Origin of the sequence: Salibaculum griseiflavum (assembly GCF_003129565.1) — a bacterium.
Classification (GTDB): Bacteria; Pseudomonadota; Alphaproteobacteria; order Rhodobacterales; family Rhodobacteraceae; genus Salibaculum; species Salibaculum griseiflavum.
Map to the genome: position 1 here is coordinate 221,502 of NZ_QETF01000001.1, position 109,632 is coordinate 331,133.

The window sequence follows — 109,632 nt, forward strand, 5'->3', positions numbered from 1 at the left end:
AAGCCGAAGCTGCGCGCGAAAGCGGCCGTAACGATGTGATCAAGATCTGGTCGCGCCGCTCGACGATCCTGCCCCAATTCGTGGGTCTGACGTTCGGCGTCTATAACGGCCACAAGCACGTTCCCGTGAACGTAACCGAGGACATGATCGGTCAGAAATTCGGTGAATATTCGCCGACCCGTACCTACTACGGGCACGCTGCCGACAAGAAAGCGAAGCGGAAGTAAGTCATGGGCAAGGATAAAAACCCCCGCCGCGTGGCAGAAAACGAAGCAATGGCGAAAACCCGCATGCTTCGCACCAGCCCGCAGAAACTGAACCTCGTCGCCGGCATGATCCGCGGCAAGAAGGTGGAAACCGCCCTGAACGACCTGACCTTCTCCAAGAAGCGTGTCGCCCAGGACGTCAAGAAATGCCTTCAGTCCGCCATCGCCAACGCCGAGAACAACCACAATCTCGACGTCGACGAACTGGTCGTGGCCGAGGCTTATGTCGGCAAGAACCTGACCATGAAGCGCGGTCGTCCGCGGGCTCGTGGCCGGTTTGGCCGCATCCTGAAGCCGTTCGCGGAAATCACCATCAAGGTGCGTCAAGTTGAGGAGCAAGCCTAATGGGTAACAAAGTCAATCCCGTCGGAATGCGCCTCCAGGTCAACCGCACCTGGGACAGCCGCTGGTATGCCGACACCAAGGATTACGGTGATCTTCTTCTCGAAGACCTCAAGATCCGTGATTTCATCAAGGAAGAGTGCAAGCAGGCCGGTGTTGCCCGTGTGATCATCGAACGTCCGCACAAGAAGTGCCGCGTCACGATCCACACCGCACGCCCCGGCGTCATCATCGGCAAGAAAGGCGCGGATATCGAAACGCTGCGCAAGAAAATCGCCGCGATGACCGACAGCGAACTGCACCTGAACATCGTCGAAGTGCGCAAGCCCGAGCTTGACGCCCAGCTGGTCGGCGAAAGCATCGCCCAGCAGCTGGAACGTCGTGTTTCGTTCCGTCGCGCCATGAAGCGGGCCGTGCAGAACGCCATGCGTATGGGCGCCCTCGGCATCCGTGTGAACCTGGCTGGCCGCCTTGGCGGCGCCGAGATCGCCCGGACCGAATGGTACCGCGAGGGCCGCGTGCCCCTGCACACCCTGCGGGCCGATATCGACTACGCGCATAGCGAAGCCATGACGCCTTACGGCATCATCGGGATCAAGGTCTGGATCTTCAAAGGCGAGATCATGGAGCACGATCCGTCCGCGCGCGATCGCAAGCAACAAGAGCTGCAAGACGGCCCCGCCCCGCGCGGCGCCGGCGGCCGTCGCTAAGGAGGACTGAACCATGCTTCAGCCAAAGCGCACAAAATTCCGCAAGATGCACAAGGGCCGCATTCGTGGCGAGGCGAAGGGCGGGTCCGACCTGAACTTCGGCACCTATGGCCTCAAGGCGGTCGAGCCCGAGCGCGTCAGCGCCCGTCAGATCGAAGCCGCACGTCGTGCCATGACGCGTCACATGAAGCGCCAGGGCCGCGTTTGGATCCGTATCTTCCCGGACACCCCCGTGACCGCCAAGCCCATCGAAGTGCGTATGGGTAAGGGTAAAGGCTCTGTTGACCGCTGGGTCTGCAAAGTGAAGCCCGGCCGCGTGATGTTCGAGATCGACGGCGTCAGCGAAACCGTTGCCCGCGAGGCCCTGCGCCTAGCCGCGATGAAGCTGCCGGTCAAGACCCGGACAGTCGTTCGCGAGGATTGGTAGAACCAATCCCCGGGTGCGGGTAAACGATTGACGCAGTCAATTGCGGCCGCACAGGCTCAAGAATAATGAAACCCCCGCCGGGAAACTGGCGGGGGTTTCGTTTTTGCTACCCCGCATCGGGCCAGATCGCGCGCAACGACCCGTCGAAAGTGGCCCAGGTCATCGTGGCCTTGTTGCCCGCATAGCCGTGGTAATAGGACCGCCCGTTGGGCAAGGGCAGGCCGGCCCAGATGCGGGCGAGGCTGTGCATGAACCGGGCCCGGGGCAGAGTGCCGGATTCGAAATCCTTCAACCCCGCCTCTTCCAACAGGACGATGGCCAGACGGTCCTGCACATCGGGCGTAAAACGGGTCTGGGCGGGCAACCCCTCCGCCCGGACAAGGCGACGCAGGGTCGCCGGTATGAACTGGTAGCGCCCGATCGCGTGGGGCTGGCCGGGGGTGGCGTCGATCCAGGCGTCGATCTCGGCCAGGGTCAGCGCGGTGGGCGGCCCTGGCGGGAGGATACGCGCGCCATGCTGCACGGCGTCGTAATTGGCCGGCCCCGCCTCGGCCCGCGCGATGAGGGTCAGAAGCCGGTCGATCCGGTTGCTGTCATGGGGCGTGGTCAGCGCGGCGGGCTGCCGCAGAACCGCCCGGAACAGCCCGGCCTCGGCCCCGGCGAACAGGCTGCCCGGCGCGGCGTGCGACACCGGCGAGGGGGCTGATCTGGGGAAGAGCGACTGCAATTCGCCCGCCGCCCCGCTCGCCAGCCAGATGAACACCATTGCCAAAAGTCGCCCCGCCATTCTGGCCGCCTCCGAAAATTGGAATTGGCCTGGTTATGGCGCGCGACTCTTTCTCAATGCTTTCCGCGGCAGGGGCGGTTTATTCCCATTTGTAATTAAAGCTGACGGAAATCCGTTCGTCCTCGGCCATGTTCATGGGCACCTCGTGGCGCAGCCAGCTTTCCCACAGCAGCACATCCCCCACCTTCGGCGCGACATAGACGAAGGTGCGCAGCTCTTCGCGCGCATTCTGCTTGCGTGGGGGCGCAGCCATGAGCCTACCCGAGCGCGGATCTTCCAGTTTCAGCGCCGAGGCCCCGTCGGGCATGGAGACATAGGTCGTCCCGGAAATGACGGAATGCGGATGCAGGTGGCTGGAATGGGTGCCGCCCTCGGGCAGGATATTGATCCAGAGATCCTCGAGCACCAGTTTGCGGTCCGCCAAGTCGAATTCCAGATCCTCTGCAAAGGCCGCGACATGTTGATCGAGGCTGTCGACGATCTGCTGGAAAATCGGGAACCTCCACGGAAGGTCGGTGAGCGATGCATAGGACGTGTAGCCCGGATAGCCTTCCTTTTCGCACCATTCCTGCCCGGCCTCGTCATCCTCGGCGATGGAGTAACAGGAGGCTTCCAGTTCATCGGCATCGACGGGCGTGCCGAATTCGGACAGCTGGGCGTGGTAGAGGCGGGTCACGAAGAGGGATTTGATATTGGCCATGGCCCCTGATAGCCCAGCCCTTGGCCGCAGGCGAGGGGGCATTTTCGACCAAGGGAACAAAGGGGTTGCCACATGCAGCAATCCCCCCTATACGGCCCACTTCTACACGAACTCCACCGAATCTGTGGGTTACCCGTGCGGGGCCCCTCGGTGATGTTGGAAAGGAAAAAGGCGATGGACGCCAAGGAACTTCGTGACAAGACCCCCGATCAGCTTCGGGACGAGCTTGCCAATCTGAAAAAGGAGGCTTTCAACCTCCGCTTCCAGCAGGCCACCGGCCAGCTGGAAAACACCGCCCGCATGCGCGCCGTCAAGCGTGACGCCGCCCGGGTGAAGACCATTCTGAACGAAAAAGCGGCGGCTGCCGCGCAGGAGGCGTAAGACATGCCCAAGCGTATCCTTCAAGGCACCGTGACCAGCGACCAGAACGCCCAGACCGTGACTGTTTCGGTCGAGCGTCGCTTCAAGCACCCGCTGCTGCAGAAAACCGTCCGTAAGTCCAAGAAATACCGGGCTCACGACGAAAACAACCAGTTCAAGGTTGGGGACACCGTGCGCATCCAGGAATGCGCGCCCAAGTCCAAGACGAAACGCTGGGAGGTGATCGCCAACTAAGGCGCTCACATTCCGGTTTGAGCGAAACCCTGGGGAAATGGCAATGATGCCCCCCAAAGGTCGGGAGAAACCACATGATCCAGATGCAGACCAATCTGGATGTCGCTGACAACTCCGGCGCACGCCGTGTTCAGTGCATCAAGGTCCTCGGCGGGTCCCACCGCCGTTACGCATCGGTCGGCGACATCATCGTCGTCTCCGTCAAAGAGGCCATTCCGCGCGGCCGCGTGAAGAAAGGCGACGTCCGCAAGGCCGTTGTCGTGCGCACCGCCAAGGAAGTCCGCCGCGAGGACGGGACCGCGATCCGCTTCGACCGCAATGCCGCCGTCATCCTCAACAACAACGACGAACCCGTCGGCACCCGTATCTTCGGGCCGGTGGTTCGCGAGCTGCGCGCGAAGAACTTCATGAAGATCATCTCGCTCGCTCCGGAGGTGCTCTAATGGCTGCGAAACTGAAAAAGGGTGACAAGGTCATCGTCCTGTCCGGCAAGGACAAGGGCAAGACCGGCGAGATTTCCCGAGTCGATCCCAAGGCCGGCAAGGCCGTAGTCGATGGCGTGAACATCGCTGTCCGTCACGAAAAGCAAAGCCAGAACAGCCAGGGTGGCCGCACGCCGAAAGCGATGCCGCTGGACCTGTCGAACCTGGCCATCGTCGACAAGAACGGCAAGCCGACCCGCGTCGGGTTCAAGATGGACGGCGACAAGAAGGTCCGCTTTGCCAAGACCACGGGGGACGTGATCTGATGCTGGATACCGCAACCTACACCCCGCGTCTTCGGACCCTCTTCAAGGACAGCATCAAGGCTGCCATGAAAGAAGAGTTCGGCTACAAGAACGACATGGAAATCCCGCGCCTGGACAAGATCGTCCTGAATATCGGCTGCGGGGCCGAGGCCGTGAAGGACTCCAAGAAGGCCAAAGCGGCCCAGGACGACCTGACCGCTATCGCCGGCCAGCAGGCCGTCATCACCAAGGCAAAGAAGTCGATCGCCGGCTTCCGCGTTCGTGAAGACATGCCGCTGGGCGCCAAGGTGACCCTGCGCGGCGACCGGATGTACGATTTCCTCGATCGCCTGATCACCATCGCGATGCCGCGTATCCGCGACTTCCGCGGCGTATCCGGCACCTCGTTCGATGGCCGTGGCAATTACGCCATGGGCATGAAGGAACACATCGTGTTCCCGGAAATCAACTTCGACAAGGTCGACGAGGTTTGGGGGCTTGATATCGTCATCACCACCACCGCCAAGACCGATGCAGAAGCCAAAGCGCTGTTGAAGCATTTCAACATGCCGTTCAACAGCTGAGGGACGTATACGATGGCTAAGAAATCCATGATCGCCCGCGAGAAGAAGCGCGAGAAGCTGGTGGCCAAATACGCCGCCAAGCGCGCCGCTCTCAAGGAAATCGCCAACGACGAATCGAAGCCGATGGAAGAGCGCTTCAAGGCCCGCCTGGAACTCGCCAAGCTGCCGCGCAACAGCTCGCCCACCCGTCTTCACAACCGCTGCCAGCTGACCGGGCGTCCGCACGCCTATTATCGCAAGCTGAAGATCAGCCGGATCGCGCTGCGGGACCTCGGGTCCAACGGCCAGATCCCCGGCATGGTCAAGTCGAGCTGGTAAGGAGGGACAGATATGAACGATCCTATCGGTGATATGCTGACCCGTATCCGCAACGGCCAACTGCGTGGCAAGTCGACGGTTTCGACCCCGGCTTCCAAGCTGCGCGCCTGGGTTCTGGATGTGCTGGCCGACGAAGGCTACATCCGCGGCTACGAAAAGACCGAAGAGAACGGACACCCGGCCTTCGAGATCAGCCTGAAGTATTACGAGGGAACCCCCGTTATTCGCCAGCTCAAGCGTGTTTCCACGCCGGGCCGTCGCGTCTACATGGGTTCCAAGGACATTCCGCAGGTTCGTCAGGGCCTGGGCGTGTCGATTGTCAGCACGTCCAAGGGCGTGATGTCGGACGCAAATGCACGCGCTGCCAAAGTCGGCGGCGAGGTGCTTTGCCAGGTCTTCTAAGGAGAGCTGATTATGTCTCGTATTGGTAAAAGACCGGTCGAGCTGCCCAGCGGCGTCACCGCCACTGTCTCCGGCCAGACCGTCGAAGTGAAAGGCCCCAAAGGGACCCGCAGCTTCACCGCAACCGACGATGTCACCATCGCCGTCGAAGAAAACACCGTTTCTGTCGAGCCGCGCGGCAAGTCCAAGCGCGCCCGTCAGCAGTGGGGCATGTCCCGCACCATGGTGCAGAACTGCGTCACCGGCGTGACCGACGGGTTCAAGAAAGAGCTCGAGATCAACGGCGTTGGCTACCGGGCCCAGATGCAGGGCAATGTCCTGAAGCTGAACCTCGGCTACAGCCACGATGTCGATTTCGAAGTGCCGGAAGGTGTGACTGTCACCGCGCCCAAGCCGACCACCGTGATCGTGGAAGGCGCCGACCAGCAACAGGTCGGTCAGGTCGCCGCGAACATTCGCGAATGGCGTGCCCCCGAACCCTACAAGGGCAAAGGGATCAAGTACGTCGACGAGTATATCTTCCGCAAGGAAGGCAAGAAGAAGTAAGGACGCGACAGATGGCAAACAGCAAGAGACAACTGTTCCAGAAACGCCGCCTGCGCGTCCGGAACAAGCTTCGCAAGGTCAATGCCGGGCGCCCGCGCCTGAGCGTTCACCGCTCCAACAAGAACATCAGCGTTCAGCTGATCGACGACGTGAATGGTGTGACCCTCGCCGCCGCCTCCTCGATGGAGAAGGACTTGGGCGTGATCGGCCAGAACAACGTCGAAGCCGCCGCCAAGGTCGGCACGGCGATCGCCGAACGGGCGAAGAAGGCCGGTGTCACCGAAGCCTATTTCGACCGTGGCGGGTTCCTGTTCCACGGCAAGGTGAAGGCCCTGGCCGACGCCGCCCGCGAAGGTGGCCTGAAGATCTAAGACCTGAGGGGGGCGGCAACGCCCCCCCGATGATCCGGGGGTCCGCGCGGCTCACCAGGATTGAGTTGAACGGCGCGCCGCGCCACATCGAGAGGAAGCCAAATGGCTCGTGAACCGCAAAACCGTGGGAACCGTCGCGACCGCGATGAAGCCCCGGAATTCGCCGATCGCCTTGTCGCGATCAACCGTGTGTCCAAGACCGTGAAAGGTGGTAAGCGCTTTGGCTTCGCCGCTCTCGTCGTCGTGGGCGACCAGAAAGGTCGTGTCGGCTTTGGCAAGGGCAAGGCCAAGGAGGTCCCCGAGGCCATCCGCAAGGCCACCGAGGCTGCCAAGCGCAAGATGATCCGCGTGCCTCTGCGCGAAGGCCGCACCCTGCACCATGACGGATATGGCCATCACGGCGCCGGCAAGGTGGTGCTGCGCACCGCCCCGCAAGGTACCGGGATCATCGCCGGTGGTCCGATGCGTGCCGTGTTCGAGATGCTGGGCGTTCAGGACGTCGTCGCCAAGTCGGTCGGCACCCAGAACCCCTACAACATGATTCACGCGACACTGAACGCGCTGCAATTCCAGCAGAGCCCGCGTTCCGTGGCTCAGCGCCGCGGCAAGAAGGTCAGTGACATCCTGCCCAGCCGTGACGAAGCGCCGACCCACGGCGATCCGCAGACCCAGCTTGCCGAGGAGGCTTGATCATGGCGAAGAAAACCATCGTCGTTAAGCAGATCGGCTCACCGATCCGCCGCCCGCAGGACCAGCGCGCCACGCTGATCGGCCTGGGCCTGAACAAGATGCACAAGACCCGCGAACTGGAAGATACCCCGTCCGTGCGTGGCATGATCGCCAAGATCCCCCACATGGTCGAGATCATCGAGGAGAAGGGCTGAGCGCCTGCCTCGATGAACGCTGAACAAGTGCCCCGGTCAGATATGGCCGGGGCGTTTTGCTTTAGACCGTGTGCCGAAAACAGGGCGACGTCCCTTGGGCCTTGATAACGGAAGTCCAAGCCCGTATACGCCCCCGGTGGCCTTCTTTGGCCCGATTCACATTCATTAAACGCCGTGTCCCCTGCGTATCGCTTCGGCAGGGTCGTCCGGCAAAGGAGAAGCGATATGAAACTGCACGAACTCCGTGACAACGAAGGCGCCGCGAAAAAGCGCATGCGCGTGGGCCGTGGCCCGGGCTCTGGCAAGGGCAAGACCGGTGGCCGTGGCCTCAAGGGTCAGAAATCCCGTTCGGGTGTGGCCATCAAGGGCTATGAAGGCGGCCAGATGCCGCTCTACCAGCGCCTTCCCAAGCGTGGCTTCAACAAGCCGAACCGCAAGAAATTCGCCGTGGTGAACCTCGGCCTGATCCAGAAGTTCATCGACGCCAAGAAGCTCGACGCCAAGGGCGAGATCACCGAAGACAGCCTGCTGGAAGCCGGCGTCATCCGCCGCAAGCTGGACGGTGTCCGCGTGCTGGGCAAGGGCGACATCACCGCGAAGGTGACGCTGAATGTCACCGGCGCCTCCAAGGGCGCGGTCGAAGCCGTTGAAAAGGCTGGCGGCAAAGTGACCGTCGCAACCGCGGCTGCGGCAGAGTAACGGGTTGTGGGGGGCGTCCGCGCCCCTTACATCCATATCCAAGTTTCCTGACGCCGCCGTCCGGGATACCGGTCTGGCGGCGTTCGTCTGAACAGGTGGGCATATATGGCATCCGCTGCTGAACAAATGGCATCGAACATGAGCTGGGGCGCCCTTGGCCAAGCCAAGGAACTGCGCCAGCGCATCTTCTTCACGCTCGGTCTTCTGATCGTCTACCGCCTGGGCACCTATATCCCGGTGCCGGGAATCGACACCCAGGCGCTGCAATCCTTCATGGAGGACGCGGCGGCCGGAATCGGCGGCATCCTGTCCATGTTCACCGGCGGCGCATTGGGCCGCATGGGCATCTTCGCCCTCGGCATCATGCCCTATATTTCCGCCTCGATCATCGTGCAGCTTCTGTCCTCGATGTGGGAGCCGCTCAAGCAGCTCAAGAAAGAGGGCGAACAGGGCCGCAAGAAGATCAACCAGTACACCCGCTACGGCACCGTGGTGCTGGCGACGTTCCAGGCCTATGGCATGGCCGTCAGCCTCGAGGCGGGCGAACTTGTCACCGATCCGGGCCTGTTCTTCCGTGCGGCCTGTGTCATCACGCTGGTCGGCGGCACCATGTTCCTGATGTGGCTCGGCGAACAGATCACCGCGCGCGGCATCGGGAACGGCATTTCGCTGATCATCTTCGTCGGTATCATCGCCGAGATCCCGGCTGCCCTGGCCAGCTTCTTGGCGCAGGGCCGGTCCACCGGCAACTGGGGCCTCGTGGTGGCCGTGATCGCCATGGTGATCGTGGTGCTTGCCTTTGTCGTCTTCATGGAGCGCAGCCTGCGAAAGGTGCACATCCAGTATCCGCGCCGCCAGGTGGGGATGAAGGTGTTCGACGGCGGCTCGTCCCATCTGCCGATCAAGGTGAACCCGGCGGGCGTGATCCCGGCGATCTTCGCCTCGGCGCTTCTGTTGTTGCCGACAACGCTCAGCACGTTCTCGGGCAGCCAGACCGGCCCCGTCATGTCGACGATCCTGGCCTATTTCGGTCCCGGCCAGCCTCTCTACCTGCTGTTCATGGTGGCGATGGTCGTCTTCTTCACCTTCTTCTACACCAAGGAAGTGGCGTTCAAGGTCGATGAGGTTGCCGACAACCTGAAGAACCAGAATGGCTTCGTACCCGGCATCCGTCCGGGCAAGCGCACGGCCGAATATCTCGATTACGTGGTCACCCGCATCCTGGTGCTTGGCTCCTCCTACTTGGCCCTGATCGTCATCCTGCCGGAAATTCTGCGTAGCCAGTTGGCGATCCCGTTCTACTTCGGCGGCACTTCGGTGCTGATTATCGTCAGCGTCGGCATGGACACGATCCAGCAGATACAGTCGCACCTGTTGGCCCACCAGTACGAGGGGCTGATCGAGAAATCGCAACTGCGCGGCAAGCGCGGATCGAAGAAACGCAGCAAGGGACCAGCACGGCGATGAATATCATCCTTCTCGGACCGCCCGGCGCGGGGAAGGGCACCCAAGCCCGCATCCTCGTGGAAGAACGCAACATGGTGCAACTCAGCACCGGTGACATGCTGCGCGAGGCCCGCACCAGCGGAACCGAGATGGGCAAGAAAGTCGCCGCCGTCATGGATGCCGGCAATCTTGTGACCGATGAGATCGTCATCGGGCTGATCCGCGAAAAGCTGGAAGCGGGCGGTGAGCACGGCGGGTTCATCTTCGACGGCTTCCCCCGGACGCTGGCCCAGGCCGATGCCTTGGGCCAATTGCTGAAGGAAGAGGGGCAGACCCTCGATGCCGTGGTCGAGATGCAGGTCGACGATGATGAACTCGTCGGTCGGATCACCGCCCGGTCCACCTGTGGCAATTGCGGTGAGGTCTATAACGACAACACCAAGCCGATCCCGGCCGATGGAATTTGCACCTCCTGTGGCGAAAAGGCCGAATTCAAGCGCCGCGCCGACGATAACGAAGAAAGCCTGAAGACCCGCCTTCTGGCCTATTACAAACAGACCAGCCCGCTGCTTGGCTACTACTATGCCAAGGGCAACCTGGCGACGGTAAACGGGCTGGGCGAGATCGACGAGGTGGCCAGCGCGATCAAGTCCGCGCTGGGCTGATAGATCAGCCTTGACAGGGGGTTGACCATTCGGTCGCTGCCCCCTAGACAGCCCCATCCCGCAAGGGACCGCTTCGAATCGGGTCGCGCCCGAGGACAGGCAGACTACCTAAACCATGCTCAGGCCCGGCAGCGGAATGCTCCGGGCTTCAGTTGTGAAAAAAGGTTCCGGCACTACGGAACCGCAACGAAAGGAAAGATAACGTGGCACGTATCGCCGGCGTGAACATCCCGACTGCAAAGCGGGTCCCGATCGCCCTCACCTACATCACCGGTATCGGCCATACTTCGGCCAAGGCCATCTGTGAAGCCGTCAACATCGACGAAACCCGTCGTGTGAACGAGTTGTCCGATTCCGAAGTGCTCGCCATCCGCGAACATATCGACGCCAACTACACCGTCGAAGGCGACCTGCGCCGCGAGGTGCAGATGAACATCAAGCGCCTGATGGACCTTGGCTGCTACCGTGGCCTGCGCCATCGCCGCAACCTCCCCGTGCGCGGTCAGCGCACCCACACCAACGCCCGCACCCGCAAGGGCCCGGCGAAGCCGATCGCCGGCAAGAAGAAGTAAGGGAGGTAGCTACCAATGGCACGTGATACTCGTCGTGGGGGCAAGAAGAAGGTCTCCAAGAACATCGCTGCTGGCGTCGCGCATGTGAACTCCAGCTTCAACAACACCAAGATCCTGATCTCTGACGTGCAGGGCAACGCCATTTCCTGGTCGTCCGCCGGCACCATGGGCTTCAAGGGCTCGCGCAAGTCGACCCCCTATGCCGCGCAGATGGCCGCCGAAGATGCCGGCCGCAAGGCACAGGAACACGGCATGAAGACCCTTGAGGTCGAAGTGCAGGGGCCGGGTTCGGGCCGTGAGAGCGCCCTGCGTGCGCTGGCCGCTGTCGGGTTCAACATCACCTCGATCCGTGACGTGACCCCGATCGCACATAACGGCTGCCGCCCCCCGAAGCGTCGCCGCGTCTAAGAGACTAGATTTCACGGGACCCCGCACGCGGGGTCCCTTTTCGTCATTTCAACCTCGGGCGTCCGCCCCGCCGGATCAGCAGGGCAGACAAGTATGGAGGGACGCATGATCCATAAAAACTGGGCCGAACTTATCAAACCCACGCAGCTTGACGTGAAGCCGGGCAATGACCCGGCACGCCAGGGCACCGTGGTTGCCGAACCGCTGGAGCGCGGCTTTGGTCTGACGCTGGGCAATGCCCTGCGCCGTATCCTTCTTTCGTCGCTTCAGGGCGCCGCCATCACCGCCGTGCAGATCGACAATGTCCTGCACGAGTTTTCGTCCGTGTCCGGTGTGCGTGAAGACGTCACCGATATCGTGCTGAACCTCAAGGGCGTCGCCATCCGCATGGAAGCCGATGGCCCCAAGCGCCTGCAGGTGCAGGCCAAGGGTCCGGGCGTCGTGACCGCCGGCGACATCTCGGAAAGCGCGGGTATCGAGATCCTCAACAAGGAGCACGTGATCTGCCACCTCGACGAAGGTGCCGACCTCTATATCGAGCTGACCGTGAACACCGGCAAAGGCTACGTTGCCGCCGACAAGAACAAGCCCGAGGATGCGCCGATCGGCATGATCGCCATCGATGCCATCTACTCGCCGGTCAAGAAAGTCAGCTACGACGTGCAGCCCACCCGTGAGGGCCAGGTGCTCGACTATGACAAGCTGACCATGAAGATCGAAACCGATGGGTCGATCACGCCGGAAGATGCCGTGGCCTATGCCGCACGCATCCTTCAGGACCAGCTGCAGATTTTCGTCAACTTCGACGAGCCCGAAGCTGCCCAGTCCAGCCAGGATGATGACGGTCTGGAATTCAACCCGCTCCTGCTCAAGAAGGTGGACGAGCTGGAACTGTCCGTCCGGTCGGCGAACTGCCTGAAGAACGACAACATCGTTTATATCGGCGACCTGATCCAGAAGACCGAAGCCGAGATGCTGCGCACCCCGAACTTCGGCCGCAAGTCGCTGAACGAGATCAAGGAAGTGCTGTCGGGCATGGGCCTGCACCTTGGCATGGATGTCGAGGATTGGCCGCCGGACAACATCGAGGACCTGGCCAAGAAGTTCGAAGACCAGTTCTGATACCATTCGGGCGGGACCGGATTTCCAGAATTCCGGTCCTCCCACCCCGGGCATTCCGCCCCAAGGAGAGCGGGTCACACGCATGGCCCGCCGGACAAAGCAAAACCGCCCGTAGAGGGCAAAGTAGGAGACTAGAAAATGCGTCACGCTCGCGGATACCGCCGCCTGAACCGGACCCACGAACACCGCAAGGCCCTGTTTTCGAACATGGCCGGTTCGCTGATCGAACACGAACAGATCAAGACCACCCTGCCCAAGGCCAAGGAACTCAAGCGCGTCATGGACAAGCTGATCACCCTCGGCAAGCGTGGCGATCTGCATGCCCGCCGCCAGGCCGCGGCCCAGCTCAAGCAGGAAAAGGACGTCGCCAAACTGTTCGACGTTCTGGCCGACCGTTACAAGGATCGTCAGGGCGGCTATACCCGTGTCCTGAAGGCCGGGTTCCGCTACGGTGACATGGCGCCCATGGCGATCATCGAGCTGGTCGACCGTGACCCCGAGGCGAAAGGCGCCGCCGACCGCGCGCGCCTGGAGGCCGAAGAAGACATGGAGGCCGTCGAGGACTGATCCCGACGCCCCGTCAAAGTCGATGGCCCGCCCCAACCGGCGGGCCATTTTCGTTCTGGCGCCTGCTGCATCTGGCCTCGGGCGCGGCGCAGGCATAGAGTTGCGTCATGGCTGACCTTTTCGACATGCCCGGTGATGACGCCAGCGCGAACGCGCCCCGACCGTTGGCCGACCGGCTGCGGCCGAAAGCGCTGGATGAGGTGATCGGCCAGGAACACTTGCTTGGCCCCGACGCACCGCTGGGCGCGATGCTGGCGGCGGGCAGCCTGTCGTCGCTGGTTCTCTGGGGTCCGCCGGGCGTGGGCAAGACCACCATCGCGCGGTTGCTGGCCGACGCGACCGACCTGCATTTCGTTCAGATCAGCGCAATCTTCACGGGCGTGCCGGAACTGCGCAAGGTCTTCGACGCGGCCCGCATGCGCCGCCAGAATGGCAAGGGCACGCTACTGTTCGTCGACGAGATTCACCGCTTCAACAAGGCACAGCAGGACGGGTTCCTGCCGCATATGGAAGACGGCACGATCCTTCTGGTCGGGGCGACCACGGAAAATCCCTCGTTCGAGCTCAACGCCGCGCTTCTCAGCCGGTCGCAGGTTCTGGTGCTCGAACGGTTGTCGTTGGCGGATCTGGAACGGCTGGCCCAGCGGGCCGAGGGAGAGATTGGCAAACCGCTGCCCCTGACCGGCGAGGCGCGCGAGGCGTTGCTGGAAATGGCTGATGGCGACGGGCGCGCGCTCTTGAACCTGGTTGAACAGGTCGCGGCATGGAAAGCCGACGACAAGCTCGACACAGAGGCCCTGACCACCCGACTGATGAAACGGGGGGCCAATTACGACAAGTCGGGGGATGAACATTACAACCTGATTTCCGCCCTGCACAAATCGGTGCGCGGATCGGATCCCGATGCGGCGCTCTACTGGTTCGCGCGGATGCTTCAGGGCGGTGAGGATCCGCGGTTCCTTGCCCGACGCCTGACGCGCATGGCGGTCGAGGATATCGGGCTGGCCGATCCACAGGCCCAGGAAATATGCATCGGGGCCTGGCAGGCCTATGAACGCCTTGGCAGTCCCGAAGGCGAACTGGCCCTGTCGCAGGCCGTGATCTATTTGGCGCTCGCCCCGAAATCGAACGCAGGCTACGCCGCCTACAAGAATGCCGTGGCCGCTGCGAAGAAAACCGGCAGCGAACCGCCCCCGAAACATATCCTGAACGCGCCCACATCCCTGATGAAGGACATCGGCTATGGCGAAGGCTATGCCTATGACCACGATGCCAAGGATGGTTTTTCGGGCCAGAACTACTTTCCCGACGGGATGAAGCGCGGGGTCTATTACAGCCCTGTCGATCGGGGCTTCGAACGCGAGTTGAAAAAGCGGGTCGACTATTTTGCCAAGCTGCGCACCCGGCGACAGGGCAGTTGACAAAGCCCCCCATAGCGTCAAGGAACGCGCCATGTTGATCACCATGCTTCAAGTCGCCCTTGGCGGGGCTATCGGCTCTGCCGCACGCTTTGCTGCCGGGGTCGCGATTGCCCGCGGCTTTGGCGCGGGCGGCTTTCCCCTTGGCGTGTTGACCGTGAATATCCTCGGCTCGTTCCTCATGGGCGCATTCGTGGTTTTCCTGGGGCAACGTGGGCTGACGGCGCTCAACCCGTTCCTGATGACCGGGCTGCTGGGTGGCTTCACGACCTTCTCTGCCTTCTCGCTGGAAACGCTGACGCTGGTCGAACGCGGCGCGTTGGGCCAGGCGGGCCTCTATGTCGGCCTTTCGGTCGCCGGGTCGCTCTTGGCGATCGCTGCCGGTGTCTGCGCGATGCGCTCGGTGCTGGCATGAGCGGCGTTCTGAATATCACCGTCGAGTCGGGTGAGGGCGATCAGCGGTTGGATCGCTGGCTCAAGCGCCGGTTTCCGCAGATCACGCAGGGCCGTATCGAGAAGGGCTGTCGCAAGGGCGAAATCCGGGTCGATGGCGGCCGGGTCAAGGCCAATACCCGGCTGGAAGAGGGGCAAGAGGTCCGCATTCCCCCGCTGCCCGATACCAAGGCGCCCGCCAAGCCAAAGGACAGCATCTCGGACGCCGAGGCACGCATGATCCGCGACTGCGTCATCTACAAGGATGATCACGTCATCGCCCTAAACAAGCCCGCCGGTTTGCCCACGCAGGGGGGTAGCAAACAGACGCGCCACGTGGACGGGCTGTCCGAGGCGCTGAAATTCGGGCTGGAGGAAAAGCCACGCCTTGTGCACCGGCTGGACAAGGACACATCCGGCGTTCTTCTTCTGGCACGGAGCCGGCAGGCGGCGCAGGGTCTGACCGCGTCGATGCGGCACAAGGATACGCGCAAGATCTACTGGGCGCTGGTGGCTGGCGTGCCCACGCCTTACCTGGGCGAGATCAAGTATGGTCTGGTCAAGGCCGGTGGGCGCGGTGCCAAGGGCGAGGGCGAAAGGATGCACGCCGTTCACCCGCGCGATATCGACAGCACGCCGGGCGCCAAGCGCGCCCATACCCTCTATGCCACGCTCTACCGGGTCGCCAACCGCGCCGCCTGGGTGGCGATGGAGCCGCTGACCGGGCGCACGCACCAGCTACGGGCCCATATGGCCGAGATCGGTCACCCGATCATCGGGGATGGCAAATACGGTGGGTCCGGGCAGGAAAACCTGGGCGATGGCTGGGGCGCGCAACTGGGCGGGATCATCTCGAAAAAGCTGCACCTGCATGCCCGCATGATGCGCTTCGAAAACCCGATCACACGTGAGGTCATCACCGTGACCGCCCCCTTGCCCGACCACATGGCGCAGTCCTGGGAAACCTTCGGCTGGACCGAGGACCTGGCTGCCGAAGACCCGTTCGAAGAGTTGATGTGATGCCCGACCTGCGATTGGTCATTTTCGACGTCGATGGCACGCTGGTCGACAGCCAGACCGATATTCTCGGTGCCATGGCCATGACCTATGCGGCCGAGGGGATGCCAACCCCGGACCGTGCGGCGGTTCTGTCGATTGTCGGCCTGTCCCTGCCGGTCGCCATGGAGACCCTGACGCCGGGGTTGGATCCGGCACGCCGCGATCGCATGGTCGAGACCTACAAGGACAGCTATGTCGCCTTGCGGGAAAAGGCCAAGGTGAACGAGACGAGCCCGCTTTATCCCGGCGCGCGAGAGGCGCTGGCACGGCTGCACGCCGACCCCTGGACCCTGCTGGGCGTGGCGACGGGCAAGTCCCGGCGGGGGCTGGACAAGTTGATCGAAGGGCATGGGCTGGAGGGGCTTTTCGTGACCAGCCAGGTCAGCGACCATCACCCGTCCAAACCGCATCCGGCGATGGTGCTGGAATGCCTGTCCGAGACCGGAATCGCGCCGGACCGGGCGGTGATGGTCGGTGACACGACCTATGACATGGACATGGCGCGGGCCGCCGGTATCCGGCGTATCGGTGTCGGCTGGGGGTATCATCCGGCCAATGCCCTTGATGCCGATGTGCTGATCGACGACTTCGCCGAGCTGGAGGGCGCGGTGGATCGCCTGATCGGACAGCCAGAGGAGAAGAGCGCATGAGCGAATGGCAGGCGAAGCGGTTCTGGAAAGAGGTGACCGTTGTGGAAACCGAAGACGGTCACGGGATCGAGCTGGACGGACGCCCGGTCAAGACCCCGACCAAGGCCCCGGTCGCAGTGCCCTCCGCTGCCCTTGCCCATGCCATCGCCAGGGAATGGGACGCGGTCGAGGACGTGATCGAGCCGGTTCGCATGCCCATGACCCGCGCCGCCAACTCGGCCATCGACAAGGTTTCGGTCCAGTTTGACGAGGTCGCCGACATGCTGGCCGATTACGCTGGCAGCGACCTGCTGTGTTATCGTGCCGAAGGGCCGGAAGAGCTGTGCGAACGCCAGCGGGTCGAATGGGATCCGCTCCTGGACTGGGCCGAGGAGACCTACGGCGCGCGGCTCCGGCTGGGGCAAGGCATCATGCCGGTGGCGCAGGATGACGACGCGCTGAACCGGCTTCGCCGTGCTGCCCATGACCAGACCGTCTTCCAGCTTACCGCGCTGCACGACCTCGTGACGATCACGGGATCGCTGGTGCTTGGTCTTGCGATTTCGCGTGGTCATCTTGGGGCCGACCGGGCCTTTGACCTGTCGCGGCTGGACGAGGATTGGCAGATCGAACAATGGGGCGCAGATGACGAGGCGGTGGCGGTCGCAGCGATCAAAAGGCAGCAACTGGAACAGGCCGCGCTTTTGTATTCCATGGTATAGCGACCCGTATTCGGTCGAATCGCCTTCTTTTTTGGCGGTTTGCAGTCGAAAAAACCGCCAACTCACCTGCGTTTGACGTTTACTTTCCCTTGACCTTGGCTGGTGAATCCGACCACTCTCTTTCTGTTCGCAGGATTCCTGCGTCGTATCGCCCTCGTCCCTAGGGACGAACCAAAAAAGAACCCCTGCACTCGGGGGAACTCAGGAAGAGGTAAACAATGAAAAAATCCGTATTTCTCGGCGCGCTGACTGTTGCTGGTCTCGCTGCCGGTGCCGCTGCGGCGGGTACGCTTGACGACGTGAAAGCGCGTGGCACGCTCAACTGCGGTGTGACCACCGGTCTTGTCGGCTTTGCCGCGCCGGACGCGAATGGCGAATGGCAGGGCTTTGACGTCGGCGTTTGCCGCGCAGTCGCCGCCGCCGTTCTCGGCGATCCGTCCGCTGTTGAATTCGTTCCGACCACCGGTCAGACCCGCTTCACCGCGCTGGCCTCCGGTGAAATCGACCTTCTGGCACGTAACACGACCTGGACCTTCAGCCGTGACGTCGACCTGAAGTTCGAATTCGTCGGCATCAACTACTATGACGGTCAGGGCTTCATGGTCCCGCGCGAGCTGGGCGTGTCCTCGGCCAAGGATCTGGACGGCGCCACCGTCTGCATCCAGACCGGCACCACGACCGAGCTGAACCTGGCGGACTTCTTCCGCACCAACAACATCAGCTACGAGCCGGTTCCGATCGAAACCAACGCCGAAGCGCAGCAGCAGTATCTGGCTGGCGCCTGTGACGTCTACACCACCGACGCCTCCGGTCTGGCGGCCACCCGTGCCACCTTCGAGAACCCGGCCGATCACGCGATTCTGCCCGAGATCATCTCCAAAGAGCCGCTCGGCCCGCTTGTGCGCCATGGCGATAACGAATGGGGTGACGTGGCGCGCTGGACTCTGAACGCGCTGATCGCTGCGGAAGAGCTGGGTGTGACCTCTGCCAACGTCGAAGAACTGGCGGCTGGCACCAACAACCCTGAAATCAACCGTATGCTGGGCACCGAAGGTGAACTTGGCGCCATGCTTGGCCTCGACGCCGAGTGGGCCAAGCGCGCCATCATGGCCGGCGGCAACTACGGTGAGCTGTTCGAGACCCATATCGGTGAAAACACCCCGATCGGTCTGGCCCGTGGCCTGAACGCTCAGTGGACCGAGGGCGGCCTGATCTACGCCCCGCCGTTCCGCTAAGAGACCCAGGGCAGGGGGCGCAAAATGCGCCTCCTGCTTTCCTTTCGGCCCCTATGGGCCGGGAAGAACCACCCCCAAGTAATTCGCGCAATTCGGACAACGGGTGCGCAAGAATAACATCGGGGATCAGGGAGATATCTGATGTCAGCGTCGACCGACGTGCCGAAGGAGTCCTTTCGGCTCAGCCAACTCATCTACGACACCCGCTACCGTTCGCTCACCATCCAGGTCATTGCCTTGGCCTTGTTGGTCGGTGCCCTGTGGTGGCTGATCAATAATACCGTCCAGAACCTTGAGACGCTGGGCAAGGATTTCGATTTCGGCTTCCTGACCCAACCGGCCGGGTATGATATCAATCAGCGGCTCATCGAATATACCAGCCAGAGCACCCATGGCCGCGCAGCCATGGTCGGGATCCTGAATACGATACTTGTCGCCATCTTGGGATGCGCGCTTGCCACCGTTCTCGGGGTCATCGCGGGCGTCCTTCGCCTTTCGAAGAACTGGCTCGTCAACAACCTGATGGCTGTCTACGTCGAAGGCTTCCGCAATGTCCCGCTGCTGCTCTGGATCATCCTGATCTTCGCGGTGATGACCGAAAGCATGCCGCAACCGCGTGATTTCCGCGGCGATGAGCCCGAGGCCTCGATGTTCGTGAATGACAGCGTGGCTGTCACCAACCGGGGCGTCTATATTCCGCGCATCGGTTTCGAGAATTCCATCGGGTCCGCCGGTGCCACATGGCGCAGCGAAAACCCCGCGGCGATCGAAGCGGGCGAAGACGGCACACCGCCGCCCTCGTCGGTATGGGATTGGCTTATCGTTATCGGCGTGCTCGGCGCCTCGATCTACGGCGCACGCTGGAATACCAGACGGGCCGATGCGATCCAGGAGGCCACCGGCGAACGGCCGACCACCTGGTATATCAATCTGGGCATCATCGTCGTGCCGACGCTGCTTGTCATGCTCGCGCTGGGGGCGACCATCGCGCAACCCTACCTGCGTGGATTCAATTTCACCGAGGGCATCCACCTGCGCAACTCGCTGATTGCCCTGTGGCTGGCACTGTCGCTCTATACCGGTGCTTTCATCGCGGAGATCGTCCGCGCGGGCATCCTCGCTGTCAGCAAGGGCCAGACCGAAGCCGCCAATGCGCTGGGCCTGCGCCCGGGACGTACGATGAGCCTCGTCATCCTGCCGCAGGCGCTTCGGGTCATTATCCCGCCGCTCATCTCGCAATATCTGAACCTGACCAAGAACTCCTCGTTGGCCATCGCCGTTGGTTACATGGACGTGCGCTCGACCTTGGGCGGCATCACCATCAACCAGACCGGACGAGAGCTGGAGGGCATGCTCTTGTTGGGTCTGTTCTATCTTGTTCTGTCGCTTGTGATCTCTGCGGTCATGAACGTCTACAACAATGCAGTGAAGTTGAAGGAGCGGTGATATGAGCGAGACCCACGCCGAAACCACCCGCTTTGTCCGGACGGAGATGCTGGCGGAACAAGAACCGCCCATCACCGAAAAGGGGATCGTAAAGTGGATCCGCGAGAACCTGTTCTCTGGTTGGCTCAACGTGATCCTTACCGTTCTGTCGCTTTTCGTCATCTATTGGGTGCTGGCGGCCTTGGTGCCGTGGCTGGCGAACTCGGTCTGGACAACCGGCAGTCTTGCGGAATGCCGCGAGGTGCTGGCCGAAAAGGGGCTGAACTCCCACGGTGGCGCCTGTTTCTCGGTGATCACGGAGCGTTGGCCCCAGCTGATCTTTGGCTTCTACCCGCCGGAACTATACTGGCGCCCGATCGTTGCCTTCGTGATCTTCCTTCTGGGGATCGCACCGGTGCTGTTCCAGTCCATGCCGCGCCAGGCGCTCTGGGGCTCTCTGGCCGCACCGTTCCTGGTCTACTGGATGATTTGGGGTGGGTCGCTCTGGGGGCCGATCATCACGGCTGCGGGCTTTGGTGTCGGTGCGCTGGCCTTCGTCTTCATCGGCAAGGCGGCAGGCAACATCCTTGGCACGATATCCGCGATCCTGCTTCCGATCCTGTTCTGGTTGTTCCTGACCGGCCCGATCGTCGCCGGACTGAGCGGTGCTATTCCGCTCGAAATCACCAAGGTCGAATCCAACGACATCGGTGGCTTCATGCTGGCGCTGATCATCGGTATTTCCGGCATTATCCTGTCGCTGCCGCTGGGCATCCTGCTGGCGCTGGGGCGGCAATCGCATCTGTTCATCATCAACAAGGTGTCGGTGGCTTTCATCGAGGTCATCCGGGGTGTGCCGCTGATTGTCTGGCTGTTCACCGCATCGCTCTTGCTGAATTACTTCCTGCCGCCGGGGACGAATTTCGACCTCATGCTGCGGGTGATCATCATGGTGACGCTCTTCGCCTCGGCCTATATCGCCGAAGTGGTCCGGGGTGGCCTGGCCGCCCTTCCCAAAGGCCAGTATGAGGCCGCCGATGCGTTGGGGTTGGATTATGCCAAGTCCATGCGCCTGATCATCCTGCCGCAGGCCCTGAAGATCTCGATCCCCGGGATCGTGAACACCTTCATCGGTCTGTTCAAGGACACCACACTGGTGGTCTTCATCGGCCTGCTTGACCCGATCGGCCTGTCCAACGCGATCCGCGCGACGACAGAGTGGAACGGGATCTACTGGGAACTCTTCATCTTCATCGGCCTGATGTTCTTCATCTTCTGCTACAGCATGAGCCGTTATTCCATCTTCCTCGAAAAGAAGCTCCAGCGTGAGCATCGGTAAGGAGACCTGAAATGTCCGAACTCGTAACCGAACGCGAAATTGATCGCAGCCATATGCAGGTCTCTGACGAGGTCGCGATCCAGATCACCGATATGAACAAGTGGTACGGGGCGTTCCACGTTCTGCGTGACATCAACCTGACCGTTTACCGCGGTGAACGGATCGTCATCTGTGGCCCGTCCGGGTCTGGCAAGTCGACCCTGATCCGCTGCATCAACCGCCTGGAGGAACACCAGGCGGGGCAGATCGTGGTGGATGGTACGGAGCTTTCCAGCGATCTCAAGAATATCGACAAGATCCGATCCGAGGTTGGCATGTGCTTTCAGCACTTCAACCTGTTCCCGCATCTGACGATCCTCGAGAACTGCACGCTGGCCCCGCTCTGGGTGCGCAAGACGCCCAAGAAAGAGGCCGAGGAAATCGCGATGCATTACCTCGAAAAGGTGAAGATCCCTGAACAGGCCGACAAGTATCCCGGCCAGCTTTCGGGCGGTCAGCAGCAGCGTGTGGCCATAGCCCGGTCGTTGTGCATGCGCCCGCGGATTATGCTCTTTGACGAGCCGACCTCGGCGCTTGACCCCGAGATGATCAAGGAAGTCCTCGACACCATGATCGAGCTGGCCGAAGAAGGCATGACGATGCTCTGCGTCACGCACGAGATGGGCTTTGCCCGTCAGGTTGCGAACCGGGTCATCTTCATGGACCAGGGCCAGATCGTCGAACAGAACGAACCCGAAGAGTTCTTCAACAACCCGCAAAGCGATCGGACCAAGCTGTTCCTCAGCCAGATCCTCGGCCACTAGGGCGGCAACGAAGTTCTGGCATTTCGTTCGTCCTAGCCTGTCAGATCGCGCGGCACGATGAAATCGACGACGCGGCCCAAACCCGGGGCCGCGTCGTTCCATTTCGGGATGTCGAAATCCAGGATGGTGGTGGCACAGGTTGGGTATTGGTGGAATTTCGGGTGGCCGGGTGGTTCGGTTGCCATGGCCGATGCAAACTCGCCGATGCCGGGATTATGCGCAACCAGCGCCACGCGCCGCGCAGGCGCCGCACGCAGAACCTCCAAGAGAATTTGCGGTGCGGCGTGATAGAGCGCGGGAAGAAAGGTGATCGGGACATCCGCACCCCAGCTTGCCTTCATCCGCGCGACGGTTTCGGTCGTCCGGGCACTGTCGGAGCTTAACACATGGTCCGGCAGATATTCCCCGTCACGAAGCCATGTTCCGATCGCGGTTGCGGCGTCCCGGCCCCGCGCGTTCAGGATGCGCGCATGATCGTCCGCAAAAGGATCATCCCAGCTGGACTTGGCATGGCGGATCAGGATCAGGCGATGGGTCATAGAAAGGCTTTCATGTGAAATGCGGATTGCCGCGGATCGCGGGCAAAGGACTGGCTGACCGGGCAGGCCGCCCGGACCGCGCAGCCCGTGTCCATGCACTCGGCGCCGTCACGCAGGTAATCCTTGCAGGCGGCCACATCGTAGCCCTCGGGCGTCAGCGCCGAAACCGGGCACGCGGTGCGACAAGGCTGGTCGGGGCAGCTGTCGCAGGGGCGCTCCATGGTCAGTGGAAGTTCGAGCGTGCCCTCGAAGGCAAGGGCACCGCGAAAAGAGACCCACAGCCCCTGTTCCGCATGGACCAGAAAGTTCACCGGAGACTGCCAGATGCGTCCTGTCCGTGTCGCCCATGAAAAAAAGGGATGAAAGGGTGGCTCGCCAAAGGGAAACAGAGCCCGCGCTCCGACGACTTCGGCGATGCGGGTGACGACACGCCTTGACCAGCGGTCGAGCGGGTCGGGATGACCGTCGCGCATCTCGGGGGATTGCGCGAAATGGTGCCAGAAATCCGGGCCGGGCCCGAGCAGAAAAAGCGTTCCGCCCAGGCCTTCGTCAGGGTCGGGGTGAAAGCCGCCGAGGATGGAAAGCCGGGCCGCGCCCGCCGCCGCTTGAACTTCGGCGAGGCTCACCGTGGCGTGCGGATCAACGAACCCGCCCCGTGGTCGGTGAACAATTCAAGCAAGACCGCATTTGGCGCCCGCCCGTCCAGTATAACAACGGCCCGAACGCCCCCTGCGATGGCCGCAAGCGCGGTCTGTGTCTTGGGGATCATGCCGCCGGCAATCACGCCCTCATCGGTCAGTGTCTTGATCTGATCCGGCGACAGCTCCGTGACCAGTTTGCCGGCAGCATCCTTGACGCCCTCGACATCGGTCAGAAGCAGCAAACGGTCAGCCTTGAGCGCCGCGGCCACCGCCCCGGCGGCGGTATCGCCATTGATGTTGAGCGTCTCCCCGTTGCGGCCCGCACCAAGGGGGGCGATCACGGGGATCGTATGCGCCTCGAACAGGGTATGAAGCAGCGACGGATCAACCTCGGCCGGGGTGCCCACAAGGCCTAACTCGGGGACGTCCTGATCACAGGTTATGAGGTTCGCGTCCTTGCCCGACAGGCCCACCGCGCGACCGCCCTGCTGGTTGATGGCATGGGTGATCCACTTGTTCACCTTGCCGGCCAGCACCATTTCGACAACCTCGACCACCGCCTCGTCGGTGACGCGCTTGCCGTTCACGAAATCGGACTTGATCGCCAGCCGATCCAGCATGTCGTTGATCATCGGACCGCCGCCATGCACGATCACAGGGTTCACGCCCACCTGCTGCATCAGCACCACGTCGCGGGCGAAATCCTCCATCGCATCCTGGCTGGACATGGCATGGCCACCCAGCTTGATCACAACGATCGCCCCGGCATAGCGCTGCATGTAGGGCAGGGCCTGGTTGAGGGTCTTGGCGGTGGCGATCCAGTCGCGGTTCATGTCTTGCTTCTTCATGTCCGGGTCAGTCTATAGCGGCGATGATGCTGCGCAATACGTCTATCCCCTGGCCCTTCTCGGACGAAGTCAGGACCAGTTCGGGATAGGCGGCGGGATGTTTGGACAGTTTCGCCCGCACCTGGTCCAGCACCTTTGTGCGGTCCTTTTCCTTGACCTTGTCGGTCTTGGTCATGACGCATTGGAAGGTCACCGCTGACTTGTCGAGTAGAGTCATGATCTCTTCGTCCACTGCCTTGATCCCATGGCGGCTGTCCACCAGAACGAACGCCCGCCGCAGGGTCTGGCGCCCCGACAGGTATTGCTTGAGCAGCCTTTGCCATTTCTCGACGACCGCAACCGGCGCGTTTGCAAAGCCGTAGCCCGGAAGATCGACCAGGTAGTGGCTTTGACCGAGTTCGAAATAGTTGATTTCCTGCGTGCGACCCGGTGTATTCGAAGCCCGTGCCAGCCCTTTGCGCCCGGTCAATGCGTTGATCAGGCTGGACTTTCCGACATTCGAACGCCCGGCGAAACAGACCTCGGGGCGGTCCGGATCGGGCAGTCCTGACATGGCGACCACACCTTTGAGAAACTCGGTCTGACCTGCGAACAGCTTGCGCCCGGCCTCGCGCTGGGCATCGGTCTCGATCTCGGCGGCAGGGAAGGGGAGTTGCATCACAGGACCTCGCTCTTGTCGCCTAGGCGGATATCGCCGCCGTCAATCACTTCACAATAGACACCGAAGTCACAGTGACCCCAGCCGACCTCCAACGCGTCCAGCGTGGCCGTGTCGCGTTTTCCGGTGATCGGGTTGGCCGCCGTGTGAAGGCACCGAGTGATCCGTTTACGGACATGCAGGCTGGCTGAGCCGATGCGAATGGTCTTGCCGATCCATTCGAATTCCTCCCAGGGCCCGAGTCCGTCCAGCCAGATGTTCCCACGCCAGCGTTCCGGCTCGATGTCCCGGCCAAGTTTCTGCGCTACGGCGCGATGCGAACTCAGGTTCATGACAGAGATGGATGGGAAGTCGCTGTCGGTCATGCCGCGCCCCTGCACGGAAACCACGGCCGAGGGCCGTGCGCGGTTTTCGGGGCAAAGTGGCGCGATCCAGTCGAGGAACCGCGCCGCCTCGGCGGGGTCGTCGGGTGCGAAGGTCAGTTCACCAAGGTCGCGATGGGTCAGGGTGACGCGCCGCGCCTCTTCGTCGACACGCGCCCAGAGCCCGGCAAGGCCCGGCGTGCGGGCGCCGATCATGAAGTTCTGGCAACTCACCCAGCCCGTTCCGTCGAACCGGCTGGCCTCGTGCGTCACGGCCCAATGCCTGTCCAAGGGCATGCACTGGCCGACGGAAAGGGTGACCGCTTCAAGGGCCTCGCGTCCGTGGCTCTTGATCGGGTGTCGCCACAGTTGGGCGACGCTTCCCATCACTTTTCCTCCGAGCCCTCATCGCGGCGAAATGCCCCGAGGATGTTGCCGAGCAGGTCGGGCTTGTAACCCTGGCTGCGCATGATCGTGTATTGCTGGATGAAGGTGATCGTGTTGTTCGCGATCCAGTAGATCACCAGGCCGCTGGCGAAGCCGCCCAGCATGAACATGAAGACCCAGGGCATCCAGGCGAAGATCATCTTCTGCGTGGGGTCGGTGGGGGCCGGGTTCAACTTCTGTTGCAGCCACATGGAGACGCCCAGGAGGATCGGCAGGATGCCGAGGCTGAAGATGAAGAACAGCGAGCCGGGCTCTGGAGTCGACCAGGGCAGCAGGCCAAAGAGGTTCAGGATCGAGGACGGGTCAGGAGCCGAAAGGTCCTTGATCCAGCCGATCCAGGGCGCGTGGCGCAATTCAATGGTGACGAAGATCACCTTGTAGAGCGAGAAGAAGATCGGGATCTGCAAGAGGATCGGCAAACAACCAGAGGCCGGGTTGACCTTGTTCTTCTTGTAGAGCTCCATCATGCCCTTTTGCATTTCCTCTCGGTTGTCGCCCGCGCGTTCCTTGAGCTTCTCCATCTCGGGCTGAAGCTCGCGCATCTTGGCCATCGAGACATAGGATTTGAAGGCCAGCGGGAAGAGGATCGCCTTGATGATCAAGGTCAGGCCGATGATCGCCCAGCCCATGTTGCCGATCAGCGCATTCAGCCAGTGCAGCACGGCGAAGATCGGCTTGGTCAGGAAGAAGAACCAGCCCCAGTCGATCGAGTCGATGAACCCCTCGATGCCGCCCTGTTCGTATTCGCGGATGGTTTCCCATTCCTTGGCACCCGCGAAAAGCTGGCTTTCGGCGGACAGCGTGTCACCCGCCGCGACGGTTTGCTGGGGATAGATGGTTTCCGTCTGATAGACGCCGCTGCGGGGATTGTCCTCGTCGACGCCGGCAGCTCGGGCCACCGACCGGAATTCAGAACCCGGCGCAGGGATGAGCGTGGTCATCCAGTACTTGTCGGTGAAGCCGACCCAGCCGTTTTCAACCACTTCGACCCGACTTTCATCGGTCGAAAGATCGGGCATGTCGTCATAGTCGATCTCTTCGAGTTCACCATCCGACATCCGCACGACGCCTTCATGCAGGATGAAGAATCCAACGGTATCCGGCTCTCCGTGGCGGGCGACCAGGCCATAGGGGCGCATCGCGACATCGGCGCCGCTGTTGTTCTCGACCGTCTGGTTCACAGTGAACATGTAGTCGTCGTCTACCGCGAACGTCTTGCGGAAGGTCAGTCCGGCCCCATTGTCCCAGGTCAGCGTCACGGGTGCGCCGGGGGCCAGGGTGCTGCCGCTCTCGACGGACCAGACAGTGTCCGGCCCCGGCACCTGATCCTGATCGACGCCGACCGTGGCGATCCAGCCATGAAGGGCGTAATAGGGCGCCTCGGTGCCGACCGGTGAAAGCAGGCGCACCAGGTCCGAATCTTCGCTCAATTCCTCGCGGTAATCGGACAGGGAAAGGTCGTCTATCCGCCCCCCTTCCAGTGAGATCGAGCCGGTCAGGCGCGGCGTCTCGATATCGACACGATCATTGCCTGCAAGCGCGGCATCGACCGTCTGGTCGGGCAGTTCGCCTGGGGCCTGGCTTTCGGTCGGGGTGGCGACGCCGGGGCTTGCCACTTCGCCGGTCGCGGTCGAGGCTGGCGCTGTTACTTCGCCACTGGCATCGGTGACACCGGGGGCCTGTTCGGGCGGTGGGAACAGCAGGAACCAGACCAGGATGACGACAAAGCTGAGCGCTGTCGCAAGAATGAGGTTCTTGTTCTGATCGTCCATCTAAACCGCCTGCAATTGCTGATCTCGGGTCAGGGCGGTTCAACAGGTCGAGGGCGCAAAGGTCAAGCGATTTCGCCTGATTTTGCGGGCCGAACGGGGGGTGATGATCGGGGTCAGGCCCGTCGTCTTGGCAATTCCACCATCCGGTCAGCCAAGGCACCAAGATCGGCAAGCCACCGGTCGGCCTCGTCCCTTGGCATTGGGCGGGCGAACAGGAAGCCTTGGGCATACCCGCAGCCCAGCCGGGTCAGCATGGCGTGTTCGCCGGGGGTTTCGACCCCCTCGGCAAGGGTTTGCAGGTTCAACCGGTCGGCCATGGTCATGATCGCGGCAATCATGTCTTGTTGTTCGCGGTCCTCGTCCACGCGCGTGATGAAACTGCGATCAATCTTGATACGGTTGATGGAAAGCGTCCGTATATTGGTGATCGAGGCATAGCCGGTGCCGAAATCGTCCAGGTCGATGCCGCAACCCAACCGCGACAGCCCGGCCAGGTTCCGTGCAACCTGATCGTCGGCGCAGCGCGCCACCACGGTTTCAAGAACTTCGATCACCAGCCGTTCGGGGGCGATATCGCGGGTTTCCAGCGTCATGGCGATCCTGTCGACCAGGTGCGGCGACTGCAATTCATCGGTCGAGAAGTTCACGCCCACCCGTGGCACATGATGGCCCAGCCCGTCCCAGTGGCGTAGCGCATCCAAAGCACCCGAAACCATCAGCTGTCCAAGCTGTTCCATCCGCCCGGTTTCACGAAGAACCGGCAGGAACTCGGCCGGTGATACGAGGCCGCGCTTGGGATGGTGCCAGCGTGACAGGGCCTCGAATCCCGCCAGGTGTCCGGTCGCAAGATCGAATTGCGGTTGGAAATACGGCTGTATCTGGCCGATTTCCAAGGCGACCTGGGCATCCCGACCCAGCCGGCTGCGCGACGCGATGCGCTTGCGCATACCATCGGAAAAGGATCGGACCGCGGCGGGCCCATTGCGCTGAGCCTCGACCAGGGCGCAGGTCGCCGCGTGCAGAAGGGAGCGGGCGTCCGGATTGGTGATCCGGTCCGACATGGCCAGGCCGACCGATGCCGTCGCCTGGATCGCGCCGCTTTCCAATTGGCAGGGGGCCGCCAAAGCCTGTTGTATTCGCGTGGCAACCTGCAATCCGTGTTCAAGGGATGTGGCGTTGCGCCCAGTCAGGGCAACCGCAAATCGCGGCCCGCCAAGATGTGCGGTCACGGCCTCGGGCCCCAGTGGTTCGACAAGGCGAGCCGCGCAGTGACGCAGATACGCCGCGATGGTCACGTGATCATGCCGCTCTTCCAGTTTGTGGAACGCATCGATCTCGACAAGCGCGACCGCCGCCTCACCCCGGTGCGCTGCCGACGCGCTGCGCCTGTTCAACGCATCAAGAAACCCGTCGCGCGTGCCAAGCCGAGCCGCCGGGTCGAAAGTGTCCGGCGCTGCGGGGATATTGCCGGCCCCATGGACCCGCAGGCCAGGCACCAGACCATGTGCGAGATTTGAGGCGAATTCGAAAGCCCGGGCCAACTGGCGCATTTCTGGTGTCCCTTCTCTGTGCCCGAAACGGGGCAGACCGGGGGCCAGATTGCGGCAGGGCCTTGGACAGAGCGTTAATCGACCGGCGGAATATCCATAGAATTGTTCACACCGGCGCGCGTCAGCCCGGCAAAATCAAACAGGTTCGGGTCAAGCAGATGCGACGGGCGCGTGTTCATCAGGGCGCGAAACATCTTTTGCCGCCGCCCCGGCGCGTTCTTCTCCCAGCCGTCCAGCAAGGCTTTGACCTGTTGTCGCTGCAATCCATCCTGGCTGCCGCAAAGGTCGCAGGGGATGATCGGATACTCCATGGCCCGGGCGAATCGCTCGCAATCCTCTTCGGCCACATGGGCCAGTGGGCGATAGACGAACAGGTCGCCTTCCTCGTTCACCAGCTTGGGCGGCATCGTGGCCAGACGCGAGCCGTGAAACAGGTTCATGAAGAAGGTTTCGAGGATGTCGTCGCGGTGATGGCCCAGCACCACGGCCGAGCACCCTTCCTCACGGGCAATCCGGTAGAGGTTGCCACGGCGCAGCCGCGAACACAGTGCGCAAAAGGTCCGCCCCTGGGGCACCTTGTCCATGACGATGGAGTAGGTGTCCTGGTATTCGATCCGGTGAGGCACGCCCATCTTTTCAAGGAATTCCGGCAGGACCGTTGCGGGAAAGCCCGGCTGCCCCTGATCGAGATTGCAGGCCAACAGCTCCACCGGCAGCAGCCCGCGCCACTTGAGTTCATGCAGAACCGCCAGCAACGTATAGCTGTCCTTGCCGCCCGACAGGCAGACCAGCCATTTCGCGCCGGGCTCGATCATCCCGTACTGGTCGATCGCCTCGCGGGTGTTCTGCACGATGCGCTTGCGAAGTTTCTTGAACTCCGTCGTCTTCGGTGCGCCGTGAAAAAGCGGGTGGATGTCGTCTGCGTCATCAAGCATGGCGTGGGAATACAGGGGGCAAGGCTTTGCGGCAAGTGAACTTGGCCAGATCCGATGAGGCCTCTGCGCCGTAAGAAGGTCATGAAACAGCTTGCCCTTGCCCTGACCCTTTTTCTTGCCGCCTGCACCGGTAAACCGTCATTTGACGATCCGGTCCTCAGTGATCGACAGTTGAACCTGGAAGAGTTCTTTGACGGCGAACTGGTCGCCTACGGGCAATTCCAGGACATATTCGGCACCGTTCGCCGCAGCTTCGTCGTGGAGATCGAGGGCGATTGGAACGGGGAACGTCTGCGACTGGTCGAGGATTTCGTTTACGAGGACGGATCGACCGAACGCCGCATCTGGACCCTGACCAAGACCGGCCCGGACAGTTGGACCGGCACGGCCCCGGGCGTGATCGGCACGGCGACGGGGCAGGAGAACGGGAACCGCTTCAACTGGCGCTACGAGATCGACCTGCCGGTGCCATCGGCCGATGGGCCCACGGAAACCCTGCGCGTCACTTTCGATGACTGGATGTGGCTGCAATCGGACGACAGGCTTCTGAACATTGCCTATGTCAAACGGTTCGGCGTCGATATCGGGCAGGTGGTGATCAGTTTCGAAAAGCAATAACTCGATGCCGATGAGGTCGGTCGATCAGTCCGGCACGTTGTCCACGCCATGACCACCCCAGGGGTGACAGCGGGCGATCCGCCTGGCGGCCAGCCAACTGCCCTTGAAGGCGCCGTGTTTTTCCAGCGCTTCCATTGCGTAGGCGCTACAGGTCGGCTGGTAGCGGCAGCCATGGCCGACCCAGGGCGAGAACACGAGCCGGTAAAAGCGCACGGGCAGCGAGACGACATAGGCGAGGGGGGTCATGAATGAACCTCGGACAGGGCCTTTCTCAGATCGTCGCGCATTTTATGGAAATCAAGGGTCGCGGTTGTGTCACGCCGCCCGATCAGCACGTAATCCCAACCGGGCCGCGCAAGGGCGGGCAGCTCGAACCGGGCGATTTCTCGCAGGCGACGCTTGGCGCGGTTGCGGGCCACGGCGTTGCCGACCTTCTTGGAACAGGTGAAACCCACACGCGCCGGGCCGTCTTCGCCCCGGTTGCGGGCTTGCAGAACGAACCCCTTGGCATGGGCGACGCGGGCGCGGGCCGCGGCCAGGAAATCGCCGCGCTTTTTCAGCCCCTCCACACGAACGCAAACCGCCTCGGCAGGGGCCGGGGCGGTTGTCTTTTCATCAGAGGTCATGGCGACCCCGTCCAGAGCTGGCAGCCGATCAGGCGCTCAGCTTCTTGCGGCCGCGGGCACGGCGCGCGTTCAGGATCTTGCGGCCGGCCTTGGTGGCCATGCGGGCACGGAAACCGTGGCGGTTCTTGCGAACACGGTTGGACGGCTGAAATGTGCGCTTCATCGCGTTATCTCCGATCTATGGGGCGAGTCCGATTTGGATTCGAGCCCCGTCTTCATCTCGAATCCCGTCCTTTAGAGGCCCCCCGCGCGCCTGTCAACGCGGCAGGCCCAGGTTTTCTGCAACATTTCCGGGTTTTCGACCCCGGTTTGTTACACCATCCCCGCGCAAGTGAAAGAATTCGCTGCAATCCTTCACCTGCCTTCAAGGCGGCGTGATGCCCCTGTCACAGCCCGTCCGGTTCCGCCATCTATGGCAGACCCTTGTCCCCGGCCCGAAGGAGGCACAACGTGAGCGATATGACGAAGTCACCAGACCAGCCCTGGCTCAAGCGCCTGCCGATTCTGACCATCCTCGCGGTTGCCGCGCTGGGCGCGATCTATCTGCGCGACTACATCAGCTTCCAGGCGCTGGCCGAGAACCGCGAGGCGTTGCTTGCATATCGCGATGCGAATTTCGTGCTGACGGCCGGGCTTTTCGTGCTGCTCTATGCAGTCATCGTCGCCTTTTCCCTGCCCGGCGCCACGGTCATGACCCTGACCGGCGGGTTCCTGTTCGCCACCTTTCCGGGCGCCTTGTTCAACGTGACGGGCGCGACGATCGGTGCGGTCGGCATCTTCCTGGCGGCGCGTTGGGGGTTCGGTGAACAACTGGGGCGCAAGCTGGAAGGCTCTGAAGGCACGGTGAAGAAGATCAAGGACGGGATCGATGAGAACCAGTGGTCGATGCTGTTCCTGATCCGGCTCATCCCTGCCGTGCCGTTCTTTCTGGCCAACCTGATTCCGGCCTTTCTGGAAGTGCCATTGCGGCGCTTCGTCATCTCGACCTTCCTTGGCATCATACCCGGTGCCGTGGTCTATACCTCGGTCGGGGCCGGGCTGGGCGAGGTTTTCTCTCGCGGAGAATCGCCCGATCTGGGGGTGATCTTCGAGCCGCACATCCTGCTCCCCATCCTCGGGCTTTGCGCGCTGGCGTTGCTGCCTGTCATGCTTAAGGCCGTGCGCGGCAAGAAAGGGCTGTGACCATGACGCGGATAAAGACGGATCTTTGCATCATCGGCGGCGGCTCTGGCGGGCTGTCCATCGCGGCCGGGGCGGTGCAGATGGGCGCGGACGTGGTCCTTCTGGAAGGCCACAAGATGGGCGGTGACTGCCTGAACGACGGCTGCGTGCCGTCCAAGGCGCTCTTGTCCGAGGGCAAGCGGGTCAAGGCCGGCCAGACCGTCGATTTCGGCGCCGCGAAGGATCACGTGGCCGACGTGATCGCCACCATCGAACCCCATGACAGCGTCGAGCGATTCGAGGGGCTGGGGGTCAAGGTGATCCGCGAATACGGACGCTTCATCTCGCCCACGGAGGTGCAGGCGGGTGATACGGTGATCGAGGCGCGCCGCTTTGTCATCGCGACCGGGTCGGGTCCGCTGGTGCCGCCGATCGATGGGATCGAGGACGTGACCGTTCACACCAACGAAACCATTTTCGAGCTGCGTGACCGCCCCGAGCACCTGCTGATCATCGGCGGCGGCCCGATCGGAATGGAGATGGCGCAGGCGCATCGACGCCTGGGCTGCAAGGTGACGGTGATCGAAGAGGCCAAGGCGCTGGGCAAGGATGACCCCGACCTGGCTTCGATCGTGCTTGAAAAGCTGCGTGAGGAAGGAATCGAGATTATCGAAGGCGCGCAGGCCGAAAGTATCACGCGAAACGGTGACGAAATAACCGTTCGCACCGGGAAGGGTGACATCACCGGCTCGCATCTGCTGATGGCGGTTGGGCGCAAGGTCAATGTCGAGGGGCTTGATCTGGACAAAGCCGGGATCGACTGGGGCAGGAACGGCGTCGAGGTGGATGACCGCCTGCGTTCGACCTCCAACCGGCGGGTCTATGCGGTGGGCGATGTGGCCGGCGGGCTGCAGTTCACCCATGTGGCCGGCTACCATGCCGGGGTCGTGATCCGCTCGGCCCTCCTGGGACTGCCCTCCAGGCAAAAGACCGGGCACATCCCGTGGACCACCTATACCGACCCTGAACTGGCCCAGGTCGGGCTGACCGAGGCGCAGGCACGGAAGGTGCATGGTGACAAGCTGGTGGTCGCCGAAGCGGAATTCGCGGGCAATGACCGCGCCGTGGCCGAGGGGCGCACGACCGGCAGGATCAAGGTCATGGTGGTCAAGGGGCGGCCCGTTGGGGCAAGCATCGTCGGCCCCATGGCCGGGGAAATGATCGCCATGTGGGCCATGGCCATCGCCAATAACCTCAAGATGTCGGCCATTTCGAACACGGTTCTGCCCTATCCGACCTTCAGCGAGATTAACAAACGCGCCGCGGGCGCCTACTTTAGCCCCAAGCTGTTCGAAAGCCGGACAGTGAAACGGGTAGTGCGCTTCGTGCAAAGGTGGCTGCCCTAGGTCGGACAAGGCATGCGGTTGTTGAACACACTTTCGGGGCGGTTCCTGATCCTGACCACCATCTTCGTGATGCTGGCAGAGATCCTTATCTTCGTCCCCTCGGTCGCGCGTTTTCGCGAGGATTACTTTCTCGCCCGACTCGAACGGGCCCAGATCGCGTCGCTGGCTCTTCTGGCCGACGACATGATCACGGAGGAGCTGGAACAGGAGCTTCTGACCAATGCCGAAGTGTTCAACGTGGTGTTGCGGCGCGACGAGGTGCGCCAACTGGCGCTCAGCTCTCCGATACCGGCTCCGATCCATGCCACCTACGACATGCGCGATCCGGCGCCCTGGGTGCTCATCCGCGATGCGATGGTCCGGCTGTCTGACACGGAAAACCGGATCATCCGTGTAATCGGCAACCCGGTGCGCGATGGCGGCCTGCTGATCGAGATAACGATGGAGACGGCGCCATTGCGCATGGCGATGATTGATTATGGCCTGCGGATTCTGCTGTTGTCGGCGGTGATCTCGATCGTCACGGCGGCACTGCTTTTCCTTGCGGTCCGTGTGGTTCTGGTCAAGCCGATCAAGGCCGTCGTGCGCAATATGCAGCGCTATGCGGCCGCGCCCGAGGATGCCCGTTCGGTTATCACGCCCGGATCGTCTGTCATCGAACTGCGCGAAGCCGAGGACGCCCTTGCCACGCTGCAAACACAGCTGACAGGGGCGCTCAAACAGAAGGAACGGCTGGCCCAGCTGGGGGGCGGCGTGTCCAAGATTAGCCATGACCTGCGCAACATTCTAACCTCGGCGCAATTGTTCACCGACCGCATCGAAACATCCGAGGATCCGACCGTGCGCCGGCTGGCTCCGAAACTGGTCAATTCGATCAGCCGCGCCGTGAACCTTTGCGAGACGACTTTGGCCTTCGGTCGGGTCGAGGAACCTGCGCCGCGCCTGTCACGGCTGGTGCTGGCCGACGTGGTCGAGGATGTTCTCGACGGCGAACGCCTGGCAGCGGGTGAGTCGGATATTTCCTTTTCAGCCGATATCCCGGTGGGGATGCAGGTGCGGGCCGATGGAGAGCAGCTTTATCGCGTTTTGGGAAATCTGGTTCGAAATGCGCGCCAGGCCATCGCCGCCACGAACCAGCCCGGCGAAATCAACATCCGTGCCTTCGAGGACGAAGACGCCTGGTGGATCCATGTGACCGACACCGGCCCGGGCCTGCCCCAAAAGGCGCGTGAACACCTGTTCGAAGCCTTCCACGGGGGCGCCCGGCGGGGTGGATCGGGCCTTGGCCTTGCGATCGCTGCGGAACTTGTCCGGGGCCATGGCGGCCGGCTGGAGCTGCGCCATACCGATGAAACCGGCACGGCCTTCGCGATCTGCCTGCCAAAGGCCGATGCCGCACTGGACACCGATTGACGACAATATCCGGCCGCGCACCAGAAAACTGAAGTTTCCGTCGCCTGCCCCCTTGCATTGCCCGTCGGACAGGTCTACATCCGCGCCTCAGAGTGGACCGATAGCTCAGCTGGATAGAGTACTTGACTACGAATCAAGGGGTCGGGGGTTCGAATCCTCCTCGGTCCGCCACTCTCTCTCCGATAGAAGATACGCACGTTTCAGTTGCCTGAAATTGGCGGGCAGACACGTGCGGGTGTTCCAAAAACCATCGTCATCCGTGAGCCGCGGACCCCTTGCGGGGATCGCGGCCGGCTGCACGGATAGTGGATCGAGTGCGTCCTAGAAATCCACTGACACGCCGGGCAGGTGCAGGGCCTTCATCAGTTCGCGCAACTCCTGCCGGGCTGCCAGGTTCGAGATGTTCAGGTTCTTGACCCCGATATCGCGCAGGTCCAACAGGGTCAGCCCTCGTGGGAACAACTCGCGGAAGATGACCCGTTCGTTGAAGCCCGGCGCGCTGCGAAACCCGATCCGTTTCGACAGCTTGTCGATCGCCTTTTCCATCTTCTGCTTGTTGACCATGTTCTGCGCACCCAGCCGGTTGCGCACCACGACCCAGTCGATCGGGTCAAACCCGGCCTGGGCCCGCAATTGCCGCGCATTCCAGACCATCGAGGAATAGACCGACGGCCCCTTGATGGTTTCCCCGTCTGCGTCGATCTGGGCCAGAAGGTCGAAATCGATGAAGCTGTCGTTCAGCGGCGTGATCAACGTATCGGCCAGCGAATGCGCGACCTGGCTCAGCCGGGTATGGCTGCCCGGGCAGTCGATCAGGATGAAGTCGCTATCCGGCTCCAGCCCGGCCACGGCCATGGACAGGCGGTGGTCGAAAATATTCTCGCCCTCGGACAGGCTGGCCGGGTCGATCTCGGGCAGTTCGTGATAGGTGGGCGTGGGCAGGTCCAGCCCCTCCTTTTCAACGAAGGCCCGGCGGTTTTCTATATAGCGGCCGAGGGTTTTCTGCCGCAGATCCAGGTCCAGCAAACCGACCTTGTGCCCCATGCGCGCAAGCGCGGTTGCCACATGCATGGACACGGTGGACTTGCCCGCGCCCCCCTTTTCGTTTCCGACAACGATGATATGCGCCACTGCCCGGCCCCTTCCTGTGCCCCGGGACCCCAAGCCCGGAGCGTTGGCGTAACTATAGGGGCGCGAAGGTTCAAGGAAAAGCGTTGCGCGGCACGACGCTGTTGACTTGTGACGCCAAAAGCCCCATCTGACCCCAGACCGATGCCGCTGCCGCGTGAGCAGGGCGCCACTCCGAAACGGGGGTAGGGCGCGAATACGGCATCTTTCGAACAGGTTCCCACCATCACGCAGGGGTGCCGCGCCGGACCGGTATGCGGGCAATGATGCTCGTTTGCGAGGGTGTCGGCGCAACCCTATGACCGCCGCGCGCTTCTGCGGGCGGTTTGCCGTGCGGTTCCCGATGGGCCGCGCAGAAGGAATGACTATGGATTTCGATATGCTGGGCCTTGCGCCCCGCCTGACCAAAGCCCTTGCCGAGCAAGGCATCTCCGAGCCGACGCCGATCCAGGCCCAAGCCATCCCCCACGCCATGAACGGCCGCGATGTCATGGGCCTGGCCCAGACCGGCACCGGCAAGACAGCGGCCTTCGGCCTGCCGATGATCGACGCGCTGCTGAAAACCCAGGGCAAGGCCGCGCCCAAGACCGCCCGGGGCCTGATCCTCGCGCCGACTCGCGAATTGGCCAAGCAGATCGCCGACAACCTGACCGCCTATACCCAAGGCACGCACCTCAAGACCGTTCTGGTCGTGGGCGGCGCCGGGATCACCGGGCAGATGCGGCGGCTGGAAAAGGGCTGCGCGCTGCTGGTGGCGACACCGGGGCGCCTCATCGACTTGCTGGACCGTGGCGCCGTGCGGCTGGACGAAACCCAGTTCCTGGTGCTGGACGAGGCCGACCAGATGCTGGACCTCGGCTTCATCCACGCGCTGCGCAAGATCGCGCCTCTGCTGCCTGATGACCGCCAGACCATGCTGTTTTCGGCCACCATGCCCAAGCAGATGGCCGAACTGGCGGACACCTACCTGTCCAACCCGATCCGGGTGCAGGTGAACCCGCCGGGCAAGGCGGCTGACAAGATCGCCCAGTCGGTGCATTTCATCGCCAAGGCGGAGAAGGCAAATCTTCTGGTCGAGCTTCTCGACGGCCATCGCGACGAACGTGCGATTGTCTTCGGCCGCACCAAGCACGGGTCGGAGAAGCTGTATCGCAAGCTGGAAAAGGACGGCTTCGCCGCTGCCTCGATCCACGGAAACAAGAGCCAGGGCCAGCGCGACCGCGCGCTCAAGGCGTTCAAGGCCGGTGAGGTCAAGGTGCTGGTTGCGACCGATGTGGCCGCGCGCGGGCTGGATATTCCCGAGGTCAAGCACGTCTACAATTTCGACCTGCCCAACGTGCCGGAAAACTACGTGCACCGGATCGGCCGCACCGCCCGTGCTGGTGCGGACGGCATGGCCGTGGCCTTCTGTGCGCCGGACGAGATGGCCGAACTGCGCGCGATCCAGAAGGCGATGAAAGCCGATATTCCCGTCGCTTCGGGCCGCCCGTGGGAAGTGGAAGAGCCCAAGCCGAAGCGGGGCGGTGGGCGTCGTCGGTTTGGCGGCAACAAGGGCAAAGGCGATGCCGGGGCCCCCGGTGGCCAGAAGCCCGGCGCTGGCCGACGCCGCCGGCCGCGCCGCAAGGCCGCTTGAAACGAGAAAGGCCGCCCCTTGGGGCGGCCTTTTTCCTTTCCGACAGGCGGGCGTCTTAGAAGCCCAGGCCTTCGTACTTCTTCTTGAACTTCGACACGCGACCGCCCTGGTCCATCAGGCGCGACGAGCCACCGGTCCAGGCCGGGTGCACGCTGGGATCGATGTCCAGCGAGAGGGTCTCGCCTTCAGCGCCCCAGGTCGACCGCATCTGGACCACGTCGCCATTGGTCATCTTGACGTTGATCGTGTGGTATTCGGGATGGATGTCTTTTTTCATGACAGGGCCTCCTTACGCGTCGGCGCCGCTGGACAGCGGGCGATAGTTGGTCTTTTCCGCGATACGGGCCGACTTGCCGCGACGCGAGCGCAGGTAGTAAAGCTTGGCGCGGCGAACCTTGCCGCGGCGCACGACTTCGATGGATTCGATGTTGGTCGAATAGAGCGGGAACACACGTTCCACGCCTTCACCGAAGGAAATCTTGCGAACGGTGAACGATCCGGCGATGCCGTCGCCGTTCTTGCGGCTGATGCAGACGCCTTCATAGTTCTGCACGCGGGTGCGCGTGCCTTCGGTCACCTTGTAGCCGACGCGGATGGTGTCGCCGGCCTTGAAGTCGGGAATCTTCTTCCCAAGTTCGGCGATCTGTTCCGCCTCGAGTTGTGCGATCAGGTCCATCTGATCATCTCCTATATGGCTCGTGGTTGGTCCACGAAGGTTTGGTCGCAACAGAGCTCTGTGTCTTCTTCCGGGTCCGCCCGCATGGCGCCCGCCAGAGGTAACGCGTCATTCCTTGTCTTGTGCTGTGTCGCCCGGCGCCCGGTGCCGAAGAAAGCGGGGCATGTGCCATAACGAAACAGGCCCGGACGACTCGAACGAGTCCCGGACCGCTGCCGTATAGTGGCAGGCAGCGGTCCGATCAACCCTTTTCGGGCGCTTTCGCGGTATGGCGCGCCCACATGTCCGGGCGGCGCGCGCGGGTCAGTTTCTCGCTCTGTTCGCGGCGCCAATCGGCGACTTTTCCATGATCGCCCGAGGTCAGGACCTCGGGGATCGTGCGGCCCTGCCATTCGGCGGGGCGGGTATATTGCGGATGTTCCAGAAGGCCGGCGGAATGGCTTTCCTCGACTGCGCTTTCGGCATTGCCCAGAACCCCGGGCAGCAGCCGCACGCAGGCGTCGATCAGGGTCATGGCGGGCAGTTCGCCGCCGGTCAGGACATAGTCCCCCATGGACACTTCGAGGATATCGTAATGCTCCAGCACCCGCTCATCCACGCCCTCGAAGCGGCCGCACACAAGCGTCACGCCGTCCTGCCGGGCCAGGTCGCGGGCCATGGCCTGGGTGAAGGGCACGCCGCGCGGGCTGAGATAGATCAACGGCATGCGTCCGCGGGCACCGCGCCGGGTCGCCTCGATCGCATTTCCCAGCACATCGGCGCGCAGCACCATCCCCGCGCCGCCGCCCGCCGGCGTGTCATCTACATTCCGGTGCTTGCCTTCACCGAAACGGCGCAAATCCGTTGTCTCCAGCTGCCAGATCCCGTCCTTGAGCGCCTTACCGGTCAGGCTGGTGCCCAGCAGGCCCGGAAAGGCCTCGGGGAACAGGGTAATCACCTGCGCCATCCAGGCCCGGGCCAGAGCCGGGCGGTCCGTCATCAGCTCTTGCGGCTGAAGGGTGGGGCGGATTGTCTTGCGACCGTGCGATTTGCTGGGGCGATCTGTCATGGAGGCGTCATAGGTCAGGTCTTGGGGGAAAGCGAGTCCAGCAGGGCGGCCTTGCGCTCCATCAGGACGTCGTTGGCAAGGCTCGAACGGTTCAGGTCCAGAAGTTGCGGCGCAAGCGCCGGGTCGGGGCCGATATTCGCACGGGTCAACCCGCCCATACGCATCCGCTTTTCCGTCGGTATGCCCAATAGCTGGATCAACGGCGCCGCCGGTCCTTCGGGGTTGTCGGCAAGGGCTTCGATCCGCGCCGTGTGGACGGGGTAGGGGGCGACGGCCGCGCGGATGTCCTGGATCACAAGGTCGAAATCGGCGGTGTCCGAATGAATCTCGGCGTAGTTTTCGAAATTCAGCGTCAGGCGAGAGGTTCGCAGGTTGTGCATCCAGGTGCTGCGCAGCCAGTCCTCGGGATCACGCGTGGTGAAGACGAAATGGATATCGGCGTCTTTCTCCATGAAGCGCCGGATCACCCGGACCATGGCCGCCATCAGATCCGGCGCGCCGCCATATCCGGCCTGACCCTCGCGGCCCGGCATCCGGCCGGACAGGTTCTCGTCCGAGATAAGCACCGCCCGTTTGCCAAGGTTCAACCCGCCCAGGACCTCGGCCAGTCCACGGCGGAAACGGTTGAGGTCTGGCTGCGCGTTGCCCACGGAGTAGCGGACGGCATGGCGTGCCACCCTGGCCCGCGTCCGTCCCGGCAGCACCGTCGCGGCGTGCGGCCAGATCAGCGGGCCGTTGTCGAAGATGAATTTCTGGGCGCTGGTCGTCCCGGTCTTGTGAAAGCCGCCATGGATGACGATCCGGCGTCCTTCCATCGGCTCAGTCCTCGAACAACCCGCCGGGCGGATCGATCACGACACGGCCGCTGGCCAGGTCCACGGTCGGCACGATGGCCCGGGTAAAGGGAACCAGCACCGTGGCCCGAAGGCCGGGGCCATGGATTTCCAGCAGATCATCCGCGCCGTTGTTCTGAACCGATTTGATCCGGCCAAGGCTGTCGCCGCCGGTATCGAAGGCCTCCAGCCCGATCAGGTCTGCATGGTAGAACTCGTCATCGGGCAAGGCGGGCAGCTGACTGCGCCTGGCCCACAATTCGACCCCCTTCAGGGCGTCGGCCTCTTCCTTGGTCGTGATCCCGTCCATGCGGGCGACCAGGGCGCCCTTGGCTTGCCCGGTCAGAACGATGGTTTGCACTTCCGGGCCATCGGACCGGGTAAGTGGCGTGTAATCGGCAATCGCGGCAGGCTCGGCGCAGAAGCTCTTGAGACGCACCTCGCCCTTGACCCCGAAGGCCCCGGCAATACTGCCAACAATGATCTTTTCGTCGTCGCTCATGGGTTTGGGAACGCGCCGGGGCGTGCCGCTGGCACGCCCCGGACCGGCCGATTACTCGGCGTTTTCTTCCGCAGCGGCTTCCTCGGCGGGTTCTTCGGCCGGGGCAGCAGCGGCAGCGGCCTTCTCGGCCTTCTCTTCAGCACGTTCCTGGGCCTTCTTGCCCGGGGTGCCCTTGTTGGGGTTGTTGCGCTCTTTCTTGTCCAGAACGCCAGCGGCTTCCAACATGCGGGCGACGCGGTCGGTGGGCTGGGCGCCCTTGTCGAGCCAGGCCTTCACCGCGTCCACGTCCATCTTCACGCGGTCTTCGCTGTCTTTCGGGAGCAGCGGGTTGTAGGTGCCCAGCTTCTCGATGAAGCGGCCATCGCGGGGCATACGGCTGTCGGCCGCAACGATGCGATAGAAGGGGCGCTTTTTCGAGCCGCCACGGGCGAGACGGATTTTCATGGCCATGTGAGTATCTCCTTTGAATGGCTGGGGCGCGGTGCCCCGTTATCCTTGGTGCTTTTTGTGGTGCTGAATGACTTCAGCGATGATGAAGTTCAGGAACTTCTTGGCGAATTCCGGATCCAGATCGGCATCCAGCGCCAACTTCTGTAGCCGTTCGATCTGACGCGCCTCGCGCTGGGGATCGGACGGTGGAAGGTCATGTTGGGCCTTGAGTTCTCCAACGGACTGGGTGTGCTTGAACCGTTCGGCCAGCGTGTAGACGAGGATCGCGTCGAGCCGGTCGATGCTGTCGCGGTGGCCGGCCAGCACGTCGGCGGCGCGTTGGGTCACGTCACTCATTGGGGGGCTCCAAAGCTGTGAGCGGGAAAAGAAAAGATCAATGCAGCGCCCCCTTGTGGTGCCGGTAGACCAGCACGTCGGTTTCCTCGCCGTCATCGAACAGACCGTCAGACATGTTCGCGGTCCGTGTCGCCTCGTTATCCAGACAGGCGCCCAGGGTTTTTGCCACGCGGATCGAGCGGGCGTTGTCCTCGTCGATGAATGAGATGGCCGTGTCCCGACCGATCTTGTCCCAACTCCACGGGATCAGTGTGCGCAAGGCTTCTGTGACGAGCCCGTGCCCCTCATGATCGCCGTCCCAGATCGACCAGCCGAATTCCAGCTCGGGCCAATCGAGCGGGTAATACGGCCCGAAGGCGCCGATCGGGGTATCGGGGCTGTCCTTCAAGGCCCCGATGAACAGCGAATACCCGCGCGTCACCCAAAGCCCGGCAATATGGCCAAAGCCGCGCATGGCATCGCGCCGGTCCTTCGGGCCGCCGACGAATTTCGACCGCTCGGTCGCCATGAAATCCATCATCGGCTCGCAATCCGACATCTGCGGCGCCCGCAGGATCAGCCGCTCGGTTTCCAGCGTGGGGATATGGACTGTCAGGCCGGTCATTGCGGGCTCACGCACTCGAAGCGGGTGCCGATGGACCAATCGCCGGTCCCGGAATTCTGCTGCGTATGCTGGAGGCTGGGCTCTTCCCAGTCGATCAACCACAGGACCGGCACAAAGGTCGCGCCATTGAACTCTTCGGACGTGGCGACGGTCGTGAAACGGTCGCCTGGCGAGCCATTGCGCGTCGTATGCTGGAAAAGCACCTCGGGGGCATCCGGCGTCCCGTCCACGCCGATCCGAAAGATGTTGCCATCCCATTGCTGCACGAGCATCGAGATCTGACCGGACGGATCCTGAACGATTGTCCGGGTTTCCAGCGTCGTCTGCGGGCTGAGTTCGGATTTCAGGACGCAGGTCATCGACCGCTCGGCAATACCGGCGCTCGGCAACAGGAGTGTCGCAATCGATATGAATGCGGCGCGGATCACTTCTTCTTCCCGAACCCGCTCAGGCCCGGGGGCAATTGCGACCCGCCGCCGAATCCCGGCATGCCGCCGGGCAGGCCTTTGCCACCACCCAGTGCCTTGGCAGCCTCTTCTATCGCCTTCGGGTCGTTCATGTCGGGCATGCCGCCGGGCATGTCGCCGCCCTTGCCCAGCATCCCCTTCATCGCCTGCTTCAGGGCGCCGCCTTTGCCCATCTTGCCCATCTTCTTCATCATGTCGGCCATCTGCCGCTGCATTTTCAGAAGCTGGTTCAGTTCGGACACTTCCAGCCCAGCGCCCTTGGCGATCCGCTTCTTGCGGCTGGCCTGAAGGATCTGCGGGTTGGCGCGCTCTTTCCTGGTCATCGAGTTGATCAGCGCAACCTGGCGCTTGAAGACGCTTTCGTCGATGCCCGCGTTTTCCATCTGCTTGGCGGCTTTCTTCATGCCCGGCATCATGCCCATGATGCCTTCCATGCCGCCCATCTTTTGCATCTGTTCCAGCTGCATCTTCATGTCGTTCATGTTGAAGCGGCCCTTCTGGAACCGTTTCATCATGCGTTCGGCCTGTTCGGCCTCGATGGTTTCCTGCGCCTTCTCGACGAGGCTGACGATGTCGCCCATGCCAAGGATGCGGCCAGCGATCCGTTCGGCGTGGAATTCCTCGATCGCGTCCATCTTCTCGCCCAGGCCGACGAAGCGGATGGGCTTGCCCGTGACGGCACGCATGGACAGGGCGGCACCGCCGCGCCCGTCGCCATCCATCCGGGTCAGGACAACGCCCGAGACGCCGATCTTGTCGTCGAATTCGGTCGCAACGTTCACCGCATCCTGGCCGGTCAGGCCGTCGACCACCAGAAGGGTCTCACGCGGGTTGGCCACGTCGCGCACCTCGGCGGCCTGTTGGATCAGCTCGGCGTCGATATGCAACCGGCCGGCGGTATCGAGCATATAGACGTCATAACCACCAAGGCTGGCCTGCGTCTTGGCGCGTTTGGCAATCTGCACCGGGCTTTCGCCCTTGACGATGGGCAGGGTGTCGACGCCGATCTGGACGCCGAGGATCTGCAACTGTTCCATCGCCGCGGGCCGGTTCACGTCGAGCGACGCCATCAGGACCTTCTTGCCCTCGCGCTCTTTCAGCCGCTTGGCCAGCTTGGCCGTGGTCGTGGTCTTACCCGAGCCCTGAAGGCCGACCATCAGGATCGGGGCGGGCGGATTATCGACCTTGAGCTTGCCGGGGTCTTCGTCGCCGGTCAGGACATGGACCAGTTCGTCATGGACGATCTTCACGACCTGCTGGCCGGGCGTGACCGATTTCGTTACCGCCTGACCGGTGGCCTTGTCCTGCACGGCCTTGACGAAATCGCGGGCCACCGGAAGAGACACGTCCGCCTCCAACAGGGCGACGCGGACTTCGCGCAGGGCGGTCTTGACGTCATCCTCGGATAGGGCGCCCTGCTTGGTCAGGCGCTCGAAGACGCCGGACAGGCGGTCTGAAAGGCTCTCGAACATCATGCGCCTCCTTGCGGCGGTTGTCTCTTCTGTCCGGTCCATATAGGCACGAACGGCTCAATGCAGTAGCGCCCCCGTGGGCGAAACCTCGCTGACGGGGGGCGATCCCTGAAGAAACAGGGACCGGAAAGGCTACGCTCTCCGGATATGGTCGGGGCTTTAGGCGGGTTGGAATGGCGAGTCAAGCTCCGGCTGGACTTTGCCGCATTCATGCCCATCTATGGAAGAAAGCGGCTTCAATGTTCAGCCGCGCACAGGAGGCCCTATGGATAACTGGGATGAGGTCCGAACCGCCTACCAGGTGGCTCGCGTTGGAACCGTCAGCGGCGCGGCCGAGGTGTTGGGCGTGCATCATGCCACGGTGATCCGCCATATCGACGCTCTGGAGGAGCGTTTGGGGACACGGTTGTTCCAGCGCCACGCCCGCGGCTACACCCCGACCGAGGCCGGGCAGGACCTTCTGCAGGTTGCCGCCGCCACCGATGACCAGCTGACCCAGTTGGCGGGGCGGATCCGCGGCCAGGGCGAAGGGGTGACCGGCGAATTGGTCGTGACGTCTCTTGAGGCGTTTTCGCCCGAGCTGACTCCCGTGTTGGCCTCTTTCCGCGAGACCTATCCCGAGATCAGGGTCCGTTACCTGACTGGCCAGCGCCTGTTCCGTCTGGAATACGGCGAGGCCCATGTGGCGATCCGTGCCGGCAAGGCCCCTGACCAACCCGACAACGTGGTGCAGAAATTCATAAGGCAATCGGCGCACCTGGTGGCGTCCAAGGCCTACATCGCCCAGCATGGCCAGCCCGCAGGCGAAGATGATCTGGCCCAGCATTGGTTCGTCGGTCCAGATGAAAAGGGCAACCGTGCACCCTACAACCAATGGCTGGCCGAGATCGTGCCCGATAAGCGGGTGATTTTCCGCACGTCGACCACGCGCAACGTGGTGGATGCTATCCTTGCCGGAGTCGGGATCGGCTTCGTGGGGCGAGGTGAGCTGGATCGCCATGACGACCTGATCGAGGTGTTGCCATCACGAACCGAATGGGGCGGCCAATTGTGGCTTGTGACCCATGTGGACCTGCATCGCACGACCAAGGTTCAGGCGTTTCTCAAGCATTTGAAGGAGGCGGCCAAGGACTGGGACACCTAGTCCGGTCGCAATTCGCCCTCGAGGAACCGCTCGAAAGCGTCCAGATCGATCTGATCGAATTGGCCGAAACTCTGCATCCAGACACTGGCCGCGCGCAGCGCGTCCGGCTCCAGCTTGCACCATTTGACGCGCCCGCGCTTTTCCTGGCTGATCAAGCCGGCGCGAGTCAGGATGCCGAGGTGCTTGGAAATCGCGGCGAGCGACATCTCGAAGGGCTCTGCCACATCGGTGACGGCCATGTCGTCTTCGAGCAGCATCATCAGGATCGTCCGTCGGGTCGGGTCGGCCAGGGCTGCAAAAACGGTATCGAGGGGCGCGCTCATGCGCCCATCAAGCGGCAATCTCGAAAAACGTCAACCGTTTGGTTGAATATGGCGCAATCCGCAATTCCCTGACTTCGGCCGGTGCGGCAGGGTGGCGCGCCATGGTTTAATTATTATGAATCAGTGGGTTGTGCGGCGTGATGGTAGAGTTGACTCTGACACTCCCCACGCTTAGCACATCCTCAACCGATGAAAGGGGCTGATCTTGTCCGATCATGATCCATCAGACCGCCTGCAGGCGCTGGAGGAAAAGATCGCGGCAGCCAAGACCGGCAAGGTCGAGAAGCACCATTCCGAGGAGCACTATTCGCAAGCGCAGCTTGCCTGGCGGATGGTGATCGAGCTTGTGGCCGGTCTGGGGATCGGTTTCGGCATCGGATACGGGCTGGACTACCTGCTGGGTACGACGCCTTGGTTGATGGTGCTTTTCGTTTTCTTCGGCCTCGCGGCTGGTGTCAAAACCATGATGCGGTCGGCGGAAGAGATACAAAGAACGCAGCTGTCCGAGCAGGGCGGCGAGGACGGGAAAGACAAACGCGATGGCGACTGAGACGAACGGCGGAGAAAGCAGCCTGGTCTTCCACCCGATGGACCAGTTCATTGTCGAGCCTCTTTTCGGGAACGGCCCGATCCACTGGTACACACCCACCAACGTGACGTTGTGGATGGCACTGGCCGTCGTCGGGGTGATCCTGCTTCTGGTCGTCGGCACCCGCCGTCGGGCCATCGTGCCCAACCGCACCCAGTCGATCGCCGAGCTTGCCTACGGTTTCATCTACAAGATGGTCGAGGATGTCGCGGGCAAGGATGCCGTGGGGTTCTTCCCCTACATTATGACCCTGTTCATGTTCATCGTTTTCGCCAACTTCCTTGGGCTGGTGCCAACCGCCTTCACCACGACCTCGCATTTCGCCGTTACCGTGGTGCTTGCCCTGGCCGTCTTCCTGACCGTCACGATCGTCGGGTTCGTCAAGAACGGGTCGAAATTCCTGGGGCTGTTCTGGGTGTCCAGCGCGCCGCTCGCTCTGCGCCCGATCCTGGCCGTGATCGAGCTTATCTCTTACTTCGTGCGTCCGGTCAGCCACTCCATTCGTCTTGCCGGCAACCTGATGGCCGGTCACGCGGTGATCAAGGTTTTCGCCGGCTTCGCCGCGATTGCCCTTGTCAGCCCGCTGTCGGTGCTGGCGATCACGGCGATGTACGGTCTCGAAGTCCTGGTATCCTTCATCCAGGCCTATGTCTTCACCATTCTGACCTGCGTGTATCTGAAGGATGCGCTGCACCCGTCGCACTAAGGTCCGAACTGCACTCTCGAAACTTCCAAATCAATCGTAAGGAGAATTCTCATGGAAGGTGAACTCGCACATATCGGCGCTGGTCTGGCTGCAATCGGTTCCGGCGCTGCCGCAATCGGTGTGGGCACCGTTGCCGGCAACTTCCTGGCCGGCGCCCTGCGCAACCCGTCCGCCGCTGGCGGCCAGACGGCCACCCTGTTCATCGGCATCGCCTTCGCAGAGGCCCTGGGGATCTTCTCGTTCCTCGTCGCCCTGCTGCTGATGTTCGCCGTCTAAGCCTTACGGAACACTTTCCTTACGCGCGGGCGGCTCGGCAACGGGCCGCCCGATAGTGAGACCCAGTTCCGACGGAGGACGTCATGGCGACCGAAACAACCGGGGAAACCGCAAGCACCTGTGTCGGTGTTGATGGCTCTGCCATCGGCATGCCGCAGCTGTGTTTTGACTGGTGGCCCAACCAGATTTTCTGGCTTCTTCTCACGCTCGTCGTGATCTACTTCGTGCTGTCCCGCATCGCGCTGCCCCGCATTTCCGCGGTTCTGGCCGAACGCGCGGGCACCATAACCAATGATATCGCCGCTGCCGAAGAGCTGAAGCAGAAGGCACAAGAGGCCGAGGCCGCCTATGAAAAGGCGCTTGCCGATGCCCGTGCCGAAGCCCAGCGTATCGTCGCGGAATCGAAGGCCGAGATCCAGGCCGAGCTCGACGCGGAGATGGCCAAGGCCGACGCCGAGATTGCCGCTCGCACTGCCGAGAGCGAGAAGGCGATCGCCGAGATCCAGGCCAATGCCATGGACAGCGTCAAGGACGTGGCCAAGGACGTGGCCAAGGACATCGTTGCCGCCATGGGTGGGAAGGCAGATGCCCGCACCGTGACAGCGGCCGTCAACGCCCGGATGAAAGGGTAAGCGCCATGAAAAAACTCATGACCACCGCCGCCCTGTCGCTCGTCGCCTCTCCTGCCTTCGCGGCGTCGGGCGATTACGGCTTCTTCTCGCTCAAGAACACCGACTTCATCGTTCTTCTGGGCTTTATCGTCTTCCTTGCCGTGCTGGCCTATTTCAAGGTCCCCGGCATGATCGGCAAGATGCTGGACGACCGTGCCGAGGGCATCAAGTCCGAGCTGGACGAAGCCAAGGCCCTGCGTGAAGAGGCGCAGACCCTGCTGGCATCCTACGAGCGCAAGCAGAAAGAGGTTCAGGCCCAGGCCGATCGGATCGTCACGACCGCCAAGGAAGAGGCGACGGCCGCGGCCGAGCAGGCCAAGGACGACATCAAGGCCTCTGTTGCGCGCCGTCTGGCCGCTGCCGAAGAGCAGATCGAGAGCGCCAAGGACTCGGCTGTCCGTGACGTGCAATCCAAGGCCGTCGCTGTCGCAATCGGTGCCGCGCAGGACGTGATCGCAAAGCAGACCACGGCAACCGAGGCCAACAAGCTGATTGATGAGGCGATCGCCGAGGTGGGTGCCAAGCTGCACTGACCAGACGAAACCCGACGAAATGGAAAGGCCCGGTGCTTCATGCCCGGGCCTTTTTTCATGCTTGGTGGGTTATGAAGGGCGTGACTTCCGGGGCATCGGCTTTCAACCGGCCATTTTCATCGAAATCCGTGTCCCCGTTGAACCGCACCCTGGGCCGGTCACCCCAGCCCGCCAGCAGGCTCGGCTGGTCGGACAGCGCCTTGGACATGCGGGCTTCCATCTCGGTGCGGGCTGACCCTTTGTGGTATCCGTGCACGCCGTGAACAAAGACAGGATCCAGCACCTCGAATCCGCAATAGCGAAGCGCATACATGAATGGCCACAGCACCAGCCGGATATTCCCCTCGCGGCCATCGGGGGCTGTTTCGATCGCATCGGCGCCGGTCGTCGCACAGATGAGCACCGACTTGCCCCGGGCCAACCCCTTGTCGAACCGCTGGCTGCCCTTGTGGAGGACGCCGTTCACGAGGCACCTGTCCATCCAGCCTTTCAGGATCGCGGGCGGCCCGAACCACCAGACAGGGAAATGCAGGATCAGCCGGTCGGCCTTTTGAATCTTTCCTAGTTCGCGGGCGACGTCGCCGGGCAGCTTGCCGGTCTGCGCGGCGGCTTCCTGCGCCTTGAGGGTATCGAACGGCCCTTCTTGCCAATAATGACTGGCCCGTTCGACCGGGTCGAACCCGTCCTGAACCAGATGACTTTCAAGAGGATCCCGGCAGGCGTTCGCGCTCGCCCGCGCCCACTGATGGGTGAAGCTGCCTGAATCGGCGTTGGCAGTGACGACAAGGGTTTGGGGCGCGGTCATTTTCCGATTTCGTGTTCGTAACGTTGACGCGCGATCCGCTCGTTGTGCTCGGCCTGTTGATGATCGGTGAGGGCCTGTTCGACGAAGGAAAGGTGGGCCTCGACCGCCGCACGGGCCGCAGTCGCATCGCGGGCCTGAAGCGCATCATTGATCGCGCGGTGCTGGTCCAGCAGGCTCTCGCGGGTCATGCGCTGCTTGAACATGATCTGGCGGTTGTAGAAGACGCCTTCCCGAAGCAGCTGGTACATAGAGCGCATCATGTGCAGCATGATGACATTGTGGCTCGCCTCGATGATCGAAAGGTGGAAATCCGCGTCCAGCGCCGCCTCTTGCTGAGGGTTCCGCTTGCGATGGGCCGCTTCCATCTTCTGAAAGATCGTGTCGATGACCTTCAGGTCGGTCTCGGTTCCGTGGGCGGCGGCCCGCTCGGCGGCCAGTCCTTCCATGTCGCGGCGAAAAGCGATGTAGTCGAAGACCGCCTCGTCATGGGTGGAAAACAGCCGCACCAGGGCATCCGAGAAGGCATTTCCGAAGACTTCGGCCACGTAGACCCCCGAACCGGCCTTGCTGGTCAGCAACCCGTTCTCCTGCAATTCGGCAAGGGCCTCGCGGAGGGACGGGCGCGACACGCCCAACCGTTCGGAAAGTTCCCGTTCCGAAGGCAGCCGTTCACCGGGGCGCAGTATGCCGCGCAGGATCAATTTCTCGATCTGGCGAACAACCGATTGCGACAGCTTCTCGGGCTGGACGGGTTCAAATGGCATGGTGGCCTCCGCTGGCTCTGGTCAAGACATATGACCAAAGCCAGCGGGGCTCAATGGGCCGTGCGGACGGCTCCGGTTCAGGCGTTCGGCGTGATCGTGATTTCCACCCGCCGGTTCTGAGCCCGACCTTCGGGTGTCAGGTTCGTTGCGATAGGGGCATCCTCGCCCCGTCCGATCGACCGGATGCGGTTCGGTGTGACGCCGGCACCGATCAAAACCGAGCTGACCGCTTGGGCGCGACGGGCCGAAAGATCCTGGTTGTAGGCAGCGCTGCCGGTGTTGTCGGTATGGCCGATCACATTGATCGTGGTCCCCGGGTAGCGGTTGATCGAGGCGGCCAGCGTGGTCAGATCGCTGCGCAGCGCGCCGGTGAGCTGGGCGCTATCGGTAGCGAACAGGATGTCCTGCGGCAGGGTCACGATCAGCTGGTCGCCGGTGTTCACGATGGTCGCGTTGGAGCCCATCTGCTGGCGCAGCTCGGCCTCCTGGCGATCCAGCTGTGCGCCTCCGATGGCACCCAACCCGCCACCGACCAGAGCGCCGACAACGGCGCCGCGGCGGCGTTCCTCGGCATTGTCACCCGAGGCGATGCCCACCAGTGCGCCAAGGCCCGCCCCCACGGCAGCGCCGGTTTGCTGGTTGCGGTTGGGGTTGTTGGGGTCGGTCATCTCGGCACAGCCGGCGACGACGAACAGGGACGAGGCCACCAGGGCCGTGGTCAGCTTTGAAATCTTCATCGGTCTTCTTTCACTTTTGGGCGCGCATGCATCGCGCGTCTGTGCCATCTTATCGCGGTGCGGCCCCTGTTATCCAATATCAGCGGATCTACACGCGGTTTATCGCCGATCCTCAAGCGTCGGCGCGGGCGGATTCCCAGGCCAATATGGCGCGTTTGACCGGCAGCCCCCAGTGATACCCGCCAAGCCCGCCCGATTTGCGGATGGCACGATGGCAGGGAATGAGGAAGCTGACGGGGTTCCGGCCCACTGCACTGCCGACGGCGCGTACCGCGTTGGGATTGCCGATGGCGGTCGCGATCTCGGAATAGGTCGTCACGTGGCCCGAGGGGATCGCGAGCAACGCCTCCCAGACCTTGATCTGAAGAGGCGTGCCAATCAGGTGGAGTGGCGTCGGCTTGGCGATATTCTCGCCAAAGGCGGCTTGCACCCACGGGCGCAGCGCGTCCGGATCTTCTACGAAATCCGCGTTGGGCCATCGCCCGGTCAGGTCGGCCATCGCGGCCTCGTCCCCTGTTTCCTCGGTAAAACCGATCCCGCAAAGGCCCTTGTCCGTGCCCATGACCAGCGCTCGGCCGAACGGGCTGTCGAACCAGCCCCAGCGTACGGTCAGGCCTGCACCGGCACGGGCATAGTCGCCTGGGCTCATGGCTTCCCAGCGAAGAAACAGGTCATGCAGGCGGCCCGAGCCGGACAGGCCCACCGCATCGGCCGTTTCCAGGGTGGTGAACCGGTCCTTGAGCAGCGCCTTGGCATGTCCCAGGGCAAGGTATTGCTGGTAGCGTTTTGGACTGACCCCAACCCACCGCGAGAATAGCCTCTGGAAATGGGCGGGCGACATTTCCATCCGCGCGGCAAGGTCTTCCAGCGATAGAGGCGCGGGCGCGGCGTCGATCTCTTCGATGGCGCGGCGCATGACGTGGTAATGGTAACGGCTGTCCTGGGTCATGGTCTGATCTTAGGCCTCGCCGCTGCGGCAGGCGACCCGGTTCTTGCGCCAAACCCAGGTGTTTTTGGCTTCCTTCCCCTTGCCGCCTGCCTGCGGCTCGGCCAAAAGGGTCCGCGATGGCAAAACAGCTTGCATATCCTAAGATGCGCGCCGTGTTCGAACGCTTCCGGGCTGCCGAACCGGAACCGAAGGGCGAATTGAATCACGTCAACGCCTACACGCTGGTCGTGGCCGTGGCCCTGTCGGCGCAGGCAACCGACGCGGGGGTGAACAAGGCCACCGAAAAGCTGTTCCAGATTGCCGACACCCCCGAGAAGATGCTGGCGCTGGGCGAAGAGGGCGTGATCGAGCATATCAAGACGATCGGGCTCTATCGAAACAAGGCCAAGAACGTCATCAAGCTGTCGAAAATCCTTGTCGAGGACTATGGCGGCGAGGTTCCCAATTCCCGCGCCGCGCTGCAATCGCTGCCCGGCGTAGGGCGCAAGACCGCCAACGTGGTGCTGAACATGTGGTGGCATTACCCGGCCCAGGCGGTCGACACGCATATCTTCCGTGTCGGCAACCGCACGGGCATCTGCCCCGGCAAGGACGTCGTGGCCGTGGAACGCGCGATCGAGGACAACGTGCCGGTCGATTTCCAGCAGCATGCCCATCACTGGCTGATCCTGCACGGGCGCTATATCTGCGTGGCCCGGAAACCCAAATGCGGCGCCTGTGTCATTCGTGACCTGTGCCAGTTCGAGGACAAGACGGAATGAAGAAATACCAGGTTGTCGGCATCGGGAATGCCATGGCCGACGTGCTGACCCGCGAGGCCGAGGAGTTCCTGTCTGAGATGGGGATCGAAAAGGGCATCATGCAGCTGATCGACATGGAACGCGCGGTCCAGCTTTATGACAATGTCGGCCCCGCAGAAGAAATAAGCGGCGGATCGGCCGCGAACACCATCGCCGGGATTGCCCACTTGGGCGGGCGCTGCGCCTATGTGGGCAAGGTCAAGGACGACCAGCTGGGCCGGATCTTTGCCCATGACCTGCGGGCGCAAGGGGCCGATTACGAGACCGTGCTCGCCCCCAAGGACGCCGAGCATGAAACCGGTCGCTGCATCGTGATCGTCACGCCCGATGGCGAGCGGTCGATGAACACCTACCTCGGTGTCACCGAGTTTCTGGAACCGTCGGATATCGACCCGTCGCAGATGGCCGATACCGATTGGATCTACCTGGAAGGTTATCGCTTTGACGGGCCCGACAGCCACGCGGCCTTTGCCAAGGCGATCAATGCCTGCAAGCCCCATGGCGGCAAGGTGGCCCTGACCCTGTCCGATCCGTTCTGCGTGGAACGGCACCGCGATGCCTTTCGTCTGATGATCCGCGAGGACGTGGACCTTCTCTTTGCGAACCGGGCCGAGGTCATGTCGATGTATCAGACCGAGGATTTCGCGGCGGCGCGGGCTGCCGCGGCGGCAGATGTCGAGATCGCCATCTGCACCGACAGCGAGAATGGCGTCTATGTTCTGTCGGGCGGCGAGGAAACCCATGTGCCCGCCGTGCCCACGCAGATCGTCGATGCCACAGGGGCAGGGGATCTCTTTGCCGGCGCCTTCCTGTGGGGCCTCTGCGAGGGTCACCCATTGGAAATATGTGCGCGGATGGGGAACGTGGCGGCCTCGGAGGTGATCAGCCACATCGGCGCCCGCGCCCAGGCGGATCTCAAGGCGCTGTTCGGCAAACACGGCCTGCTCTGATCATTCCTGCCTGACATCTCGGGCATGGCGGAAGCTGGCGACAGGATCGGCCAGGTTTGTCGACGGCAGGCGCTGTTTCAGCGCGGACCATTCCAGTTTCAGCGCCTCGCGCTCCAGCCTCAGGATGTCTTTCAGGTCGCTGACCTGGACCCCACCATCACGCAGGTGACGCAGCAATTGGTGCGAATGGATGATCCGCGGGATGGCGTCCAGCGGCTCCCATGCATCGAGCATCGTAACCCGTCGAAGGTTCCATTCCGGCGGCAGCACCCAGAACCGCAGGTCAGAGGCCCAAAGCAAGCCCTTGAGCGTGACCTGGTCGCGCGCCACGCCGGCCGTGTCATAGGCGGCTGACCAATCGCCGAGAAAGCGGAGCATTGGCGCGCTCTTGTTATAGAACATGACGCCGGAATTATGCTGGCAAAAGGTCGATGGCCCATCGCCCGCCTCGATCAGTTCGGACGAGCGCCGCACATCATGGGCGATGGCCAGATCGAAGCGGTCAAGAATATCAAACCCGTCGCGCACAGGCCCCACAACCAGCGTGTCGCAATCCATGAACAAGGTGCGTTCGAAGGGGCTTGCGGCCATGGCTGCAATCTTGGCGCGCGCGCAGCCGACCGGAATGGGATGCACCGCATCGAACGGGAAATCGACATGCGCCTGGTCGGTGAACAAGTGAACCGGAAGCACAGGGTCGATCTCGCGCAAGCTGGCCGCGCTTTGACAGGCCAAGGCGGCATATTCGGCCCCTTCGCCCACGTAGATGACCCCGTTCTTCATAGCTCGCCTCCTGCAGGAACACCGGTGAGATGTGGCGGCCAACGCGGTCGTCAATGTCTTGGGGGCCGGGGCGACCTATTCGCCAAGTTTGGCGTGGACCTCGTCAAGGTCGATCTCGGCGACCGGCATCTTGTTGGACGGGTCCTCGAAATCGTATTTGAAGAGCTGGAAGTCCTTCTTGTAGATTTCGTAGACCAGATGCATCGACAGGTCGTCGAAGTAGTCTTCGACCGGGTGGGCGCGCTTGGGGCCGTGGCCCTCGGATTCATTGAAACGGGGCACCTTGTCCAGCTTGACACCGACGGGGGTTTCGATGGCGTCCAGCACCGATTGCATCCCCTCGTTGAACTTCTCGGTCCAGAAGATGTTGTCGTAGGTGCCGCCGTTCAGGATGAAGGTGCTGACATGGCCGGACATGGCCGACCAGTGAATGTCGGGGTCCATGGGGCGGCGCCAGCGGATCGTGTCGCGCGCAAACAGAAGGAAGCGGCGGAAGCTCTTGATCTGGTCGAACTCGAAACCGTCCTCGGGGCTGCCCACCTCGATCCCGTATTTCTGGATCAGTAGGGGGACGAGGTTGCCGCGATAGCGCCGGCCATTGCGCTGAATGCCGCAGATCTTGTCGAAGAAGGATGACAGGATGCGCGTGTAGGGGTTACGCACACAGGTGAAGGCATAGCTTTTATGGCCCTGCACGTTCTCGGTGATCTTGGGCTGGCTGTCTTCGAAGGCCCATTTGTGCATGCCGCTGTCGGCATCGTGGATGTCCCCATCGAAGAACTTGCCGTGGTCCGAAAAGAACATGATCTGACCAATGGTCGAACACGCGCATTTCGGAACCACGCGGTAGACCACGCTTTCGCTTTCGGTCATCCAGGTCCCGGGAAACCCCATTCTTGCTGCCTCCAAAAAAACCGGCCTTGTTGTGCCTTGGCCGTTTCCCGCAAAAAAGCAAAGAAACCGTGTTTATTCAATCTGTCTTCACGTTTAGACAGTTAGAACAATCCAGTCCGGAGGGGTAGACTGTTTCCAGTATGGCGCGAATTGCCTTCATATTGCTGTGTCACAAGGACCCCAAGGCGATTATCCGTCAGGCGGAACAGCTGACGGCTGTCGGCGACTACATCTCGATCCATTTCGATGCCCGTGCGCCGAAGGACGCCTACGCGATGATCCGCGATGCTCTCGCGGACAATTCCAACGTCACCTTCGCCAGGAAACGGATCAGATGTGGTTGGGGGGAATGGTCGCTGGTCCAGGCCACGCTGCATGCGGTCGAGGCGGCGGTCGAGGCGTTTCCACGTGCCACGCATTTCTACATGGTTTCGGGCGATTGCATGGCGATCAAGTCGGCGCAATATGCCCATGCGGTGCTGGATGCCGATGATGTCGACTACATCGAAAGCTTCGATTTCTTCGAAAGCGACTGGATCAAGACCGGCATGAAGGAAGAGCGCCTGATCTACCGGCACTGGTTCAACGAACGCAATCAGAAAACGCTGTTCTACCGTTCCTGGTGGTTGCAGCGGCGATTGGGCCTGGAGCGCTCGGTGCCAGCCGATTTGCAGGTGATGATCGGCAGCCAGTGGTGGTGCCTGCGCCGGCGGACCATCGAATGGATCCTCGATTTCACCCGCAAACGGCGCGACGTGATGCGCTTTTTCCGCACCACCTGGATCCCGGACGAGACTTTTTTCCAGACACTCGTGCGCCACCTGGTGCCGGAACCCGAAATTCGCACCCGGACCCTGACCTTTCTGATGTTCACCGACTACGGGATGCCGGTGACCTTCTACAACGATCACTACGATCTGCTGCTGAGCCAGGACTACCTGTTCGCCCGCAAGATCAGCCCCGAGGCGGGACAGCTGAAAGAGCGGTTGGGGCGGCTCTATGCCTCGGACAGAACGGATTTCAAGATATCGGACGAGGGCCGCAAGCTGTTCCAGTTCCTGACGGGCCGAGGCCGGATCGGGCGACGGTTCGCGCCGCGGTTCTGGGAGACCGAGACCTCGCTCGGGCGGGAACGGGAACTGATGATCATCGCCTGCAAGAAATGGCATGTGGCCAAGCGATTGGTGGGGTCGATCAAACACCACACGAACCTGACGGCGATCGACTACCTCTTCAACGAAGAAGACACACCGTTACCGGATCTGGGCGGCATCCAGACGACGTTGGAAAAGCGCACGCGGCATCGACGGGCGTTGATGCGAATGCTGTTCGATTACCACGAAACCGACCGGCTGATCTTCTGCATAGACACCGCCAATCTGGACCTGATGCAGGATTTCTTTTCCGACCGCAGCACCACGCGCCTGCTGGAGATCGCGTGCGAATTCACCGACGAGTACCTGGCCGGTCATGCCAAGAGGGTCGGGCTGGCGGGGGAAGAAACCTCGGATGAGACACTCAAGCAATTGCTGCCCACGATCCGCTATGATGTGGTCTTCGAGGCGGATCGAATCCGCGATGCGGGTTTCCCCAATCACGGCAAGATCCGGGAACGCAACACGCCCGAGGAAAATGCGGCCAGGATTGCCGAGTTCCTGAGCGTACCCGAGGACACGGCACGCAGCATCGCCCAGACACCCTATCTTTTTGCAGATTGAGGAGAGCGGAATGGATTTCGCCTACGACGACCAGAACATCTTTGCGAAAATTCTACGGGGCGAGATCCCCAATGACACTGTCTTCGAGAATGATCATGCCCTTGCGTTTCGGGACATCCAGCCGCAGGCGCCGGTCCATGTGCTGGTGATCCCGAAAGGGCCGTATGTGTCGATGGACCATTTTGCTCGTGATGCCAGTGCCGAAGAGCAGGCGGGCTTCTTTGCCGCCGTGGCCGCGGTCTGCGACAGTGAAGGCGTCGAGGACGGGTTCCGCGCGATTTCGAACACGCGCGCACATGGCGTGCAGGAGGTGCCGCATTTCCACCTGCACATCCTCGGCGGTCGCCCGATGGGGCGAATGTTGTCCAATTGAGTGCTGCGCACGCTTTGTAGATTGAATGAGGGGGCGCTGCCCCCTCAAACTCCCCCGCGGTATTTTCGACCCAAAGAAGCCTGTCAGCTCTTGGTGAGCGACAGGAAGACGTCTTCGAGGTCGGCCTCTTCGGTGCGGACATCTGCGATGGAGATGCCCGCCGCGCGCACAGCGGCGAGGATCGATTCGGCCGGCGTGGTGCTGGTGCGATAGGTGAAATGCATGGTGCCGTCGGGCATCGCCTCTGCCGCGACATCCTCTGGCATCGCCGGGAGAATGGCATCGCCATCCGGTCGGATCACCATGGTCTTGCTGTCCAGGCGGGACAGGAGGTTCGCGGTGCTGTCATTGGCGATGACCGTGCCGTGGTTGATGATGGCGATCTGGTCGCACATCTGTTCGGCCTCTTCGAGGTAATGGGTCGTCAGGATGATCGTCATGCCCTGTTCGTTCAGCATACGCACATTCTGCCACAGCATGTTGCGCAGCTCGATATCGACGCCGGCGGTGGGTTCATCCAGAACCAGCACTTGCGGCGAATGGACCAGCGCCTTGCCCAGGAGCAGTCGCCGCCGCATGCCGCCAGAGAGCGAGCGGGCATAGGCTTCGGCCTTGTCGGCCAGCCCGATGAGTTCCAGCAGTTCCTCGGTGCGGCGTTTGTGTTTCGGGACCCCATAGAGACCGGCCTGCACGTCGAGCGAACCCCGCGGCGTGAAGAAGGCATCGAGATTGGGCTCTTGCGGCATGATCCCGATGGCGGCGCGCGACTGGCGCGGGTTCTCGTCCTGGTCGAAGCCCCAGATGCGAACGCTGCCGGCGGATTTGACCACCAGCCCGGCCAGGATATTGATCAACGTGGACTTGCCCGCACCGTTGGGTCCCAGCAGGCCAAAGATCGACCCGCGCGGCACCGTCAGGTCGATGCCGGTCAGGGCCTCTTTCGCGGGTGAGCGGCGGGTTGCGGCATAGGTCTTGCGCAGGCCCTCGATTTCGATGGCGTTCTCGGCCATTTCGGCTGTCCCTTCTCTTGTCGGTGCCGGGGAAAACGTAGTATGCCCTGACCTAGCCCGCAGCCCAGAAAGAGGCAATGACATGTCCATTCCCGCGCCCGAGACCAAGATCGTCAACAGCCACCGCGTTGCCTGCGATGGCGGCGAGGGGGCGCTGGGCCATCCGCGTGTCTGGTTGCAGATCCCGGAAGACACCGGCTGGGTCGAATGCCCCTATTGCGACGCCCGTTATGTCTACGGTGAGGATGCCAAGTCGGCCTGACCCGCGACAACGCCGTTGAACCCCGCGCCTGCGCCGGATACCACTGACCGGGTCTGGCACAGGAGGCGCGCATGGCGTTCGGCAAAGGTTGTCACCTACACCTGATCGACGGGTCTGCCTACATTTTCCGCGCCTATCACGCGCTGCCGCCGCTGACGCGGAAATCCGATGGCCTGCCGGTAGGCGCGGTCAGCGGCTTTTGCAACATGTTGCAGCGTTACGTGGATGAGAATGTCGATTCCGACGTGACCCATGTGGCGGTGATTTTCGACAAGGGCAGTCACACCTTTCGCAACGACCTTTATGATCAATACAAGGCCAACCGGGACGAGATGCCCGAGGATCTGCGCCCGCAGATCCCGCTGACGCGCCGCGCGACCGAGGCGTTCAATATAGCCTGCAAGGAAATGGAAGGCTACGAGGCGGACGACATCATCGCGACCCTCGCCTGCCAAGCCCGGGCGGCGGGTGGCCGCGTCACCATCCTGTCGTCTGACAAGGACCTGATGCAGCTGGTGGGTGACGGCGTCGAGATGCTGGACCCGATGAAGAACCGCACGATCGACAGCGAAGGGGTCGAGGAGAAATTCGGCGTCGGCCCGGACCGGGTGGTGGACGTGCAGGCGCTTGCAGGGGACAGCGTGGACAACGTGCCAGGCGCGCCGGGGATCGGGATCAAGACGGCGGCGCTGCTGATCAACGAGTTCGGTTCGTTGGAGGAGTTGCTGGACCGGGCCGAGGAGATCAAGCAGCCCAAGCGCCGCCAGACCCTGATCGAAAAGCGCGACCAGATCGAGCTTTCGAAAAAGCTCGTGCAGCTGGATTGCGAAACGCCCATCGACTTCACGCTGGACGATCTGGAGGTGCGCGACGCCGAGCCTGACGTGCTGCTTGGTTTCCTGGCGGAAATGGAGTTCCGCACCATTACCAAGCGCATTGCCGACAAGCTGGACATCGAGCCGCCGGTGATCGAGGACAAGACCCCAGAAGGCGCCAACCCGCCTGAACAGGAGGACGGCCCCGAGGCGCTGCCCTTCGAGCCGGAGAAGTACGAGACGGTGCGTGATGCTCAGGCGCTGCAGGCCTGGATCGACCGCGCCTATGAACGCGGCTATGTCGCCGTCGATACCGAAACCACCGGGCTGGACGACATGGTCGTGGACCTCGTGGGCATCTGCCTGAGCGTGGATCCCGGAAAGGCCTGCTATGTCCCGTTGGCCCATGTCTCGGACGAGGGCGGGGACCTGTTCGGGTCCGACGCCAAACTCGACGGGCAGATGGACATGGACAGGTGCCTGGAGATGCTGAAGCCGCTTCTTGAAGATGACGGCGTGCTGAAGATCTTCCAGAACGCCAAGTATGACTGCAAGATTTTCGCGCGCTACGGTGTCACGGTCGCCCCGTTCGATGACACGATGCTGATGAGCTATGCTCTCAATGCCGGGCTGCACGGGCACGGGATGGATGCGCTGAGCGAACGCTACCTGTCGCACAATCCGATCGAGATCAAGACGCTGCTTGGCACCGGCAAGTCTGCCAAGACCTTTGACAAGGTTCCGATCGACGAGGCGACGAAATATGCTGCCGAGGACGCGGATATCACATTGCGCCTGTGGCAGGTCTTCAAGCCGCAACTGCATCGCAAACAGGTGACGACAGTCTACGAGACCCTCGAACGCCCCCTGTCGCCGGTTCTGGCGCAGATGGAACGCAACGGGATCAAGGTGGATCGCAACACGCTGTCGCAGATGTCCAATGCCTTTGCGCAGAAGATGGCCGGGCTGGAATCCGAGATCCATGAGCTGGCGGGAGAGGAATTCAACGTTGGCAGCCCCGCGCAGGTGGGCGAAATCCTGTTCGGCAAGATGGGACTGGAGGGCGGCAAGCGCGGCAAGACCGGGAAGTATTCCACCCCGGCGGACGTGCTGGAGGATCTGGCCACCGAGCACGACCTGCCCGCGCGCATTCTGGATTGGCGCCAACTGTCGAAGCTCAAATCGACCTATACCGATGCGCTTCAGACGCATATCAATGCCGAAACCGGGCGGGTCCATACCTCTTACGTGCAGACGGGGGCGAATACCGGCCGATTGGCCTCCACCGATCCGAACCTGCAGAACATCCCCGTGCGCACCGAGGAAGGCCGCCGTATCCGAGAGGCCTTCGTCGCCGAAAAGGGCAATGTTCTGGTCAGCCTCGACTATTCCCAGATCGAGCTGCGCATCCTTGCCCATGTGGCGGAAATCGACGCCCTGAAACAGGCGTTCCGGGAAGGGCAGGACATTCATGCCGCTACCGCGTCGGAGATGTTTGGCGTGCCGCTGGACGAGATGACCCCGGATGTGCGGCGTCAGGCCAAGGCGATCAATTTCGGGGTGATCTACGGGATCTCGGCCTTCGGGCTGGCGCGCAACCTGCGCATTCCGCGGGAAGAGGCCAAGGGCTTCATCGACAGATATTTCGAACGGTTCCCCGGTATCCGCACCTACATGGATGACACGGTGGACTTCGCGAAGGAACACAAGTTCGTCCAGACGCTGTTCGGTCGCAAGATTCATACGCCCGAGATCAACGCCAAGGGCCCCGGCGCCGGGTTTGCCAAGCGGGCGGCGATCAACGCTCCGATCCAGGGCACGGCGGCCGACGTGATCCGCCGCGCCATGGTGCGGATGCCAGATGCCATCGCCAACCTGCCTGCCAGAATGCTGCTACAGGTCCATGACGAATTGCTATTCGAGGTCGACGCGTCCGCCGTGGAAGACCTGATCGGGGCCGCGCGCGAGGTGATGGAAAATGCGGCCGACCCCGCAGTAAAGATCGACGTGCCGCTGGTCGTCGATGCCGGGCAGGGCGATACCTGGGCCGAGGCGCATTAGCGCCGCGCAGTGCCGCTTTCGGACAGCCCTGTGGCTGTGTGATAGATATCTGGCAGGTTCCGATTGAAAGGACATGCCATGACCCGCGAAACCAAGTTGATCCTGTGCCCGCTGAACCTCAGGCATATCAAGCATGACTATGCCGCCTACGAAGAGGCGGTCGAGATGGCGCAGCGGCGCGGGGCAAAGCTCATCGTGACCACGGTCGCCCCCGAGATCGAGCGCAACATGAACATCTACGACAGCGATGCCTATTGGGGCCAGGAGCTGCGCAAGTTCATCCAGGCGCATCCGGCCGAGGGAGTCGATGTGGAACTGATCGTGCGCAAGGGCGCGGTGCACCGCCAGATCGTGAAACTGGCGCGCGAACGCAAGGTCGACCTGATCGTGATGGAGGCCGCGAACCCCAAGATCCAGGACTACCTTCTGGGCACCACGGCCAGCCATGTCGTCGCCCATGCCTATTGTTCGGTCTACGTGGTGCGCTAGGGAATCACCTCGCGCCAAACGCGCGCGCCCCTCTTGCAGTGCCGCCCCTTGCCGCCCATCCTCTGACCAAACAAACAACAAGCGGCGGTGAAGGGTATCGAGCGGATGGCCAAGGACAGCGACACGATCGTTTCGGATGGCGGGCGCAATCATGCGCACCACCTGGATTTCCAGAAGACATCGAAAGACGGCAACGAGCATCACAGCTGGTTTCGCGGAGAACACACCAACAAGACCCCCAAGCTGGATCAGCTGTTCAGCGTGCAGGGGATGCGAGACTACGTCCTGCACGGTTTTCTGCCCGAAGAGCCACCGATCGACGAGGCCACGCAGATCACCGCCTTCGGGTCCTGTTTCGCGTCGAACATCTCGGGCTACCTGGCCCGGCGCAATTTCGCCGTGGCCGGACGCGAGGGGGACGACAACAACGCCTACGTGATCCGATGCGGCGAGGGGATGGTGAACACCTTCGTCATCCGCCAGCAATTCGAATGGGCCTGGGAGAACCGCACTTTCGAGGGCGAACTCTGGCATGGCTACAAGGCCGAGGCCTACGGTTACGACGAAGAGGTGCGAAAGGCGACCAAGGCCATCTTCGACCGCACCGACGTCTTCATCCTGACGCTCGGCCTGTCCGAGGTTTGGTATGACGAACCGACCGGCAACGTCTTCTGGCGCACCATTCCCAAGGATGTCTACGACCCCGAGCGGCACCGGTTCCGCGTGGCCAGCGTGTCCGAAAACAAGGACAATATCGCCGCGATCTGTGCGTTGATCCGCAAGCATCGGCCCGAGGCGAAGATCGTTCTGACCCTGTCGCCCATTCCCCTGATCGCGACGTTCCGCGATCAATCCTGCCTCGCCTCGAACGAAGTCAGCAAGGCAACGCTGCGGGTGGCGTTGGATGAATTCCTGCGCGAAAACCCCGGCGCGGCCTATTACTGGCCCTCCTACGAGATCGTCCGGCAAGTCTTTGATGGCGGCCTCAAAGAGGACATGCGCCATCCCGACCCGACCATCATCAATTTCATCATGAGCCTCTTCGAACTGACCTGGTGCAAGGACCGCGCCGACAAGGTTGATGTGAATACGCGGCTGGGCTTGGCCCATGTCGCCAGTGGCCGGATGCTGCCTTTCCTGGGGCGTATCCTGCGGCGTCGCGATACCGAGGCGCTTAAGGAGTTCATGGATCGCAAGAACGTCGCCAACAAGCTGGATGACGATTGCGAGGCCGCGGTGCGCGACTTGCTGGCCGAGATCGAAGCCGAGTGGGAGAGGGTCCCGAAAATTTGAGGACCGCATGATCCGGGTAGGCTGCCCGTGCCCTTGATGCAAAAGGGCCGAGGCAGGCGCCTCGACCCTTCACGAAGGAAACGGGCGGTGTGGGGCCGCCCACTTCGCGATCAGTTGACCTTGTCGGCCTCAAGCACGCCGGCACTGGTCGGCGCATCGGACTTCGCGATCTCGATCCGGCGCGGCTTCAAAGCCTCCGGCACTTCGCGCACGAGGTCCACGTGTAGCATGCCGTTCTCGTGGGTGGCTCCGGTCACGCGAACATGGTCGGCCAAGGTGAAGCGACGCTCGAACGCGCGCGTGGCGATGCCGCGATGCAGGAAGGTGCGGTCCTGCGCTTGGGCATCTTCGGATTTGCGGCCCGAGATAAGCAGCGCATTCTCGCGCAGCTCGACGTTCAGGTCCTCGTCGGAAAAGCCGGCGACCGCAACGGAAATCCGCCATGCGTCATCGTCGGTTTTCTCGATGTTGTAAGGGGGGTAGCTCTGGGTGCCGGCATCATTGGCCAGAACCCGGTCCATCATGTCGGCGATCTGGTCGAAGCCGACAGTGGCACGGTAGAGCGGTGCAAGATCGAAACGTGTCATGGGTCATCCTCCTTTGAGCGATAACAATATGTTGCGCCTTCCCGGCATGGGACAGGCAAGGACGCGGAACCCGGACTTGGCATTCCGCGAAAAAGAATTTGGGAAGGGCAAAGTGACGTTTCAAGGCCTGTCAGGGCCGGACGAACAACGCCCCCGTGTCCGACCGTTCACCCGGGCGCAAGACCCGCGCCTCGCCCGGTATCGTGTCGAAGACAGCTCTGCCCGTGGCCAGTTCCTGTCGCAGTATCCTCAGCGGGCGGGCAAGGTCCATGCCCAACGCGACCCGTTCGCCGTTCAGGTCGGCCATGGAGGACACGACGGATACCAACCGCATCACGCCCGCCTCGTCCCGGAAGATCGGCGCCCCCGAGGCGCCGAAGTCGATATCGCAATCCATGACAAGTGCCGGTCCCGCGGTGCCCAGCACGTTGCAGACCTTCTGAAGCGATGGATGCTCTGCACGATCCTTGGCATAGGACACGATTCCGACCTCGGTGCCGCGTCCGACCGTGCGGGATATCTCGAAGGGCTGGATGCGCGTGGTGCGAATGGGGTGGTCCAGTTCAAGCAGGGCAAGATCGGCGCTCACACGAGTAGCGTCGGGCGTTTCGGAGAATACGTAATCGGGGTGGATCACGGCGCGACGGACCCTGCGGCTTGCCTCTGCACGCCCTTCGCGCAGCCCGGCCCGAAATTCCAGATCGTTCAGCGCCTGTGCCTGCCCGGTGCGACGGCTGAACAGGCAATGGGCGGCGGTCAGGACCAGCTCGGGCGCGATGAGTGTGCCGGTGCAAAAACCACCTTCGGCCATGTCAATGCGCCCCACGGCCTCCCAGCCACGGGCATCGATCCCGTTGAGCAGGGGCTGCAGGCCGCTGTCCTGCGCCTGCGCCCCCGAAGCCAGGGCAAGGGCGGCCAAAAGGGCGAGTAGAGATTTCCGCATCGATCAAGGCCTTTTCGCTGGACTTAAGCGCATATCGCCCCGGTAGGGCAAGATTAAGGCGGTCAGCGTAGCTTGGGCACGGCCATGTCGGCAGCATTCAGCGCAGGCGGCTTCGGTCCACCCGTGGCCCAGTCGAGCAGTTCCACGGTGTGCACAACCGGTAGATCGGTGCCACCGCCGATCTGCATCATGCAGCCGATATTCCCGGCCGCGATCACGTCCGGGCGCACCGCTTCCAATGTCTGCACCTTGCGCTCCTTCAGCTGCTTGGAAATCGCGGGCTGCATCAGGTTATAGGTGCCGGCGCTGCCACAACACAGATGCGGGTCGGTGGGTTCGGCAACCGTGAACCCGGCCCGCTTCAGCAGGTCCTTGGGATAGGTCTTGATCTGTTGCCCGTGCTGCAGGGAACAGGCCGCGTGATAGGCAACGCTCAGCTCCGGCGCGCTGCCCGCAGGCAGGTCGAGATCCATCAGGACTTCACTGACATCCTTGGCGATGGCGCTGACCCGTGCGGCATCCTCGGCCAGGGGGTCATTGCGGAACATGTGGCCGTAATCCTTGACCGTCGTGCCACAGCCGCTGGTGTTTATGACAACCGCATCCAGCCCCTCTCCATCCAGCTCCGCCGCCCAGGCCCGGATGTTCTTGGCCGCCGTGGCATGGCTTTCGTCGGTCTTGCCCATGTGATGGGTCAGCGCCCCGCAACAGCCTGCGCCCTCGGCGACCACCACTTCGCAGCCCAGCCGGGTCAGCAGGCGGATCGTGGCGTCGTTGATATCGGTGTTCAGTGCGCGCTGGGCACAGCCGGTCATCAGCGCGACCCGCATCTTGCGCGGGGTCGCGGGCGCAAAGCTCTGCGGGTCGTCGTTGCGGCTGACCGGCGGAATCTGTTTCGGCGCCATTTCCAGCATGGCGCGCAGACGGGCATCTGGCATGAACCGCACGAAAGGCCGCCCGATCCTGGCCCCCAACAGGGCGATGCGGAACCGCATCGGGTAGGGCAGGATCTTTGACAGGACCCAGCGTAGCGCCCGGTCAGACCAGGGCCGGTCGTAGTGCCGTTCGATGTAGTCGCGGGCATGGTCGACAAGGTGCATGTAATGAACGCCCGAGGGGCAGGTCGTCATGCAGGCCAGACAGGACAGGCAGCGATCAATATGGGTGACGGTTTTCTCGTCCGGCACCCGCTCGTTTTCCAGCATGTCCTTGATCAGGTATATGCGGCCGCGGGGGCTGTCCAATTCATCGCCCAGCACCTGGTAGGTCGGGCAGGTCGCGGTGCAGAACCCGCAATGCACGCAAGCCCGCAGGATTTCGTTGGCGCGCGCGGTGCCGGGATCCTTCAACTGGTCTTCGGTGAATGTCGTCTGCATCAGCCCATGACCCCCGGGTTGAGAATGCCGCGCGGGTCGAATTTCGCCCGCAAGCCTTCGGACAGCCGTGCCACCACCGGGTTTTCCGGTTGGAACACGGGCAGGGCGCGGCGGGTGTCGTCGCTGGCGCGGATCAGGGTGGCATGGCCCCGGAATGTCCCGAGCTTGGCACGCAAATCGGCGCCCTCGGGCATCAACAGCCAGACCAACCCGCCCCCCCAATCGTAGCGCACCGCTTCCGCGCCGGATTTCGCCACAAGCGCGGGTGCGTCCGAGGGTTTGACCGAGAGCCGCCAGACATCACCATCCCGCCCCGCGAAATCGGTCACGTCGCGGATCGCGGCCCAGGTTTCGGCGGTGGCCGCCTTGCCGTGTGTTACGTCCGCTGTCCCGAACTGGGCGAGCAGGTCGGAAATCCGTCCGGCGCGATAGGCAACGGAGGTGGCGAACCCCTCGATCCGCAGGTATGTCGCGCCGGCCTCGGGGTCATGGGCGGCCCCGGATACCTCGAATGGCGATCCCAGCGCGGCGGACATTGCCCGTACCGCGTCGACATCGGAGAGGCCCGACAACGTCACCGTTGCCGCGTCGTCCACATCCGGCAAGACCTTGAGGGCCACTTCGGTCAGAATGCCCAATGTGCCGTAGCTACCCGCCATCAGCTTGACGAGGTCATAGCCGGTCACGTTCTTCATGACACGGCCTCCGTTCTTGAGGATCGTCCCGCGCCCATCGACGAAACGCACCCCCAACATGAAATCCCGGCAAGCCCCCACGGCGATCCGGCGTGGCCCGCTGGCATTGGTGGCGACGATGCCGCCGATGGTCGGGACGTTCTTCGTTCCAAGCAACGGGCGATGGTCGATCGGCTCGAACGGGAGCCGCTGGCCCTCTGCCTCCAGAGCCGCCTCGACGGCTGCGACGGGTGTTCCCGACTTCACCACGAGTGTCAGCGCACCCGGTTCGTACAATTCGATCCCGGTCAGCGCATCCGTCGACAGCGTGGCCCCCTCGACCGGCGTGCCGATGGGCCGTGTTCCACCGCCGACGATCCGCAGCGGCCCCTCGGCAGCGCGGATCGCCTCGGACAACTCTGCCTCGCTCGCTGGTGTGATCATTTTCTTTGGACTCCAAATATCCCGGGGGGAGGCCGTAGGCCGGGGGGCAGCGCCCCCTATCACGCGGCGGCAACCCTGTGCGCGGCGCTGGCCTCCAGCGGGAAGACCTTGGCAGGGTTCAGCAGCCAGGCGGGATCGAAAACATCCTTGACGGCCATCTGGGCGGCCAGGTCGGCCCTGGTATACTGCACGCCCATCAGGTCGCGCTTTTCGATGCCGACGCCATGCTCTCCGGTCAGGCACCCGCCCACTTCGACGCACAGTTTCAGGATATCCGCACCGAAGGCTTCGCATTTCTCCAACTCGCCGGGCGTGTTGGCATCGTAGAGGATCAGCGGGTGCATGTTGCCGTCGCCGGCATGGAACACGTTGCCGACGCCGAGGCCGTATGCCTTGGACATCTCGCCGATACGTCGCAGCACGTAGGGCAGTTCGCTGACCGGGATCGTTCCGTCAAGGCACATGTAATCGTTGATCTGACCCATGGCGCCGAAGGCCGATTTGCGGCCAAGCCAGATGCGGCCGGCCTCATCGGCATCCTTCGCTTCGCGCAGTTCGACAGGGTTGTGCTTGCTTGCGATTTGCTTGATCAGGCCAAGCTGTTCGTCGATCTCGGCCTCCGATCCCTCGACCTCAACGATCAGAAGTGCTTCGCACATCGGATAGCCGGCCTTGGCAAAGGCCTCGGTGGCCTCGATGCAGGGGCGGTCCATGAATTCGATGGCTACCGGCAGGACACCAGCCTTGATGATGTCGCTGACCACCTGGCCGGCGACCTCGTTGCTGTCATAGCCCATCAGGACGGGCCGTGCGCCTTCGGGCTTGCGCAGGATGCGCAGGGTGGCTTCGGTCACCACGCCCAACTGCCCCTCGGAGCCGCAGATCACGCCGAGAAGGTCCAGCCCCCCGGCATCCAGATGCGCTCCGCCGATCTCGGTCACCGTTCCGTCCATCATGACCATGGTCACACCCAGCAGGTTGTTCGTCGTTACCCCGTATTTCAGGCAATGCGCGCCGCCGGAGTTCATCGCGATGTTGCCTGCTATGGCGCAGGCCAGCTGGCTGGACGGGTCGGGCGCATAGAAAAAGCCGTCCGCCTCGACCGCACCGGTTACTGAAAGGTTTGTCCGGCCCGACTGCACCCGGATATAGCGGTCGTCGTAGCTCGTCTCGATCACCGCGTTCAGGCGAGCCGTTCCCAGTAGCACCGCATCCGCCGTGGGCAGCGCCCCCCCGGCCAGTGATGTGCCTGCCCCGCGCGGCACGACCGGCACGCCTTCCTCGTGGCAGATCTTGAGGACCGCAGAGACTTCCTCGGTGCTGGTGGGCAGCACCGCACAGAGGGGCGGGCACTTGTATGCGGTCAAGGCATCGCATTCATAGGCACGGACTTCGGGTCGCTCGTGGATAACCGCGCCGGTGGGCAAAACGGATTGCAGCCTCTCGACGATCCGCGCCTTGCGCGAGAGGATCGCCGCATCGGGGTCCGGCATCTGCATGGTTACGCCTCCGTCCATAATTGGTAATATTTCTATACCAAACTGAATCCCATAACAAGCACTGCCTATTTGGCTTGCGGGTGCCGCGCCGGGGCGGCAGTAATGGCCCATGGATTGGATCAAGGTCATACACCTGCTTTGCGTCATGGGCTGGATGGCGGGGATTTTCGTCGCGCCGCGCGGACTGATCTACTGGAAACGTGAATATGCCACGACGGGACAATTCGGCCCGGCCGGGGACCTGACCTTTCGCGTCTACCGGTTTTCGTTGGGCCTGGGCGTTCTGGCGGTGGCCACGGGGGTGATCCTGGCCTTTCACTGGAACTGGCAGGGCTGGGTCTGGGCCAAGCTGGCCCTGGTCGCGCTTCTGGCGGTTCACTACGGTTGGACCGGGCGCTTGGTGGCACGGGCCAAGCAGGGCCGCTTTGAAGAAAGCGAATTCTACCTGCGCGTCTTCAACGAGGTCAGCGTTCTTGGGACGCTTGTGGTGCTTTACCTGGTCGTGTTCAAGCCGTTCTGATGCCCGCAACCTTTGCCGATCTCGCCCCGCTTCTTACGCTTCTGGATCTCGCAGCGGTGCTGCTGTTGGTCGGCGGGGCCTGGATCATCGGCTGGCGTATCGAGCATCCGGCGTCCTCGCGCCCGTCTGTCACAGTGATGATGGCCGATCACCGGCTGGCGTGGATGCAGCGCTTTGCCGAGCGTGACAACCGGATCTTCGACAGCCAGATTCTCGCCAATCTGCGGCAGAGCACGACGTTCTTCGCCTCCAGTTGCTTGCTGGCGATCGGTGGTGTGCTTGCCCTGATCGGCAACGTCGAACCGCTCGCCGGCCTTGCCGAAGAGCTGCACGCGGATGCCGCACCAACGTTGCTTTGGCAGCTCAAGCTGGTGCTCGTCGCCTTGTTCCTCGCGCAGGCCTTCCTGCGCTTCGTCTGGTCCAACCGGGTTTTCGGGTATTGCGCGGTCCTGATGGGCGCCATGCCCAATGAACCCGACCACCCGGAAGTGCCCGCGATGGTGCAGCGGGCCACCCAGCTCAACGTGCGCGCCGCGATCAACTTCAACCGTGGCCTGAGAGCGATGTATTTCGCTTTGGGGGCGGCGGCGTGGCTGGTGGGGCCGATCCCGCTGATGGTGGCGTCCGTCTTCTCACTCTGGGTGGTCTGGAGCCGCGAATTCACCTCGATCCCCCGAGATATCCTGTCGCGATGATGTGACATGTGCGCGGCTGCCGATCTGCTAGGCTAGGAACCATGAGATTTGCCGTTGTCTGCCTTCTGGTTGCCACTCCGGTGTTTGCCGACCCGCCCTCGATCACCGATGCGACAGCGCGCGGGGTGGCGGGCGGCTGGACCTTTGCCGTGACCATCGCTCATCCCGATGCCGGCTGGGACCATTATGCCGATGGCTGGCGGGTGGAGCTGGACGATGGCACTATCCTGGGCACCCGTGTTCTGGCCCATCCCCATGTGAGGGAGCAGCCGTTCACCCGGTCCTTGTCAGGGGTTGAGATTCCGCCGGGAACGACAACGGTCTTCCTGCGCGCCAAATGTCTCGTCGATGGCTGGAACACCGAGACGACAGCGCTGGCCTTGCCCTGATCGCGGGCAACGAATTTCAAGAAATTCGTGTCGCCTAGCGACGCCCTTCGCGGAGCCAGGCTCCGACGATCAGAGTCGCCGCGATCAACAGGAAGGCCCAGGCCGGCAGGATCGGTGAAACGGTGATATCCGCTGTTCGGTAGGCCCCACGGGGCGTGATCCCGATCCAGCCATTGCCCGAGGCGGGCCGCCCGGCGCGGACGTCCCGCAGGTCGGGCAGCCCGTCGGAAATGGACAATACCCCGCCATTCACGGTGTCGATGACCGGCGCGATCTCTTCGCCGCTGGCGATGGTTTGCTCGAATTCCCGCGGTGCCGAGGGGCCAAGCGCGATCACGGTTTCCTCGTCCCCGTCAGTCAGACGATAGAGGCCGATTTCCGGGGCTTCCCACAGCGTTTCGAACCGACCAGGGCTGACTTGGTCAAGGTCGATCGTCGTCTCGGTCCCGTCGGGATGCGTGATCGTTACCGGGCCCACCTCTTCGCCAAGGGTGCGGCGGATGATGCGCATGGTCTGGCCGGTGGGCTCGACCCAGAGCGCCTCTTCCTCCAGTTCCGGTTCCTTCATCATCCAGTGGGCCAGCCGGCGCAGCAGTTCCAGTTGCGGCCCGCCCCCTTCGAAGCCGCGATTCCACAGCCAGGCATGGTCGGAACCCATCAGCGCCACGCGCCCCTCGCCGACCCTCTCCAACATCAGCAAGGGCTGGCCATCGACACCGCTCATGACGGTGGTGGCACCGGGTGTCGGCGTCACTTCAATATGACGGAACCAGCGACCCCAACCGGGGGTGCCGTCCGCAGCGTTGGGCAATGGGGCGAAATCAGTCAGGCCCTCGGTTACCGGGTGGCGCTCGCCCAGTTCGGTAAGGGTCGGGCGGAAACCCTGTTCATAGACCCGCGCCGTGGGATTGCCCGGCAGAACCGCCCCCAATGGCGAGCGGAAAAGGGAATCGGCGCTTGCGTAGTCCGGCCCGGCGGCGATCAGCACCGCGCCGCCGTTGCGCACGTAGGAGGCCACGTTGTCGAGATAGACCGAGGGCAGGATACCCCGTCTCTGGTAGCGGTCGAAGATGATCAGGTCGAATTCGTCGATCTTCTCGAGGAACAATTCGCGGGTCGGAAACGCGATCAGAGAAAGCTCATTGACCGGCACGCCATCCTGTTTTTCCGGCGGGCGCAGGATGGTGAAATGCACAAGGTCCACCGCCGAGTCCGACTTCAGCAGGTTGCGCCAAGTGCGTTCTCCCGGATGCGGCTCGCCAGAAACCAGCAGCACCCGCAGCCGGTCGCGCACGCCATTGATCTGGACAACGGCGGCGTTGTTGCGGTCGGTCAGTTCGCCCTCGGCCTCGGGCGTGGCGAATTGCAGGACGTTCATGCCGCCATGGGGTATGTCGATGGGCAGCTCGATGTCCTCGTTGACCGGCACCTGAAACTGCATCGGTTCGCCGCCATCAATGGCGATGGACAGGTCGACCAGCCCGGGGTCGGGCGCAGCGCCTTGATCCTCGACCCGCAGGGTCAGGGTGACGGGTTCACCGAGAATGGCGAAGCTGGGCGCGTTGCGCACGACAAGACGGCGATCCCAGTCATCGGCCTGGCCGGTCAACAGCGCGTGCAGAGGTGCGGGCAGGTCGGGTGGCGCATTGGCCAAGTCATGGGCGCGGCCATCGGTGATCAGGACCATGCCTGCCACGCGGGCGCGCGGCTCCTCGGCCAGGGCCTCGGACAGGGCCGTCATCAATTGCGTGCCACGGTCGCCTTCGCCATCTTCGAGCGTGACCACGCGCAGTTCCGTATTGCTGCGGCTGGCCACCTCGGCGCGCAGCTTCTCAAGCGCGGCCTGACTCTGGGCCGGGCGGTCCGCTATGCGCTGGCTGGCCGTTTCATCGACGACCGCGATGATGATGTCGGAAAGCGCCGCGCGTTGCTCGTTCTGGAGCGAGGGGTTGGCGATGGCGGCCAGCAGAACCAGCGCGGCCAGCGCCCGGAGCGCCCAACCCGCCAGCCGCCTCCAGACGGCGATTACAAGCGCCAATCCGGCCAGTGCGGCCAGGCCGTAGATCAGCGCCAGCGGAATCAAAGGGTCCAGAAGGATCTGTCCGGTCATTGGCCCAACCTGTCCAGAAGTGCGGGCACATGCACCTGGTCGGATTTGTAGTTTCCGGTCAGCACATGCATGATGAGGTTTACGCCGAACCGCATGGCGATCTCGCGCTGGCGTTCCCCGGCCATGCCGCGCCCGATCGGCACCAGCGGGTTGCCGGTCTCATCGGTTGCCCAGGCGGCTGCCCAGTCGTTTCCGCCGATCACCACCGGCGTTACCCCGTCATTGAGATCGCGGAACGGCATGCCTTCGGCGGCCTGGGCATCGGCCGGCGCCGCTTCGACCCAGACATCCCGGCTGGCATGGCGGCCCGGGAAATCCTGCAACAGGTAGAAGGTGCGGGTAAGGACGTGATCTTGCGGGATCGGTTCCAGCGGCGGGATGTCCAGTCCGCGCGCGATGGCTTGCAGGCGTTGGCCTTCCGGGCTGGAAGAGCCAAAGCGCGCAAGGTCCGCATCGCGGGTGTCGAACAGGATCATGCCCCCCGAACGGAGGTAACGGTTCAGCTTGGCATAGGCCTCGCGGCTGGGCAGGTCCTGGTCGGCAGTGACGGGCCAGTAGAGGAACGGGAAGAACGCCAACTCGTCGGTTTCCGGGTCGATACCCATGGGCATGGCCGGCTCGATCGAGGTGCGTTGGAACAAGATGTTCGATAGCCCGTAAAGGCCGGCCTCGGACATTTCGTCGACGCGGGGGTTGCCGGTCTGCACATAGGCCAGCACCACGTTCGAGGTGGCGGCCACGGCGAATTCCTCGGGCACCGGTGCCGGGCTTTCGGCCTCTTGTGCCTGCGGTGGGGTCGGCAGCCCGGCCATGGCGAGGACGACAATGGCTGCGGTCACCCCGGCGCGGGGGCCGCGCAAGCGCCCCGACAGGGCCAGCGCAGCCAGGATATCCAGCATCAGGAGCACCAGCGCCGCCCCTAGCAGCCACCCCTTGAGCGGCGTTTCACGGACCACGTCCAACCCTTCGACGGGGATGCGGGCCGGCCAGGCGGTCGCCGAAAGCGTGCTGTCGGCGTTCAGGACGTTGACCGCGATGCGGCGGTCCTCTCCGGCATAAAGCCCCGGCGGCATGTCCGCGGCGGGCGTCATCTGCGCCAGGCGTGCGCCGTCCACACCCGGAAGCGCGCCCGCATCCTGAAGCACGCCAAAGGCATCGAGCACGTCCTCGGGCATCCAGCTTGTTCCTTCCATCGCCTCCATGTCCGGCATGGCGGGCCGTGTCGAAACCGCCAGGCGTTCCAGCATTTGCACGAACAGGCCCGACAGTGGCAGGGTCGACCATTCGGCATTGGCGGTGACATGAAACAGGACGATCCGGCCCTGCCCGGTGTCCTTGCGGGTAACCAACGGCGTGCCATCGGCCAGCCCGGCGATGACACGGTCGGCCAATGTCGGGTCGGGCTGGGCGATGACCTGGGCGTTGACGGCGACATCGTCGGGGATGGCGAGCCCGAAAAAGGGGCTGTCCGCGTCGAAGGGGGCCAGTGCCTTGGGCTCTCCCCAACTCATGGCACCCCCGATGGATCGGCCGCCGACGCGCAGGCGCACGGGCATCAGCGGGTCCTCGGCGTCCCGGCTGACATCGCTGGCGGCCAGGCGTGGCCCGGCAAAACGCACCAGCAGGCCGCCGGCCTCGACCCAGGTTTGGAGGTCCTGGCTTTCGAGTTCCGACAAAGTTGCGACATCGGCCAATATGATCACATCGGGATTGGCCAACAGGACATCCGACAGCGTGCCATCGACAAGATCCGCAGAGGGGGTCAGGGCCTGTCGCAGGTAGTGCAGCGGATCCAGAAGCTCCAGCCCCTCGCGGTCGTTGCCCCCTGACAGCAGCGCAACCTCGCGCCGCTTGAGCGCGTCATCCGTCAGCGCCACGGCCCCGGCGGACGACAGGCCTTGAACCTCGAACCGCGTAATGCGGTTTCGCAGCTCCGGTGGTAGCGACAGGTCCAGTGTCGCGGCCTTGGCATCTGGTTCGAATATCACCCCTTCGCTGGCCAGTCGCCGCTCGACGCCAGCCGGGTCCAGGCCGATGGCATCAACACGGATCTCCGTATCAGGCCCGGTTTGCGCCCGCAGTGCTTCGATGGAGATTGCGCCGTCCTCGTAGCGCGGCGGTTTGAGTGCGAAGACCGGGCGTGGGCTTTCGAATATTCGGACCGAACCGCGGTTTTCCAGCGCCGCCAAAAGAACGGCGCGCGAGTCGCGGGACACGCCATCCGACAGCCAGAACGTGTCGAAATCGCCCGAAAGCGTGGCGGCCCAGGCGGCAATCGCAGCCGGGTCAGGGTCATGCGGGCGCGGCACAAGCCCCGCGACGCCCTGCGCCACGGCCTGCGCATCCTGAAAGACCGGACCCTCCGCAGGCAAATCCGTCAGCTGCACAAGCGCTGCCGGGCGTCCATCGCTCGCCGCGTTGTCCAATGCGGCCTCGATCCGGTCGAGGCGACGCGGCCAGTCGCGGGCGTCGGCCCAGGTGCCATCGACCAGCACCAGAAGGGGGCCGCTGCCCGGTTGGTCGTCCTGCGGGTTCAGGACCGGCCCGGCGAAACCGGTGATGACGGCGGCAACAGCCAGCATCCTGAGAAGCAGCAGCCACCACGGTGTGCGGTCGGTCTGGCTTTCGTCATCCGAAAGGCCCAGCAGCAGGGTCACGCCGGGGAAACGCCTCCGGAGCGGCGCGGGCGGCACGGCCCGCAACAGCAGCCACAGGATCGGCAAGGCGATCAGCCCCAGCAGAAGCCAAGGTGCCCCGAACGCGATTGGATCCAAGGACCACATCAGCTGCGCCGCTCCAGCGCGGAATAGAGCCAGAGCAGCGCCGCGCTTGCGCTGTCGCCGGTGTGGTGGGTGTGGAATTGCCAGCCGCTGAGGCGGGCCAGTTCGGCCAAGCGGTCCTTGCGACGGGCCAGACGGTCGAGATACCGGTCACGCAGGTCGGCGGCCTTCAGCGTCTCATGCCGCATCGCGCCGGTCATGCTTTCGAAGATCGTGCGCCCATCGAAGGGAAAGGCCTCTTCCGCCGGGTCCAGAACCTGGACAAGCGCCCCCCGAATATCGCGGTCGGCTGCCTCGGACAGGGCCCGCTCCACGGCGTCGATATCGCCGAGAAAATCCGACACGAAGACGGCGCGGGAATGATGCAGCATCCCGTCGGCCACCGGCGCACCGAAATCGTCCGTGTGATCCTCGGACAGAAGCGCCGCCATCTGCGCGGCCTGCGCCTCGCCTCGTTTCGGAGGCAGCAGCCCGCCGGTCAACCCGACCCGTTCGCCGCCGCGCAGCAACAGGATCGCCGAGGCCAGCGCCAGCACGCGGGCCCGGTCCGCCTTGGAGGGCAGGTCATCGCGAGAGGCATAGGACATCGAGGCCGACTGATCGACCCAGACCTGAACCGACTGGGCGATCTGCCATTCCTTGTCCTGCACGAACTGATTGTCCGACTTGGCGCTGCGGCGCCAGTCGATATGGCGGCGTTCGTCGTGATACTGCGCAGGTCGGTATTGCCAGAATGTATCGCCCAATCCCGCGCGCCGGCGGCCATGGTCGCCCACGATAACGGTCGTGGCCAGATGCTCGGCTTCGGCCAGAAGCGGCGGCAACGGCGCGGCAAGCGCCTCGGCCCCGCTGCGCAGGGTGAGCGGCCGTTCGGTCACGCGGCGGCCTCGACCTTCGTCACCTGATCCGCGACCTGGGAAATGACGTGACCCAGGCTTTCGCCGCGCGCGCGGGCGGCAAAGGACAACGCCATGCGGTGTGTCAGAACCGGCGCGGCCATACGGTGCACATCTTCGGCGCTGGGCACGAGGCGGCCATGCAGCAATGCCTCGGCGCGGACGGTCAACATCAGCGCCTGCGCGGCGCGCGGCCCCGGCCCCCAGCTGACCGTGTCGCGCACGATCTGGGGGGCGCTTTCGTCATCGGGGCGACATGCGCGCACAAGGTCCAGGATCATCTCGACCACGGCTTCGCCCACAGGCATCCGCCGCAGCAGCGTCTGCGCGTTCAGAAGATCCTGCGCGGAAAAGACGTTGCTGGCCTCGGACTCTTCCACGCCGGTCGTGGCCAGCAGGATGTCACGTTCGGTGTCACGGTCGGGGTAAGGCACGTCGATCTGCACAAGGAACCGGTCAAGCTGTGCCTCGGGCAGGGGATAGGTGCCTTCCTGCTCGATCGGGTTCTGCGTGGCCAGCACGTGGAACGGCACGCCAAGGGCGCGATGTTCGCCCGCAATCGTCACTTCCCGTTCCTGCATCGCCTGCAAAAGGGCCGACTGAGTCCGCGGGCTGGCGCGGTTGATCTCATCCGCCATCAGCAGCTGGCAGAAGATCGGACCTTCGATGAATTTGAATGTGCGCGATCCGTCAGCGCCGGTTTCCAGCACCTCGGAGCCGAGGATGTCGGCCGGCATCAGATCGGGCGTGAACTGGATGCGATTGCCCGACAACCCCATCACCGTTGACAGCGTATCCACGAGCCGGGTCTTGCCAAGGCCGGGCAGGCCGATCAGAAGGGCGTGCCCGCCACAGAGCAAGGCCGCGAGCGTCAGGTCGACAACGCTATCCTGGCCGATGAACCTGTTGGCAATAGACGCCCGGGCAGTGGCCAGCTTGTCCCCAAGCGCGTCCATCTCGGCGACAAGCTGTGCGTCATCGGCCATGGCAAAATCTCCTTCGAAGACTATATTTCATTGCAGTTGAACAGATATCGCGCCGGACCCCAATGGCAAAGACAAACCCGAATGACACATCCGTGACCGTTTCCGCGGAAAACATAGCCTCATCTGCCCGTGCGGCCAGCAAGGGCCGCGGATTGCCGCCGGTCGAGAAATGGAATCCGCCGTTTTGCGGCGATCTGGACATGCGTATCGCGCGCGACGGCACCTGGTTCTACCTGGGCACACCGATCGGGCGGCCTGAATTGGTGCGCCTGTTCTCGACCATCCTGCGCAAGGACGGGGATGACTATTTCCTTGTCACCCCGGTCGAAAAGGTCGGGATCACGGTTGATGACGCACCTTTCGTCGCCGTGGATTTCGAACGGGAGGGCGACGGGCTGCGGTTCGAGACCAATGTCGGAGACTACGCTGTCGCCGGGCCGGATCATCCGATCCGGGTGGAGCGCGACCCGGAAACCGGCGAGCCGTCGCCCTATGTGCTGATCCGCCGGAATCTTGAGGCGCTTATTGATCGCAAGTCATTCTACCGACTGGTCGAGATCGGCGAAACGGCGCCACATGAGGGTGAAGAATGGTTCGGCCTGCGCTCGCAAGGTGAGTTTTTCCCGATCATTCCGGCGGCCGAGCTACCATGATGGCAGAAGGGTAATTCGAAGTGCCCAGATTCTGCGCCAATCTGACGACGCTGTTCACCGAGGCGCCGCTGCTTGATCGGCCGGCGCTCGCGGCCGAGGCTGGCTTCGAGGCGGTTGAAATCCTGTTTCCCTATGATGTCGACGCCAAGGCGCTGGGCCGGGCGCTGTCGCAATCGGGCCTGCCGCTGGCGCTGATCAATTGTCCGCCCCCGAACTATGCCGATCCCGATGGCCCACGGGGCTTTGCCGCCGTGCCCGAACAGCAAGAACGGTTCCGGAAGGCGTTTCAGCGGTCCTTGCGTTACATGGATGTCCTTGGGGCCGAGAGGCTGCATGTCATGGCAGGCCTTGCCGAGGGGCCGGAGGCCGCCGCGGTCTTTGCCGACAACCTTGCTTGGGCGGCAGACACGGCCGAGGGGCGGCAGCTGACCATCGAGCCGATCAACCCGCATGACATGCCGGGCTATTTCCTGGACGATTTCTCGGTCGCGCTGGCGCTTCTGGACGAGGTCGGCGCGCCCAATCTGGGCCTGCAATTCGATGCCTACCATGCCCATCGCATAACCGGTGATGTGATGAATACATGGGCCATGCACGGCCACCGCACTGCGCATGTGCAGGTGGCCGGGCATCCCGGCCGGCATGAACCCATGGGCGGCGCGATCGACTATTCCGGGTTTTTCGCGCGTCTCGACAAAGATGGCTACCAAGGCTGGGTCAGCGGCGAATATAACCCGCGAACCCGCACCGAAGACGGCCTTGGCTGGATCACTTAGGGCCGCCGCGCGGTCAAAAGCGCTTTGCCCTCCGGCCCACCGATCAGCATGAGCGCCCCGGTTTCATCGAAATCGAACCGCTGCACTTGGCCGAGGGCCTCCAGCATCTTGCGCTCAAGATCCATCAGGGCCGGGGCGCAGGCCATCTGTGTCGAGGCCATCTGCCCAAAGGACACCCCTTCGCCGGTCAGCTCATAACCGCCGAAGTACCGGTTGCAGGCGGCCCGCCCACTGACGCGCCCCTTGCCGTCAAAGGCGATCGTCACTTCGGCGGCGTCGATCACGCCACCGCCCATGACATCCTCGATCCGCCACTCTGCACCAGCCAGAAGGTCTTGGGGGTCGCCGGCACAGCCGCGATAGTCTACGCCATCCAGCGTCAGCACCGCGCGGTATGGATAGGGCATGCCGCTCATGTCGTCATGACACAGCCCGCCTTCGATCCGCAGGCGTGTGGCAATCTGCGGCATGTCGAAGACATAGCCGCCAGCCTCGATCCCCTCCTCGGGTCGGGGCGCACGCTTGGTCACCTCGCCATATTGCGCGATGACCTCGACCTCGTTTTCGCCGATGTCCACATGCCAGCCCGGCTCGTTCCCGCGTGCCCGGTAGGGGGAGGTGCTGTCTTCAAGCGGCGTGCATTCGGGATAGGCCTCGCCTGATACCGTCAGCATCGCGCTATCACCTTTCGACCAGAATTCGATCTGATCGTCCGGCCCCCCGACATAACGCGCGCCCGAGGCGGAAACCTTCTGCGTCATGGCGTGGTCCTGTCCGTCGATCCGAAGGGTGGCGCGGTCGTCCAGAACGCCGAAGGAAACCTCCTTGCCGCCACAATCAAGGCGCGTGGCAAAGGCGAGGGGCGTCATCGGGTCCATCCACAGCGGCCCCAGATCCACGTTATCCTCACCGGCGGCAAAGGGAATATCCTGCACGATCCAACCCGTCGCCCCATGGCTGCGGATCACGGCGCTGACCTGCCCGCCAATCCCCTTGGGCACCGTCAACTCGAAATCCAACGGCACCTGCTTGCCTTCGGTGGCGAACTGCGCCCGGTCCAGAACCGTATCAAAAAGGCCCATCGCCTCGATGGTCACCTCGGCCCCCGGCGGAAGGGCGATCTTGGCCCTATAAGTCAACGCACCGCCGATCTGGCGCGTGTCGTCATTGGCGACGGCCGGAAACGCCGCGACAATGCCCAAGGCCGCAGACAGGAAAAAACGCAACATGAAACCACCTTCGATGCGGGTTGTGCTGCGGTGAATATAGGGGGCTTGAGCCGCGAATTGAAATGCCCGGGGGCAGGTCGCGCAAAAAAGCCGCGCGCCCTGAGGGCCAGGACGCGTGGCGCGATTGGTCAAAGTTGAAGGGCGAAGCGATCACACGCTCATGCAGACGTATTTCATCTCCATGAATTCCTCGATCCCATGGTGGCTGCCTTCGCGGCCCAAGCCCGATTGCTTGACCCCGCCGAAGGGTGCGACCTCGGTCGAGATGATGCCGGTATTGATCCCGACGATTCCGTATTCCAGCGCTTCGGCCACCTTGTAGACCCGCGAGATGTCCTTGGCGTAGAAATAGCTGGCCAGCCCGAAGATCGTGTCATTGGCCATGGCGATCACCTCGTCCTCGTCGGTGAAACGGAACAGCGGGGCAAAGGGGCCGAAGGTCTCGTCGGTGGCGACTTTCATCTCGGTGGTCGCGTCGCAGACGATGGTTGGCTCGAAGAACAAACCCTCGATGGCTTTGCCGCCGGTCAGGACGGACCCGCCCTTGGCCAGAGCATCGTCGAGATGGTCGCGGACCTTGTCGATCGCGGCGGTAGAAATCAGCGGGCCGAGGTCCGAGCCATCTTCCAGCCCATCACCGACCTTGAGCGCCTCGACCGCGTCCTTCAGCTTGGCCGCGAAGGCGTCATAGACCCCGTCCTGCACGTAGATGCGGTTGGCGCAGACACAGGTCTGCCCGTTGTTGCGGAACTTGCAGGCGATGGCCCCGGCGACCGCGGCATCGAGATCCGCGTCGTCGAAGACGATGAACGGCGCGTTGCCGCCCAGCTCCATGGAGCATTTCATGACCTGGTCGGCCGCCTGGCGCAGCAGGATACGCCCGACATTGGTGGACCCGGTGAAGGTCAGCTTGCGCACCAATGGGTTCTCGCAGAATTCCTGGCCGATGGCGGGGGCGTCAAGGCCGGGCACGACCGAGAAGACACCGGGTGGCAGGCCTGCCTCTTCGGCCAGCTTGGCCATGGCCAGCGCCGAGAGCGGTGTCAGTTCCGAGGGACGCGCGACGATCGCACACCCTGCGGCCAGGGCCGGGCCGACCTTGCGGGCGATCATTGCGTTGGGGAAGTTCCAGGGCGTGATCGAGGCGCACACTCCGATCGGCTGGCGGATCACGGTGATGCGTTTGTCGGGTTGGTGGCCGGGGATGGTCTCGCCATAGAGCCGCTTGGCCTCTTCGCCGAACCACTCGATGAACGAGGCGCCATAGGCGATCTCGCCGCGCGCCTCTGCCAAGGGTTTACCCTGTTCAACCGTCATGATCCGGGCCAGATCCTCCTGGTTCTGCATAAGCAGGTCAAACCAGCGGCGCAGGATCTGGGCGCGCTCCTTGGCGGTTCGCGCGGCCCAGGCGTGGCGGGTTTCTTCGGCCTTCTCGATGGCTTTCGCGACATCGGCGCGGGACAGGTCCGCAACCTGCGCGATGACGTCGCCCCGGGCGGGATTGATCACGTCGAAGGTCTTGCCCTCCTCCGCATCGACCCATTCCCCGCCGACGAAAGCCTTTTCGATGACGAGGTCGGGGCGCGAAAGGATGTCCTTGAGTTCTGTGGTGCCGGTCATGCCGTGGCCTCCAATATGCGCGAACAGGTTTCCGCCAGACCTAACGTCTTGCCCGGCGTGGGCCAAGCCACCTAGCGGACTGGACCTATCGAAAACTCATGCACGCTCGGCCCAGCACGGACACACATCGCCCGGGGCGGGCGTGGCGGCATGAACGCCCCGCGCAATCGCACGGGCCAGGCAAGTGGCCGCGGCATGACCAAGGGCGAGCATGTCTCCAGCCGGAGCGGTCAGCGCCCTGTCCCCGGTGCTGGCTGCGAAGACAAGGTCGCCATCCATCGGGGTATGCGCGGGCACCAGGGCGCGGGCCATGCCGTCATGGGCAGCGGTGGCAAGGCGCGTGCATTGGGCCTGGGTCAGCGCAGCGTCGGTGGCGACGATTGCAATGGTGGTGTTGCGTGGCGCGTCGAGCTTCGTCCGGTGCTGTTGCGGGAAGTCTCGGGCGGGGCCGAGGCCACCGAATTCATCGCCCTGTTCGAAGGGCGCGGCCCAGAAATGCCGTCCATCGCCGACCGTGGCGCTGCCGAGCGCGTTGACCGCGACCAATGCGCCGACGGTATGGCCGTTGTCGAGTATTGCCGAGGCCGAGCCGAGCCCGCCCTTGAATGTCGACGTGGTGCAGCCGGTTCCCGCACCGATACTGCCGAGGTTGAAATCCGCTGACGCCGTGTCCAGCGCGGTGCGGCCGAGGGTGGGGTATGGGGTGTCCTGCCAACCGTGATCGCCGCCCGCCATCAGGTCGAAGAGGATCGCGGCAGGCACGATCGGCACCCGGTGCGGACCGACAGCAAAGCCGCGGCCCATCGCCCTGAGCCCGGTCATCACACCGTCCGCGGCCGCCAGTCCGAAAGCAGAGCCGCCCGACAGGACCAGCGCATCGACCTGCTCGACGGTTTTGTCGGGGGCCAGAAGATCCGTTTCACGGGTGCCGGGCGCCCCGCCCATAATGGCCACACCGGCGACGAAAGGCGCATCGGCGGTCAAGACGGTAACGCCCGATTTCAATCCGGCATCCTGCGCATTGCCCACCTGTAGACCGGCCACGTCCGTAATCAGGTTGCGCGCACCCGGTGTCATCGGGCGCAGCCTCCGGGGCCGACAGGTGTCATGGTGCGATGGCTCATGCCGGGCACTCTGCGGCATCAGGCCGCCGATGACCAGCCATCCGTGCCCGGTCCCTGGATCAGGCGTTTTCCTGGCCCGCATATGTGATCCGCCGCAAGACCCATTCGAAGGGTCCCAAGGCAAAAAACATGCGCCAGACCGCGACCAGGGCGATCAGAACAACGGTGACGGCAAGGGCGATCCCCGTCGCGGTGGCCCGGTCCAGCGCCCCCCATAGCCCCAGGCCATAGCCAGCGAATATGGTCGACAGCAGGATGGACTGGCCGAGATAGATGGTCAGGCTTGACCCGCCAGCCGCGAGGGCGCGGGACAGGATCGGACCCGGTGGGCGGGCGATGGCGGCGATAAGACCGAGATAGCCGAGCGTTGCCACTGGCGCGACCGCGATCGTCAGGGCGGCGCCCGCAACGGTCGGACCCCATTGCCAAGCTGCGGCGGTGCCGAGGCTGAGGACGAGGCCGGGGCCAAGGCACCAGCGGCGTGCCCGGCGCCAGAGCGGATGCGCCGCGTTGTCGATCATGCCCGACTTCACCGCCGCCAATCCCAGGCAGAACCACCCCAGTGCTGAAATACCTTGAATGATCAGGAAGGCGGGAAGGGTGAACGCGAAGCCGATGGCTCGGAACACGATCACCTCCGGGAAACCGCCACGGGTCATGATCTCGCGTTCCAGTGCAATCATGTCGGCCGGTGCGTCCGGGATCGACAGCAGGATGGGTGGCGCGATCACGACTTGGACCAACAGAAGTGCCATCCCGACGCGTACAAGCCTGACGGCAGGCCAGGTTCGAAAGCGGTAGAGAGCCGCGCCGGTCACCGCGTAGATGACCAGGATATCGCCTGGAAAGAACAGACAGCCATGGACGAAACCGAGGGCCAGCAGGCCGAGCATCCGGTTGCGATAAACGCGGCCGAAGGCCAGCTCGCGCCGTTCCGTCGATCGCATCAAAAAGCCCAGCCCGACCCCGAACATGAAGGAAAACAAGCCGTAGGTCTTGAGCGTTGCAACTCCGTTGACCAGCCAGAGCGTCACTGCGTCTGCCGGGGTGGCGCCGCCCGGATCGGCAAAGCCGTGCAGCGAGGAAAAGGCCATGTACTGCACATTCACGACCACGATGCCAAAAAGTGCCGCAAGGCGTAGGTAATCGGGCATGAGGGCGCGGCGGCTATCGGTCATGGTTGGCCTTATAACTGGCGAAAAGTGAAATGCCGACCTCTGGCTCGCCAATCACACGGCACCGCAGTCAAGACCGGGCGGCAACAAAATTCTGGAATTTCGTTGCCTGTCTGCCTAAGGAGGGTCTTGCGCGGGGCGCGATGGCGTCGCCCCCATTTCCTGCGCCTGTCCGTCCTGAACGCCGGGACCTCTTTTAGCGAAGGGGGCCAAACATGGACCGTCCTGACTTCTACCGTTTTCATCAAGGCGACCGGGTGTTGCCGTTCGAAGCCTCGGAATACGAAGCGCGGCTCGCCGATCTGCGCGCCGCGATGGAAGACAATGGCATGACAGCCTGCGTCTTCACCTCGATGCACAACATCGCCTATTACTCGGGCTTTCTTTACTGCGCGTTCGGGCGGCCCTACGGGCTGGTTGTCACCGAGACCGACTGCGTCACCATCAGCGCCGGGATCGACGCGGCCCAGCCCTGGCGGCGATCCTTCGGCGACAGCATCACCTATACCGACTGGCAGCGGCACAACTACTGGCGGGCGATCAAGTCCGTCACCGGCGCCGGGGCCGTGATCGGGATTGAGGCGGACCACCTGACGCTGGCGCAGCGCGATCTGCTGGAGGACTTCCTAGAACCGGCCGTGACGCTCGATATCGCCCCCGCCACCATGGCGCAGCGCATGCGCAAGTCCGAGGCCGAGATCGCCCTGATCCGGGCTGGTGCCAACGTGGCCGATGTGGGCGGCTACGCGATCCGCGACGCGGTGCGCGAAGGCGCACGCGAGATCGACGTGGCCATGGCCGGGCGCGACGCCATGGAACTGGAAATCGCCAAGCGCTTTCCCGACGCCGAATACCGCGACACCTGGGTCTGGTTCCAGTCGGGGATCAACACCGATGGCGCCCATAACCCGGTGACGGCGCGCAAGTTGCAGCGCGGCGATATCCTGTCACTGAACACCTTTCCGATGATTTCCGGCTACTATACGGCACTGGAACGGACCATGTTCGTGGGCGAGGTGGACGAGGCCAGCCTGAAGATCTGGGAGGCCAATGTCGCCGCCCATGAATACGGCATGTCGCTGCTGAAACCCGGTGTCAGCTGTGCCGAGGTCACCGAGAAGATCAATGCTTTCTTCGCCGAGCGCGACCTTCTGCAATACCGGACCTTCGGATACGGCCATTCCTTTGGCGTCCTGTCGCACTACTATGGCCGCGAGGCGGGTCTGGAACTGCGCGAGGATATCGACACGGTGCTGGAACCCGGCATGGTGATCTCGATGGAGCCGATGCTGACCATCCCCGAGGGCCAGCCGGGCGCCGGTGGCTATCGTGAACATGATATCCTGGTCATCAACGAGGAGGGCAACGAGAACATCACCGGCTATCCCTACGGGCCGGAATTCAACGTGGTCGGCTAGGCCGGAATGCGCGCTTTCCGTTTCCCGGCCCAGGCCCAGAGACCGAAAGCGCGCTGCCGTTCCTTTTGCCGGGATTGCCATGCAGCCCGTGGGTGCTAGTCTGCCGTCGACTGACAAAGGAAAATTCCATGCGCTCAATGCTTCGTTTTCTTATCCCGCTGGTTTCGTTGTTGGCCCTTCTGGGCTGTGCGCGTGGCCCTGAACTCGTCGGCGGCGTTCCGGTGAACGAAATCGTGGCCGACTACGGCGTGATCGAGGATGGCGACTACACCTTGCCACCTGTGCCGCCGGAATACCTGCAGGGCGTCAATCGCCGCACAGCAGTGGTCTATGACGGCCCCGAAGAGCCTGGCACGATCATCGTCGATCCCCATGCCAAGTTTCTCTATTTCGTCGAAGAGGATGGCGCGGCAATGCGTTACCCGATCGCCGTCGGACGGGCTGGCTTGCGTATGCGCGGCGATTCCACGGTGGGCATGAAGCGGGAATGGCCGGGCTGGACGCCGACGGCCAACATGCTGCGGACCCAGCCCGAGGTTTACGGCCCCTTCGCCGAAGGGGTCGAGGGGGGGCTTGCCAGCCCCTTGGGCGCCCGGGCGCTCTACCTCTATCAGAACGGGCGCGACACCTTCTTCCGGATTCATGGCACCAATGACCTGCCCTCGATAGGGAATTCCGGGTCGGCGGGCTGCATCCGGCTGTTCAACCATGATGTCATCGACCTTTACGAGCGGGTCGAGCGGGGCGCCCGCGTCACCGTGCGCACCTATGAGGAAAGCGTGGCCGCCGAAGGTGAGGAGCTGGCCAATCGCGGCGTTGAATTGCCGCCCACGATCATCGACCCGGAATCCATTTATGGCGCAACCGATGTCGAGGCCGGTGAGGACACGGAGGGCGAGGCGTCAGCCCAGGACGAAACCGTCGCCGACGCCGATCCATCTGCCGAGGCAGAGAGCGAAGACGCCTGATTTGACAGGTGGGGCCGCTATGGCGTTCCAGGTCGGCCCGGCATTCCGGGTCGGTCAGATCGGTGTGTCGGCATTTCCCGCTACACCGGTCGTCAAATTGCCATTAATATCGCTCATATCAGTTCAGACAGTTGAAACAGTGAGGATTCCAAATGGCCGATTTCGATGCCCAGATTCGCGAGTCGCAAACCCAGGTCCAGGACGCGCAGGCAAAGATCCAGGAGCTGACCAGCCGTATCGAGATCGCGCGCCAGAAGATGGAAAGCGGCGAAGACATCGCCGTTGATATCGAAAATGCCACTCTGGAAGACGTTCACGCCCATACCGAGGCGATGAACGCCAATATCGCGGAACTCATCATGGGTCTGGACGATGTCACCGCCGGTTTCCAGAAGGATTTCGACGAGATGCGGTCCAAGACCGGCTGGGAGACATTTGTCGGCTTCTTTTCCAAGGGCAAGGCCGAGTCGATGCGGCAAGAGCGGATGCGCACCGCCAGCGTGGATGACAAACTGCAGGACCTGATTTCCAAGTCCGATGTCATCACCAGCCTTCTGGAGGGGCAGCTGGCCGTGCTCAACGAGCAAAAAGACAAGGTCGAGGGCAACTTGTCGGTCACCCTGGATGAGCGCGAGGCCGTGGTGGGCGAACTGGAGACCGCGCGAGCCGAGATTCTGGCGATGGACCCGAAGATCATCGAATTGGAGAACAAGATCAGCGTCGAACAGGATGCCGCTGCCCGCACCAAGCTGGAGACCGAGCTGGCCGAGTTGAACGCGAAATACAACGAACTGGTACAGTCCGAACAGGTGAAGCTGGCCAAGAGCCAGACGCTGGAACGCTATATCGAGAAGGGCAAGACCTGGATCGACAGCCTGCAGAACCAGGCGGCGACACAGATGGTGCTGATCAACAAGCTGCAGACCGATACCAAGCAGCGCGTTGTGCTTTACGATGCGCTGACGAAGTCGTTGAAGACCGCGCAGCAGCAGGACGTGGCCCACCGGATCAACGAGATCGGGGTTAAGACGGACGAAGAGGCCCAGACGGCCATGGCCGCCATCGGCTCAGCCACCAACGCCCGGATGGCCGACATGCTGGAAGCGCACGAGGATCACATGGTCTTTGCCCGCGAGGTGCTGGAACAGAAGGCCAAGGCGGATGAACGCTTTGTCCGCCGGTTCCAGAAGATCGTCGAGAAGCACGACAAGAACCTCTACGGCGCCTGATGCCGCCGGATTGCGCCAGACGAAAGGGCGCGGCCCATGCCTGATACGCCGCTCGACCATTTCCAGCTTGAAGATACCCGCGTCACCCGGCGCTATTTCGACAAGTTCGAACGGATCACCGGGCATCTGGCGCGGGTGGCGGCGAACATGGAGGTCGAGGGCCGGTTGTCGAAGCGCGAGGTCGAGGTGCTGGCCCGCTACCTGACCGCGTTGACCTTCACCTTTCGGGCCTTGGCCCACAAGTACCAGTTTTCGGGCCGTTTCGCCCATGCGGGCAAGCTGACATTCGACCGGGTCGAAAGCGGCTTTCCGGTGGCCACGGAACTGATGACAATGGCCAACGACGCGGCACAGGCGGACCGGCACCTTGCGGGGATGCGCACCGAAGAGCAGCTGAAAGATGAAATGGTCCGCGTCATCCTGCGTGACCGAGAGATCCCGACAAAGCTGCAATACGCCCTGTCGCAAAGGCTCTATTACGAGGAACTGGCCCGGGGCGAGCTGTTCTGGGCGCGCAACGATCCGCAGGCAATCTGGCTGGGCGATGACGCGGACCGGCGCCGGTTCCTGATCCATTGGGCGGTCTATGACAGCCAGATCAACCTACCGACGATCTACCTGATGGAGTTGGAGGATTCCGGACGGGTCGGCCTGCCCAAGGACGACCGCCGCTGGCCCGAGGTTCAGGCCCACCTGATGGCGCAGGCTTTGGCGCATCTGAAACTGCTGACGATTGCCCGCGGCTTCGACAAGGATTTCGACGATCTGCACCCGAAACGGCTGCGCCGGTTCCATGTCGGCCCGATGTATTCCCATGCCTTCACCCGGCAGGCCGGTCCGCTGCGTGAGGTTCTGGAACTGGCCAAGGCCCCCGAGGGCGAGGACTGGGCGCTGGTCTGGACCGAGGAGGAACTGGTCAGCGATCGTGTCGAGCGGGAGAAATCCGGCTGGTTCGGGTCGGTGGAACGACAGGTCTTCGCACTGGATCCGTTCGCCGGACAGGGGGCTGATACCGGGGCGACGCGGATGGAACGGTCGATCATCCTGCCGCAGCGGCCCTATCAGGCGCTGGAAGACCGCAACCCGCCGGGGTTCCGTGACGTCCGCAAATTCGTGGTCAGTCCCGCGGGGCGGGTTTTGAGTTATCGTTGAGGTGGACCGGAATTCTGGAATTCCGGTCGTCCCGCAGAGAGGTATGAGATGAGCCAGACAAGCGATCAGATGGAGCTTCGCGAAGAAGACATCGTCAAGCACTACGAGGCTGCGACAGCGATGTTGCAGGGCTTTGACCACGCCCCCCGGATTGCCAAGCCGAAAGAGGAGGCACCGAAGGAACGCTCCAGCGGGATCGGCACGCGGCGGGCGTTCCGCTCGACCACGCCAGGACTTGTCACGCGGCGGCAGGTGCGGACCGAGGGCGTGCAACTGGTGGCGCGGGTCGAGGAAAGTGACGGCGGCGATGCGCTGATGTCCCCAACGCAGGCGACGGTGCTGCACGGGCTGCGCCGGGCGCTGGCCATCGCGCTGGCCATGGGCGAGCAATATTCCGAGCGCACCGGCCTTGCCGACCTGAAACGCGCCAACCTCGAAGGCAGTCTGCCTGCGGGCAAGAAGACCGAGTTCAGCGAATTGCTGACCGCCGAGGCTTTGGCCGTCGCCTATACCTTCGCCAACGCCACGGCCTTCCTGATCGCGCCGCATGCGAGTGAGGAAACGGTCGAGATCGGCGAGGTCGAGGAGGTGCTGACCGACAACGCGCAACTGGCGCTGCATGGCGCGCTGTGGGAGTTGGACCAGGACATCGGGGCGTTCGTGACGACCGAGAGCAGGCTCGTCCCGACGGTCCTCGCCTTTGCCGAACAGCTGATGGCGAAACTCGCGGGGCGCGCCAGCACGGCGGCGCTGCTGGAGCCGTTCGAGGGCGCGACCTGGAAGGTTGAGGCCGATGACCTGACCATTCGCGGCTCCACGCCTGCGCGGGCGGCGAAATCGCAGAGCCTGACCATGACGTTCAAGAAACCGAACGAGGTCGTGGGCAACCACATCGCGAAATACCAGGCGCTGAAGCTTTCCAAGATGCTGATGGCCTATGATTTCGACCGGCGCCTGAACCCGTTCGCCGAACTCGGCGGGTTCATCTTCACCTTCATGGGTGACGGCGCGCCGGGGACGGGGAAGACGACGCTCATTCAAATGATGGCAGGGCTGATCAACGACTATTGCGGCGCTGCGGGCTACACGTTCCGCTACCAGAATTTCGGCATCGACAATATCGACAGCTACCAGGGCAAGTCGGGCCAGAACGCCCGGGCCTTCATCAACAACGTGATCGAACCGGGCGTGATCGGCTTCGGCACCATCGACGATATCGACCAGATCGCGGGCAAGCGCGGCGACCGACAATCCAGCGCGGGCCAGCAAGAGGTCACGGCGGTCTTCATGGAGGCCTTTGCCGGGGCCAACACGGTGGTGCGCGGCAATTGCACCTTTGGCATGTTTTCCAACTACCCCGAGAATGTCGACGACGCCCTGCGCCAGCGGGCAGGAGCCCGCTTCCTCGTCGACGGGCCGCAAACGCGCGAGGATTATATCGACATCCTCTACCTGCTGATGGGCAAGAACCATTCGATCCCCGTGGGCGAGCACGAAGTGTTCGCGGCGCAGGAGATCAAGAAGGCCGTTGAGGCCAGTTTCGAGAGCCATTCGCGGCCCCATGAGGAGGGGCTTTTGAAGGTGTTCGAGCAGGTCCGCTCCGAGATCGGCGAACTGGACACGATCGCCAAGCTGGGCACCTACCTGAAGGGCATCCAGGAGGCAGACGAACGGTTCACGGGCCGGGCAATCAAGAACATCACCGACGCGGTGAAGGTCCGCGCGATGGATTTCGAACTGCCCGATGAATGGATGGAGAACCCCGAGCTTTTCGTCTGGAAGGACTACGACACCAAAAGGGACATGATTTCCGAACTGCGCCAGCCGATCACCATCGACATGGTGATCCAGGAAATCAACCGCTACGCGGACAGCGAATTCCGCTATGCCGACAAGTCCGACGAGGTGGCGATTGAGGGCATGGTCCGCGACTACGCCCGACAGGAAGAGGCGAAGCGGCGATATCTGGAGGAGAGGTCATGACGCGGCGCGAGGGGGGCTCTGCCCCCACAGAGAGGTCAGGCCGGTGGCGGGGGCAGGACTGCCCCCCGGAGTTTACCCACCAAGATGAAGGGGGCGCAGCATGGTGGGTGGCGTGAGCCTTGAGCTGATCCTGCCGGCGCTGGTGCTGACGGCGATGGGATGGGCCGTGCCGCGGTTGCTGTTTCACGTCTTCCCCGAGGGGGTGAAGCCGCTGATCCTTCTGGCGCTCTGTTCGACGCTGGTCATGCTGGCGCTGGGGATCGTGTTCTTTACGGTGCTCTACCTGGCGCAGGGCATCAACTGGGCGGCGCTGATGCAGGATGGCTGGGGTGCATTCCTGCTGCATTTCCTCAGGCTTGGGCTGATCTCGTCGTTGCTGTGGGGGCCGATCATGCTGCTGGCGGTGGCCAGCCTGCCGAAACGCTGGAAGGAGGAGGTTTGGTGATGGGGTCAACGATGCTCTCCGAGGCGCCGCCCCGATGAAGCGCCTCATCGAAAAGGGGCTGATGTTCGGCAACCTGATCCCCGTCACCTCGCCGGTGTTGGTGGAGCGGTATAACCGGGCGCTGAAGGCGCTGACGGGCAAGGTGACCGCGCTGAGCGAATTTCATATCGACATCGCGGGTCAAAGCCCGGAGGTGGCGGATGAGTTGGGCGACCGGTTCTACCTGAACCACGAGGGCGTGAACCGACAGTTCATCCTGCTGACCACCGAACAGAAGACCGCGCCGCTGCTCGACGCAACGTTTTCCATGTCGCGGGGGATCCTGCGGCAATTCATCGAGGCGAACGAGCGCGAGCTTTTCGCGCTGACCGCGCGCGACGCGGTGGCCGGGGAATTGGTCAATTCGGTTTTCGCGCTGGATACGCCGCAGCGGCTGTTCGATATACGCACGCTGACGGTCGAGGCGGACACGACCGATGGCGCGGTGGCCACGGCGGGCGCGTTGAAAGGGTTGATCGACCGGTTCAGGACCGAAGACGAGGCCTGGCATGACGACGTGCTCATCGCGCAGATGATCGGCCTTGCGAAGAAGACCGGTGATATCACCCGCAATCCGCTGTCGCTGCGCCAAATGAGCTTTGTTCAGGAGAATTTCTGGACCGCGCATTTCGGCGGGCTCTACGCGTTTCGCGGCGTGGATCACCCGGCGGCCATTGCCATGGGCCCGGCGGACTGGCGCGAGAGCCTGCCCATCCCGTTCGTTTTCGAGCGGGGTGAACGGGCGGCGATCGCGAAGTTCCTGCAGCTCAATGACCTGGCCGAACCCATCGTCCAGGCGCGCGGCATAGATGCCGCCGCGATCCTGCGCCAGAAGATGGATTTCATCGTTGCCGATGTGGCCTCGGGCATGGGCGAGGACCTGACCGGCGCGACCCGGCGCGACCTGCGGCGGCTGGCCCGACGCTATCACGGGCAATTGCCGGAGGAATGGCACGGCCTGTCCGATCTTGTGCGCTGGGCCGAGGATGGCGGACCGTGGCCCCGCATCGACAGTGATCACCCGGCCTATTTCTATATGCTGCGGGCCACCGACCATCCCGATGCCGACCTTGTGAACCAGTTGCTGTCCGAGCTTTCGCCAAAGGATATCCGGCAGCTCTTCATTTGCCACAAACAGGCCTTCTATTCGGCTTATGCCGGTTGGCCCGAGGAGAAACAGGCCTATGTGGCGCAATTCCTCGCCACGGAATATGCTGTGGACAAGGCGGGGACGCGGGCGGCACTGTTCGGCCACGAGGCTCCGATGGAGGAACCCCGGCAGCTCGAGCGCGATCTGGTCGCGCGGGTCGGACCGTGGGGAGCAGTAGAAAGGCAAGGCGAATGAATTTCGTAAGACTGGTCGTTTTCGGGTTCCTGTTCCTCAGCGTGGTCTATATCTGTGTTTCGCTGTATTCCCGGTCGGTCCGGCGCGAGAAGCTGGAAGTGGAATGGGAGGAAACCCGCCCCGAAGGAATCCACCGCGATGCCTTTGTCAAAGAGGGCATGAAGGAGTATGAAACCGGCCTGAGAAAGCGGTTGATCCTGCTTGTCTACATCATCCCTCTGATCGCCGTCGGTGCCATCATCTATTTCGTCAACTAGGGGTCCGCCATGCGCAATTTTCGCCGAGCCGTCCGCATTACGGTTTTTTTGATCCTGGCGCTCTGGCTGCATTACGTGATGCCGCAGCGCGATATCGCGCGGGTCACCTCGACCGAGGTGGTGCGCACGGATTTTTCGGCCCTCAACCGCATATTCTTTGCCCAGGCCGATACCGGGGCGACAGATAATCCCTCGCGCGATCTGCGGTTCATCAATACCGAGCGCAAGGCGACCTACCTGTTCGGACTGATCCGTGGCGGCAACCAGACCATGGTGTATCGCAACGAGGATACCGGCTGGATCTATCCGCCCTATTTCAAGTTCGACAGTGCCGATCTCCAGGCCGAGGCGGGGGCCGCCATCTCGACCGCGGAGCCTTACGACTGGGTGGTGATCACCCATTACGGCTGGCGCATTCGCTGGCTCTCGATCTATCCCAACGCGGTTTCCATTCGTCCGGCGCCGAGCGAGGAGTTCCGCCCGATCCCCTGGGGCAACATCATCATCTACATTGCCCTGATCGCGGGGGCCCTGTTCCTGCGGGCCATGTGGCGGCAGTTCCGCGAACGCACGCTTGATCCGCTAGCGGATCGCGCCGAGGACCGGATGGATCACGTGCAGGCCGACTTTGCCGAAAGGCGTGGTCGTGTGCGGCGCTGGCTCGATAGCTGGAAGAGCAAGTGACCTGACGGGCTGCGCGTTTCGCGCAGGCAGGGTCGTCAAGGCGCCGACTTTGGCGGCGCCTCGGGATCGGGGGCGCTGCCCCCGTCTGCCCGTTGGGCAGACTCCCCCGGGATATTTTCGGTCCAAAGAAACCGCCGGCTATTCGCCGTAGGGGATCCAGACGGTCTTGACCTCGGTCGACTGAGCCAGCCAGGTTGCGGCGGGCCAGTCGTGGGACCGTCCGTTATTGACCCAGGTGCGTTTCAGTGTGGCCGCCGAGGCGTGCTCGATCTCTTGGGACAGGTCGGTGGCGGAAAAGGACCAGACCGCGTCGAGCCCGGCATGTGCGGCCAGGTGCGGGGCCAGCTCGGCGTGATCGCCGGTCAGGATGTTGACGACGCCGCCGGGCACATCGGATGTATCAAGCACCTGGTAGAAATCCGTCGCGGCGAGCGGATAGGGGCTTGAGGCCACGGCGGTGACCCGGTTGCCCATGGCGATGGCCGGGGCCATTGGTTCGATCAGCCCCATGAGCGGGCGCGCGTCGTCGCACAGGATCCCGATATTGCCCACCGGTTCGTTCATGGCGAGCGCCGTGCCGCGCATCGGGACGGGCTTGGCCCGGTGGTCGTGCTTGTCTGCCCAGGCGGCCCATTTGAACAGGGCACGGACCGCCTGTGCCACTTCCTTGTCGCCCGAGCGTCCGCCGGTGAGATGATTGATCCGCGTCGCAAATTCGTCTTCGCGCGCTGAGAGGTTCTCGGCGATGTAGTAGAGGATCTGGGCGCGCAGGTGGCCGGTGGTTTGCGACCAGCTCCTGGCGGCGGTCATCGCCTCGACGGCGTTGCGCAGATCCTTGCGGTTGGCCAGAGACGCATGGCCCAGGAGTTTCCCGCCACGGGTGTAGACAGGGCGGGAATAGCCGCCGTCGGGACGGGCCTGTTTGCCGCCGATATAGAGCTTGGCGGTGCGGTCCAGGGGCGGGATCGGGTTGCCGTCATCGGTCGAGTAGGGGGCGATGGGGGTGATTTCCTTGCCCGCGCCTTTGGGCCGGGTGTAGGCCATCAGCCCTTCCCATCCGCCTTCCCGGCCGAAACCGCTTTCGCGGACCCCGCCGAAGCCTGCGGCGGCATCGAAGAGGTTCGTTGCGTTGATCCAGACGACGCCCGCGGCCAGCTTGGGGGCGACATCGAGCGCCAGGTTGATGTTTTCGGTCCAGACCGACGCGGCCAGCCCGTAGCGTGTGTTGTTGGCCAGTTCCACCGCCTCGGAGGGCGTGCGGAAGGTGGTCGAAACGAGGACGGGGCCGAAGATTTCTTCCTGCATGAGCCGGTCGGCGGGGGAGAGGCCGGTGATCAGGGTGGGCGGGTAGTAGCAGCCGGTGTCGGGCAGGGGACCGGGGGCGCGGTGGATATCGCCGTTCGACCCGTCGACCATGTCGGTGATGGCCTGCAATTGCACGGGGTCGACAACGGCCCCCACGTCGATGGCCTTGTCCAGCGGGTTGCCAAGGCGCAGCTTGTCCATGCGCGCGCGCAGCTTGTCGTAGAAGCGCGGTGCGATCCCTTCCTGCACCAGCAGGCGCGACCCGGCGCAACAGACCTCGCCCTGGTTGAACCAGATGGCATCGACCAGGCCCTCGACCGCCGAGTCGATATCGGCGTCCTCGAAGACGATGTAGGGGGACTTTCCGCCCAGCTCGAGTGTCAGCGCCTTGCCCGACCCGGCGGTGGCCTCGCGGATGCGGCGACCGACAGCGGTGGAGCCCGTGAAGGCGATCTTGTCCACGTCCGATGTGACGAGCATCTCGCCCACGGCCCCGTCGCCGGTCACGATGTTCACGACGCCCTTGGGCAGGCCCGCCTGGCGGCAGATATCGGCAAAAAGCAGCGCGGTCAGCGAAGTGTATTCGGCGGGCTTCAGCACAACTGTGTTGCCCATCGCCAGCGCCGGGGCAATCTTCCATGCAAGCATCAGTAGCGGGAAGTTCCACGGCACGATCTGACCGCAGACCCCAATCGGTTCGGCGTCGGGCAGTTCCTCGTCCATCAGTTCGGCCATGCCGGCGTGATAATAGAAGTGCCGCGCGGCCAGCGGGATGTCGATGTCACGGCTTTCGCGGATCGGCTTGCCGTTGTCGAGGGTTTCCAGCACGGCAAAAAGGCGCGCGTGCTTTTGCAGCAGCCGCGCGATGGCATAGAGGGCGCGGGCCCGTTTGTGACCATCCTTGGCCCATTTCGCCTGTGCCTTGCGGGCGGCTGCCACGGCGGTATCAACATCCGCCTCGGTGGCCTGCGTGACATGGGCCAGCACATTGCCGGTGGCGGGATCCTTCGCCTCGAAGGTTTCGCCCGGATCGGTGAATTTGCCGTCGATGAAACAGCCGAACCGGTCGCCCATGTCGACGAGCCATTCCAGCGCAGGGGCGGCGGATTCCGGGGCGGGGCCGTACTCCATGGTTTCGAAGATGTCCTTGACACTCATGCGCGCCGCGCTCCTGTCTTCATCTTGGCAAATAAACTCATGATCCTGCCCTAACCTGCCGCGTGCCGCCAGCTCGCAGAATAGGCGCCGGTCACGTGGTGTTCCAGCTGCCGCTCGATATCGCCCAGCAGGGAAGAGGCGCCGAAGCGAAACAGGTCCGGTTGCAGCCAGCGGTCGCCCAATTCGTCCTTGATCAACGCCAGGTAGGTCAGTGCATCCTTGGCCTTGGAAATGCCGCCCGCAGGTTTGTAGCCGACCTTGTAGCCAGTGTGCGCCTCGTAGTCGCGGATCGCGCGGATCATGGTCAGGCTCACGGGCAGGGTGGCGTTGACGCTTTCCTTGCCGGTCGAGGTCTTGATGAAATCCGCCCCTGCCATCATGCAGACGAGCGAAGCGCGGGCCACGTTGCGCAGCGTGCCCAACTCGCCGGTGGCGAGGATGGCCTTCACATGGGCCTCGCCGCAGGCCGCGCGCATCTCGCGCATTTCGTCGTAGAGCGCCTGCCAGTTGCCTTGCAGCACGTGGCGGCGGGTGATGACGATGTCGATTTCCTCGGCCCCGGCCGCGACGCTTTCGCCGATCTCGGCGATGCGCAGCTTGTAGGGCGACAGCCCGGCGGGAAACCCGGTGGACACGGCGGCGACGGGAATGCCAGAGCCGCGCAGGGCGTCGACGGCCGTTTCGACCATGTCGTGATAGACGCAGACCGCGCCCGTTGTCAGGTCCTGCATGCCGAGCGCGTCCAGGATATCGGCGCGCACCGGCTGACGCGCCTTGGCGCAAAGGCGGCGCACGCGCCCCTCGGTATCGTCACCGGATAGCGTGGTGAGGTCGATCAGGCTGATCGCCTTGCAAAGCCAGGCGGCCTGGTGGTTCTTCTTGACGCTGCGCCGGCCCGGAAGGGTCGCGGCACGGCGTTCTATGGCGCTGGTGTTGGCCTGAACGGCGCGGACCCAGGACAGGTCCAGGTCCATACCGGCATTGCGCGGTTCCTGCACCTGCGGCAGTTGCGCATCATCCGTCTTCACGTGGCTGTCAGTGGTCTGCAAAGGGGCCTCCCGTCGATGATCAAAGCCTGTCACGAGGGCGGGTCAGTGGCAAGATGTGGCGCGGCGTCAGGGCTGGATCAGCCGTTGTCTGTTTGCACGGCGGAACCGCTGCGGGGTCTGTCCATGAGTGGCCAGGAATAGTTTGTGGAAGTGCGACAGGTTGGGAATGCCGCATTCCGCAGCGATCTCGGCCAGGCTGTCTTCGCTGCCCAAAAGGCGGGTGGCGGCATAGGTCATGCGCTGCGCGTTGACATAGTCGGAGGGCGTCACACCGAGATAGCGTCGCATTGACCGCGAGACATGGGGATGCGCGCGCCCTGCGACACGGACAAGGCCAGCCGCCCCGTCGCGGAAAACAGCCGGGTCATGCGCCGCGCGGCAGGCGCGTTGCAGCCAGTCGGGGGCCGCAGCGGGAATATCGTTGGGGGCTTGGGCCATATCCGCCAGAAGGGGCAGAAGAAAGGCCTCCAGCGCCAAGGCGTCGCGAGGCCCACGTTCGAGGCGCAATGCGGCATGATTGATATCCGCCATCTGACGGATGTCCAGATGTCGGCGTGGCGGCAGGGACGCATCCGACCAGAACCCGATGCCGTTCAGACCCGGATGGCGCGCCTGCAGCGCGTCCAGGGCCTGGTCACGAATGGACAGGGAGACGATCATGGCAGCCTCTCCACGGCCCTGCAGCCCATGCGCATCGCCCGGGCGCAGAAAGATCATGTCGCCTTCGGTCAGATCCTCGCGCCGGTCGGGCAGGTGATGGCGGACCCTGCCGTTCTGCACCCAGAGCAATTCGAAAAAGGCGTGCCCATGCAGGCGGCGAGGCCGCCGGGGGGCAAGTTCGGCGCGCACCAGGTGGTGGGTCACATCCGGCCCGAGACCATCCGGAAAAGGCAGGATATGCGGACTCTGATCGCTCATGCACGAATTATGCCACAGCTTTTGCCGCGGCGCAGCATTTCTTTTCCTGCAGCTAGTCGTCTCGCTTTTTCGAAAGGAATTTCGGCAGTTTGTCAGCATTCGGCGCGGCCGGTTCCCCGGCCGGTGCCTCACTGGTGGCCGCCGCGCTCATGGCCTTGATCCCCGCGATGCCGGACTCGCCCAGAGGCACCGAGGCGAACGGGCCGCCGAGCCGGGTGAACCCCATGTCGTCGGGTGCGGGGCGCGGGGCATTGGCTTGCAGGGTCTCGGCCCAGTCCTCGGCATTGTCCTTGGGCTTGAAGCCAAGGAAGCCGGCCGTGGCGTTATTGATCGGAGCGCGGGTATTGTTCGAGATGCCGAAAACGGTCGTGAATCCGGTCACCGGGGCCTCGACGGCGCGCAGCACGAGCTGGCGGAGGTCGTGATAGCTCAGCCATGTCTGTAGTGCGCGCAGATTCTGCGGTTCGGGCGTGCAGGAGAAAATGCGCAGGCAGACCGCCTCGATACCGCGTTTGTCCCAGTACATCTTGCCCAGATCCTCGGCAAAGCATTTGGCCAGGCCATAGAACGTGTCGGGACGATGCGGGGCATCCAGCCCGATTCCGGCCATTGTTTCGTGCATGCCCACCGCGTGCACGGACGAGGCATAGATGACCCGCCGCGCCCCGTGCCGGTAGGCGGCCTCCCACACGTTGTAGGACGAGATGTAATTCGGCCCCAGAAGTTCCTCGAACGGGCGTTCATCGACGATGGCCGCGAAATGCACGACCATGTCGGCGCCTTCGACCAGCGGCCCGAAGGCCTCCATGTCGGCCACGTCGACCTGTTCGAACCGTTCATTGGCAAGCAGGGTGTCGGGGGCCTCCTGGATGTCGACCGAGACGAGTTCCTCGGCCTGCCCGGCGAGGGTTTCGCGAATTTGCATGCCCAGCGCGCCGCAGGCGCCTGTCAAGACGATCTTTTTCATGGTGGCCTTTCCCGGTGATGTTTGGCGCAGGCTGTTCTGCCGCGCGGGCAAGGTCAAGGGGTCGGACCGCCCAAGGCGGGTTCAGGCCGATTGCCAGCCCATGGCGGCAAGGATCGGCTGATAGGCGGCGGCGAGGCGGGGCAAGAGCGCCGGATCAGCGCTCCCCCTGTCCTGCCAGGCCATGGTGGCTACGCCCAGAAGGCGTGGCATGAGCATCGCCTCGATCTGGTCGTCCCGCGTGGTGAATTCCGACCAGAAGGTGCCCTGAACCCCGATGATGTTGTCGGCCAGTGCCGGTTCGTCCCCGGGCACAGGGTCCCAGGTCACGGTATCTTCCAGCGCGACGAAGGCCGCCCAGTTCGCGCCCCAATCCTCGGGGTCGGCCGTATGGGCCATGTCCAGATAGACGTGCTGCGCCGGGGTCATCACCACCTTGTAGCCCGCGCGGGCGGCGTCCAGCCCCGGCCCCTGGCCGGTCCAGCTGAACAGGATCGCGCCGTTCTCTATTCCCGTCTGACCGCGCGCGGCCTCCTCCCAGGCGGCGGGGGTCTTGCCATGTTCGGCCACGCGACGCGCCAAGCGGTTGATGGTCCAGCCTTGCAGGTCATCGGTGGTATCCAGCCCCTCGTCGTCCATGAGGCGGCGCGCGGCGGGCGACCCCTGCCAGGTGCCATCGGGCAATTCATCGCAGCCAAGATGGATCACGTCGAAGGGGAACAGGCCAGCGATTTCATCGACCATGGCATGCCACACGCGCCAGCTTTCCGTCATGGCGGGGTTCATGACATTGGCGGCATAGCCTTGCACGGACCGTTCGGTGCCGGTGTCCTCGGGGTCGCGAGTGCCGGGGTAGACGCGGGCGAGGGCCAGCGCGTGGGCGGGAACCTCGATTTCCGGCATGACCTCGATGCCCAGCTCCGCCGCACGGGCCACGACCCGCGCAACATCGGCCCGTGAATAGCTCCCGCCGGACCGGATCCCGCCGCCGAAAACGCCGGGGATCAGCTCGTCCTCACCCCGGAAATGGGTCTTTGCGAGTTCGGGCAAGCTATCGAGTGCAAGCCGGAAAGCCTCGTCATCCGCGAAATGCCAGTGAAAGCGATTCAGTTTCAGCAGCGCCATCAGGTCCAGCAGACGCAGGATGGTGTCGACCGAGTAGAAATGCCGGGCGCAATCCAGGTGCTGCCCACGCCAGCCGAAGCGAGGTGCGTCCTCGATTTCGCCGCACGGGATGTGCCCATCATGAGTTCGCGCCATCGTCAGCAAGGTCACCGCGCCGTGCAGCGCGCCGGCCCTGTCGCCATGGCGCAGCTTTGCGCCCTCCGGTGTCACCGTGAGCCGATAGGCCTCGGGGGGCAGGGTCTCGTCCAGTTCCACGCTCAGCCGCGCGCCGTCCTTGGACAGGAACGGGCCCAGCCCGACCCTTGCGGCCAGATCGTCGGCGGCGCTCAATGGTTCCGATGCGGGCGCGGCAAAGCTGGTCGCGATCAGGTGGTCAGCTGCCGCCACAGCGCGAGTTGGTCGCGGGCAAACCCGGGGCCAATCGGCGGCTACGGTGTCGCGTCGCTCAGGGCGCACACCGTCGGGCAGGGCGGGCAGATCAAGCGGCCCGTCCTGAGTGCGCAGATAAGCACCAAGTGGCAGCCACGCCCGGTTGGCCGGAGCGAATTCGGGGTTTTCATGGCGAAGGGTCACATCATGCGGCTGACCTGCCAGCAAATCCGGCAAGGCCACCTCGGCATAGCCGCCGGTCGCGGCGATGCGCGTGCCGCCCTCGACTACGGTGACCGGGGCCATGCAGGAAAAGCAGAAAACCGGCGCCTTCAGGTCGCGGTCGCTGGTGATGCGGCAGTGGATCAGCTTGCCGTCGATACGGGCGTCGAATTGCATGTTTCCCCCTGGAAAGTGTCGCCTCAGCCGCCGTCCGGGCGCAGTTCGGAGACGAAATCGTAGATGTCGGACCGGTAAAAACCGCGCGTGAACTCCACCGGGCGGCCGTTGTCGAGATAGGCGGTGCGGTCGATCTGCAGGATCGCGGTGTTTTCAGGCAGGCAGAGCAATTGCGCATCCGCGCCCTTGACGTTCACCGCCGTCACGCGCTGGATCGCCCGGCTCGGGGCCTGGCCGCGTCGGCGCAGCACGGCATAGAGCGAGGTTTCCACCGCTTCGGGGTCCGGCAGGATGTCCGACGGCAGGGAGGACCGTTCGATCGCCATCGGTGTGTCATCTGCGCTTCGCAGCCGTTCGATCCGGGCCACGGACACGGACGGCGAAAGGCCCAGCGCCATTATCTCATCCGGGCTGGGTGGGAAGAGGCCGCGATCCAGAACACGACTGGTCGAGACGCGGCCGCGTGCCTGCATGTTCTCGGTAAAGGAAACCAGCGTCGAAAGCGATTGCTCGGTCTTGGGCGCGCTTCCCATCACGAAACTGCCCGCGCCGCGCCGCTGTTCGATCAGACCGGCCTCGACCAGTTCGGCCACCGCCTTGCGCACGGTGACGCGGCTTACATTGGCGAGTTCAGCCAGGTCGCGTTCCGCCGGCAACTGCTGGCCCTCTTGCAGGGTGCCCTCTGTGATGGCCCGTCCGATGTGGCGGGACAATTGCAGGTAGCGCGGCCCCTGTCCGGGCCGGTGCCAGGTTTCGGGCTGAAAAAGGGATTCGGCATTCATGGTCATATCGCGCCTTCTATTGGTATGTTTTTATAATACCAAAATTCGTATCTTCAATACATTTGTTGCGGTGTGCGGCCAAAAAGACAATGAAAAACTGGGGTATCCAATACATAACGAAAAACTGGTATTATTTTGGTAGCATTTTTGGGATTGCTTGGTATCGTTTGCTGACAGACATCGATTCGCGTCCGAAAAAGCGGGCGCAGGGCATCCGGGGGGAACCTTGACCGAGCTTACGCAAGAGATCGCCGTGGCCGAGCGGACCAAGCGCCGCAAGCTGCCCGAGGCATGGTTTGCCTGGATGCTGGTGGCGCCGGCCATCATCTTCATTGCCGTCATCGTCGCATGGCCCTTGGCAGAGACGATCCGCCTCTCCTTCATGGAGGCCGATCTTGGCGGCGAGGAATTCGTCGGCGCGGCCAATTACGCGGACCTGCTGGATAGCCGCAAATTCCATGAAACCGTGGTGCGGACGTTCTATTGGATGTTCCTATCGGTGGGGTTGAAGCTGATCCTCGGGCTGATCGGGGCGACGCTTCTCAATGCCGCCATTCCGGGCCGGGCACTGTTCCGCGTGCTGGTCATGCCGCCCTGGGTGATCCCGATCGCCATCGGCTGCATCGGCTGGCTGTGGCTCTATAACGGGTATTTCGGCCTGCTGTCCGGGCTGGGCCAGCGCCTTGGCATCCTGGATGGCCCGTTCGAGTTCCTGGCCTACAAGCAATCAGCTTTCTATTCGGCCATCGTTACCGATGTCTGGGTCGGCACACCGATGGTCACGCTGTTCCTGCTGGCCGCCATGCAGGGCGTCAGTCGCGACCTTTACGAGGCCGCCTGGGTCGATGGGGCCGGGCGCTGGTATCGGTTCCGCCGCATCACCATTCCCCAGATCATGCCGGTGCTCGTGTCGATGGCGCTGCTTTCCGCGATCTGGACGTTCAACAGTTTCGAAATCATCTGGATCCTGACCGAGGGCGGCCCGCGCGGGGCGACCACGACCCTGATCGTGGACACCTACAAGACCGCGATTTCCAACTACAAGTTCGGCGAAGGCGCCGCGCGCGCCGTGATCATCGTGATCCTGCTGGCGCTGTTTTCCCTCATCTACCTGTTCTTCCTGAACAAGGTGAACCGCAAATACGGGGTGAAGTGACATGATGGACCGCTACACGATCCCGCAGAAGATCGGCCTCTACATTGCTGTTGCGATCTTCCTGACCTTCATCCTGCTGCCCTTCTTCGAGATGTTCATGGCGTCCCTGCGCCCGCTCGAACACCTGTTCCGCAGCCCCTACCAGTTCTGGTCCGAGGATTTCAGCTTCCAGGCTTATTCGGACATGTGGGAAACGGTGCCGCTGCTGGGGCGCTACATCTTCAACTCGATCTATATCGCCTCGATGGTGACGGCGATCACCATGGCCTTCGTTGTGCCTGCCGCCTATGCCTTCGCCCGCATGGACTTTCCGTTCAAGTCGGCGACGCTTGGCATCTTCCTGGCCGTCAACATGTTCACCGGTGCGGTGCTGCTGATCCCGCTCTACCGGGTGCTGCGGACCCTGGGCCTGCTCAATACCTATTGGGCGATGATCGTGCCGGGCGTGGCTTTCCTGATCCCCACGGGGATCTGGCTGCTGCGCTCTTACCTGGAAAAGATCCCGCGCGAACTGGAAGAGGCCGCCTATGTCGATGGCGCCAGCCGCCTCTACACCCTGCGCCGAGTCGTGCTGCCGCTGGCGGTGCCGGGGCTGATCGTTGTCGGCGTGGCGGTCTTCATCGGCGCCTATGCCCAGCAATTCCTGTTCGCAATCACCTTCAACCAGACCCGCGAGCTGCAGCCGCTGCCCGCCGGTCTTTACGAATTCATCGGCTACCAGTCGGTGACCTGGAACGAGATGATGGCCGCTGCCCTGGTCGGTGTGCTGCCGGTCATGGTCATCTTCCTGTTCCTGCAAAAATACCTCGTCGCGGGCCTGACCGCAGGCGCGGTGAAAGAATGAAACCAGTAGGTCCAACAAAGGGAGAGACCCAGATGAAAACCTTGAAAACATTGTCCGTGGGGGCCGTATTGCTGACCGGTTCGGCCCTGTCGGCGCAGGCGCAGGATATGCACTTCATCATGTGTGGCGGCGAAATCCGCGAAGCCGACCAGGCCGTCGTCGATGCCTTCGTCGCCGAGCGTGACGGCGTGACCGTCAATATCGAGGCCGTTCCGTGGGGCACGTGCCAGGACAAATCCCTGACGCTCGCCGCGGCCGGTGATCCGCCTTCGATTTCCTATATGGGCAGCCGCACCCTGCGCCAGCTGGCCAATAACGACCTGATCGTGCCAGCCGAGATCCCCGCCGAATGGGAAGATGCCTATCAGCCGGGCGTGCTGAACACCGTGACCATCGAGGGCACCCGCTGGGGCTATCCGCACGCCTTCTCGACCAAGGCGCTCTACATCAATTGCGATCTGGCCGAAGAAGCTGGCGTGGCCTGCGAGGCTCCGGCCACCTGGGACGACATGTACGCCATGGCCGAGGCGATCAACAACAACACGGGTGCGGCCGGGATCGGCCTTGCGGGCAAGGATTTCGACAACACCATGCACCAGTTCCTCAACTATCTTTATTCCAACGGGGGAACGGTGATCGATACGGCAACGGGCGAGAACATGCTCGACAGTCAAGAAACCCGCGAGACGCTGGAATTCTACGGCAAGCTGGCCAGCGTGTCGCAGGATGGTCCAACCGCGTGGGAACGCGACCAGTTGCGCGACCTGTTCAATGACGGCCAGATCGGCATGTATGTGCAAGGTCCCTGGGGCCGAGGCCAGCACAATGAAGACATCAACCAGCTTGTCGCCCCGGTCCCCGCAGGCCCCTCTGGCGCAAGTGGCACGATCCTGATCACCGACAGCCTTGTCGTGTTCAAGGGGTCCGGTCACGAGGATCTGGCGCAGGAACTGGCCCAGGCGCTTGCCTCGGGTGAGGCGCAATATGATCTGGACCAAAGCTGGGGCCTGACGCCGATCTTCCAGTATGAAAAGCTGGGTATCGAAGACCCGTTCTACATTGGCGATCCCTTCTGGGAAGTTTTCACAGCCGGGATCGAGGCCGGTGGGCCTGAACCCCTGCTGGAGGATTTCAAATCGCTCCAGTCGGTCTTCACCAACATGGTGCAGGGCATCCTGCTTGAGGATGATACCGTCGACAGCCTCGTCACCATCGCGGGCGAGGAACTGGACGACGCGCTCTGAGCCGATCCTTCCGACCGGGCGGCGGCTGGTCTGCCGCCCGGACCCAAACAGATTTCAAACAGACAGGACGCAACCCGTGGCCACGCTCGACCTGGAAAACATCTGCAAATCCTTCGGCCCCGCCAAGGTGCTTCATGACATCGACCTTGCCATCCGCGACAAGGAATTCGTCGTCTTCGTCGGCCCGTCGGGCTGCGGCAAGTCCACGCTCTTGCGGATCATTGCCGGGCTGGAAGAGGCGACCGACGGGCGTATCGTGATCGAGGGTCGCGATGTCAGCCGTGAAGACCCGGTAGACAGGGGCATTTCCATGGTGTTCCAGTCCTACGCGCTCTATCCGCACCTGACGGTTTTCGAGAACATCGCCTTCCCGCTGCGGGTTCAGAAGATGACGCAGCAAGACGTGAATCAGCGCGTCAACCGAGCGGCAGAAATCCTGCAACTGACCGACAAGCTTACGTTGAAGCCGGGCCAGCTGTCCGGTGGTCAGCGTCAGCGCGTCGCCATCGGCCGATCCATCGTGCGGGAACCCAAGGTGTTCCTTTTCGACGAGCCGCTTTCGAACCTGGACGCCGCGCTGCGCGGTGACATGCGGGTGGAACTTAGCCAGCTGCACCGGGAACTGAATGCAACGATGGTTTACGTGACCCATGATCAGGTCGAGGCGATGACCATGGCCGACCGCATCGTCGTTCTGAACGGTGGCCGGGTGGAACAATTCGGTTCTCCGATGGAACTCTATCACCATCCCGCGACAAAGTTCGTGGCCGGATTCATCGGTCAGCCCAACATGAATTTCGTCCCCGGCACGGTCGTTGAGGCCAATGGCGACGGCGTGGCCATCGATACGGTAGATGGCGCCCGACTGGTCCTTCCGGTCGACCGAGCAGGCGTTTCCACGGGCGATGCGGTGGAGATCGGCATCCGGCCCGAGGATGTCCGGCTTGGTGACGGTCTGGGCCTGAATATCCGGGTGCTGGAACGCCTGGGCGGCGTATCCATCGCCCACGGCGCCTTGTCGGACGGCACGCGCTTCTGCGCTTCGCTCGACGGCAATGCCCGGATCGAGGAAGGCGTGCCGGTCGGCCTGACGGTCGACCCTGCCTGCGCCCATGTCTTCAAGGCCGATGGCACGGTCCTGCGCCGGCAGGCTGCCCCGGCCCTGGTCGCCTGAGGAGGAAAAAATGAAAATCGCAACTGCCGGGATCGGTCTCCGGGCCGGTCATGTGCTGGCCTTGTTCAGGCAAATGATGCCAGAGGTCGAATTCGTGGGGTATTACGACCCGCAACCGACCTACCTAGAGATGATCGGCACCGATACGCCACGCTTCGACAGCGTCGAAGAGATGCTGGCGCAGACCAAACCGGACCTCTTCTTCGTCGGCTCACCCAACGAGTTTCACCTCGACCAGATCCGTGCCGGGCTGGAAAGCGACGTGCCGCATATCTTCACCGAAAAGCCGGTGGTGGTGTCCATCGAGGAGACGATGGAACTGGGCCGCCTGCTGGCGAAACACGGCTCGGACCGGCTGATGGTGGGGCTGGTGCTGCGCTACTCCCAACACATGGTGGACCTGCGCGCGGCCATGGCCGAAGGCGTGCTGGGCCAGATCACCTCGCTTGAGGCGAACGAACATATCGGCCCGTATCATGGCGCCTTCTTCATGCGCGACTGGCGGCGCATGGTGTCCCATTCGGGCGGGTTCATGCTGGAGAAGTGTTGCCACGACCTGGACCTGTACAACATGATCACCGGGTCGCGCCCGGCCCGCGTGGCCAGTTTCGGCGGGCGTCGGTCCTTCCTGCCGGATCACGCCCCGGCCTCGAATGCCGAAAACGAGATCTTCCACATCAAAGGGTCCGTCTGGAACTCTGTCGATGATCCGTTCCACAGCGATGGTGACATCATCGACTGCCAAACCGCGATCCTCGAATATGAAACCGGGGCCAGCATGGCCTTTCACACCAACCTGAACGTGCCCGACGAACACCGCCGGTTCTGCGTGATGGGGGCGATGGGCATGGCCGAGGGCGACTTCGTGCGTGGCTATCTCAAGATCACGCGGCGCGATGGAAAGGTCTATGCGGATCACGACTATTCCAAGGGCGACAGGGCGACGCTGGGCAGTCACTACGGCGCTGATCATATGATGGTCGCCGACATCATCGCCTACCTGAAGGGCGCGGCCGAGGCACTGCCCGTGTCCATCGTCGATGCGCTGGAGGCGGGCGTCGCGGCGCTGGCGCTGGACGAGGCCCGCAGCGCGGGCCGCGTGGTGGGCCTGTCCGAAACATGGGCGGAATTCGACAGCTTGGGATTGAGGCGATGACCGTGCAGGGCAATCACACCACACCAGGCCGCTACATGGCCCGCGAGATCGGCGAGGCGGGCGCTGTCTTTGCGCACGCGGCGTCGCAGGATATCGACCCCGCGGTGCATGGGCTTGCCGATCGCCAGGCGTTCTATACGGTCGCGCGCGGCTCGTCCGACGCGGCGGCCAACATCCTGTCCTACGAGTTCATGCGCGAACTGGGCGTGCCGGTCACGTCCCTGCCGCCCTCGGTCTTTTCCATCGGTGGCGGGGTCTCGATGCGTGATGCGGCCGCCCTGATCATCTCTCAATCAGGGGCCAGCGATGATCTGATCCATACGGCCAGGGGTATGCGGGCCAAGGGCGCCTGCGTTGCGGCAATCACCAATGTGCCCGGCTCGGGGGTCGAGGGGGCCGCCGACCTGACCGTGCCGATCGGCGCGGGCGAAGAGTGGGCCGTTCCCGCCACCAAGACCGTCATCGGGTCGGTCGGGGCCGGGATCGCGCTCTTGTCCGCGCTCAAGCCCGACTATGGCTGGCGCGCCGCCGACGGGATTGCGGTGCTGGCGGCCATGGAAGGATTGGCGAAGGACCGGCACGAAGCGCTGCGCGCCGGGCTGCTGCGGGCGCGGCATGTCTATGTGGTGGGGCGCGATACCGGCTTGGGCACTGCCCATGAGGTGGCTCTGAAGATCAAGGAATGCTGCGCCATACATGCCGAGGCCCATTCCGCCTCGGAGGTTTTGCATGGCCCGCTGCAACTTGCTACGAACCCCCTGACCGTGCTGGTGCTGGATAGCGGCGCGCCGGGCACCGCCGATAGCCTGGACACCGCCGAGGCAAGGTTCCGTGATCAGGGCTGCGATGTGCACCGGGTCGATGCCGGCCTGCCCGGCCTGACACCGGCCATCGCGGCGGCCGCCATCCTGCGCCGGGTCTACCCGGTGATCCTTGATACCGCCCTTGCGCTGGGCCATGACCCGGACAACCCCGCAACCCTGTCGAAAGTGACCCGAACCCGATGAGTGATAATGCCGACCTGACCCGTTGGGCCACCTGGACCGAGACTCATGCCCAGCCGCAGCTGTGGCGGGACTGGTCGCGCGTGCTGGACGTGGACGGCCTGCGCGGCTGGGTTGCCGAGCAATCGGTTGATGAGGTCTGGTTCTGCGGGGCCGGGACCAGTGCCTATATCGGCGACATCCTTGTTTCGGGGCTGGAAGGGCAGGGTGGTCCACGTCTGCGGGCGGTGCCCTCGACTGACCTGGTGGCCAGACCCCAGACCTATCTGCGTGCCCGTCGACCTTTGGTTGTGAATTTCGGGCGCTCGGGCAATTCCTCGGAAACCGTCGGAACGCTGGACGCGCTCGACGTGCTGGCGCCTTCTGCGCCGCGTCTGAACATCACCTGCAACCCGGATGGGGTCCTTGCAACCCGAGGCGGGGCGGAAAGCCGCGTGGTCCTGCTGCCGCCCGAAACCCATGATGCCGGCTTTGCCATGACCAGCAGCTTTTCGACCATGTTGCTGACGGCCCTGATGGTCTTTGCCGAAGACCGCCAGGACCCGGATGCGATGAACCGCGCGGCGACCACGATGGAAGCGGTGCTGCCCGAATACGCCGCGCGAACCGGCGCTCGACCGGACCGCGCGGTATTCCTGGGCACCGGCCCACTTGCATACGCGGCGCGCGAGGCCGCGCTCAAGGTCATGGAACTGACCGCCGGGCAGGTTCCCTGCCTGTGGGACAGCGTGCTGGGCTTTCGTCATGGGCCGAAATCGTTCACCACGCAGGCCACGCGCATCGTGATCTTCACCGACGCCAACGATCCGGCCTGCCGCTACGAGGCCGACCTGGTGGCCGAACTGCGCGCGCAATATCCCGATGCGACGGTGACGGCGATCGGGCCGGGCGGTGATATCGACCTGCCCCATCCCGACGGGCCGCTCTGGGCCACGCCGGTCGCGATCGGATTTGCACAGGTTGCCGGCGTGATCTGGGCCGACGGGTTGGGTCTGAACGTGGATGACCCGTTCAGCGGGCAGGGCACCCTGTCGCGCGTGGTCTCGGGTGTGACGCTCTACGAGGTGGCGCCATGATCGCAGCCGGGATCGACCTTGGTGGCACCAAGTCCGAGGTGCAGCTTTTCGACAGCGATTGGACGCAGGTCGCCAGCCGACGCGATGACACGCCCAAAGATTATGCCGCATTGGTCGAGTGCGTGGCCGACCAGGTGCGCTGGGCGCTCGATCAGGCTGGCGCGCCACTGCCGGTGGGCGTCGGAGCGGCGGGTTTGGTCGATGCGAAGGGTAATGCCTTCACGGCCAACCTGGTTGCCTCGGGTCATCCGTTCCCGGCTGATATCGCGAAAGCGTCAGGCCATGCGGTAACCTACGTGAACGATTGCCGGGCCTTGGCTCTGTCCGAGGCGGTTTTCGGGGCCGGGCGGGGTCATCGGACCGTGATGTCGCTGATCCTCGGGACCGGGATTGGCGGTGGAGTGGTCGTCGATGGGTCGCTCCATACCGGCCCAACCGGAACGGGCGGCGAATATGGCCATTCTCCGGCCGCCGCCGCCGTGGTCGCACGCCATGGCCTGCCGATCCATTCCTGCGGCTGCGGGCGGCAGGGCTGTGTGGAAACCTACGTGGCCGGGCCAGGGTTGTGCCGCATGGCCAAGGATCTCTGCGAGCAGGCCTACGACCCAGAAGAGATCGGACGT

General features: G+C 63.3%; 123 protein-coding genes and 1 tRNA gene (2 of these 124 running past the window's edge). 73 read left to right on the forward strand and 51 right to left on the reverse strand.

All coding sequences use genetic code 11. The features are described 5' to 3' along the window. The 4 genes in view from rpsS to rplP are tightly spaced (at most 13 nt apart) and all read left to right on the forward strand, a layout consistent with a single transcriptional unit that may run on beyond the window. Positions 1–227 carry the 3' portion of a 30S ribosomal protein S19 gene (rpsS, locus tag DFK10_RS01175; RefSeq protein WP_109385727.1) on the forward strand. The gene continues 52 nt to the left of window position 1, outside the view, so 227 of the gene's 279 nt are visible here — the last part of the coding sequence; the start codon falls outside the window, past its left edge; it ends in the stop codon at positions 225–227. A gap of 3 nt (positions 228–230) precedes the next feature. Next, positions 231–611, forward strand: a complete 381-nt coding sequence (gene rplV, locus DFK10_RS01180) for a 50S ribosomal protein L22 (protein WP_109385729.1) — start codon at positions 231–233, stop codon at positions 609–611. After that, a complete protein-coding gene (gene rpsC / locus DFK10_RS01185) occupies positions 611–1,318 on the forward strand; it encodes a 30S ribosomal protein S3 (RefSeq protein WP_109385731.1) in 708 nt (235 codons plus the stop codon). Before rplV ends, rpsC begins: the two co-directional genes overlap by 1 nt. 13 nt (positions 1,319–1,331) lie before the next feature. Further along, positions 1,332–1,745: a 50S ribosomal protein L16 gene (gene rplP / locus DFK10_RS01190; RefSeq protein ID WP_109385733.1), complete on the forward strand. Its 414-nt coding sequence runs from the start codon at positions 1,332–1,334 to the stop codon at positions 1,743–1,745. Positions 1,746–1,851: 106 nt separating this feature from the next. On the opposite strand, the gene DFK10_RS01195 is transcribed toward rplP, so the two are convergent. Both DFK10_RS01195 and DFK10_RS01200 read right to left on the reverse strand, forming a co-directional pair. Continuing rightward, positions 1,852–2,532: a lysozyme family protein gene (locus DFK10_RS01195; RefSeq protein ID WP_109385735.1), complete on the reverse strand. Its 681-nt coding sequence runs from the start codon at positions 2,530–2,532 to the stop codon at positions 1,852–1,854. A gap of 79 nt (positions 2,533–2,611) precedes the next feature. Then, positions 2,612–3,232 (reverse strand): 2OG-Fe(II) oxygenase family protein, encoded by a 621-nt coding sequence (locus DFK10_RS01200; RefSeq protein WP_109385737.1) that lies wholly within the window; start codon positions 3,230–3,232, stop codon positions 2,612–2,614. Between the two features lie 174 nt (positions 3,233–3,406). Here DFK10_RS01200 and rpmC point away from each other — a divergent pair, with 174 nt between their 5' ends. The 27 genes from rpmC to DFK10_RS01335 all read left to right on the forward strand — a co-directional run bounded on the left by rpmC (position 3,407) and on the right by DFK10_RS01335 (position 22,220). Then, positions 3,407–3,613 carry a 50S ribosomal protein L29 gene (gene rpmC, locus DFK10_RS01205; protein ID WP_109385739.1) on the forward strand — a complete coding sequence of 69 codons (207 nt, stop codon included), beginning with the start codon at positions 3,407–3,409 and terminating at the stop codon, positions 3,611–3,613. A gap of 3 nt (positions 3,614–3,616) precedes the next feature. Next, complete coding sequence (gene rpsQ, locus DFK10_RS01210) at positions 3,617–3,847, forward strand: 30S ribosomal protein S17 (protein ID WP_109385741.1); 231 nt, start codon at positions 3,617–3,619, stop codon at positions 3,845–3,847. A gap of 74 nt (positions 3,848–3,921) precedes the next feature. After that, a complete protein-coding gene (gene rplN, locus DFK10_RS01215) occupies positions 3,922–4,290 on the forward strand; it encodes a 50S ribosomal protein L14 (RefSeq protein WP_109385743.1) in 369 nt (122 codons plus the stop codon). Beyond that, complete coding sequence (gene rplX, locus DFK10_RS01220) at positions 4,290–4,595, forward strand: 50S ribosomal protein L24 (RefSeq protein ID WP_109385745.1); 306 nt, start codon at positions 4,290–4,292, stop codon at positions 4,593–4,595. Before rplN ends, rplX begins: the two co-directional genes overlap by 1 nt. Then, a complete protein-coding gene (rplE, locus tag DFK10_RS01225) occupies positions 4,595–5,158 on the forward strand; it encodes a 50S ribosomal protein L5 (protein WP_109385747.1) in 564 nt (187 codons plus the stop codon). Before rplX ends, rplE begins: the two co-directional genes overlap by 1 nt. Positions 5,159–5,170: 12 nt before the next feature. After that, positions 5,171–5,476, forward strand: coding sequence for a 30S ribosomal protein S14 (gene rpsN / locus DFK10_RS01230; RefSeq protein ID WP_109385749.1), 306 nt, complete (start codon positions 5,171–5,173; stop codon positions 5,474–5,476). A gap of 12 nt (positions 5,477–5,488) precedes the next feature. Further along, complete coding sequence (rpsH, locus tag DFK10_RS01235; protein WP_109385751.1) at positions 5,489–5,878, forward strand: 30S ribosomal protein S8; 390 nt, start codon at positions 5,489–5,491, stop codon at positions 5,876–5,878. A 12-nt stretch (positions 5,879–5,890) separates the two neighbouring features. After that, positions 5,891–6,424, forward strand: a complete 534-nt coding sequence (rplF, locus tag DFK10_RS01240; protein ID WP_109385753.1) for a 50S ribosomal protein L6 — start codon at positions 5,891–5,893, stop codon at positions 6,422–6,424. 11 nt (positions 6,425–6,435) lie between these two features. Further along, a complete protein-coding gene (rplR, locus tag DFK10_RS01245) occupies positions 6,436–6,795 on the forward strand; it encodes a 50S ribosomal protein L18 (RefSeq protein WP_109385755.1) in 360 nt (119 codons plus the stop codon). Positions 6,796–6,897: 102 nt separating this feature from the next. Then, on the forward strand, positions 6,898–7,485 hold the full coding sequence (rpsE, locus tag DFK10_RS01250) for a 30S ribosomal protein S5 (RefSeq protein ID WP_109385757.1): 588 nt from the start codon (positions 6,898–6,900) through the stop codon (positions 7,483–7,485). Positions 7,486–7,487: 2 nt separating this feature from the next. Beyond that, positions 7,488–7,679 (forward strand): 50S ribosomal protein L30, encoded by a 192-nt coding sequence (rpmD, locus tag DFK10_RS01255; protein ID WP_109385759.1) that lies wholly within the window; start codon positions 7,488–7,490, stop codon positions 7,677–7,679. Positions 7,680–7,904: 225 nt separating this feature from the next. After that, a complete protein-coding gene (rplO, locus tag DFK10_RS01260) occupies positions 7,905–8,378 on the forward strand; it encodes a 50S ribosomal protein L15 (protein WP_109385761.1) in 474 nt (157 codons plus the stop codon). 105 nt (positions 8,379–8,483) lie between these two features. After that, complete coding sequence (gene secY, locus DFK10_RS01265; protein WP_109385763.1) at positions 8,484–9,845, forward strand: preprotein translocase subunit SecY; 1,362 nt, start codon at positions 8,484–8,486, stop codon at positions 9,843–9,845. Continuing rightward, positions 9,842–10,489: an adenylate kinase gene (locus DFK10_RS01270; protein ID WP_109385765.1), complete on the forward strand. Its 648-nt coding sequence runs from the start codon at positions 9,842–9,844 to the stop codon at positions 10,487–10,489. Before secY ends, DFK10_RS01270 begins: the two co-directional genes overlap by 4 nt. Before the next feature lie 203 nt (positions 10,490–10,692). Continuing rightward, positions 10,693–11,061: a 30S ribosomal protein S13 gene (rpsM, locus tag DFK10_RS01275; protein ID WP_109385767.1), complete on the forward strand. Its 369-nt coding sequence runs from the start codon at positions 10,693–10,695 to the stop codon at positions 11,059–11,061. 15 nt (positions 11,062–11,076) lie between these two features. After that, entirely contained in the window at positions 11,077–11,469 is a 393-nt protein-coding gene (gene rpsK / locus DFK10_RS01280) for a 30S ribosomal protein S11 (RefSeq protein WP_109385769.1), read from the forward strand. 105 nt (positions 11,470–11,574) lie between these two features. Continuing rightward, positions 11,575–12,591, forward strand: coding sequence for a DNA-directed RNA polymerase subunit alpha (locus DFK10_RS01285; protein ID WP_217810026.1), 1,017 nt, complete (start codon positions 11,575–11,577; stop codon positions 12,589–12,591). A 138-nt stretch (positions 12,592–12,729) separates the two neighbouring features. Continuing rightward, the gene (gene rplQ, locus DFK10_RS01290) at positions 12,730–13,158 is read left to right on the forward strand and encodes a 50S ribosomal protein L17 (RefSeq protein ID WP_109385773.1); all 429 of its coding nucleotides are present in this window, start codon (positions 12,730–12,732) and stop codon (positions 13,156–13,158) included. A gap of 107 nt (positions 13,159–13,265) precedes the next feature. Beyond that, entirely contained in the window at positions 13,266–14,579 is a 1,314-nt protein-coding gene (locus DFK10_RS01295; RefSeq protein ID WP_109385775.1) for a replication-associated recombination protein A, read from the forward strand. Between the two features lie 31 nt (positions 14,580–14,610). After that, positions 14,611–14,991: a fluoride efflux transporter FluC gene (locus tag DFK10_RS01300; RefSeq protein ID WP_109385777.1), complete on the forward strand. Its 381-nt coding sequence runs from the start codon at positions 14,611–14,613 to the stop codon at positions 14,989–14,991. After that, on the forward strand, positions 14,988–16,028 hold the full coding sequence (locus DFK10_RS01305) for an RluA family pseudouridine synthase (RefSeq protein ID WP_109385779.1): 1,041 nt from the start codon (positions 14,988–14,990) through the stop codon (positions 16,026–16,028). Before DFK10_RS01300 ends, DFK10_RS01305 begins: the two co-directional genes overlap by 4 nt. Next, positions 16,028–16,717 carry an HAD-IA family hydrolase gene (locus DFK10_RS01310; protein ID WP_109385781.1) on the forward strand — a complete coding sequence of 230 codons (690 nt, stop codon included), beginning with the start codon at positions 16,028–16,030 and terminating at the stop codon, positions 16,715–16,717. The genes DFK10_RS01305 and DFK10_RS01310 overlap by 1 nt, the downstream gene beginning before the upstream one ends. Continuing rightward, positions 16,714–17,418, forward strand: coding sequence for an ATP12 family chaperone protein (locus DFK10_RS01315; protein WP_109385783.1), 705 nt, complete (start codon positions 16,714–16,716; stop codon positions 17,416–17,418). The genes DFK10_RS01310 and DFK10_RS01315 overlap by 4 nt, the downstream gene beginning before the upstream one ends. Before the next feature lie 218 nt (positions 17,419–17,636). Next, complete coding sequence (locus DFK10_RS01320) at positions 17,637–18,653, forward strand: amino acid ABC transporter substrate-binding protein (protein WP_109385785.1); 1,017 nt, start codon at positions 17,637–17,639, stop codon at positions 18,651–18,653. A 141-nt stretch (positions 18,654–18,794) separates the two neighbouring features. Continuing rightward, entirely contained in the window at positions 18,795–20,099 is a 1,305-nt protein-coding gene (locus DFK10_RS01325; protein WP_109385787.1) for an amino acid ABC transporter permease, read from the forward strand. Position 20,100: 1 nt separating this feature from the next. Next, on the forward strand, positions 20,101–21,417 hold the full coding sequence (locus DFK10_RS01330; RefSeq protein ID WP_109385789.1) for an amino acid ABC transporter permease: 1,317 nt from the start codon (positions 20,101–20,103) through the stop codon (positions 21,415–21,417). Positions 21,418–21,428: 11 nt separating this feature from the next. Next, positions 21,429–22,220: an amino acid ABC transporter ATP-binding protein gene (locus DFK10_RS01335; protein WP_109385791.1), complete on the forward strand. Its 792-nt coding sequence runs from the start codon at positions 21,429–21,431 to the stop codon at positions 22,218–22,220. Positions 22,221–22,252: 32 nt separating this feature from the next. Here DFK10_RS01335 and DFK10_RS01340 read toward each other — a convergent pair whose 3' ends face one another. From DFK10_RS01340 to ttcA, 8 genes are all read right to left on the reverse strand, one after another. Further along, positions 22,253–22,759: a SixA phosphatase family protein gene (locus DFK10_RS01340; RefSeq protein WP_109385793.1), complete on the reverse strand. Its 507-nt coding sequence runs from the start codon at positions 22,757–22,759 to the stop codon at positions 22,253–22,255. Continuing rightward, on the reverse strand, positions 22,756–23,385 hold the full coding sequence (locus DFK10_RS01345; protein WP_109385795.1) for a ferredoxin: 630 nt from the start codon (positions 23,383–23,385) through the stop codon (positions 22,756–22,758). Before DFK10_RS01345 ends, DFK10_RS01340 begins: the two co-directional genes overlap by 4 nt. Beyond that, positions 23,382–24,248, reverse strand: coding sequence for an acetylglutamate kinase (gene argB / locus DFK10_RS01350; protein ID WP_109385797.1), 867 nt, complete (start codon positions 24,246–24,248; stop codon positions 23,382–23,384). Before argB ends, DFK10_RS01345 begins: the two co-directional genes overlap by 4 nt. A 7-nt stretch (positions 24,249–24,255) precedes the next feature. Beyond that, a complete protein-coding gene (yihA, locus tag DFK10_RS01355) occupies positions 24,256–24,906 on the reverse strand; it encodes a ribosome biogenesis GTP-binding protein YihA/YsxC (RefSeq protein ID WP_109385799.1) in 651 nt (216 codons plus the stop codon). Next, on the reverse strand, positions 24,906–25,658 hold the full coding sequence (locus tag DFK10_RS01360; RefSeq protein WP_109385801.1) for an MOSC domain-containing protein: 753 nt from the start codon (positions 25,656–25,658) through the stop codon (positions 24,906–24,908). The genes yihA and DFK10_RS01360 overlap by 1 nt, the downstream gene beginning before the upstream one ends. Further along, complete coding sequence (gene yidC, locus DFK10_RS01365; RefSeq protein WP_109385803.1) at positions 25,655–27,487, reverse strand: membrane protein insertase YidC; 1,833 nt, start codon at positions 27,485–27,487, stop codon at positions 25,655–25,657. The genes DFK10_RS01360 and yidC overlap by 4 nt, the downstream gene beginning before the upstream one ends. 113 nt (positions 27,488–27,600) lie before the next feature. Next, on the reverse strand, positions 27,601–29,037 hold the full coding sequence (locus DFK10_RS01370) for a putative bifunctional diguanylate cyclase/phosphodiesterase (RefSeq protein WP_109385805.1): 1,437 nt from the start codon (positions 29,035–29,037) through the stop codon (positions 27,601–27,603). Positions 29,038–29,111: 74 nt separating this feature from the next. Beyond that, positions 29,112–29,972 (reverse strand): tRNA 2-thiocytidine(32) synthetase TtcA, encoded by an 861-nt coding sequence (gene ttcA, locus DFK10_RS01375; protein WP_109385807.1) that lies wholly within the window; start codon positions 29,970–29,972, stop codon positions 29,112–29,114. Positions 29,973–30,053: 81 nt separating this feature from the next. On the opposite strand from ttcA, the gene DFK10_RS01380 reads away from it, so the two are divergent. Continuing rightward, positions 30,054–30,590, forward strand: coding sequence for a DUF3833 domain-containing protein (locus tag DFK10_RS01380; protein ID WP_109385809.1), 537 nt, complete (start codon positions 30,054–30,056; stop codon positions 30,588–30,590). A 24-nt stretch (positions 30,591–30,614) separates the two neighbouring features. Here DFK10_RS01380 and yidD read toward each other — a convergent pair whose 3' ends face one another. Genes yidD through rpmH form a run of 3 tightly spaced genes read right to left on the reverse strand, consistent with a single transcriptional unit; the run spans position 30,615 to position 31,379 of the window. After that, complete coding sequence (gene yidD, locus DFK10_RS01385; RefSeq protein WP_109385811.1) at positions 30,615–30,836, reverse strand: membrane protein insertion efficiency factor YidD; 222 nt, start codon at positions 30,834–30,836, stop codon at positions 30,615–30,617. Beyond that, positions 30,833–31,216: a ribonuclease P protein component gene (gene rnpA, locus DFK10_RS01390; RefSeq protein WP_109385813.1), complete on the reverse strand. Its 384-nt coding sequence runs from the start codon at positions 31,214–31,216 to the stop codon at positions 30,833–30,835. The genes yidD and rnpA overlap by 4 nt, the downstream gene beginning before the upstream one ends. Before the next feature lie 28 nt (positions 31,217–31,244). Continuing rightward, entirely contained in the window at positions 31,245–31,379 is a 135-nt protein-coding gene (gene rpmH, locus DFK10_RS01395; RefSeq protein WP_109385815.1) for a 50S ribosomal protein L34, read from the reverse strand. A 296-nt stretch (positions 31,380–31,675) separates the two neighbouring features. On the opposite strand from rpmH, the gene DFK10_RS01400 reads away from it, so the two are divergent. From DFK10_RS01400 to DFK10_RS01415, 4 genes are all read left to right on the forward strand, one after another. After that, the gene (locus DFK10_RS01400; RefSeq protein ID WP_109385817.1) at positions 31,676–32,398 is read left to right on the forward strand and encodes a TVP38/TMEM64 family protein; all 723 of its coding nucleotides are present in this window, start codon (positions 31,676–31,678) and stop codon (positions 32,396–32,398) included. A 2-nt stretch (positions 32,399–32,400) separates the two neighbouring features. Further along, positions 32,401–33,783: a dihydrolipoyl dehydrogenase family protein gene (locus DFK10_RS01405; RefSeq protein ID WP_109385819.1), complete on the forward strand. Its 1,383-nt coding sequence runs from the start codon at positions 32,401–32,403 to the stop codon at positions 33,781–33,783. 18 nt (positions 33,784–33,801) lie between these two features. Beyond that, a complete protein-coding gene (locus DFK10_RS01410) occupies positions 33,802–35,196 on the forward strand; it encodes a sensor histidine kinase (RefSeq protein WP_109386024.1) in 1,395 nt (464 codons plus the stop codon). A gap of 94 nt (positions 35,197–35,290) precedes the next feature. Beyond that, positions 35,291–35,367: transfer RNA gene (locus DFK10_RS01415), tRNA-Arg, on the forward strand. 150 nt (positions 35,368–35,517) lie between these two features. Here the strand turns inward: DFK10_RS01415 and DFK10_RS01420 are convergent. Beyond that, positions 35,518–36,327 carry a division plane positioning ATPase MipZ gene (locus tag DFK10_RS01420; protein ID WP_109385821.1) on the reverse strand — a complete coding sequence of 270 codons (810 nt, stop codon included), beginning with the start codon at positions 36,325–36,327 and terminating at the stop codon, positions 35,518–35,520. A gap of 364 nt (positions 36,328–36,691) precedes the next feature. Here DFK10_RS01420 and DFK10_RS01425 point away from each other — a divergent pair, with 364 nt between their 5' ends. After that, positions 36,692–37,957, forward strand: a complete 1,266-nt coding sequence (locus tag DFK10_RS01425) for a DEAD/DEAH box helicase (protein WP_109386026.1) — start codon at positions 36,692–36,694, stop codon at positions 37,955–37,957. A 55-nt stretch (positions 37,958–38,012) separates the two neighbouring features. On the opposite strand, the gene rpmE is transcribed toward DFK10_RS01425, so the two are convergent. The 10 genes from rpmE to ffh all read right to left on the reverse strand — a co-directional run bounded on the left by rpmE (position 38,013) and on the right by ffh (position 44,345). Beyond that, complete coding sequence (gene rpmE / locus DFK10_RS01430; protein ID WP_109385823.1) at positions 38,013–38,234, reverse strand: 50S ribosomal protein L31; 222 nt, start codon at positions 38,232–38,234, stop codon at positions 38,013–38,015. 12 nt (positions 38,235–38,246) lie between these two features. Further along, complete coding sequence (gene rplS / locus DFK10_RS01435; RefSeq protein WP_109385825.1) at positions 38,247–38,633, reverse strand: 50S ribosomal protein L19; 387 nt, start codon at positions 38,631–38,633, stop codon at positions 38,247–38,249. 241 nt (positions 38,634–38,874) lie between these two features. Further along, complete coding sequence (gene trmD, locus DFK10_RS01440) at positions 38,875–39,681, reverse strand: tRNA (guanosine(37)-N1)-methyltransferase TrmD (protein WP_109385827.1); 807 nt, start codon at positions 39,679–39,681, stop codon at positions 38,875–38,877. Between the two features lie 14 nt (positions 39,682–39,695). Next, positions 39,696–40,496 (reverse strand): hypothetical protein, encoded by an 801-nt coding sequence (locus DFK10_RS01445; RefSeq protein WP_109385829.1) that lies wholly within the window; start codon positions 40,494–40,496, stop codon positions 39,696–39,698. Between the two features lie 4 nt (positions 40,497–40,500). Beyond that, positions 40,501–41,016 carry a ribosome maturation factor RimM gene (gene rimM, locus DFK10_RS01450; RefSeq protein WP_109385831.1) on the reverse strand — a complete coding sequence of 172 codons (516 nt, stop codon included), beginning with the start codon at positions 41,014–41,016 and terminating at the stop codon, positions 40,501–40,503. Positions 41,017–41,067: 51 nt separating this feature from the next. Further along, positions 41,068–41,466: a 30S ribosomal protein S16 gene (rpsP, locus tag DFK10_RS01455; protein WP_109385833.1), complete on the reverse strand. Its 399-nt coding sequence runs from the start codon at positions 41,464–41,466 to the stop codon at positions 41,068–41,070. Positions 41,467–41,505: 39 nt separating this feature from the next. Beyond that, positions 41,506–41,802 carry a chorismate mutase gene (locus DFK10_RS01460; RefSeq protein ID WP_109385835.1) on the reverse strand — a complete coding sequence of 99 codons (297 nt, stop codon included), beginning with the start codon at positions 41,800–41,802 and terminating at the stop codon, positions 41,506–41,508. A 37-nt stretch (positions 41,803–41,839) separates the two neighbouring features. Then, positions 41,840–42,406, reverse strand: a complete 567-nt coding sequence (locus DFK10_RS01465) for a GNAT family N-acetyltransferase (protein ID WP_217810028.1) — start codon at positions 42,404–42,406, stop codon at positions 41,840–41,842. Next, positions 42,403–42,834: a hypothetical protein gene (locus DFK10_RS16390; protein WP_217810029.1), complete on the reverse strand. Its 432-nt coding sequence runs from the start codon at positions 42,832–42,834 to the stop codon at positions 42,403–42,405. Before DFK10_RS16390 ends, DFK10_RS01465 begins: the two co-directional genes overlap by 4 nt. Next, positions 42,831–44,345 (reverse strand): signal recognition particle protein, encoded by a 1,515-nt coding sequence (ffh, locus tag DFK10_RS01470; protein WP_109385839.1) that lies wholly within the window; start codon positions 44,343–44,345, stop codon positions 42,831–42,833. Before ffh ends, DFK10_RS16390 begins: the two co-directional genes overlap by 4 nt. Positions 44,346–44,610: 265 nt before the next feature. Between ffh and DFK10_RS01475 the strand changes: the two genes are divergently transcribed. Further along, positions 44,611–45,489, forward strand: coding sequence for a LysR family transcriptional regulator (locus DFK10_RS01475; protein ID WP_109385841.1), 879 nt, complete (start codon positions 44,611–44,613; stop codon positions 45,487–45,489). Here DFK10_RS01475 and DFK10_RS01480 read toward each other — a convergent pair. After that, positions 45,486–45,812: an ArsR/SmtB family transcription factor gene (locus tag DFK10_RS01480; RefSeq protein ID WP_109385843.1), complete on the reverse strand. Its 327-nt coding sequence runs from the start codon at positions 45,810–45,812 to the stop codon at positions 45,486–45,488. The genes DFK10_RS01475 and DFK10_RS01480 overlap by 4 nt on opposite strands. A gap of 205 nt (positions 45,813–46,017) precedes the next feature. Between DFK10_RS01480 and DFK10_RS01485 the strand changes: the two genes are divergently transcribed. The 5 genes from DFK10_RS01485 to DFK10_RS01505 all read left to right on the forward strand — a co-directional run bounded on the left by DFK10_RS01485 (position 46,018) and on the right by DFK10_RS01505 (position 48,587). Continuing rightward, complete coding sequence (locus DFK10_RS01485; protein ID WP_109385845.1) at positions 46,018–46,362, forward strand: AtpZ/AtpI family protein; 345 nt, start codon at positions 46,018–46,020, stop codon at positions 46,360–46,362. After that, positions 46,352–47,107, forward strand: coding sequence for a F0F1 ATP synthase subunit A (locus tag DFK10_RS01490; RefSeq protein WP_109385847.1), 756 nt, complete (start codon positions 46,352–46,354; stop codon positions 47,105–47,107). The genes DFK10_RS01485 and DFK10_RS01490 overlap by 11 nt, the downstream gene beginning before the upstream one ends. A 51-nt stretch (positions 47,108–47,158) precedes the next feature. Next, on the forward strand, positions 47,159–47,383 hold the full coding sequence (locus DFK10_RS01495) for a F0F1 ATP synthase subunit C (protein ID WP_084861193.1): 225 nt from the start codon (positions 47,159–47,161) through the stop codon (positions 47,381–47,383). 83 nt (positions 47,384–47,466) lie between these two features. Further along, positions 47,467–48,015, forward strand: a complete 549-nt coding sequence (locus DFK10_RS01500; protein ID WP_109385849.1) for a F0F1 ATP synthase subunit B' — start codon at positions 47,467–47,469, stop codon at positions 48,013–48,015. A 5-nt stretch (positions 48,016–48,020) separates the two neighbouring features. Continuing rightward, positions 48,021–48,587 carry a F0F1 ATP synthase subunit B gene (locus DFK10_RS01505; protein ID WP_109385851.1) on the forward strand — a complete coding sequence of 189 codons (567 nt, stop codon included), beginning with the start codon at positions 48,021–48,023 and terminating at the stop codon, positions 48,585–48,587. 55 nt (positions 48,588–48,642) lie between these two features. On the opposite strand, the gene DFK10_RS01510 is transcribed toward DFK10_RS01505, so the two are convergent. The 4 genes from DFK10_RS01510 to DFK10_RS01525 form a co-directional block, all read right to left on the reverse strand. Then, positions 48,643–49,392, reverse strand: a complete 750-nt coding sequence (locus tag DFK10_RS01510) for an NAD(P)H-dependent oxidoreductase (protein ID WP_109385853.1) — start codon at positions 49,390–49,392, stop codon at positions 48,643–48,645. Then, positions 49,389–50,156: a FadR/GntR family transcriptional regulator gene (locus DFK10_RS01515; protein ID WP_109385855.1), complete on the reverse strand. Its 768-nt coding sequence runs from the start codon at positions 50,154–50,156 to the stop codon at positions 49,389–49,391. The genes DFK10_RS01510 and DFK10_RS01515 overlap by 4 nt, the downstream gene beginning before the upstream one ends. 77 nt (positions 50,157–50,233) lie before the next feature. Further along, positions 50,234–50,893, reverse strand: coding sequence for an OmpA family protein (locus DFK10_RS01520; RefSeq protein ID WP_109385857.1), 660 nt, complete (start codon positions 50,891–50,893; stop codon positions 50,234–50,236). Positions 50,894–51,005: 112 nt separating this feature from the next. Beyond that, complete coding sequence (locus DFK10_RS01525; RefSeq protein ID WP_109385859.1) at positions 51,006–51,842, reverse strand: methylated-DNA--[protein]-cysteine S-methyltransferase; 837 nt, start codon at positions 51,840–51,842, stop codon at positions 51,006–51,008. Positions 51,843–51,958: 116 nt separating this feature from the next. On the opposite strand from DFK10_RS01525, the gene nth reads away from it, so the two are divergent. Continuing rightward, positions 51,959–52,603, forward strand: a complete 645-nt coding sequence (gene nth / locus DFK10_RS01530) for an endonuclease III (protein WP_109385861.1) — start codon at positions 51,959–51,961, stop codon at positions 52,601–52,603. Continuing rightward, entirely contained in the window at positions 52,600–53,592 is a 993-nt protein-coding gene (locus tag DFK10_RS01535; protein WP_109385863.1) for an adenosine kinase, read from the forward strand. The genes nth and DFK10_RS01535 overlap by 4 nt, the downstream gene beginning before the upstream one ends. Here DFK10_RS01535 and DFK10_RS01540 read toward each other — a convergent pair whose 3' ends face one another. Both DFK10_RS01540 and DFK10_RS01545 read right to left on the reverse strand, forming a co-directional pair. Further along, positions 53,593–54,375, reverse strand: a complete 783-nt coding sequence (locus tag DFK10_RS01540; RefSeq protein ID WP_217810030.1) for a glycosyltransferase family protein — start codon at positions 54,373–54,375, stop codon at positions 53,593–53,595. A gap of 75 nt (positions 54,376–54,450) precedes the next feature. Next, positions 54,451–55,269 (reverse strand): sulfotransferase family protein, encoded by an 819-nt coding sequence (locus DFK10_RS01545; protein WP_109385865.1) that lies wholly within the window; start codon positions 55,267–55,269, stop codon positions 54,451–54,453. A gap of 140 nt (positions 55,270–55,409) precedes the next feature. Between DFK10_RS01545 and DFK10_RS01550 the strand changes: the two genes are divergently transcribed. Both DFK10_RS01550 and DFK10_RS01555 read left to right on the forward strand, forming a co-directional pair. Continuing rightward, entirely contained in the window at positions 55,410–56,987 is a 1,578-nt protein-coding gene (locus DFK10_RS01550; RefSeq protein WP_109385867.1) for a DUF5928 domain-containing protein, read from the forward strand. Between the two features lie 10 nt (positions 56,988–56,997). Then, positions 56,998–57,360 carry an HIT domain-containing protein gene (locus tag DFK10_RS01555; protein ID WP_109385869.1) on the forward strand — a complete coding sequence of 121 codons (363 nt, stop codon included), beginning with the start codon at positions 56,998–57,000 and terminating at the stop codon, positions 57,358–57,360. 83 nt (positions 57,361–57,443) lie between these two features. Here DFK10_RS01555 and DFK10_RS01560 read toward each other — a convergent pair whose 3' ends face one another. After that, entirely contained in the window at positions 57,444–58,370 is a 927-nt protein-coding gene (locus DFK10_RS01560; RefSeq protein ID WP_109385871.1) for an ABC transporter ATP-binding protein, read from the reverse strand. 82 nt (positions 58,371–58,452) lie between these two features. On the opposite strand from DFK10_RS01560, the gene DFK10_RS01565 reads away from it, so the two are divergent. The 4 genes from DFK10_RS01565 (at position 58,453) to DFK10_RS01580 (ending at position 63,290) form a co-directional block, all read left to right on the forward strand. Continuing rightward, complete coding sequence (locus DFK10_RS01565) at positions 58,453–58,632, forward strand: zinc-finger domain-containing protein (protein WP_109385873.1); 180 nt, start codon at positions 58,453–58,455, stop codon at positions 58,630–58,632. Positions 58,633–58,703: 71 nt separating this feature from the next. Continuing rightward, positions 58,704–61,508 (forward strand): DNA polymerase I, encoded by a 2,805-nt coding sequence (gene polA / locus DFK10_RS01570; RefSeq protein ID WP_109385875.1) that lies wholly within the window; start codon positions 58,704–58,706, stop codon positions 61,506–61,508. 78 nt (positions 61,509–61,586) lie between these two features. After that, positions 61,587–61,997 (forward strand): universal stress protein, encoded by a 411-nt coding sequence (locus DFK10_RS01575; RefSeq protein ID WP_109385877.1) that lies wholly within the window; start codon positions 61,587–61,589, stop codon positions 61,995–61,997. Positions 61,998–62,102: 105 nt separating this feature from the next. Continuing rightward, complete coding sequence (locus DFK10_RS01580) at positions 62,103–63,290, forward strand: GSCFA domain-containing protein (protein ID WP_109385879.1); 1,188 nt, start codon at positions 62,103–62,105, stop codon at positions 63,288–63,290. Between the two features lie 110 nt (positions 63,291–63,400). Here DFK10_RS01580 and DFK10_RS01585 read toward each other — a convergent pair whose 3' ends face one another. From DFK10_RS01585 to DFK10_RS01605, 5 genes are all read right to left on the reverse strand, one after another. After that, on the reverse strand, positions 63,401–63,877 hold the full coding sequence (locus DFK10_RS01585) for an Hsp20 family protein (RefSeq protein WP_109385881.1): 477 nt from the start codon (positions 63,875–63,877) through the stop codon (positions 63,401–63,403). Between the two features lie 130 nt (positions 63,878–64,007). Then, complete coding sequence (locus DFK10_RS01590; RefSeq protein WP_109385883.1) at positions 64,008–64,820, reverse strand: trypsin-like serine peptidase; 813 nt, start codon at positions 64,818–64,820, stop codon at positions 64,008–64,010. A 62-nt stretch (positions 64,821–64,882) separates the two neighbouring features. Beyond that, complete coding sequence (gene glcF, locus DFK10_RS01595; RefSeq protein WP_109385885.1) at positions 64,883–66,196, reverse strand: glycolate oxidase subunit GlcF; 1,314 nt, start codon at positions 66,194–66,196, stop codon at positions 64,883–64,885. Next, positions 66,196–67,314: an FAD-binding protein gene (locus DFK10_RS01600; protein ID WP_408005555.1), complete on the reverse strand. Its 1,119-nt coding sequence runs from the start codon at positions 67,312–67,314 to the stop codon at positions 66,196–66,198. Before DFK10_RS01600 ends, glcF begins: the two co-directional genes overlap by 1 nt. A 59-nt stretch (positions 67,315–67,373) precedes the next feature. Then, positions 67,374–68,813: an FAD-linked oxidase C-terminal domain-containing protein gene (locus tag DFK10_RS01605; RefSeq protein WP_109385887.1), complete on the reverse strand. Its 1,440-nt coding sequence runs from the start codon at positions 68,811–68,813 to the stop codon at positions 67,374–67,376. A gap of 109 nt (positions 68,814–68,922) precedes the next feature. Between DFK10_RS01605 and DFK10_RS01610 the strand changes: the two genes are divergently transcribed. The 3 genes from DFK10_RS01610 to DFK10_RS01620 are packed head-to-tail and all read left to right on the forward strand — an operon-like array spanning position 68,923 to position 70,417. Further along, positions 68,923–69,333 (forward strand): CopD family protein, encoded by a 411-nt coding sequence (locus DFK10_RS01610; RefSeq protein WP_109385889.1) that lies wholly within the window; start codon positions 68,923–68,925, stop codon positions 69,331–69,333. Then, entirely contained in the window at positions 69,333–70,028 is a 696-nt protein-coding gene (locus DFK10_RS01615) for a DUF599 domain-containing protein (RefSeq protein ID WP_109385891.1), read from the forward strand. Before DFK10_RS01610 ends, DFK10_RS01615 begins: the two co-directional genes overlap by 1 nt. A gap of 41 nt (positions 70,029–70,069) precedes the next feature. Next, positions 70,070–70,417 (forward strand): hypothetical protein, encoded by a 348-nt coding sequence (locus DFK10_RS01620; protein WP_109385893.1) that lies wholly within the window; start codon positions 70,070–70,072, stop codon positions 70,415–70,417. Between the two features lie 34 nt (positions 70,418–70,451). Here the strand turns inward: DFK10_RS01620 and DFK10_RS01625 are convergent, their stop codons facing one another. From DFK10_RS01625 to DFK10_RS01640, 4 genes are read right to left on the reverse strand one after another with little or no spacing between them, the layout of a single operon-like run. Then, complete coding sequence (locus tag DFK10_RS01625) at positions 70,452–72,527, reverse strand: hypothetical protein (RefSeq protein WP_109385895.1); 2,076 nt, start codon at positions 72,525–72,527, stop codon at positions 70,452–70,454. After that, complete coding sequence (locus tag DFK10_RS01630) at positions 72,524–75,310, reverse strand: DUF4159 domain-containing protein (RefSeq protein WP_109385897.1); 2,787 nt, start codon at positions 75,308–75,310, stop codon at positions 72,524–72,526. The genes DFK10_RS01625 and DFK10_RS01630 overlap by 4 nt, the downstream gene beginning before the upstream one ends. Continuing rightward, on the reverse strand, positions 75,310–76,185 hold the full coding sequence (locus DFK10_RS01635) for a DUF58 domain-containing protein (RefSeq protein ID WP_109385899.1): 876 nt from the start codon (positions 76,183–76,185) through the stop codon (positions 75,310–75,312). The genes DFK10_RS01630 and DFK10_RS01635 overlap by 1 nt, the downstream gene beginning before the upstream one ends. Next, a complete protein-coding gene (locus tag DFK10_RS01640) occupies positions 76,182–77,189 on the reverse strand; it encodes an AAA family ATPase (protein WP_109385901.1) in 1,008 nt (335 codons plus the stop codon). Before DFK10_RS01640 ends, DFK10_RS01635 begins: the two co-directional genes overlap by 4 nt. A 62-nt stretch (positions 77,190–77,251) precedes the next feature. Between DFK10_RS01640 and DFK10_RS01645 the strand changes: the two genes are divergently transcribed. Further along, positions 77,252–77,842 carry a DUF1285 domain-containing protein gene (locus DFK10_RS01645; RefSeq protein ID WP_109385903.1) on the forward strand — a complete coding sequence of 197 codons (591 nt, stop codon included), beginning with the start codon at positions 77,252–77,254 and terminating at the stop codon, positions 77,840–77,842. A gap of 20 nt (positions 77,843–77,862) precedes the next feature. Next, a complete protein-coding gene (locus DFK10_RS01650; protein ID WP_109385906.1) occupies positions 77,863–78,618 on the forward strand; it encodes a hydroxypyruvate isomerase family protein in 756 nt (251 codons plus the stop codon). Here the strand turns inward: DFK10_RS01650 and DFK10_RS01655 are convergent. From DFK10_RS01655 to DFK10_RS01670, 4 genes are all read right to left on the reverse strand, one after another. Continuing rightward, entirely contained in the window at positions 78,615–79,847 is a 1,233-nt protein-coding gene (locus DFK10_RS01655) for an META domain-containing protein (protein WP_109385908.1), read from the reverse strand. The genes DFK10_RS01650 and DFK10_RS01655 overlap by 4 nt on opposite strands. 150 nt (positions 79,848–79,997) lie before the next feature. Continuing rightward, positions 79,998–81,467: an NAD-dependent succinate-semialdehyde dehydrogenase gene (locus DFK10_RS01660; RefSeq protein WP_109385910.1), complete on the reverse strand. Its 1,470-nt coding sequence runs from the start codon at positions 81,465–81,467 to the stop codon at positions 79,998–80,000. A 96-nt stretch (positions 81,468–81,563) separates the two neighbouring features. Continuing rightward, positions 81,564–82,544 (reverse strand): P1 family peptidase, encoded by a 981-nt coding sequence (locus DFK10_RS01665; protein WP_109385912.1) that lies wholly within the window; start codon positions 82,542–82,544, stop codon positions 81,564–81,566. Between the two features lie 106 nt (positions 82,545–82,650). Further along, a complete protein-coding gene (locus DFK10_RS01670; RefSeq protein ID WP_109385914.1) occupies positions 82,651–83,769 on the reverse strand; it encodes a DUF418 domain-containing protein in 1,119 nt (372 codons plus the stop codon). 212 nt (positions 83,770–83,981) lie between these two features. Here DFK10_RS01670 and DFK10_RS01675 point away from each other — a divergent pair, with 212 nt between their 5' ends. From DFK10_RS01675 to DFK10_RS01715, 9 genes are all read left to right on the forward strand, one after another. Further along, positions 83,982–85,184 (forward strand): aminopeptidase P family protein, encoded by a 1,203-nt coding sequence (locus DFK10_RS01675; RefSeq protein ID WP_109385916.1) that lies wholly within the window; start codon positions 83,982–83,984, stop codon positions 85,182–85,184. A gap of 128 nt (positions 85,185–85,312) precedes the next feature. Next, a complete protein-coding gene (locus tag DFK10_RS01680) occupies positions 85,313–86,152 on the forward strand; it encodes a L,D-transpeptidase (RefSeq protein ID WP_235866732.1) in 840 nt (279 codons plus the stop codon). 152 nt (positions 86,153–86,304) lie between these two features. Then, positions 86,305–87,381, forward strand: a complete 1,077-nt coding sequence (locus DFK10_RS01685) for a coiled-coil domain-containing protein (RefSeq protein ID WP_109385920.1) — start codon at positions 86,305–86,307, stop codon at positions 87,379–87,381. 36 nt (positions 87,382–87,417) lie between these two features. Further along, positions 87,418–88,533: a hypothetical protein gene (locus tag DFK10_RS01690; protein ID WP_109385922.1), complete on the forward strand. Its 1,116-nt coding sequence runs from the start codon at positions 87,418–87,420 to the stop codon at positions 88,531–88,533. A 48-nt stretch (positions 88,534–88,581) separates the two neighbouring features. Continuing rightward, on the forward strand, positions 88,582–90,516 hold the full coding sequence (locus DFK10_RS01695; RefSeq protein WP_109385924.1) for an AAA family ATPase: 1,935 nt from the start codon (positions 88,582–88,584) through the stop codon (positions 90,514–90,516). Positions 90,517–90,616: 100 nt separating this feature from the next. Beyond that, a complete protein-coding gene (locus DFK10_RS01700) occupies positions 90,617–90,961 on the forward strand; it encodes a hypothetical protein (RefSeq protein WP_109385926.1) in 345 nt (114 codons plus the stop codon). Between the two features lie 34 nt (positions 90,962–90,995). Continuing rightward, a complete protein-coding gene (locus DFK10_RS01705) occupies positions 90,996–92,345 on the forward strand; it encodes a DUF6638 family protein (protein ID WP_109385928.1) in 1,350 nt (449 codons plus the stop codon). Next, the gene (locus DFK10_RS01710; RefSeq protein ID WP_109385930.1) at positions 92,342–92,602 is read left to right on the forward strand and encodes a hypothetical protein; all 261 of its coding nucleotides are present in this window, start codon (positions 92,342–92,344) and stop codon (positions 92,600–92,602) included. The genes DFK10_RS01705 and DFK10_RS01710 overlap by 4 nt, the downstream gene beginning before the upstream one ends. Positions 92,603–92,611: 9 nt before the next feature. Then, positions 92,612–93,286, forward strand: a complete 675-nt coding sequence (locus DFK10_RS01715; protein WP_109385932.1) for a DUF1523 family protein — start codon at positions 92,612–92,614, stop codon at positions 93,284–93,286. Positions 93,287–93,424: 138 nt separating this feature from the next. On the opposite strand, the gene DFK10_RS01720 is transcribed toward DFK10_RS01715, so the two are convergent. From DFK10_RS01720 to DFK10_RS01745, 6 genes are all read right to left on the reverse strand, one after another. Then, positions 93,425–95,749 carry an aldehyde dehydrogenase family protein gene (locus tag DFK10_RS01720; RefSeq protein WP_109385934.1) on the reverse strand — a complete coding sequence of 775 codons (2,325 nt, stop codon included), beginning with the start codon at positions 95,747–95,749 and terminating at the stop codon, positions 93,425–93,427. 50 nt (positions 95,750–95,799) lie between these two features. After that, positions 95,800–96,798 (reverse strand): deoxyribose-phosphate aldolase, encoded by a 999-nt coding sequence (gene deoC / locus DFK10_RS01725; protein ID WP_235866733.1) that lies wholly within the window; start codon positions 96,796–96,798, stop codon positions 95,800–95,802. Positions 96,799–96,864: 66 nt separating this feature from the next. After that, positions 96,865–97,716 carry a helix-turn-helix transcriptional regulator gene (locus DFK10_RS01730; protein ID WP_109385936.1) on the reverse strand — a complete coding sequence of 284 codons (852 nt, stop codon included), beginning with the start codon at positions 97,714–97,716 and terminating at the stop codon, positions 96,865–96,867. Positions 97,717–97,768: 52 nt separating this feature from the next. After that, entirely contained in the window at positions 97,769–98,683 is a 915-nt protein-coding gene (locus DFK10_RS01735) for an NAD-dependent epimerase/dehydratase family protein (protein WP_109385938.1), read from the reverse strand. A gap of 81 nt (positions 98,684–98,764) precedes the next feature. Next, entirely contained in the window at positions 98,765–100,573 is a 1,809-nt protein-coding gene (locus tag DFK10_RS01740) for a beta-N-acetylhexosaminidase (protein WP_109385940.1), read from the reverse strand. Between the two features lie 23 nt (positions 100,574–100,596). After that, on the reverse strand, positions 100,597–101,355 hold the full coding sequence (locus DFK10_RS01745) for a GntR family transcriptional regulator (protein WP_109386032.1): 759 nt from the start codon (positions 101,353–101,355) through the stop codon (positions 100,597–100,599). Positions 101,356–101,581: 226 nt separating this feature from the next. Between DFK10_RS01745 and DFK10_RS01750 the strand changes: the two genes are divergently transcribed. The 8 genes from DFK10_RS01750 to DFK10_RS01785 form a co-directional block, all read left to right on the forward strand. Beyond that, positions 101,582–102,511, forward strand: a complete 930-nt coding sequence (locus tag DFK10_RS01750) for a carbohydrate ABC transporter permease (protein ID WP_235866734.1) — start codon at positions 101,582–101,584, stop codon at positions 102,509–102,511. A gap of 1 nt (position 102,512) precedes the next feature. Then, complete coding sequence (locus tag DFK10_RS01755; protein ID WP_109385942.1) at positions 102,513–103,355, forward strand: carbohydrate ABC transporter permease; 843 nt, start codon at positions 102,513–102,515, stop codon at positions 103,353–103,355. Between the two features lie 32 nt (positions 103,356–103,387). Next, complete coding sequence (locus tag DFK10_RS01760) at positions 103,388–104,599, forward strand: ABC transporter substrate-binding protein (protein WP_109385944.1); 1,212 nt, start codon at positions 103,388–103,390, stop codon at positions 104,597–104,599. 76 nt (positions 104,600–104,675) lie between these two features. Continuing rightward, positions 104,676–105,773: an ABC transporter ATP-binding protein gene (locus tag DFK10_RS01765; protein ID WP_109385946.1), complete on the forward strand. Its 1,098-nt coding sequence runs from the start codon at positions 104,676–104,678 to the stop codon at positions 105,771–105,773. A gap of 10 nt (positions 105,774–105,783) precedes the next feature. Further along, on the forward strand, positions 105,784–106,929 hold the full coding sequence (locus tag DFK10_RS01770; RefSeq protein WP_109386036.1) for a Gfo/Idh/MocA family protein: 1,146 nt from the start codon (positions 105,784–105,786) through the stop codon (positions 106,927–106,929). Beyond that, complete coding sequence (locus DFK10_RS01775; RefSeq protein WP_235866735.1) at positions 106,893–107,936, forward strand: SIS domain-containing protein; 1,044 nt, start codon at positions 106,893–106,895, stop codon at positions 107,934–107,936. The genes DFK10_RS01770 and DFK10_RS01775 overlap by 37 nt, the downstream gene beginning before the upstream one ends. Beyond that, a complete protein-coding gene (locus DFK10_RS01780) occupies positions 107,933–109,009 on the forward strand; it encodes an SIS domain-containing protein (RefSeq protein ID WP_109385948.1) in 1,077 nt (358 codons plus the stop codon). The genes DFK10_RS01775 and DFK10_RS01780 overlap by 4 nt, the downstream gene beginning before the upstream one ends. After that, on the forward strand, positions 109,006–109,632 hold the 5' portion of the coding sequence (locus DFK10_RS01785) for an ROK family protein (protein WP_109385950.1). Its footprint extends 282 nt past the window's final position; the window shows 627 of its 909 coding nt (coding positions 1–627); the start codon lies at positions 109,006–109,008; its stop codon lies off the right edge, out of view. The genes DFK10_RS01780 and DFK10_RS01785 overlap by 4 nt, the downstream gene beginning before the upstream one ends.

What these genes read in the sequence shown, in the direction of transcription:
- DFK10_RS01715 (WP_109385932.1), top strand. Translation starts at nt 92,612, where the DNA reads ATGCGCAATTTTCGCCGAGCCGTCCGCATTACGGTTTTTTTGATCCTG.
- DFK10_RS01315 (WP_109385783.1), top strand. Translation starts at nt 16,714, where the DNA reads ATGAGCGAATGGCAGGCGAAGCGGTTCTGGAAAGAGGTGACCGTTGTG.
- DFK10_RS01540 (WP_217810030.1), bottom strand. Translation starts at nt 54,375, where the DNA reads ATGAAGAACGGGGTCATCTACGTGGGCGAAGGGGCCGAATATGCCGCC.
- DFK10_RS01325 (WP_109385787.1), top strand. Translation starts at nt 18,795, where the DNA reads ATGTCAGCGTCGACCGACGTGCCGAAGGAGTCCTTTCGGCTCAGCCAA.
- DFK10_RS01200 (WP_109385737.1), bottom strand. Translation starts at nt 3,232, where the DNA reads ATGGCCAATATCAAATCCCTCTTCGTGACCCGCCTCTACCACGCCCAG.
- DFK10_RS01460 (WP_109385835.1), bottom strand. Translation starts at nt 41,802, where the DNA reads ATGAGTGACGTGACCCAACGCGCCGCCGACGTGCTGGCCGGCCACCGC.
- DFK10_RS01285 (WP_217810026.1), top strand. Translation starts at nt 11,575, where the DNA reads ATGATCCATAAAAACTGGGCCGAACTTATCAAACCCACGCAGCTTGAC.
- rplE (WP_109385747.1), top strand. Translation starts at nt 4,595, where the DNA reads ATGCTGGATACCGCAACCTACACCCCGCGTCTTCGGACCCTCTTCAAG.
- DFK10_RS01590 (WP_109385883.1), bottom strand. Translation starts at nt 64,820, where the DNA reads ATGCGGAAATCTCTACTCGCCCTTTTGGCCGCCCTTGCCCTGGCTTCG.
- DFK10_RS01565 (WP_109385873.1), top strand. Translation starts at nt 58,453, where the DNA reads ATGTCCATTCCCGCGCCCGAGACCAAGATCGTCAACAGCCACCGCGTT.
- DFK10_RS01780 (WP_109385948.1), top strand. Translation starts at nt 107,933, where the DNA reads ATGAGTGATAATGCCGACCTGACCCGTTGGGCCACCTGGACCGAGACT.
- DFK10_RS01610 (WP_109385889.1), top strand. Translation starts at nt 68,923, where the DNA reads ATGGATTGGATCAAGGTCATACACCTGCTTTGCGTCATGGGCTGGATG.
- DFK10_RS01550 (WP_109385867.1), top strand. Translation starts at nt 55,410, where the DNA reads ATGGCGCGAATTGCCTTCATATTGCTGTGTCACAAGGACCCCAAGGCG.
- rpsE (WP_109385757.1), top strand. Translation starts at nt 6,898, where the DNA reads ATGGCTCGTGAACCGCAAAACCGTGGGAACCGTCGCGACCGCGATGAA.
- nth (WP_109385861.1), top strand. Translation starts at nt 51,959, where the DNA reads ATGGCAAAACAGCTTGCATATCCTAAGATGCGCGCCGTGTTCGAACGC.
- DFK10_RS01330 (WP_109385789.1), top strand. Translation starts at nt 20,101, where the DNA reads ATGAGCGAGACCCACGCCGAAACCACCCGCTTTGTCCGGACGGAGATG.
- DFK10_RS01585 (WP_109385881.1), bottom strand. Translation starts at nt 63,877, where the DNA reads ATGACACGTTTCGATCTTGCACCGCTCTACCGTGCCACTGTCGGCTTC.
- DFK10_RS01515 (WP_109385855.1), bottom strand. Translation starts at nt 50,156, where the DNA reads ATGCCATTTGAACCCGTCCAGCCCGAGAAGCTGTCGCAATCGGTTGTT.
- DFK10_RS01645 (WP_109385903.1), top strand. Translation starts at nt 77,252, where the DNA reads ATGGCAAAGACAAACCCGAATGACACATCCGTGACCGTTTCCGCGGAA.
- DFK10_RS01380 (WP_109385809.1), top strand. Translation starts at nt 30,054, where the DNA reads ATGAAACAGCTTGCCCTTGCCCTGACCCTTTTTCTTGCCGCCTGCACC.
- secY (WP_109385763.1), top strand. Translation starts at nt 8,484, where the DNA reads ATGGCATCCGCTGCTGAACAAATGGCATCGAACATGAGCTGGGGCGCC.
- DFK10_RS01335 (WP_109385791.1), top strand. Translation starts at nt 21,429, where the DNA reads ATGTCCGAACTCGTAACCGAACGCGAAATTGATCGCAGCCATATGCAG.
- DFK10_RS01730 (WP_109385936.1), bottom strand. Translation starts at nt 97,716, where the DNA reads ATGAGCGATCAGAGTCCGCATATCCTGCCTTTTCCGGATGGTCTCGGG.
- DFK10_RS01495 (WP_084861193.1), top strand. Translation starts at nt 47,159, where the DNA reads ATGGAAGGTGAACTCGCACATATCGGCGCTGGTCTGGCTGCAATCGGT.
- polA (WP_109385875.1), top strand. Translation starts at nt 58,704, where the DNA reads ATGGCGTTCGGCAAAGGTTGTCACCTACACCTGATCGACGGGTCTGCC.
- DFK10_RS01270 (WP_109385765.1), top strand. Translation starts at nt 9,842, where the DNA reads ATGAATATCATCCTTCTCGGACCGCCCGGCGCGGGGAAGGGCACCCAA.
- DFK10_RS01480 (WP_109385843.1), bottom strand. Translation starts at nt 45,812, where the DNA reads ATGAGCGCGCCCCTCGATACCGTTTTTGCAGCCCTGGCCGACCCGACC.
- DFK10_RS01605 (WP_109385887.1), bottom strand. Translation starts at nt 68,813, where the DNA reads ATGCAGATGCCGGACCCCGATGCGGCGATCCTCTCGCGCAAGGCGCGG.
- DFK10_RS01305 (WP_109385779.1), top strand. Translation starts at nt 14,988, where the DNA reads ATGAGCGGCGTTCTGAATATCACCGTCGAGTCGGGTGAGGGCGATCAG.
- DFK10_RS01600 (WP_408005555.1), bottom strand. Translation starts at nt 67,314, where the DNA reads ATGATCACACCAGCGAGCGAGGCAGAGTTGTCCGAGGCGATCCGCGCT.
- DFK10_RS01770 (WP_109386036.1), top strand. Translation starts at nt 105,784, where the DNA reads ATGAAAATCGCAACTGCCGGGATCGGTCTCCGGGCCGGTCATGTGCTG.
- rpsN (WP_109385749.1), top strand. Translation starts at nt 5,171, where the DNA reads ATGGCTAAGAAATCCATGATCGCCCGCGAGAAGAAGCGCGAGAAGCTG.
- DFK10_RS01310 (WP_109385781.1), top strand. Translation starts at nt 16,028, where the DNA reads ATGCCCGACCTGCGATTGGTCATTTTCGACGTCGATGGCACGCTGGTC.
- DFK10_RS01320 (WP_109385785.1), top strand. Translation starts at nt 17,637, where the DNA reads ATGAAAAAATCCGTATTTCTCGGCGCGCTGACTGTTGCTGGTCTCGCT.
- DFK10_RS01555 (WP_109385869.1), top strand. Translation starts at nt 56,998, where the DNA reads ATGGATTTCGCCTACGACGACCAGAACATCTTTGCGAAAATTCTACGG.
- DFK10_RS01425 (WP_109386026.1), top strand. Translation starts at nt 36,692, where the DNA reads ATGGATTTCGATATGCTGGGCCTTGCGCCCCGCCTGACCAAAGCCCTT.
- DFK10_RS01760 (WP_109385944.1), top strand. Translation starts at nt 103,388, where the DNA reads ATGAAAACCTTGAAAACATTGTCCGTGGGGGCCGTATTGCTGACCGGT.
- DFK10_RS01520 (WP_109385857.1), bottom strand. Translation starts at nt 50,893, where the DNA reads ATGAAGATTTCAAAGCTGACCACGGCCCTGGTGGCCTCGTCCCTGTTC.
- DFK10_RS01745 (WP_109386032.1), bottom strand. Translation starts at nt 101,355, where the DNA reads ATGAATGCCGAATCCCTTTTTCAGCCCGAAACCTGGCACCGGCCCGGA.
- rplF (WP_109385753.1), top strand. Translation starts at nt 5,891, where the DNA reads ATGTCTCGTATTGGTAAAAGACCGGTCGAGCTGCCCAGCGGCGTCACC.
- rplN (WP_109385743.1), top strand. Translation starts at nt 3,922, where the DNA reads ATGATCCAGATGCAGACCAATCTGGATGTCGCTGACAACTCCGGCGCA.
- DFK10_RS01675 (WP_109385916.1), top strand. Translation starts at nt 83,982, where the DNA reads ATGGACCGTCCTGACTTCTACCGTTTTCATCAAGGCGACCGGGTGTTG.
- DFK10_RS01705 (WP_109385928.1), top strand. Translation starts at nt 90,996, where the DNA reads ATGAAGCGCCTCATCGAAAAGGGGCTGATGTTCGGCAACCTGATCCCC.
- DFK10_RS01490 (WP_109385847.1), top strand. Translation starts at nt 46,352, where the DNA reads ATGGCGACTGAGACGAACGGCGGAGAAAGCAGCCTGGTCTTCCACCCG.
- DFK10_RS01300 (WP_109385777.1), top strand. Translation starts at nt 14,611, where the DNA reads ATGTTGATCACCATGCTTCAAGTCGCCCTTGGCGGGGCTATCGGCTCT.
- DFK10_RS01525 (WP_109385859.1), bottom strand. Translation starts at nt 51,842, where the DNA reads ATGACCCAGGACAGCCGTTACCATTACCACGTCATGCGCCGCGCCATC.
- DFK10_RS01680 (WP_235866732.1), top strand. Translation starts at nt 85,313, where the DNA reads ATGCGCTCAATGCTTCGTTTTCTTATCCCGCTGGTTTCGTTGTTGGCC.
- trmD (WP_109385827.1), bottom strand. Translation starts at nt 39,681, where the DNA reads ATGACAGATCGCCCCAGCAAATCGCACGGTCGCAAGACAATCCGCCCC.
- DFK10_RS01500 (WP_109385849.1), top strand. Translation starts at nt 47,467, where the DNA reads ATGGCGACCGAAACAACCGGGGAAACCGCAAGCACCTGTGTCGGTGTT.
- yidD (WP_109385811.1), bottom strand. Translation starts at nt 30,836, where the DNA reads ATGACCCCCCTCGCCTATGTCGTCTCGCTGCCCGTGCGCTTTTACCGG.
- DFK10_RS01740 (WP_109385940.1), bottom strand. Translation starts at nt 100,573, where the DNA reads ATGCAATTCGACGCCCGTATCGACGGCAAGCTGATCCACTGCCGCATC.
- rpmH (WP_109385815.1), bottom strand. Translation starts at nt 31,379, where the DNA reads ATGAAGCGCACATTTCAGCCGTCCAACCGTGTTCGCAAGAACCGCCAC.
- DFK10_RS01685 (WP_109385920.1), top strand. Translation starts at nt 86,305, where the DNA reads ATGGCCGATTTCGATGCCCAGATTCGCGAGTCGCAAACCCAGGTCCAG.
- DFK10_RS01665 (WP_109385912.1), bottom strand. Translation starts at nt 82,544, where the DNA reads ATGACACCGGGTGCGCGCAACCTGATTACGGACGTGGCCGGTCTACAG.
- rpmC (WP_109385739.1), top strand. Translation starts at nt 3,407, where the DNA reads ATGGACGCCAAGGAACTTCGTGACAAGACCCCCGATCAGCTTCGGGAC.
- DFK10_RS01295 (WP_109385775.1), top strand. Translation starts at nt 13,266, where the DNA reads ATGGCTGACCTTTTCGACATGCCCGGTGATGACGCCAGCGCGAACGCG.
- rpmE (WP_109385823.1), bottom strand. Translation starts at nt 38,234, where the DNA reads ATGAAAAAAGACATCCATCCCGAATACCACACGATCAACGTCAAGATG.
- DFK10_RS01720 (WP_109385934.1), bottom strand. Translation starts at nt 95,749, where the DNA reads ATGAGTGTCAAGGACATCTTCGAAACCATGGAGTACGGCCCCGCCCCG.
- DFK10_RS01690 (WP_109385922.1), top strand. Translation starts at nt 87,418, where the DNA reads ATGCCTGATACGCCGCTCGACCATTTCCAGCTTGAAGATACCCGCGTC.
- rimM (WP_109385831.1), bottom strand. Translation starts at nt 41,016, where the DNA reads ATGAGCGACGACGAAAAGATCATTGTTGGCAGTATTGCCGGGGCCTTC.
- DFK10_RS01625 (WP_109385895.1), bottom strand. Translation starts at nt 72,527, where the DNA reads ATGACCGGACAGATCCTTCTGGACCCTTTGATTCCGCTGGCGCTGATC.
- rpsK (WP_109385769.1), top strand. Translation starts at nt 11,077, where the DNA reads ATGGCACGTGATACTCGTCGTGGGGGCAAGAAGAAGGTCTCCAAGAAC.
- DFK10_RS01620 (WP_109385893.1), top strand. Translation starts at nt 70,070, where the DNA reads ATGAGATTTGCCGTTGTCTGCCTTCTGGTTGCCACTCCGGTGTTTGCC.
- DFK10_RS01700 (WP_109385926.1), top strand. Translation starts at nt 90,617, where the DNA reads ATGGTGGGTGGCGTGAGCCTTGAGCTGATCCTGCCGGCGCTGGTGCTG.
- DFK10_RS01505 (WP_109385851.1), top strand. Translation starts at nt 48,021, where the DNA reads ATGAAAAAACTCATGACCACCGCCGCCCTGTCGCTCGTCGCCTCTCCT.
- DFK10_RS01400 (WP_109385817.1), top strand. Translation starts at nt 31,676, where the DNA reads ATGACGAAGTCACCAGACCAGCCCTGGCTCAAGCGCCTGCCGATTCTG.
- glcF (WP_109385885.1), bottom strand. Translation starts at nt 66,196, where the DNA reads ATGCAGACGACATTCACCGAAGACCAGTTGAAGGATCCCGGCACCGCG.
- DFK10_RS01640 (WP_109385901.1), bottom strand. Translation starts at nt 77,189, where the DNA reads ATGGCCGATGACGCACAGCTTGTCGCCGAGATGGACGCGCTTGGGGAC.
- rplQ (WP_109385773.1), top strand. Translation starts at nt 12,730, where the DNA reads ATGCGTCACGCTCGCGGATACCGCCGCCTGAACCGGACCCACGAACAC.
- rnpA (WP_109385813.1), bottom strand. Translation starts at nt 31,216, where the DNA reads ATGACCTCTGATGAAAAGACAACCGCCCCGGCCCCTGCCGAGGCGGTT.
- DFK10_RS01710 (WP_109385930.1), top strand. Translation starts at nt 92,342, where the DNA reads ATGAATTTCGTAAGACTGGTCGTTTTCGGGTTCCTGTTCCTCAGCGTG.
- DFK10_RS01735 (WP_109385938.1), bottom strand. Translation starts at nt 98,683, where the DNA reads ATGAAAAAGATCGTCTTGACAGGCGCCTGCGGCGCGCTGGGCATGCAA.
- DFK10_RS01535 (WP_109385863.1), top strand. Translation starts at nt 52,600, where the DNA reads ATGAAGAAATACCAGGTTGTCGGCATCGGGAATGCCATGGCCGACGTG.
- DFK10_RS01510 (WP_109385853.1), bottom strand. Translation starts at nt 49,392, where the DNA reads ATGACCGCGCCCCAAACCCTTGTCGTCACTGCCAACGCCGATTCAGGC.
- yihA (WP_109385799.1), bottom strand. Translation starts at nt 24,906, where the DNA reads ATGCAACTCCCCTTCCCTGCCGCCGAGATCGAGACCGATGCCCAGCGC.
- DFK10_RS01475 (WP_109385841.1), top strand. Translation starts at nt 44,611, where the DNA reads ATGGATAACTGGGATGAGGTCCGAACCGCCTACCAGGTGGCTCGCGTT.
- DFK10_RS01655 (WP_109385908.1), bottom strand. Translation starts at nt 79,847, where the DNA reads ATGTTGCGTTTTTTCCTGTCTGCGGCCTTGGGCATTGTCGCGGCGTTT.
- ffh (WP_109385839.1), bottom strand. Translation starts at nt 44,345, where the DNA reads ATGTTCGAGAGCCTTTCAGACCGCCTGTCCGGCGTCTTCGAGCGCCTG.
- DFK10_RS01370 (WP_109385805.1), bottom strand. Translation starts at nt 29,037, where the DNA reads ATGCGCCAGTTGGCCCGGGCTTTCGAATTCGCCTCAAATCTCGCACAT.
- DFK10_RS01630 (WP_109385897.1), bottom strand. Translation starts at nt 75,310, where the DNA reads ATGTGGTCCTTGGATCCAATCGCGTTCGGGGCACCTTGGCTTCTGCTG.
- rpmD (WP_109385759.1), top strand. Translation starts at nt 7,488, where the DNA reads ATGGCGAAGAAAACCATCGTCGTTAAGCAGATCGGCTCACCGATCCGC.
- DFK10_RS01405 (WP_109385819.1), top strand. Translation starts at nt 32,401, where the DNA reads ATGACGCGGATAAAGACGGATCTTTGCATCATCGGCGGCGGCTCTGGC.
- DFK10_RS01545 (WP_109385865.1), bottom strand. Translation starts at nt 55,269, where the DNA reads ATGGGGTTTCCCGGGACCTGGATGACCGAAAGCGAAAGCGTGGTCTAC.
- DFK10_RS01445 (WP_109385829.1), bottom strand. Translation starts at nt 40,496, where the DNA reads ATGGAAGGACGCCGGATCGTCATCCATGGCGGCTTTCACAAGACCGGG.
- DFK10_RS01670 (WP_109385914.1), bottom strand. Translation starts at nt 83,769, where the DNA reads ATGACCGATAGCCGCCGCGCCCTCATGCCCGATTACCTACGCCTTGCG.
- rplV (WP_109385729.1), top strand. Translation starts at nt 231, where the DNA reads ATGGGCAAGGATAAAAACCCCCGCCGCGTGGCAGAAAACGAAGCAATG.
- rpsP (WP_109385833.1), bottom strand. Translation starts at nt 41,466, where the DNA reads ATGGCCATGAAAATCCGTCTCGCCCGTGGCGGCTCGAAAAAGCGCCCC.
- rplS (WP_109385825.1), bottom strand. Translation starts at nt 38,633, where the DNA reads ATGGACCTGATCGCACAACTCGAGGCGGAACAGATCGCCGAACTTGGG.
- DFK10_RS01560 (WP_109385871.1), bottom strand. Translation starts at nt 58,370, where the DNA reads ATGGCCGAGAACGCCATCGAAATCGAGGGCCTGCGCAAGACCTATGCC.
- DFK10_RS01775 (WP_235866735.1), top strand. Translation starts at nt 106,893, where the DNA reads ATGGGCGGAATTCGACAGCTTGGGATTGAGGCGATGACCGTGCAGGGC.
- rplR (WP_109385755.1), top strand. Translation starts at nt 6,436, where the DNA reads ATGGCAAACAGCAAGAGACAACTGTTCCAGAAACGCCGCCTGCGCGTC.
- yidC (WP_109385803.1), bottom strand. Translation starts at nt 27,487, where the DNA reads ATGGACGATCAGAACAAGAACCTCATTCTTGCGACAGCGCTCAGCTTT.
- DFK10_RS01340 (WP_109385793.1), bottom strand. Translation starts at nt 22,759, where the DNA reads ATGACCCATCGCCTGATCCTGATCCGCCATGCCAAGTCCAGCTGGGAT.
- DFK10_RS01575 (WP_109385877.1), top strand. Translation starts at nt 61,587, where the DNA reads ATGACCCGCGAAACCAAGTTGATCCTGTGCCCGCTGAACCTCAGGCAT.
- rplP (WP_109385733.1), top strand. Translation starts at nt 1,332, where the DNA reads ATGCTTCAGCCAAAGCGCACAAAATTCCGCAAGATGCACAAGGGCCGC.
- DFK10_RS01695 (WP_109385924.1), top strand. Translation starts at nt 88,582, where the DNA reads ATGAGCCAGACAAGCGATCAGATGGAGCTTCGCGAAGAAGACATCGTC.
- DFK10_RS01660 (WP_109385910.1), bottom strand. Translation starts at nt 81,467, where the DNA reads ATGACCGGCACCACAGAACTCAAGGACATCCTTTCGCGCCCCGACCTC.
- DFK10_RS01465 (WP_217810028.1), bottom strand. Translation starts at nt 42,406, where the DNA reads ATGACCGGCCTGACAGTCCATATCCCCACGCTGGAAACCGAGCGGCTG.
- DFK10_RS01195 (WP_109385735.1), bottom strand. Translation starts at nt 2,532, where the DNA reads ATGGCGGGGCGACTTTTGGCAATGGTGTTCATCTGGCTGGCGAGCGGG.
- rpsC (WP_109385731.1), top strand. Translation starts at nt 611, where the DNA reads ATGGGTAACAAAGTCAATCCCGTCGGAATGCGCCTCCAGGTCAACCGC.
- argB (WP_109385797.1), bottom strand. Translation starts at nt 24,248, where the DNA reads ATGAAGAAGCAAGACATGAACCGCGACTGGATCGCCACCGCCAAGACC.
- rpsH (WP_109385751.1), top strand. Translation starts at nt 5,489, where the DNA reads ATGAACGATCCTATCGGTGATATGCTGACCCGTATCCGCAACGGCCAA.
- DFK10_RS01755 (WP_109385942.1), top strand. Translation starts at nt 102,513, where the DNA reads ATGATGGACCGCTACACGATCCCGCAGAAGATCGGCCTCTACATTGCT.
- rplO (WP_109385761.1), top strand. Translation starts at nt 7,905, where the DNA reads ATGAAACTGCACGAACTCCGTGACAACGAAGGCGCCGCGAAAAAGCGC.
- DFK10_RS01615 (WP_109385891.1), top strand. Translation starts at nt 69,333, where the DNA reads ATGCCCGCAACCTTTGCCGATCTCGCCCCGCTTCTTACGCTTCTGGAT.
- ttcA (WP_109385807.1), bottom strand. Translation starts at nt 29,972, where the DNA reads ATGCTTGATGACGCAGACGACATCCACCCGCTTTTTCACGGCGCACCG.
- DFK10_RS01580 (WP_109385879.1), top strand. Translation starts at nt 62,103, where the DNA reads ATGGCCAAGGACAGCGACACGATCGTTTCGGATGGCGGGCGCAATCAT.
- rpsQ (WP_109385741.1), top strand. Translation starts at nt 3,617, where the DNA reads ATGCCCAAGCGTATCCTTCAAGGCACCGTGACCAGCGACCAGAACGCC.
- rplX (WP_109385745.1), top strand. Translation starts at nt 4,290, where the DNA reads ATGGCTGCGAAACTGAAAAAGGGTGACAAGGTCATCGTCCTGTCCGGC.